The sequence below is a fragment of the Tenacibaculum sp. IB213877 genome (genome assembly GCF_034043975.1).
Taxonomy (GTDB): Bacteria; Bacteroidota; Bacteroidia; order Flavobacteriales; family Flavobacteriaceae; genus Polaribacter.
The window spans coordinates 173,015-288,357 of record NZ_JAXCHH010000006.1 but is presented as its reverse complement, the minus strand read 5'-3'; the positions used below and the strand labels follow the sequence as shown (position 1 = coordinate 288,357).

112 protein-coding genes and 3 tRNA genes (1 of these 115 cut by a window edge) are annotated in these 115,343 nt (G+C 32.2%); 62 read left to right on the top strand and 53 right to left on the bottom strand.

Annotation, left to right across the window (positions count from 1 at the left end; all coding sequences use genetic code 11):
- Positions 1-161 precede the first annotated feature (161 nt).
- The 4 genes from SLH33_RS09010 (at position 162) to SLH33_RS08995 (ending at position 3,290) form a co-directional block, all read left to right on the top strand.
- A complete protein-coding gene (locus SLH33_RS09010; RefSeq protein WP_320418753.1) occupies positions 162-911 on the top strand; it encodes a sensor histidine kinase in 750 nt (249 codons plus the stop codon).
- 53 nt (positions 912-964) lie between these two features.
- Positions 965-1,609, top strand: a complete 645-nt coding sequence (locus SLH33_RS09005; RefSeq protein ID WP_320418752.1) for a response regulator transcription factor — start codon at positions 965-967, stop codon at positions 1,607-1,609.
- Positions 1,610-1,676: 67 nt separating this feature from the next.
- Entirely contained in the window at positions 1,677-2,072 is a 396-nt protein-coding gene (gene rbfA / locus SLH33_RS09000; RefSeq protein ID WP_320418751.1) for a 30S ribosome-binding factor RbfA, read from the top strand.
- 12 nt (positions 2,073-2,084) lie between these two features.
- Positions 2,085-3,290 (top strand): ABC transporter permease, encoded by a 1,206-nt coding sequence (locus tag SLH33_RS08995; RefSeq protein ID WP_320418750.1) that lies wholly within the window; start codon positions 2,085-2,087, stop codon positions 3,288-3,290.
- 258 nt (positions 3,291-3,548) lie between these two features.
- Here the strand turns inward: SLH33_RS08995 and dusB are convergent, their stop codons facing one another.
- Positions 3,549-4,550 carry a tRNA dihydrouridine synthase DusB gene (gene dusB / locus SLH33_RS08990; RefSeq protein ID WP_320418749.1) on the bottom strand — a complete coding sequence of 334 codons (1,002 nt, stop codon included), beginning with the start codon at positions 4,548-4,550 and terminating at the stop codon, positions 3,549-3,551.
- Positions 4,551-4,638: 88 nt separating this feature from the next.
- Between dusB and lepA the strand changes: the two genes are divergently transcribed.
- Entirely contained in the window at positions 4,639-6,435 is a 1,797-nt protein-coding gene (gene lepA / locus SLH33_RS08985; protein ID WP_320418748.1) for a translation elongation factor 4, read from the top strand.
- A 74-nt stretch (positions 6,436-6,509) separates the two neighbouring features.
- On the opposite strand, the gene SLH33_RS08980 is transcribed toward lepA, so the two are convergent.
- A complete protein-coding gene (locus SLH33_RS08980) occupies positions 6,510-7,208 on the bottom strand; it encodes a zinc metallopeptidase (protein ID WP_320418747.1) in 699 nt (232 codons plus the stop codon).
- A 95-nt stretch (positions 7,209-7,303) separates the two neighbouring features.
- Between SLH33_RS08980 and SLH33_RS08975 the strand changes: the two genes are divergently transcribed.
- The 6 genes from SLH33_RS08975 (at position 7,304) to SLH33_RS08950 (ending at position 11,677) form a co-directional block, all read left to right on the top strand.
- On the top strand, positions 7,304-8,341 hold the full coding sequence (locus SLH33_RS08975; RefSeq protein WP_320418746.1) for an asparaginase: 1,038 nt from the start codon (positions 7,304-7,306) through the stop codon (positions 8,339-8,341).
- Between the two features lie 255 nt (positions 8,342-8,596).
- Complete coding sequence (locus SLH33_RS08970; protein WP_320418745.1) at positions 8,597-9,313, top strand: MotA/TolQ/ExbB proton channel family protein; 717 nt, start codon at positions 8,597-8,599, stop codon at positions 9,311-9,313.
- An 8-nt stretch (positions 9,314-9,321) separates the two neighbouring features.
- A complete protein-coding gene (locus SLH33_RS08965) occupies positions 9,322-9,783 on the top strand; it encodes a hypothetical protein (RefSeq protein ID WP_320418744.1) in 462 nt (153 codons plus the stop codon).
- Between the two features lie 6 nt (positions 9,784-9,789).
- Positions 9,790-10,422 carry a biopolymer transporter ExbD gene (locus SLH33_RS08960; RefSeq protein ID WP_320418743.1) on the top strand — a complete coding sequence of 211 codons (633 nt, stop codon included), beginning with the start codon at positions 9,790-9,792 and terminating at the stop codon, positions 10,420-10,422.
- A 21-nt stretch (positions 10,423-10,443) separates the two neighbouring features.
- The gene (locus SLH33_RS08955) at positions 10,444-10,917 is read left to right on the top strand and encodes a biopolymer transporter ExbD (protein ID WP_320418742.1); all 474 of its coding nucleotides are present in this window, start codon (positions 10,444-10,446) and stop codon (positions 10,915-10,917) included.
- A gap of 91 nt (positions 10,918-11,008) precedes the next feature.
- On the top strand, positions 11,009-11,677 hold the full coding sequence (locus SLH33_RS08950) for a porin family protein (RefSeq protein ID WP_320418741.1): 669 nt from the start codon (positions 11,009-11,011) through the stop codon (positions 11,675-11,677).
- Here SLH33_RS08950 and SLH33_RS08945 read toward each other — a convergent pair.
- The 3 genes from SLH33_RS08945 to asnS form a co-directional block, all read right to left on the bottom strand.
- Positions 11,672-12,271: a hypothetical protein gene (locus SLH33_RS08945; RefSeq protein WP_320418740.1), complete on the bottom strand. Its 600-nt coding sequence runs from the start codon at positions 12,269-12,271 to the stop codon at positions 11,672-11,674. The two genes, SLH33_RS08950 and SLH33_RS08945, sit on opposite strands and share 6 nt — an antisense overlap.
- Positions 12,271-13,734, bottom strand: coding sequence for an RNA polymerase factor sigma-54 (gene rpoN, locus SLH33_RS08940; RefSeq protein WP_320418739.1), 1,464 nt, complete (start codon positions 13,732-13,734; stop codon positions 12,271-12,273). The genes SLH33_RS08945 and rpoN overlap by 1 nt, the downstream gene beginning before the upstream one ends.
- 133 nt (positions 13,735-13,867) lie before the next feature.
- Positions 13,868-15,301: an asparagine--tRNA ligase gene (gene asnS / locus SLH33_RS08935; RefSeq protein ID WP_320418738.1), complete on the bottom strand. Its 1,434-nt coding sequence runs from the start codon at positions 15,299-15,301 to the stop codon at positions 13,868-13,870.
- A 119-nt stretch (positions 15,302-15,420) separates the two neighbouring features.
- Here asnS and SLH33_RS08930 point away from each other — a divergent pair, with 119 nt between their 5' ends.
- The gene (locus SLH33_RS08930) at positions 15,421-16,476 is read left to right on the top strand and encodes a hypothetical protein (RefSeq protein WP_320418737.1); all 1,056 of its coding nucleotides are present in this window, start codon (positions 15,421-15,423) and stop codon (positions 16,474-16,476) included.
- 2 nt (positions 16,477-16,478) lie between these two features.
- Here the strand turns inward: SLH33_RS08930 and SLH33_RS08925 are convergent, their stop codons facing one another.
- The 9 genes from SLH33_RS08925 to SLH33_RS08885 all read right to left on the bottom strand — a co-directional run bounded on the left by SLH33_RS08925 (position 16,479) and on the right by SLH33_RS08885 (position 25,108).
- On the bottom strand, positions 16,479-17,210 hold the full coding sequence (locus tag SLH33_RS08925) for a helix-turn-helix transcriptional regulator (RefSeq protein ID WP_320418736.1): 732 nt from the start codon (positions 17,208-17,210) through the stop codon (positions 16,479-16,481).
- Positions 17,211-17,426: 216 nt separating this feature from the next.
- Positions 17,427-19,790: an efflux RND transporter permease subunit gene (locus tag SLH33_RS08920; RefSeq protein WP_320418735.1), complete on the bottom strand. Its 2,364-nt coding sequence runs from the start codon at positions 19,788-19,790 to the stop codon at positions 17,427-17,429.
- Positions 19,791-19,886: 96 nt separating this feature from the next.
- A complete protein-coding gene (gene frr, locus SLH33_RS08915) occupies positions 19,887-20,441 on the bottom strand; it encodes a ribosome recycling factor (RefSeq protein ID WP_320418734.1) in 555 nt (184 codons plus the stop codon).
- 43 nt (positions 20,442-20,484) lie between these two features.
- Entirely contained in the window at positions 20,485-21,195 is a 711-nt protein-coding gene (gene pyrH / locus SLH33_RS08910; RefSeq protein WP_320418733.1) for a UMP kinase, read from the bottom strand.
- A gap of 112 nt (positions 21,196-21,307) precedes the next feature.
- Positions 21,308-22,270, bottom strand: a complete 963-nt coding sequence (gene tsf, locus SLH33_RS08905; RefSeq protein ID WP_320418732.1) for a translation elongation factor Ts — start codon at positions 22,268-22,270, stop codon at positions 21,308-21,310.
- A 78-nt stretch (positions 22,271-22,348) separates the two neighbouring features.
- Complete coding sequence (gene rpsB, locus SLH33_RS08900) at positions 22,349-23,086, bottom strand: 30S ribosomal protein S2 (protein ID WP_320418731.1); 738 nt, start codon at positions 23,084-23,086, stop codon at positions 22,349-22,351.
- A 146-nt stretch (positions 23,087-23,232) separates the two neighbouring features.
- On the bottom strand, positions 23,233-23,619 hold the full coding sequence (rpsI, locus tag SLH33_RS08895; protein WP_320418730.1) for a 30S ribosomal protein S9: 387 nt from the start codon (positions 23,617-23,619) through the stop codon (positions 23,233-23,235).
- Complete coding sequence (gene rplM, locus SLH33_RS08890; protein WP_320418729.1) at positions 23,619-24,074, bottom strand: 50S ribosomal protein L13; 456 nt, start codon at positions 24,072-24,074, stop codon at positions 23,619-23,621. The genes rpsI and rplM overlap by 1 nt, the downstream gene beginning before the upstream one ends.
- A gap of 185 nt (positions 24,075-24,259) precedes the next feature.
- On the bottom strand, positions 24,260-25,108 hold the full coding sequence (locus SLH33_RS08885) for a flagellar motor protein MotB (RefSeq protein ID WP_320418728.1): 849 nt from the start codon (positions 25,106-25,108) through the stop codon (positions 24,260-24,262).
- 117 nt (positions 25,109-25,225) lie between these two features.
- Between SLH33_RS08885 and SLH33_RS08880 the strand changes: the two genes are divergently transcribed.
- Positions 25,226-26,197 carry an FAD:protein FMN transferase gene (locus SLH33_RS08880; protein WP_320418727.1) on the top strand — a complete coding sequence of 324 codons (972 nt, stop codon included), beginning with the start codon at positions 25,226-25,228 and terminating at the stop codon, positions 26,195-26,197.
- On the opposite strand, the gene SLH33_RS08875 is transcribed toward SLH33_RS08880, so the two are convergent.
- The 6 genes from SLH33_RS08875 to SLH33_RS08850 all read right to left on the bottom strand — a co-directional run bounded on the left by SLH33_RS08875 (position 26,194) and on the right by SLH33_RS08850 (position 31,145).
- On the bottom strand, positions 26,194-26,964 hold the full coding sequence (locus SLH33_RS08875; protein WP_320418726.1) for a class I SAM-dependent methyltransferase: 771 nt from the start codon (positions 26,962-26,964) through the stop codon (positions 26,194-26,196). The genes SLH33_RS08880 and SLH33_RS08875 overlap by 4 nt on opposite strands.
- An 80-nt stretch (positions 26,965-27,044) precedes the next feature.
- Entirely contained in the window at positions 27,045-27,863 is an 819-nt protein-coding gene (gene map, locus SLH33_RS08870; RefSeq protein ID WP_320418725.1) for a type I methionyl aminopeptidase, read from the bottom strand.
- Positions 27,864-27,891: 28 nt separating this feature from the next.
- Complete coding sequence (locus SLH33_RS08865) at positions 27,892-28,425, bottom strand: thioredoxin family protein (RefSeq protein WP_320418724.1); 534 nt, start codon at positions 28,423-28,425, stop codon at positions 27,892-27,894.
- 9 nt (positions 28,426-28,434) lie between these two features.
- Positions 28,435-29,952 carry a 2,3-bisphosphoglycerate-independent phosphoglycerate mutase gene (gpmI, locus tag SLH33_RS08860; protein ID WP_320418723.1) on the bottom strand — a complete coding sequence of 506 codons (1,518 nt, stop codon included), beginning with the start codon at positions 29,950-29,952 and terminating at the stop codon, positions 28,435-28,437.
- A 46-nt stretch (positions 29,953-29,998) separates the two neighbouring features.
- Positions 29,999-30,265: a hypothetical protein gene (locus SLH33_RS08855; protein ID WP_320418722.1), complete on the bottom strand. Its 267-nt coding sequence runs from the start codon at positions 30,263-30,265 to the stop codon at positions 29,999-30,001.
- Between the two features lie 91 nt (positions 30,266-30,356).
- Positions 30,357-31,145, bottom strand: coding sequence for a M48 family metalloprotease (locus SLH33_RS08850; protein WP_320418721.1), 789 nt, complete (start codon positions 31,143-31,145; stop codon positions 30,357-30,359).
- A 122-nt stretch (positions 31,146-31,267) separates the two neighbouring features.
- Here SLH33_RS08850 and SLH33_RS08845 point away from each other — a divergent pair, with 122 nt between their 5' ends.
- A complete protein-coding gene (locus tag SLH33_RS08845) occupies positions 31,268-33,025 on the top strand; it encodes an aromatic amino acid hydroxylase (protein WP_320418720.1) in 1,758 nt (585 codons plus the stop codon).
- 1 nt (position 33,026) lies between these two features.
- Complete coding sequence (locus SLH33_RS08840) at positions 33,027-33,338, top strand: rhodanese-like domain-containing protein (protein ID WP_320418719.1); 312 nt, start codon at positions 33,027-33,029, stop codon at positions 33,336-33,338.
- 9 nt (positions 33,339-33,347) lie between these two features.
- Here the strand turns inward: SLH33_RS08840 and SLH33_RS08835 are convergent, their stop codons facing one another.
- Positions 33,348-34,298 carry a GSCFA domain-containing protein gene (locus SLH33_RS08835; protein WP_320418718.1) on the bottom strand — a complete coding sequence of 317 codons (951 nt, stop codon included), beginning with the start codon at positions 34,296-34,298 and terminating at the stop codon, positions 33,348-33,350.
- 75 nt (positions 34,299-34,373) lie between these two features.
- Complete coding sequence (gene alaS, locus SLH33_RS08830) at positions 34,374-36,989, bottom strand: alanine--tRNA ligase (protein WP_320418717.1); 2,616 nt, start codon at positions 36,987-36,989, stop codon at positions 34,374-34,376.
- 153 nt (positions 36,990-37,142) lie between these two features.
- Here alaS and SLH33_RS08825 point away from each other — a divergent pair, with 153 nt between their 5' ends.
- The 5 genes from SLH33_RS08825 to SLH33_RS08805 are packed head-to-tail and all read left to right on the top strand — an operon-like array spanning position 37,143 to position 40,342.
- Positions 37,143-38,111, top strand: a complete 969-nt coding sequence (locus tag SLH33_RS08825; RefSeq protein WP_320418716.1) for a M23 family metallopeptidase — start codon at positions 37,143-37,145, stop codon at positions 38,109-38,111.
- A gap of 28 nt (positions 38,112-38,139) precedes the next feature.
- Positions 38,140-38,469 carry a MerR family transcriptional regulator gene (locus tag SLH33_RS08820; protein ID WP_320418715.1) on the top strand — a complete coding sequence of 110 codons (330 nt, stop codon included), beginning with the start codon at positions 38,140-38,142 and terminating at the stop codon, positions 38,467-38,469.
- A 21-nt stretch (positions 38,470-38,490) separates the two neighbouring features.
- Positions 38,491-39,087 (top strand): LemA family protein, encoded by a 597-nt coding sequence (locus SLH33_RS08815; protein WP_320418714.1) that lies wholly within the window; start codon positions 38,491-38,493, stop codon positions 39,085-39,087.
- A 4-nt stretch (positions 39,088-39,091) separates the two neighbouring features.
- Positions 39,092-39,529 carry a TPM domain-containing protein gene (locus SLH33_RS08810; RefSeq protein ID WP_320418713.1) on the top strand — a complete coding sequence of 146 codons (438 nt, stop codon included), beginning with the start codon at positions 39,092-39,094 and terminating at the stop codon, positions 39,527-39,529.
- Complete coding sequence (locus SLH33_RS08805; RefSeq protein ID WP_320418712.1) at positions 39,530-40,342, top strand: TPM domain-containing protein; 813 nt, start codon at positions 39,530-39,532, stop codon at positions 40,340-40,342.
- 6 nt (positions 40,343-40,348) lie between these two features.
- Here the strand turns inward: SLH33_RS08805 and SLH33_RS08800 are convergent, their stop codons facing one another.
- The 7 genes from SLH33_RS08800 to SLH33_RS08770 all read right to left on the bottom strand — a co-directional run bounded on the left by SLH33_RS08800 (position 40,349) and on the right by SLH33_RS08770 (position 48,144).
- Complete coding sequence (locus SLH33_RS08800) at positions 40,349-41,470, bottom strand: PepSY-associated TM helix domain-containing protein (protein WP_320418711.1); 1,122 nt, start codon at positions 41,468-41,470, stop codon at positions 40,349-40,351.
- A 33-nt stretch (positions 41,471-41,503) separates the two neighbouring features.
- Positions 41,504-41,878 carry a DUF423 domain-containing protein gene (locus tag SLH33_RS08795; RefSeq protein WP_320418710.1) on the bottom strand — a complete coding sequence of 125 codons (375 nt, stop codon included), beginning with the start codon at positions 41,876-41,878 and terminating at the stop codon, positions 41,504-41,506.
- Between the two features lie 39 nt (positions 41,879-41,917).
- Positions 41,918-42,511, bottom strand: coding sequence for a nucleotidyltransferase family protein (locus SLH33_RS08790; protein ID WP_320418709.1), 594 nt, complete (start codon positions 42,509-42,511; stop codon positions 41,918-41,920).
- Positions 42,512-43,531 (bottom strand): XdhC family protein, encoded by a 1,020-nt coding sequence (locus SLH33_RS08785; protein WP_320418708.1) that lies wholly within the window; start codon positions 43,529-43,531, stop codon positions 42,512-42,514.
- Positions 43,532-43,563: 32 nt separating this feature from the next.
- Positions 43,564-45,138, bottom strand: a complete 1,575-nt coding sequence (locus SLH33_RS08780; RefSeq protein WP_413818263.1) for a protein adenylyltransferase SelO — start codon at positions 45,136-45,138, stop codon at positions 43,564-43,566.
- Between the two features lie 85 nt (positions 45,139-45,223).
- Positions 45,224-46,531 carry a ribosome biogenesis GTPase Der gene (der, locus tag SLH33_RS08775; RefSeq protein WP_320418707.1) on the bottom strand — a complete coding sequence of 436 codons (1,308 nt, stop codon included), beginning with the start codon at positions 46,529-46,531 and terminating at the stop codon, positions 45,224-45,226.
- A gap of 98 nt (positions 46,532-46,629) precedes the next feature.
- The gene (locus SLH33_RS08770; RefSeq protein WP_320418706.1) at positions 46,630-48,144 is read right to left on the bottom strand and encodes a choice-of-anchor I family protein; all 1,515 of its coding nucleotides are present in this window, start codon (positions 48,142-48,144) and stop codon (positions 46,630-46,632) included.
- A gap of 137 nt (positions 48,145-48,281) precedes the next feature.
- On the opposite strand from SLH33_RS08770, the gene SLH33_RS08765 reads away from it, so the two are divergent.
- Positions 48,282-48,797 (top strand): GTP-binding protein, encoded by a 516-nt coding sequence (locus SLH33_RS08765; protein ID WP_320418705.1) that lies wholly within the window; start codon positions 48,282-48,284, stop codon positions 48,795-48,797.
- On the opposite strand, the gene era is transcribed toward SLH33_RS08765, so the two are convergent.
- Entirely contained in the window at positions 48,794-49,705 is a 912-nt protein-coding gene (gene era / locus SLH33_RS08760) for a GTPase Era (RefSeq protein WP_320418835.1), read from the bottom strand. The genes SLH33_RS08765 and era overlap by 4 nt on opposite strands.
- A 111-nt stretch (positions 49,706-49,816) precedes the next feature.
- On the opposite strand from era, the gene SLH33_RS08755 reads away from it, so the two are divergent.
- The 4 genes from SLH33_RS08755 to SLH33_RS08740 all read left to right on the top strand — a co-directional run bounded on the left by SLH33_RS08755 (position 49,817) and on the right by SLH33_RS08740 (position 52,734).
- A tRNA-Met gene (locus tag SLH33_RS08755) sits at positions 49,817-49,889 on the top strand.
- 184 nt (positions 49,890-50,073) lie between these two features.
- Positions 50,074-51,177 carry an RHS repeat-associated core domain-containing protein gene (locus SLH33_RS08750; protein ID WP_320418834.1) on the top strand — a complete coding sequence of 368 codons (1,104 nt, stop codon included), beginning with the start codon at positions 50,074-50,076 and terminating at the stop codon, positions 51,175-51,177.
- Positions 51,167-51,568, top strand: a complete 402-nt coding sequence (locus SLH33_RS08745; protein WP_320418704.1) for a hypothetical protein — start codon at positions 51,167-51,169, stop codon at positions 51,566-51,568. The genes SLH33_RS08750 and SLH33_RS08745 overlap by 11 nt, the downstream gene beginning before the upstream one ends.
- A 611-nt stretch (positions 51,569-52,179) precedes the next feature.
- Positions 52,180-52,734, top strand: a complete 555-nt coding sequence (locus tag SLH33_RS08740; protein ID WP_320418703.1) for an REP-associated tyrosine transposase — start codon at positions 52,180-52,182, stop codon at positions 52,732-52,734.
- 275 nt (positions 52,735-53,009) lie between these two features.
- Here SLH33_RS08740 and SLH33_RS08735 read toward each other — a convergent pair whose 3' ends face one another.
- Positions 53,010-53,945, bottom strand: a complete 936-nt coding sequence (locus SLH33_RS08735) for a L,D-transpeptidase (RefSeq protein WP_320418702.1) — start codon at positions 53,943-53,945, stop codon at positions 53,010-53,012.
- A gap of 148 nt (positions 53,946-54,093) precedes the next feature.
- Here SLH33_RS08735 and SLH33_RS08730 point away from each other — a divergent pair, with 148 nt between their 5' ends.
- From SLH33_RS08730 to SLH33_RS08715, 4 genes are read left to right on the top strand one after another with little or no spacing between them, the layout of a single operon-like run.
- Positions 54,094-54,870, top strand: a complete 777-nt coding sequence (locus tag SLH33_RS08730) for an MlaE family ABC transporter permease (protein ID WP_413818262.1) — start codon at positions 54,094-54,096, stop codon at positions 54,868-54,870.
- Positions 54,870-55,646, top strand: a complete 777-nt coding sequence (locus SLH33_RS08725) for an ABC transporter ATP-binding protein (RefSeq protein WP_320418833.1) — start codon at positions 54,870-54,872, stop codon at positions 55,644-55,646. The genes SLH33_RS08730 and SLH33_RS08725 overlap by 1 nt, the downstream gene beginning before the upstream one ends.
- A gap of 9 nt (positions 55,647-55,655) precedes the next feature.
- Entirely contained in the window at positions 55,656-56,639 is a 984-nt protein-coding gene (locus tag SLH33_RS08720; protein WP_320418700.1) for an MlaD family protein, read from the top strand.
- 2 nt (positions 56,640-56,641) lie between these two features.
- Entirely contained in the window at positions 56,642-57,145 is a 504-nt protein-coding gene (locus tag SLH33_RS08715; protein WP_320418699.1) for a hypothetical protein, read from the top strand.
- Between the two features lie 9 nt (positions 57,146-57,154).
- On the opposite strand, the gene SLH33_RS08710 is transcribed toward SLH33_RS08715, so the two are convergent.
- The 5 genes from SLH33_RS08710 to SLH33_RS08690 are packed head-to-tail and all read right to left on the bottom strand — an operon-like array spanning position 57,155 to position 59,564.
- Positions 57,155-57,451, bottom strand: coding sequence for a chaperone modulator CbpM (locus SLH33_RS08710; protein WP_320418698.1), 297 nt, complete (start codon positions 57,449-57,451; stop codon positions 57,155-57,157).
- A 2-nt stretch (positions 57,452-57,453) separates the two neighbouring features.
- Positions 57,454-58,341 carry a J domain-containing protein gene (locus SLH33_RS08705; RefSeq protein WP_320418697.1) on the bottom strand — a complete coding sequence of 296 codons (888 nt, stop codon included), beginning with the start codon at positions 58,339-58,341 and terminating at the stop codon, positions 57,454-57,456.
- Between the two features lie 14 nt (positions 58,342-58,355).
- Positions 58,356-58,721: a hypothetical protein gene (locus SLH33_RS08700; RefSeq protein WP_320418696.1), complete on the bottom strand. Its 366-nt coding sequence runs from the start codon at positions 58,719-58,721 to the stop codon at positions 58,356-58,358.
- Position 58,722: 1 nt separating this feature from the next.
- Positions 58,723-58,935 carry a hypothetical protein gene (locus SLH33_RS08695; RefSeq protein ID WP_320418695.1) on the bottom strand — a complete coding sequence of 71 codons (213 nt, stop codon included), beginning with the start codon at positions 58,933-58,935 and terminating at the stop codon, positions 58,723-58,725.
- Between the two features lie 17 nt (positions 58,936-58,952).
- Positions 58,953-59,564, bottom strand: a complete 612-nt coding sequence (locus tag SLH33_RS08690; RefSeq protein ID WP_320418694.1) for a WG repeat-containing protein — start codon at positions 59,562-59,564, stop codon at positions 58,953-58,955.
- Between the two features lie 153 nt (positions 59,565-59,717).
- Between SLH33_RS08690 and SLH33_RS08685 the strand changes: the two genes are divergently transcribed.
- Positions 59,718-60,698, top strand: coding sequence for a type IX secretion system membrane protein PorP/SprF (locus SLH33_RS08685; protein ID WP_320418693.1), 981 nt, complete (start codon positions 59,718-59,720; stop codon positions 60,696-60,698).
- Here the strand turns inward: SLH33_RS08685 and murI are convergent.
- From murI to SLH33_RS08645, 8 genes are all read right to left on the bottom strand, one after another.
- Positions 60,695-61,492 (bottom strand): glutamate racemase, encoded by a 798-nt coding sequence (gene murI, locus SLH33_RS08680; RefSeq protein WP_320418692.1) that lies wholly within the window; start codon positions 61,490-61,492, stop codon positions 60,695-60,697. The genes SLH33_RS08685 and murI overlap by 4 nt on opposite strands.
- A gap of 64 nt (positions 61,493-61,556) precedes the next feature.
- Complete coding sequence (locus SLH33_RS08675) at positions 61,557-62,066, bottom strand: OmpH family outer membrane protein (RefSeq protein WP_320418691.1); 510 nt, start codon at positions 62,064-62,066, stop codon at positions 61,557-61,559.
- Between the two features lie 41 nt (positions 62,067-62,107).
- A complete protein-coding gene (locus tag SLH33_RS08670; protein ID WP_320418690.1) occupies positions 62,108-62,911 on the bottom strand; it encodes an OmpH family outer membrane protein in 804 nt (267 codons plus the stop codon).
- 64 nt (positions 62,912-62,975) lie between these two features.
- Positions 62,976-65,543, bottom strand: coding sequence for an outer membrane protein assembly factor BamA (gene bamA, locus SLH33_RS08665; RefSeq protein ID WP_320418689.1), 2,568 nt, complete (start codon positions 65,541-65,543; stop codon positions 62,976-62,978).
- Entirely contained in the window at positions 65,536-66,288 is a 753-nt protein-coding gene (locus SLH33_RS08660; protein ID WP_320418688.1) for an isoprenyl transferase, read from the bottom strand. The genes bamA and SLH33_RS08660 overlap by 8 nt, the downstream gene beginning before the upstream one ends.
- Before the next feature lie 3 nt (positions 66,289-66,291).
- Entirely contained in the window at positions 66,292-66,969 is a 678-nt protein-coding gene (locus tag SLH33_RS08655) for a DUF6089 family protein (protein ID WP_320418687.1), read from the bottom strand.
- 105 nt (positions 66,970-67,074) lie between these two features.
- A complete protein-coding gene (locus SLH33_RS08650) occupies positions 67,075-67,974 on the bottom strand; it encodes an NAD kinase (protein ID WP_320418686.1) in 900 nt (299 codons plus the stop codon).
- Positions 67,975-68,009: 35 nt separating this feature from the next.
- Complete coding sequence (locus SLH33_RS08645; protein WP_413818261.1) at positions 68,010-68,669, bottom strand: CBS domain-containing protein; 660 nt, start codon at positions 68,667-68,669, stop codon at positions 68,010-68,012.
- Between the two features lie 60 nt (positions 68,670-68,729).
- Here SLH33_RS08645 and SLH33_RS08640 point away from each other — a divergent pair, with 60 nt between their 5' ends.
- The 4 genes from SLH33_RS08640 to tig all read left to right on the top strand — a co-directional run bounded on the left by SLH33_RS08640 (position 68,730) and on the right by tig (position 72,226).
- Positions 68,730-69,443: a pyridoxine 5'-phosphate synthase gene (locus tag SLH33_RS08640; protein ID WP_320418684.1), complete on the top strand. Its 714-nt coding sequence runs from the start codon at positions 68,730-68,732 to the stop codon at positions 69,441-69,443.
- A 2-nt stretch (positions 69,444-69,445) separates the two neighbouring features.
- Complete coding sequence (locus SLH33_RS08635) at positions 69,446-70,213, top strand: alpha/beta fold hydrolase (RefSeq protein ID WP_320418683.1); 768 nt, start codon at positions 69,446-69,448, stop codon at positions 70,211-70,213.
- Positions 70,214-70,426: 213 nt separating this feature from the next.
- Entirely contained in the window at positions 70,427-70,768 is a 342-nt protein-coding gene (locus SLH33_RS08630) for a phage holin family protein (RefSeq protein WP_320418682.1), read from the top strand.
- A 135-nt stretch (positions 70,769-70,903) separates the two neighbouring features.
- On the top strand, positions 70,904-72,226 hold the full coding sequence (gene tig, locus SLH33_RS08625; RefSeq protein ID WP_320418681.1) for a trigger factor: 1,323 nt from the start codon (positions 70,904-70,906) through the stop codon (positions 72,224-72,226).
- A 192-nt stretch (positions 72,227-72,418) separates the two neighbouring features.
- On the opposite strand, the gene SLH33_RS08620 is transcribed toward tig, so the two are convergent.
- Positions 72,419-72,880, bottom strand: a complete 462-nt coding sequence (locus SLH33_RS08620) for a Na(+)-translocating NADH-quinone reductase subunit F (RefSeq protein WP_320418680.1) — start codon at positions 72,878-72,880, stop codon at positions 72,419-72,421.
- Between the two features lie 67 nt (positions 72,881-72,947).
- Between SLH33_RS08620 and SLH33_RS08615 the strand changes: the two genes are divergently transcribed.
- Together SLH33_RS08615 and SLH33_RS08610 are read left to right on the top strand one after the other, a co-directional pair.
- Positions 72,948-74,306, top strand: coding sequence for a DEAD/DEAH box helicase (locus SLH33_RS08615; RefSeq protein WP_320418679.1), 1,359 nt, complete (start codon positions 72,948-72,950; stop codon positions 74,304-74,306).
- The gene (locus SLH33_RS08610) at positions 74,306-74,665 is read left to right on the top strand and encodes a Na(+)-translocating NADH-quinone reductase subunit F (RefSeq protein ID WP_320418678.1); all 360 of its coding nucleotides are present in this window, start codon (positions 74,306-74,308) and stop codon (positions 74,663-74,665) included. Before SLH33_RS08615 ends, SLH33_RS08610 begins: the two co-directional genes overlap by 1 nt.
- A gap of 310 nt (positions 74,666-74,975) precedes the next feature.
- On the opposite strand, the gene polA is transcribed toward SLH33_RS08610, so the two are convergent.
- Entirely contained in the window at positions 74,976-77,795 is a 2,820-nt protein-coding gene (gene polA / locus SLH33_RS08605; protein WP_320418677.1) for a DNA polymerase I, read from the bottom strand.
- Between the two features lie 161 nt (positions 77,796-77,956).
- Between polA and SLH33_RS08600 the strand changes: the two genes are divergently transcribed.
- Together SLH33_RS08600 and SLH33_RS08595 are read left to right on the top strand one after the other, a co-directional pair.
- Positions 77,957-79,180 (top strand): metallophosphoesterase, encoded by a 1,224-nt coding sequence (locus SLH33_RS08600; protein ID WP_320418676.1) that lies wholly within the window; start codon positions 77,957-77,959, stop codon positions 79,178-79,180.
- Positions 79,181-79,266: 86 nt separating this feature from the next.
- Positions 79,267-79,560 carry a thioredoxin family protein gene (locus tag SLH33_RS08595; protein WP_320418675.1) on the top strand — a complete coding sequence of 98 codons (294 nt, stop codon included), beginning with the start codon at positions 79,267-79,269 and terminating at the stop codon, positions 79,558-79,560.
- Between the two features lie 58 nt (positions 79,561-79,618).
- On the opposite strand, the gene SLH33_RS08590 is transcribed toward SLH33_RS08595, so the two are convergent.
- Positions 79,619-82,732 (bottom strand): DUF2723 domain-containing protein, encoded by a 3,114-nt coding sequence (locus SLH33_RS08590; RefSeq protein ID WP_320418674.1) that lies wholly within the window; start codon positions 82,730-82,732, stop codon positions 79,619-79,621.
- Between the two features lie 219 nt (positions 82,733-82,951).
- On the opposite strand from SLH33_RS08590, the gene SLH33_RS08585 reads away from it, so the two are divergent.
- Both SLH33_RS08585 and SLH33_RS08580 read left to right on the top strand, forming a co-directional pair.
- A tRNA-Gln gene (locus SLH33_RS08585) sits at positions 82,952-83,022 on the top strand.
- 97 nt (positions 83,023-83,119) lie between these two features.
- A tRNA-Gln gene (locus SLH33_RS08580) sits at positions 83,120-83,190 on the top strand.
- A 46-nt stretch (positions 83,191-83,236) separates the two neighbouring features.
- Here SLH33_RS08580 and SLH33_RS08575 read toward each other — a convergent pair.
- Entirely contained in the window at positions 83,237-84,064 is an 828-nt protein-coding gene (locus SLH33_RS08575; protein WP_320418673.1) for a universal stress protein, read from the bottom strand.
- 156 nt (positions 84,065-84,220) lie between these two features.
- On the opposite strand from SLH33_RS08575, the gene rimP reads away from it, so the two are divergent.
- From rimP to SLH33_RS08555, 4 genes are all read left to right on the top strand, one after another.
- On the top strand, positions 84,221-84,682 hold the full coding sequence (rimP, locus tag SLH33_RS08570) for a ribosome assembly cofactor RimP (RefSeq protein ID WP_320418672.1): 462 nt from the start codon (positions 84,221-84,223) through the stop codon (positions 84,680-84,682).
- A gap of 12 nt (positions 84,683-84,694) precedes the next feature.
- Positions 84,695-85,951 carry a transcription termination factor NusA gene (nusA, locus tag SLH33_RS08565; protein ID WP_320418671.1) on the top strand — a complete coding sequence of 419 codons (1,257 nt, stop codon included), beginning with the start codon at positions 84,695-84,697 and terminating at the stop codon, positions 85,949-85,951.
- Positions 85,952-86,080: 129 nt separating this feature from the next.
- Entirely contained in the window at positions 86,081-88,882 is a 2,802-nt protein-coding gene (infB, locus tag SLH33_RS08560; RefSeq protein ID WP_320418670.1) for a translation initiation factor IF-2, read from the top strand.
- A gap of 62 nt (positions 88,883-88,944) precedes the next feature.
- Entirely contained in the window at positions 88,945-89,295 is a 351-nt protein-coding gene (locus SLH33_RS08555; RefSeq protein ID WP_320418669.1) for a hypothetical protein, read from the top strand.
- A gap of 26 nt (positions 89,296-89,321) precedes the next feature.
- Here SLH33_RS08555 and SLH33_RS08550 read toward each other — a convergent pair whose 3' ends face one another.
- Positions 89,322-89,684 carry an SPOR domain-containing protein gene (locus tag SLH33_RS08550; protein WP_320418668.1) on the bottom strand — a complete coding sequence of 121 codons (363 nt, stop codon included), beginning with the start codon at positions 89,682-89,684 and terminating at the stop codon, positions 89,322-89,324.
- A 214-nt stretch (positions 89,685-89,898) separates the two neighbouring features.
- On the opposite strand from SLH33_RS08550, the gene SLH33_RS08545 reads away from it, so the two are divergent.
- From SLH33_RS08545 to SLH33_RS08485, 13 genes are all read left to right on the top strand, one after another.
- The gene (locus tag SLH33_RS08545) at positions 89,899-91,200 is read left to right on the top strand and encodes a c-type cytochrome (protein WP_320418667.1); all 1,302 of its coding nucleotides are present in this window, start codon (positions 89,899-89,901) and stop codon (positions 91,198-91,200) included.
- A 31-nt stretch (positions 91,201-91,231) separates the two neighbouring features.
- On the top strand, positions 91,232-94,354 hold the full coding sequence (locus tag SLH33_RS08540) for a TAT-variant-translocated molybdopterin oxidoreductase (protein WP_320418666.1): 3,123 nt from the start codon (positions 91,232-91,234) through the stop codon (positions 94,352-94,354).
- Positions 94,355-94,379: 25 nt separating this feature from the next.
- The gene (gene nrfD, locus SLH33_RS08535; protein WP_320418665.1) at positions 94,380-95,780 is read left to right on the top strand and encodes an NrfD/PsrC family molybdoenzyme membrane anchor subunit; all 1,401 of its coding nucleotides are present in this window, start codon (positions 94,380-94,382) and stop codon (positions 95,778-95,780) included.
- Positions 95,770-96,297, top strand: coding sequence for a DUF3341 domain-containing protein (locus tag SLH33_RS08530; RefSeq protein ID WP_320418664.1), 528 nt, complete (start codon positions 95,770-95,772; stop codon positions 96,295-96,297). The genes nrfD and SLH33_RS08530 overlap by 11 nt, the downstream gene beginning before the upstream one ends.
- A 5-nt stretch (positions 96,298-96,302) precedes the next feature.
- A complete protein-coding gene (locus SLH33_RS08525; protein WP_320418663.1) occupies positions 96,303-96,845 on the top strand; it encodes a cytochrome c in 543 nt (180 codons plus the stop codon).
- Positions 96,846-96,868: 23 nt separating this feature from the next.
- Positions 96,869-98,464, top strand: coding sequence for a quinol:cytochrome C oxidoreductase (locus SLH33_RS08520; RefSeq protein ID WP_320418662.1), 1,596 nt, complete (start codon positions 96,869-96,871; stop codon positions 98,462-98,464).
- A gap of 34 nt (positions 98,465-98,498) precedes the next feature.
- Positions 98,499-99,506: a cytochrome c oxidase subunit II gene (locus SLH33_RS08515; RefSeq protein ID WP_320418661.1), complete on the top strand. Its 1,008-nt coding sequence runs from the start codon at positions 98,499-98,501 to the stop codon at positions 99,504-99,506.
- 32 nt (positions 99,507-99,538) lie between these two features.
- Complete coding sequence (locus tag SLH33_RS08510) at positions 99,539-101,308, top strand: cbb3-type cytochrome c oxidase subunit I (protein WP_320418660.1); 1,770 nt, start codon at positions 99,539-99,541, stop codon at positions 101,306-101,308.
- A 190-nt stretch (positions 101,309-101,498) separates the two neighbouring features.
- Complete coding sequence (ruvB, locus tag SLH33_RS08505) at positions 101,499-102,521, top strand: Holliday junction branch migration DNA helicase RuvB (protein ID WP_320418659.1); 1,023 nt, start codon at positions 101,499-101,501, stop codon at positions 102,519-102,521.
- Entirely contained in the window at positions 102,521-104,248 is a 1,728-nt protein-coding gene (locus SLH33_RS08500) for a solute carrier family 26 protein (protein ID WP_320418658.1), read from the top strand. The genes ruvB and SLH33_RS08500 overlap by 1 nt, the downstream gene beginning before the upstream one ends.
- 10 nt (positions 104,249-104,258) lie before the next feature.
- Positions 104,259-105,665: an MBL fold metallo-hydrolase gene (locus SLH33_RS08495; protein WP_320418657.1), complete on the top strand. Its 1,407-nt coding sequence runs from the start codon at positions 104,259-104,261 to the stop codon at positions 105,663-105,665.
- Positions 105,666-105,671: 6 nt separating this feature from the next.
- Positions 105,672-106,046, top strand: coding sequence for a rhodanese-like domain-containing protein (locus SLH33_RS08490; RefSeq protein WP_320418656.1), 375 nt, complete (start codon positions 105,672-105,674; stop codon positions 106,044-106,046).
- Entirely contained in the window at positions 106,046-106,318 is a 273-nt protein-coding gene (locus SLH33_RS08485; RefSeq protein ID WP_320418655.1) for a heavy-metal-associated domain-containing protein, read from the top strand. The genes SLH33_RS08490 and SLH33_RS08485 overlap by 1 nt, the downstream gene beginning before the upstream one ends.
- A gap of 143 nt (positions 106,319-106,461) precedes the next feature.
- Here the strand turns inward: SLH33_RS08485 and SLH33_RS08480 are convergent, their stop codons facing one another.
- Both SLH33_RS08480 and SLH33_RS08475 read right to left on the bottom strand, forming a co-directional pair.
- The gene (locus tag SLH33_RS08480; RefSeq protein WP_320418654.1) at positions 106,462-107,112 is read right to left on the bottom strand and encodes a hypothetical protein; all 651 of its coding nucleotides are present in this window, start codon (positions 107,110-107,112) and stop codon (positions 106,462-106,464) included.
- Between the two features lie 178 nt (positions 107,113-107,290).
- Positions 107,291-109,624 (bottom strand): TonB-dependent receptor, encoded by a 2,334-nt coding sequence (locus SLH33_RS08475; RefSeq protein WP_320418653.1) that lies wholly within the window; start codon positions 109,622-109,624, stop codon positions 107,291-107,293.
- Positions 109,625-109,994: 370 nt separating this feature from the next.
- Between SLH33_RS08475 and SLH33_RS08470 the strand changes: the two genes are divergently transcribed.
- The 5 genes from SLH33_RS08470 (at position 109,995) to SLH33_RS08450 (ending at position 114,854) form a co-directional block, all read left to right on the top strand.
- Positions 109,995-110,480: an acetyl-CoA carboxylase biotin carboxyl carrier protein subunit gene (locus tag SLH33_RS08470; protein WP_320418652.1), complete on the top strand. Its 486-nt coding sequence runs from the start codon at positions 109,995-109,997 to the stop codon at positions 110,478-110,480.
- Positions 110,481-110,567: 87 nt separating this feature from the next.
- A complete protein-coding gene (gene accC / locus SLH33_RS08465) occupies positions 110,568-112,004 on the top strand; it encodes an acetyl-CoA carboxylase biotin carboxylase subunit (RefSeq protein ID WP_320418651.1) in 1,437 nt (478 codons plus the stop codon).
- A gap of 189 nt (positions 112,005-112,193) precedes the next feature.
- The gene (locus SLH33_RS08460; protein WP_320418650.1) at positions 112,194-113,735 is read left to right on the top strand and encodes an acyl-CoA carboxylase subunit beta; all 1,542 of its coding nucleotides are present in this window, start codon (positions 112,194-112,196) and stop codon (positions 113,733-113,735) included.
- 3 nt (positions 113,736-113,738) lie between these two features.
- Entirely contained in the window at positions 113,739-114,131 is a 393-nt protein-coding gene (locus tag SLH33_RS08455) for a hypothetical protein (protein ID WP_320418649.1), read from the top strand.
- 39 nt (positions 114,132-114,170) lie between these two features.
- Positions 114,171-114,854, top strand: coding sequence for a hypothetical protein (locus SLH33_RS08450; RefSeq protein WP_320418648.1), 684 nt, complete (start codon positions 114,171-114,173; stop codon positions 114,852-114,854).
- On the opposite strand, the gene arfB is transcribed toward SLH33_RS08450, so the two are convergent.
- Positions 114,844-115,245 carry an alternative ribosome rescue aminoacyl-tRNA hydrolase ArfB gene (gene arfB, locus SLH33_RS08445; protein ID WP_320418647.1) on the bottom strand — a complete coding sequence of 134 codons (402 nt, stop codon included), beginning with the start codon at positions 115,243-115,245 and terminating at the stop codon, positions 114,844-114,846. The two genes, SLH33_RS08450 and arfB, sit on opposite strands and share 11 nt — an antisense overlap.
- Positions 115,245-115,343 carry the 3' portion of an ATP-binding protein gene (locus SLH33_RS08440; protein WP_320418646.1) on the bottom strand. The gene runs 552 nt beyond the window's last position, so the window shows 99 of its 651 coding nt (coding positions 553-651); its start codon lies off the right edge, out of view; the stop codon is at positions 115,245-115,247. The genes arfB and SLH33_RS08440 overlap by 1 nt, the downstream gene beginning before the upstream one ends.

Below are 115,343 nucleotides of genomic sequence, written 5' to 3'. Positions count from 1 at the left end.
AAAAAAATACTATCATTTTGGGTAACTGTTGGCTTTGCAGTTTTTTATTTACCGTCAATACCTTTTTTTAGTATGTGGGGGTATATGAAAAGTAGAGGTCTTTTTCCGATTTTACATATCTTAGTTATTTTAATGAATAGTATCATTATTTTTGGATTGTTATGGAGCAACAGAAAGGAGAAATATTAATTATAACTACGCTAGTAATTATTATAATTGTTATATTCCTAATTTCACTTTTTACTGTTTTTCAACGTCGTAAAAATACTTTATTACAAGAAAGAGAAGAGGCCAAAAAAAAATATGAGCAAGAAATAGCTGAAACACAAATTGAAATAAGAGAAGAAACATTAAGAAATATTAGTTGGGAGTTGCATGATAATATTGGGCAGCTCCTCACTTTAGCCAAAATACAGCTACAAAATGCTACACCAGATAATATCAATGAAATATCTGAGACTATTAGTAAAAGTTTAAGTGAGATTAGATCGTTATCAAAACTCATAAATCCTGAATTTATTAACAAGATAACATTAAAAGAAGCATTGCATTTAGAGGTTGAACGTTTTAATCGGTTAAACTACATAAACGCAAAGCTAAATGTTAAAGGAAAGGAAAAACAAATCAATCAAAAACACGGAATTATTATTTTTAGAATACTACAAGAGTTTTTTTCTAACACCATAAAACATGCAAAAGCATCCAATTTAAATGTCACATTAAAATTTAAAAAAGATAATTTAGAAATTATAGCTCAAGATGATGGTATTGGCTTTGAAATGAATAAAGTAGTAAGAAATGGAATTGGAATTCAGAACATTAAAACAAGAGCAGAACTTATTAAAGCCGAAGTTAATTTTGAGTCTAAGCCCCAGCAAGGCACAATTTTAAAAATAAATTATTATATTTAAGAACAAAAATCCCTCCCCAACGTATCTTATAATAACCTAACCTGTTAATTACTATGAAGTATTCAGTTGTTGTTGTAGATGACCATACGTTATTATCACAGGCAATAGAGGGTATGGTTAATACTTTTGACAAATTTAAAGTATTGTACACATGCAAAAACGGAAAAGAAGTTGAAGAAAAATTTTCTACCTCTCCAAAAAATATTCCCGATATAGTATTGGTTGATGTTAATATGCCTGTAATGAACGGTATAGAAACTACAAAATGGATTGTGGAAAATCATCCGCATGTTCACGTAATGGCATTGTCTGTAGAAGATGCTGATGGAACTATCTTAAAAATGCTCAAAGCAGGCGCTGTAGGCTATCTTCTTAAAGATACCAAAAAAGAAATACTTGAAAAAGCATTGCTAGAAATGATGGAAAATGGTTTTTATCATACAAGAGATGTAACTACGCTACTATTAGATTCTGTAGCTGGGAAAAACAATAAAAGTACTATTGAGTTCAAAGAAAATGAGCTAAAATTTATGCGTTTAGCATGTTCTGAACTTACCTATAAAGAAATTGCAGAAAAAATGTTCTTAAGTCCAAAAACAATTGATGGTTACAGAGATAGTTTGTTTACAAAACTTGATGTTCGTAATAGAGTAGGACTTGTAATGTATGCCATTAAAAATAAAATTTATACCCCATAATTATTTAAAAAGCTTCTTTGGATTGATTATTGTATTTCTGCCAAAAAATAATCAGTAAATTTGCCGTATGGAAGAAACAAACAGACAACGAAAAATTGCGGGCGTATTACAACAAGACTTAGTTGATGTATTACAACGTGCCGCTCAAGATGGAATGAAAGGGATTATTATTTCCGTATCTAAAGTGTCGGTAACTGCCGATTTAGGTGTGGCAAAGGTATATTTAAGTGTTTTTCCATCAGAAAAAAGAGATGAAATTATTAAAGGAATAAAATCTAATACTTCGTTGATTCGTCATGAATTAGCAAAACGAACCAGAAATCAATTACGTAGAATGCCTGAATTGCTATTTTATGGAGATGATAGTTTAGATTACATTGAAAATATAGATAAATCCTTAAAAGGAGAAGATGACAATCCTATTAAAAACCCAGATATTTTACCGCGTCGTCAAAAACGATAATACACATCTATATTGAATTTCCCCTTTTACATAGCTAAAAGATATCTGTTTTCTAAAAACAGTACCAACGCAATTAATATTATAACCATTATTGCAATGATAGGGGTAATGGTTGGCGCTTTAGCCTTATTTGTTATATTGTCAGGCTTCTCAGGGTTAAGAACGTTTAGTTATTCATTGTTAAATGCCTCTGATCCTGATATAAAAATAACAGCATCAAAAGGAAAATCATTTTTATTCTCTCCTGAAATAAAAAATGAATTAGAACATAACTCTGAGATTAAAACCTATTCTCGTGTACTTGAAGAACGCATTTTTTTAAAATATAAGGATAAAAACCAAATAGCATACATAAAAGGTGTTGATGCTAATTACAACCATGTAGTACCAATAGACTCTTCATTAACATTAGGAACATGGATTGATACGGAGTTTAAAAATACAGCGGTAATAGGATATGGCATATCTTATAAGCTGTCTCTTAGTGTATTTAATTTTGGGGAGCCTTTAGAAATTTATGTACCAAAACCAGGAAAAGGATTTTTAAATGTAAACAATGCTTTTAATAAAGTAAATGTTCAAATTATAGGAGCATATACAGGAGCTGAAGAATATCAAAATAAATATGTGTTTACAGAGTTAGGGGTGGCTCAAAAATTATTAAAATATGAGCCTGATCAAGTTTCAGCAATAGAATTAAAACTTACCAACCTAGAGCATATTGATAACGTTAGAGATCAGTTGCAAAAAAAAATAGGTAATGAGTATAATGTTGAAACTAGAGCGCAATTAAATGCATTGTTTTATAAGGTGATTAATACTGAAAACTTTGTTTCCTATTTAATTTTTACATTAATCATTATTATAGCTTTATTCAATGTTATTGGAGCAATGATTATGATGATTATTGACAAGAAAAAAAATTTAATTACACTATTTAATTTAGGAGCAAATCTTAATGAGGTGAAAAAAATATTTGTTATACAAGGTTTTTTACTAACATTAATAGGTATGACCATAGGTTTAGTGTTGGCAACTATTCTAGTAGTAGTTCAACAGCAGTTTGGGGTATTTATGATAACACAATCCATTCCCTATCCTGTAGAATTTAAAATATCTAACTTGCTAATTGTTATGTTAACCATAACAATCTTAGGCTACTTTGCTTCAAAAATTGCCAGCTCAAGAATATCAATAAATTTCATAGCTAATAAATAGATGAAAAACCTAGCTAGGATTTAAATTTTTTAATACAATTAAATAAATGTTTCTTTTTATTGATCTCTTTGTAATTTTAAGACGAGATTTACTTTATGTTTCATTTATCAACTTATATAATTTAAATTTTTCTATTTAAAAGATAATCAATCAATTACTTTTTGCTAAGATATAATAAATGCCTTTTAAAGCCTGTTGTATGAAGATGTAAATACGTTATCTATAGACGATTAAATGTTTTAAGTAGATAATTGGCTTTTACTTAATTTCAGGGATCATCTGATTACCAAAAACAGATTCTACCTCATTAAAAGCAGCAAAAACATCTTTAGGATCATCAAGCGTTACCATTTTTAAACGATAGTCTTTAAAATGCGGAATTCCTTTAAAATAATTGGTATAATGCCTTCTTGTTTCTACAACACCTAAATGCTCACCTTTCCAATCAATAGCTATTTCTAGATGGCGACGTGCCATTTGTACTCGTTGAGCAATTGTTGGTTTTGATAAATGTTCTCCTGTTTTAAAGTAGTGTTTTACTTCATTAAAAAACCAAGGATATCCTATAGAAGCTCTACCAATCATAGCACCATCTAATCCATACTTATCACGCATTTCCATAGCTTTTTCTGGCGTGTCAACATCTCCATTTCCAAAAACAGGAATATGCATACGCGGATTGTTTTTCACATCAGCAATGGGTTTCCAGTCGGCACTTCCTTTATACATTTGCGCACGGGTACGACCGTGAATAGAAATTGCTTTACAACCTACATCTTGTAAGCGTTCTGCAACTTCCACAATTTTAATAGAATCATGATCCCAACCTAAACGCGTTTTTACAGTAATTGGCAGTTTGGTGTGCTTAACCATAGCCTCGGTAAGCTTTACCATTAAATCAATATCTTTTAAAATTCCGGCACCGGCACCTTTAGAAACCACTTTTTTTACTGGGCAACCAAAGTTAATATCAATAATATCTGGTTTGGTTTGTTCTACAATTTCTACAGAGCGTAACATAGAATCAAGGTTTGCTCCAAAAATTTGAATTCCAACTGGACGCTCTTTCTCGTATATATCTAATTTCATTACACTTTTTGCGGCATCCCGAATCAAACCTTCCGAAGAAATAAATTCAGTATACACCACATCTGCACCATTCTCTTTACACAAAGCTCTAAACGGTGGATCACTTACATCTTCCATTGGTGCTAACAAAAGCGGGAAATCAGGTAATTCTATAGTATCTATTTTAACCAAACCTTATTTTTTGTGCAAAGGTACATTTTTTCGTAATAAAATTTTTTAAATAGCGTATCTTTGCCAGTCATAAGTAGAGGAGAAACAGATGAAAAACATCAGAAATTTTTGCATTATTGCGCATATTGATCATGGTAAGAGTACTCTTGCTGATAGGTTGTTGGATTTTACAGGGGCAGTAACAGAGCGTGAAAAGCAAGACCAATTATTAGATAATATGGATTTGGAGCGTGAGCGAGGCATTACCATTAAGTCACACGCAATTCAAATGGACTATAATCACAACGGAGAAGATTATATTTTAAACTTGATCGATACTCCGGGTCACGTAGATTTTTCTTATGAAGTATCTCGTTCAATTGCTGCTTGTGAAGGTGCGTTGTTAATTGTAGATGCAGCACAAAGTATTCAAGCACAAACCATTTCTAATTTATATTTAGCGTTAGAAAATGATTTAGAAATTATTCCGGTATTGAATAAGGTAGATTTACCAAGCGCAAACCCAGAAGAAGTAACAGATGATATTGTTGATTTATTAGGTTGTAATCCTGAAGACGTGATTCCTGCAAGTGGAAAAACTGGTTTTGGAGTTGATAAAATTTTAGAAGCAATTATTGACAGAATTCCTGCGCCAAAAGGAAATCCGGATGCTCCATTAAAAGCCTTGATTTTTGATTCTGTTTTTAATTCATACCGTGGAATTGAAACCTACTTTAGAGTTATTGATGGTTCTATTAAAAAGAATCAAAAAATAAAATTTATGGCAACGGGTAAGCAATATTTTGCTGATGAAGTAGGTACGCTTAAATTAAGTCAAGTTGTAAAAAAAGAAATTAAAACTGGTGATGTTGGATATTTAATTACAGGTATTAAAACTGCAAAAGAGGTAAAAGTAGGAGACACAATAACCGATTTTGAAAACCCGACTACAGATAGAATTGAAGGATTTGAAGATGTAAAGCCGATGGTATTTGCAGGAATTTATCCTGTAGATACAGAAGATTATGAAGAATTACGTTCTTCTATGGAGAAATTACAGCTAAATGATGCATCATTAGTTTTTCAACCAGAAAGTTCAGCTGCTTTAGGTTTTGGTTTCCGTTGTGGATTCTTAGGGATGTTACATATGGAAATTATTCAAGAGCGTTTAGAGCGTGAGTTCAATATGACAGTAATTACCACGGTGCCTAACGTAAGTTATCATGCATTTACCAAGAAAAATCCTGATGAGGCAATTATTGTAAATAACCCTTCAGATTTACCAGATCCATCAAAGTTAGAGAGAGTAGAAGAGCCATTTATTAAAGCATCTATTATTACAAAAGCTGATTTTGTAGGACAAGTAATGAGTTTGTGTATTGAAAAACGTGGGCAAATCATCAATCAAACGTATTTAACGCCAGAACGTGTTGAATTGATTTTTGAAATGCCATTAGCCGAAATTGTATTTGATTTTTACGATCGTTTAAAAACAGTTTCTAAAGGATATGCATCTTTTGATTATCATCCTATTGGTATGAAGCAATCTAAATTAGTACGTGTAGATATGCTGTTGAATGGAAATGTGGTAGATGCACTTTCATCATTATTACATGATAGTAATGCATATTCAATAGGGAAACGTATATGTGAAAAGTTAAAAGAGTTAATTCCGCGTCAACAATTTGATATTCCAATTCAGGCAGCCATCGGAGCAAAAATAATTGCTCGTGAAACGGTAAAAGCTTTACGTAAAGATGTAACAGCTAAATGTTATGGAGGAGATATTTCTCGTAAGCGTAAACTTTTAGAAAAGCAGAAAAAAGGTAAGAAACGTATGCGTCAAGTGGGTAATGTAGAAATTCCGCAGCAAGCATTTATGGCAGTGTTGAAGTTAAATGATTAACTTTTAGATATTAAAGAAAAAAAAGCATCAAATATTAATTTTGATGCTTTTTTATTAGAAATAATAATTGTTTTCTAATCTCTGTTTCCTAGTACTTGCATTCCCCAATAAACTAACATTGCTAAGGAACCTAATGCGGCTACTAAATAGGTTCTAGCTGCCCATTTCAAAGCGTCTTTAGATCCTGCTAATTCCTGTTGAGAAACCATATTTTTATTTTCTAACCAAGCCAAAGCCCTGTTACTAGCATCATATTCTACAGGTAAAGTAATAAAACTAAAAAGTGTACCTAAAGCCATAAAAATTAAACCGGCAATAGCAATCATAACACCAATTCCTGTTCCTCCAGAAGCAGCAGCAATAGCAATACCACCAATAATCATCCATTGAGATAGTTTTGAAGAAACACTCACTACAGGAACCAATTTTGAACGCATTTGCAAATATTGATATGCTTGTGCATGTTGCACTGCATGACCTACTTCATGTGCTGCAACTGCCGCTGCTGCTGCATTACGTTGGTTATAAACCCCTTCACTTAAATTGACCGTTTTTTTCTGAGGATTATAATGATCTGTAAGCATACCAGGAGTTGAAATTACTTTTACATCTGCTATCCCATGATCTGCTAACATTTTTTCAGCAATTTCAGCACCGCTCATTCCGTTGCGTAGGTGTACTTTAGAATATTTTTTAAATTTTTGCTGAAGCCTACTGCTTACAATCCAACTTGCTAAAGAAATTAATCCTATTAGTAAATAAAAACCAATCATAATTTTATAATATTAATTTTTCAAATCTTTTTTATGTTCCATAAATTTACAACATAAATTATTCCATTTTTATAACTCAAACAAAAAATGTCAATATGACAAAAAAGCCCAAAATTTTATTAGTGTATACAGGAGGAACCATTGGTATGGTAAAAGATTATAACACCAATGCGCTAAAGGCTTTTGATTTTAGTCAAATAACAAATAAAATACCAGAATTACAGCAGCTTAATTGTGCTATTACTACTGTTTCCTTTGAAGAACCTATAGATTCTTCAAATATGAATACAAAGTATTATGTGATGATTGCTGAAATGATTGCCAAAAATTATGAGGATTTTGACGGATTTGTAGTCTTGACAGGTTCAGATACCATGTCATATGTCTCATCGGCAATTAGTTTTATGTTTGAAAACTTACAAAAACCAGTCATATTTACTGGATCTCAATTGCCTATTGGAGATTTACGTACCGATGCAAAAGAGAATTTAATTACCTCAATACAAATTGCAGCGTCAACAGAAAATGATGAGCCTGTTGTTAAAGAAGTAGGTCTTTATTTTGAGTACAAACTATATCGTGCTAACAGAACAACTAAAATCAATGCAGAACAATTTGAGGCTTTTGCTTCTATGAATTATCCACCACTAGCAGAAAGTGGAGTGCATTTATTATTTAACAAGCATTTATTGCTTGAGCCAGATAAGAAACAAAATAAAATTATATTCAGAAAAAAACTGGTAGATGATATAGTTGTGTTGAAGTTATTTCCTGGAATAACAAAAAAAGTAGTAGAAACTATTGTTAATATACCTAATTTAAGAGGAATTATATTAGAAACGTATGGATCTGGAAATGCCCCAACAGAAAAATGGTTTGTAAAATTATTAGAAAATGCCATTGAAAAAGGAATTTATATAGTAAATGTTACACAATGCGCAGGAGGAAGTGTAATTTTAGGGTTGTATGAAACCAGTTCAGAATTAAAAAGAATAGGTATTATTAATGGTAAAGACATTACTACAGAAACAGCCATTGTAAAGATGATGTATTTATTAGGTGAAAATTTGACTAAAGAAGAGTTTAAACACTATTTTGAAACTCCTTTACGAGGAGAAATATCTTTAAATTAAATGTCAATTGAGCTTGTTAAGCTTAAAAACATAAACAGAAAAGCAGAAAAACCTTAAAATTTGTGTTTTTTGATGAAATAGGCTTCCTTTTTTTTTATCAAATCAACAATTTTTCGTTATTTGGCGCTCTGAAACGAGGGAGATTTCTTTAAACATTCTTAATAAATAAGTCTTTAAGGACTATCTTCTTGTGTTTTACAACTAAAAAATTTGTATTTTTAACCCGTTAACTATTTAAAATTAATTATAACAAAGATGAAAAAAGTAGTAAATGTCCTAACTATTGCAGGATTTATGTTCTTTGGAGCTATTCAATCAACTTTTGCTCAAGAAGTAGCTGAAAAAACTTTCCACCAAGAGTTAAAACAACGTTTTATTGAAGGAGGTCCAGGATTTATGGGGATTGTATTAGTTGCCTTAATCTTAGGTTTAGCAATCGCTATTGAAAGAATTATTTATTTAAACATGGCAACTACTAACACTAAAAAGTTAGTTGCTAACGTAGATGAAGCCTTAAGTTCAGGTGGCATAGAAGCTGCTAAAGAAGTTTGTAGAAATACAAAAGGGCCAGTTGCATCTATCTTTTATCAAGGTTTAGAAAGAGCTGATGAAGGTTTAGAAGCTGCTGAAAAAGCTGTAGTAGGTTACGGTGGAGTTCAAATGGGATTATTAGAAAAGAACATTTCTTGGATCTCTTTATTCATCGCATTAGCACCAATGTTAGGATTCATGGGTACTGTAATTGGTATGATTGGAGCATTTGATGCAATTGCTGTTGCAAACGACATTTCTCCAGCGGTAGTAGCAGGTGGTATTAAAGTAGCCTTATTAACAACAGTATTCGGTTTAGTTGTAGCTATTATTTTACAAATATTCTATAACTACATCATTTCTAAAGTAGATAGTATCGTTAACAACATGGAAGATGCATCTATCTCTTTAATCGACTTATTAGCTAAGTACAAAAAATAATTTTTCGTATGAAAGAAAGTAAATTAGGAAAATTCTTACCTCTTATCGTAGCTATTATTGCAATAATAGGCGCTATTCTATTCTTTAGAGTTATGATGCAGAGTGAAGAAACGATAAAAACCGATGCTGCTGTGCAAGCAAGTGTGGTAAACCCATTGGTAACATTTTCACTTGTTTTATTAGGAGCAACTGCAATTATTGCTGTATTCGCATCTATAGTTGGAGTTTTTAAAAACCCAGCGGCTTTAAAGAAAACATTATTAGGTTTATTAGGCTTAGGAGTTGTATTATTAGCTTCTTACTTATTTTCTAATAGTGGAGAAGTAGTTGATGCAAATCAAGAAGTTATTGCTGTTGCAGGAAGTAAAGTTTCTAAATTAACAAGTACTGGTATTTGGGTTAGTTTAATCCTTTTAGTAGTTGGAGGCTTTTTCTTTGTAGTAGATTTAGTTAAAGGACTTATAAAATAATAAACCATGGCAAGAAGAGAAAACCCAGAAATTAATGCAGGTTCTATGGCAGATATTGCCTTCTTGCTACTTATCTTTTTCCTTGTAACAACAACTATGGATGTAGATTCAGGTATCTCAAAGAAGTTAGCTGAAAAATTACCTCCAAATGTAACACCACCAAAGATTAAAGAAAAGAACATCTTTCAAATCAGTATTAATAAAAACAACCAATTATTTGTCGATGGAGAAATAATGGATGTTAAAGATTTAAAAGATGCAGCTATTAAATTTATTGATAATGGTGGAGGTGTAGGAAACCCTGCAGAGGGTGAAGAAAAAGGTAGTCCATGTGATTATTGTGAAGGTGCTCGAGATCCAGAATCATCAGATCACCCAAACAAAGCCATTATTTCTGTAGAAAGTGATAGAGCAACTGAGTATGGTACTTATGTAACTGTACAAGATGAACTATTAAGAGCTTATGCAGATCTAAGAAATAAATTATCACAAAAACGTTACGGTATGTCTTTTACAGAACTTGAAGAAAGATTTCAAGAAACAGCACGTAAAGACGAAGCGTTAAGAAAGAAGGTTGAAGATATCAAGAATAGTTATCCTCAGATTATTACAGATTTAGATCCAACGGATGCTAATTAATAACATTTAAAACAGTAGAGTATGTCTAAGTTTAAAAAGAAGAAAAAAGGAATGCCAGCTTTGTCAACTGCATCATTACCAGACATTGTTTTTATGTTATTATTCTTTTTCATGGTAACTACTACTATGAGAGAAACTGACTTATTAATTGATAGTCCACGCTTACCAAGCGCAACAGAAGTTAAAAAGTTAGAGCATAAAAGTTTAGTGAGTACTATTTACGTTGGTAAAGCTAAAGAAAAAGATAAATATGGAACAGGATACAACAGAATTCAATTAAATGATAAAATCGCAACACCGGAAGAAATTCCTGCATTTATAATGAATGAGCGCGAAAAAGTATCTGAATCTGATATTCCGTTTATGACCACTTCTATTAAAGCAGATAAAGAATCTAATGTTGGTACATTAACAGACATTAGACTTAAATTAAGAGATGTAAATGCTCTTAAATTAAGTTTATCAACTCAAAAAGGAAGTAGTATAAAAAAGTAATTATTCAATTTCTATATTATAAAGAGCAATCATTTTTGATTGCTCTTTTTTTGTGTTAAAAAAATGTATCTTTAACTATCAAAACAGCTTAATGAAAAACGTAACAATTTTACTATTTCTTTTTATTGGTTTTCAAAGTATAGCCCAAAAAGACTCTTTACAAATAGGAGATAAATATTGGGAAGATCAATTGTATATGTATATAAGTTATAATACTATTTTGAAACAACCAAAAGAAACCAGTAATAGTGGCTTTTCATACGGAATAACATTGGGGTATATTAAAGATGTTCCTTTAAATAATCAAGGAAATGTATCTGTAGGTATTGGTGCAGGTTACAATTACGAATCTTTTAACCATGGACTACGTGTATTAAGTTCAGACGAGATAATTCATGATCCCGATGCAGGAATTTCTTCCAACGAAATTAAACTTCATAATATTGAGTTTCCAATACAATTTAGGTGGAGGACTTCTGATGCTGTTACCTATTCTTTTTGGCGTATTTATACAGGTGTAAAGCTAACCTATAACCTAAGTAATAAGTTTAGTTATCAATTAAATAATCAAAGTTTTAATTACAGAAACATCAATATATATAATGATTTTCAAACAGGTTTAGAACTTTCTGTAGGTTATGGAGCGTTTAACTTATTTGTTTATTACGGATTAACTCCTATGTATAAAAATGTGGTTATTGATACTGAAAAAGTAAATAGTAAAATAGCCAAATTTGGACTTATATTTTATCTTTTATAATAAGTAGTTAATAATTACCTGACAAAATATACCCAATAAAAACCCTAAATAAACTTCTTTAGAGGTGTGTGCTTTCAGTTTTAAACGTGAAGACGCTAATAATCCAGACAGTAAAATTAAAATGCTTATAAGAGGCCAAATATTGGTTTGGTATTTTAATTGAATCATTAAAAAAAAACCTACAGCACTTCCCATAGATAGTAAATGTAAACTGGTTTTTATTTTTAGCTTGAAAATAAAATATATAAAAATTAATCCTAAAGCTGTACCAAAATATAAATATGAAAGATCTTTTAAATAGGTAACATCAAAAAAGAATTTTCCTAATATTAAAAATATAGACGTCATAAAAAAAAGTGGAATTCTCCGCTCTTTTATAGAGTGAACTTCATAAGAATTAATATGTCCCTTTGATTTTAAAAAGATCAATAAAAGTAAGGGAATAGCATAGGTTGCAATAAAAATTATACTAAATAAAGCATATAATTTAGGTTTATTAATACTTAATGGAACTACCATGTAGTATAAAAGAACCCCAATGGTTGGCATAACTATTGGGTGTAAAACTGATGATATGAATTTATGCCAGCGCATTAAATTTCTTTACGAAGTCTAGCTACTGAAATATCTAACTGCTCTCTATATTTAGCAACTGTTCTTCTAGCTATAGGATAGCCTTTTTCTTTTAAAATTTTTGATAATTTATCATCAGTTAAAGGCTTACGTTTATCTTCTTCTTTAATTACGGTTTCTAAAATCTTTTTAATTTCTCTGGTAGATACATCTTCTCCTTGATCATTTTTCATAGATTCAGAGAAAAACTCTTTAATTAATTTTGTACCGTAAGGAGTAGAAACATATTTACTATTAGCTACTCTTGATACTGTAGATACATCCATATTAATTTCATCGGCTATATCTTTTAAAATCATGGGCTTCAGTTTTCGTTCATCTCCTGTTAAAAAAAACTCTTCTTGATGTTGCATAATAGCGTTCATGGTAACCAAAAGGGTTTGTTGCCTTTGCTTAATGGCATCTATAAACCACTTAGCAGAATCTAATTTTTGTTTGATAAAAAGAACCGCATCTTTTTGAGATTTATTTTTTTCTTTGGCATCATTATATCCTTTTAACATGTTGCTATATTCTTTAGATATATGCAGTTCAGGAGCGTTTCTTGAGTTTAAAGTAAGCTCTAATTTACCATCAATAATTCTGATAGAGAAGTCTGGAACAATTTGCTCTACAATCTTATTATTACCTGCATAAGAACTACCTGGTTTCGGATTTAATCTTCCTATTTCTGTAATAACATCTTTTAATTTTTCTTCAGAAATATTGAATTTATCAAGCAATTTGTTGTAATGTTTTTTTACAAAATGATCAAAAGCATTTTGTAGTATTTCAATTGCCAATTGGGTGTTTTCTTTGCTATTCTTTGCTTTTAATTGAATGATTAAACATTCCTTTAAGGTTCTTGCTCCAACTCCAATAGGATCTAATTTTTGTACTACTTCTGTTAAAATTTTTTCTACCTTTTCTTCTGAAGTAAAAATATTTTGTGTAAAAGCTAGATCGTCAACTAAATCAATAATTTCTCTACGTATATAACCACTATCATCAATACTACCTACTAAAAACTCTGCAATAGCACTTTCTTCTTCATCAATATTAAAAGTATTTAATTGGTTTAATAAAGATTGATGAAAAGTAGTACCAGCAGCATAAGGAATTTGTTTTTCCTCATCATCTGAAGAATAATTGTTTGCTTGAGTTTTATAACTCGGGTATTCATCATCACTTAAATACTCATCAATATTAATGTCATCGGTTTCAATTTTATCTGTACCGCTGTCATCATAATCAGTATCATTCACTAAAGTATCTTCAAAATTATCCGATTCTTCTTTGCCGGTATCTAACGCAGGGTTTTCTTCAATTTCTTGTTTTAAGCGTTCTTCAAAAGCTTGTGTAGGTAATTGAATTAACTTCATCAACTGTATTTGTTGAGGCGATAATTTTTGAAGTAGTTTTTGTTGTAAACTTTGTTTTAACATAAATAATAGTTAAAGCTATATTTTTTATTTTTTGATGAGGGATGATTTTAACAAAAATAATGATAATCCGTTAAAAAAATAAATCGCCACTCAAATAAAGAATGACGATTTATTTTTTATCAGTTTTTAAATTTTAAAACTCTGCGTTTTGTGGTGTTCTTGGAAAAGGAATAACATCTCTAATATTACCCATTCCTGTTGTAAATTGTACCAAACGTTCAAAACCCAAACCAAAGCCAGAATGTACTGCAGTACCAAATTTACGAGTATCTAAATACCACCATAATTCTTTTTCTTCAATTCCTAAAGCTTCCATTTTTTCTTTTAAAACGTCTAAACGTTCCTCACGTTGAGATCCTCCAACCATTTCTCCAATTCCTGGGAAAAGAACATCCATAGCACGAACCGTTTTTCCGTCTTCATTTAAACGCATGTAAAATGCTTTAATACTCGCCGGATAATCAAATAAAATTACCGGACATTTAAAGTGCTTTTCTACTAAATAACGTTCGTGTTCTGATTGTAAATCTGCTCCCCATTCATCAATAAGATATTGAAATTTCTTCTTTTTATTTGGTTTTGAGTTACGTAAAATATCAATTGCCTCTGTGTAAGAAACACGCTTAAAATTATTATCAACCACAAAACGTAATTTTTCAAGTAAGCTCATTTCACTACGTTCAGCTTGTGGTTTTGTTTTTTCTTCTTGAGTTAAACGGTTATCTAAAAATTCTAAATCATCTTTACAATTATCTAAAACATATTGCAAAACGTATTTGATAAAATCTTCAGATAAATCCATATTCGCATCTAAATCATTAAACGCAACTTCAGGCTCAATCATCCAAAACTCAGCTAAGTGACGCGTTGTGTTGGAGTTTTCTGCTCTAAACGTCGGTCCAAACGTATATACTTTACCTAAAGCCATGGCATAGGTTTCAGCTTCTAACTGACCCGAAACCGTTAAATTTGTTTCTTTTCCGAAGAAATCCTGAGTAAAATCAACATTTCCTTCTTCATTTAACGGAGCTTTGTTAGCTTCAAAAGAAGTTACTCTAAACATTTCTCCAGCACCTTCTGCATCAGAACCGGTAATAATTGGAGTGTTTACATAGTAAAATCCGTTTTGTTGAAAGTATTGATGTACAGCAAAAGATAATGCCGATCGAACTCGCATCACCGCACTAAAGGTATTTGTACGAACTCTTAAATGAGCATTTTCACGTAAAAATTCAAAACTGTGTTTTTTAGGCTGAATAGGATATTCTTCCGGGTTTGAATCTCCTAAAATTTCAATTGAAGTTACTTGAATTTCTGAAGATTGTCCTTTTCCTTGACTTTCTACCAAAGTTCCTTTTATAGCCACAGCTGCACTAGTGGTAATTCTCTTTAATACTTCTTCATCAGTATTTTCAAAATCAACAACACACTGTATATTATGTAGGGTAGATCCATCATTTAAAGCAATAAAACGATTGCTTCTAAAGGTTCTTACCCATCCGTTAACGGAAACTTCTTGTAAAAATTTATCAGATTCTAATAGTTCTTTTACGCTACTTCTTTTCATTATATAAAAATTGAACGACAAAGATAATTTTTTCGCTATAAATGGGCAATTAGATTGTGTTTAGTTATTATGTTGATAATGAATTATTTTTAATTTTACCATCTCATCAAACTCACTATATGGCTTTCATTACTCATAAAGAAATTTTTAATCAATTAAAAGCTGATTTAATTGGTAAAGATTCCTACAGAGGAATTACTTTAACCTATGCATGGTTGGCAAATCAGTTTGGACATATTGCTTTAGGATTTATTCCTTCTTTTATATTATTTCATGCATTACCTGATTTATCTCCTTTAAAAAAATCATTAACTGTAGCTTTGATAGTAACAATTTTCTGGTTTTTATTTGAATTATATAATTTTTTAGGCCCCTTGCTCATACAAAGAATATCAAGTTCTAAAAATGTTTATTTACCTGTAGGAAAGAAATATATTTTTAAACCTATATGGAAAAATATAGCATTTGATACGTTTACAGATGTTTGCTTTTTTGCTTTAGGTGCTTATGGTTTTAGTTATTTAAAGGCTCAAGATGAATTAAGTTTATTAATTTTAGTTATTCTGATGTTATATCTATCGGTGGCTACCCGATATTGGTTTTTAGTAAAAATGTATCAGCAATATGCCAATTATCCTTTTCAATTCAGATTAAGTCAATGGAATTATACTATTTCTGATTATAATAAAAACATTATCAATGAGTACTTACATCATGCAGATAAGGGCAAGCATTTGCTAATTTTTGGCTCGCAGTTAAGTGGAAAGACTAGCCTAGGAGTAGGGATGCTGAATGAATTATCTATAAAAAGAAAATTATGTTTTTATAGCAGTGCCACTAAATTATACACGTATTTTTTTGTAGAAGATAATGCCTTGTTTAGCGATTGGAAATTATGGACATGGAAGCAATCAGATTTTTTAATTATTGATGATGTTAATCCTGGTAGCCCAATAGAAGAGGAGTTAATAAGCCCTAAGCAATTTTTAAGTTTTTTAGATCCTACTCAATCTGGTTATCAACATAATGATACCATCAAAACAATTGCAAATAAAAATGTTATTTGGATTTTGGGGAATTGTAAAGATCTAGATTTTGAGCAGAATACTTGGGTTCAAATGTTAAATAGTATAGGTGTTAAAAAACATAACATTAAAGTGCTAAATTTACTATAATGTTACAAGATGTGGTTTTTGTAAGCAAAACTTATTAAGTGAGGTAAACTCTTTACATTAAATCTTTTGTAAAGAGGTAATATTCTTTTTTCTATGGCAGATTGACTCACATTAAGTTCTCCTGCTATTTCTTTAAAAGCTAACCCTTTTGCCGCCATACTCAAAGCTTCCTTTTCTTTACTTGATATGGCAAAATGCTGAAACAATTCCTTGCTTAGAGTTTCTTCAAATTCAGATTTATTAGGTCCATAAGCAGCATATTGCATTACTTTTCCAAACTTTAACGAAGGAACAATTTGAGATTTACCTATAATTTCAACAATTTGTCCATTCATAGCTTTAAAAATACCAACTCTTGATAAAAGAGGAACAACACTTCCGTTTTTATGAATTTTTTCTACTTCTATAGTAAAGCTATATTTTTCATGATCCTTTTCTCTAGACTGTACAAACTGTAAACCCTTATCATTTAACTCGCTTGAAAAAGCCATATGCCTTTCAGAAGAACTAGTTATAATTTTAAATAAGGTAATTTCATCATCATGATAGCCTAATACGTCCAACCAACCACGAGTAAACAACATTTTATTTTCTTTAAAAGAGTACACATATACAGCTTCGCCTTCAAATTGAGGAATAATTTCATTATAATGCTTGTATATAGGAGTGTTTAAATCTGCGGGAACGTCAGTAACTAAAGATCGTGAATATGTTCCGTAATTGTTATTTTTCATGCTTTTTTTAAAACTGCGAAAAAACGCAGTTGACTAATTTGACGGTTGTCTATATTTTTGTCTCGAAAATAAGAAATATTATAAAAAGGTTTTAAAAAAGTGCTATAAAAAACAAGGGAAAATTATATGAAAAAGAGGGTTTATTCAAACAATTGCTAACTACTAAATTGTTTATTTTAAAAACCGGTTGTGTTTTGGGGATCGCAACCGGTTTTTTTATTTTTCTTCTTTCGGAGGTAATATTTTAAAATTAGTTTCCTTTAGTACTTTTTGATTAGCTATTTTTCTTTCAAAAGAAAGGAGTAAAGATGGGAGTAATAATAAATTAGAAACCATTGCAAGGAGAAGGGTAACAGAAACTAAGCCTCCTAAAGCAATTGTTCCTCCAAAACTTGAAACGGTAAACACTAAAAATCCGAAGAAAAGTACTATAGACGTATAAAACATACTAACACCCGTTTCTCTAAGTGCAGAGTATACCGCTGGTTTTATTTTCCAGTTATTTGCTAATAGTTCTTGCCTGTATTTAGCTAAAAAGTGAATTGTATCATCAACAGAAATACCAAATGCAATACTAAAAACTAAAATAGTTGAGGGTTTTATAGGAATATCAAAAGCACCCATTAAACCTGCTGTAATTAGTAGCGGAAGCATATTTGGAATTAGTGAAATCAATATCATTTGTGGAGATCTAAACATCCAAGCCATAAAAATTGAGATCAAAATAATTGCTAAGGTTAATGAAATTACTAAGTTTTTAATTAAGTAGTTGGTTCCTTTTAAGAAAACCAATGCTTTACCAGTCATCGATACTTCATATTTTTCTTCAGGAAACTGTTTTTTAACTACAGCTTGTAAACGGTCTTGAATAATATCCATTTTATCAGTACCAATATCTTTCATAAAAGTAGTGATACGTGCATATCTTCCTGTAGAGTCTACAAAATTCTTTAACATGCCTGCATTACTATTTGAATTTTTAGTGTATGCAAAAATGTAACTCTTTTCTTGACTGGTTGGTAATTGGTAATATTTAGGGTTACCGTTATAGTATGCTTGTTTAGAATATTTAACTAAGTTCGTTACAGAAATTGGTTTTGAAAGTTCAGGAAAGGTTTCAATGGTTTCTGTTAATTTTTCCATCTTTTTTAAAGTGGAAAGATTCATGACACCTTTATCTTTTTTAGTATCAATTAAAATCTCTAGAGGCATAATTCCTCCAAATTCACTTTCAAAAAACTTGATATCTTTATAAAATTGTTTTCCTTTAGGCATATCTTCAATCAAACTACCAGATACTCTTATTTGAAATAGTCCAATCATGCTTAAAATAATAACTATTACAGTAGTTATGTATATTGTTATGCGTTGTTTTTTTACAGTTTTTTCCATCCAACTAACCACATTATTCATCCATTGTTTTTCAAGATGGCTCAAATGTTTTTTCTCTGGAAGAGGCATAAAACTATAAATAATAGGAATAATTAATAATGCAAGAATAAAGATGCTTACAATATTTACAGAAGCTAGAATACCAAATTCTCTTAACAACTGACTCTTTACAAAAACAAAGGTTGCAAAACCTGATGCAGTAGTAATGTTGGTCATTAAAGTGGCATTACCAATTTTTGAAATTACACGTTGTAATGATTTTGCTTGGTTACCATGTTTTTTAACTTCTTGCTGGTATTTATTGATTAAGAATACAGCATTAGGTACCCCTATTACAATAATTAAAGGAGGAATTAAAGCAGATAAAACTGTAATTTCATAACGGAACAGACCTATAAAACCAAATGCCCAAACTACACCAATACCTACTACTAAAAGAGTGATAAATGTAGCTCTAAAGGATCTGAAAAAGAAAAAGAATATAAGTGCTGTAATTAGTAATGCTCCAATTACAAAAATTCCCATTTCATCAATAATGTTTTGAGAGTTTACCGTACGTATGTATGGCATTCCGGATATTCTAACATCTACGTTGTTCTTTTTTTCAAAACTATCAACCTCAGGAATTAAATGATTAACTATAAAATCTCTTCTTTCAATAGTATTGACAATATCTTTATTGATATAAATTGCCGTTTGAAGCGTTCCATCTTCATTGTAAAGTAAATTTTCGTAAAAAGGTAGTTTATTGAAAAGTAGGTCTTTTATTTTAGCTACTTCCTCTTTAGTTTTAGGTGAGTTTTCAAATAATGGTTCAACTACAAATTTTCTCTTTTTTCTATCGGCTTTTAATTGTTTTACATCAGAAACAGAAACTGTAAAATCTACCTGAGGTAAACTGTCAAAGTTTTTAACCAATTTATTCCAAGCATTAAATTTTTCGGGTGTAAAAATGGTACTATCTTTAACTCCCAAAATAACAAGGTTGCCTTCTTCACCAAAAATTTCTAAGAATTTATCATATTGAATATTAGCTTCATGATCTTGTGGTAATAAATTTGCTTCTGTGTACGAGAAACGCATGTACTTCATTTGAGTGACCAAAAAAGCAGTAATAAGAGCAATTATAAATAAAACAAAGTATCGGTTTCTTAATACAAAACCCGCTATTTTAGTCCAAAAAGTCATTTAAAAAAATTTCTGCAAAGGTAATTATAAAAACATTGATATGGGGCAAAAAAAAGAGTGTTAAAAAACACTCTTTTCTTTTTTATTGAAGAGATATTATACAGTCATTATCTCTTTTTCTTTCACTACTAGTTTTTCGTCTATTTTTTTAACGAAATTATCTGTTAAGTCTTGAATATCTGCTTCTGCATTTTTCTTCATATCATCAGAAACATCTAATTTTTTAATTTCATTGTTAGCATCTTTTCGAGCATTTCTTATACCCACTTTAGCATGTTCTGCCTCAGCTTTTGCTTGTTTTGCTAAATCTTTACGACGCTCTTCTGTTAATGGAGGAACATTAATAATAATGTTTTCTCCGTTATTCATTGGGTTAAAGCCAATATTAGCTATCATAATTGCTTTTTCAATTTCTTGTAACATATTTTTCTCCCAAGGCTGTATGCTAATAGTTCTAGCATCTGGGGTGTTAACATTTGCTACTTGACCTAACGGAGTTTGAGATCCGTAATAATCAACGTGAATAGTAGATAGCATTGCCGGAGAAGCTTTACCTGCTCTAATACCAATTAATTCTTTTTCTAAATGTGCAATTGCACTATTCATTGCTTCTTTAGTACTATCTAAAATAAAATCAATTTCTTCGTTCATCGTATCTTAAGTTTTGTTATATATAAGATTTTTATGGATGTTTTTATTTGTTATCAACTATTGTTCCAATTTGTTCTCCTGATACTAATTTAAGTAAATTTCCTTTTTTATTCATATCAAAAACAATAATTGGTAGTTTATTTTCTTCGCTTAAGGTAAATGCGGTCATATCCATTACCTTTAATCCTTTTTCAATAACATCTTTAAAAGTTATGCTTTCAAATTTAACAGCGTCTTTATCTTTTTCAGGATCTGCCGTATAAATTCCATCTACACGAGTACCTTTTAAAATAGCATCAGCATCAATTTCAATGGCTCTTAAAACCGCAGCTGTATCTGTAGTAAAGTAGGGGTTACCGGTACCGGCACCAAAAATTACCACTCTTCCTTTTTCAAGGTGACGAATAGCTCTTCTTTTAATATAAGGTTCAGCAACTTCTTTAATTTCTAAAGCAGTTTGTAAGCGTGTATGAACTCCCTCGTCTTCTAATGCACTTTGAAGAGCTAATCCATTTATACAAGTAGCTAACATTCCCATATGGTCTCCTTGTACTCTGTCCATACCATTAGCAGCTCCAGCTACACCTCTAAAAATATTACCACCACCTATAACAATGGCTACTTCAACACCTTTATCTACAACTTGCTTTATTTCTAATGCATATTCTTTTAGTCTATTTGGGTCTATTCCGTATTGACGATCGCCCATCAGTGCTTCGCCACTTAATTTTAAAAGTATTCTTTTGTATTGCATAACGTTGTTGAAAGTTTTGCAAATATAGTAATTTGATTTATCTGTTTTTGTTTGATAAATAAAAAAACCTCGCATTTCTGCGAGGTTTTTAAAATATAGTTTAAAGAGTAAATTAACCTAAAGTTACTCTTACAAAGTTTTTAACTTCAACATCACCGTAAGATGAAACATATTCTGCAACAGTTTTCTTCTCATCTTTGATGAATTTTTGATCTAATAAACACTGCTCTTGATCTAAAGTAGTGTTATCAGAAATAAATCTTTCCATTTTACCTGGTAAGATTTTATCCCAGATTTGCTCTGGTTTACCTTCCGCTTTTAATTGCTCTTTAGCTTCAGTTTCAGCTTGAGCAAGAGCTTCATCAGTTAATTGTAAACGAGAAACGAATTTTGGTACGTTCTTTAATGGTTTACCTAAACGTACTAATTCTTCATTATCTTTAACGATAGCCGCAATTCTAGCCTCAGTTTCTTTAGCAACATACTCAGCATCAAAACCTTTGTATGATAATGAAGTTGCTCCCATTGAAGCAGCTTGCATTGCTAAATCTTTAGTTAACTCAGCAGCATTATCAACAGCTTTAGTTAAACCAACCATAGCAGCAATTTTACCAACGTGAGTGTAAGCTCCTACATATGGTGCTTCAATTCTTTCAAAAGCAGAAATATCTATTTTTTCTCCAATTACTCCTGTTTGCTCAATTAATTTTTCAGCAACAGTCATACCTCCAAAGTCAGCAGCTAAAAATTCTTCTTTAGTCTTACAGTTAAAAGCGATGTCAACAAATTCCTGAGCTAATTCTTTAAATGAATCGTTTTTAGCAACGAAGTCAGTTTCACAAGCTAATACGATAGCAACACCATAAGTATTGTCATCTGCAACTTTAGTAATTGCAACTCCTTCAGTTGATTCACGATCTGCTCTTTTAGCAGCAATTTTCTGACCTTTTTTACGTAAAATTTCAATAGCCTTGTCAAAGTTTCCTTCGGCTTCCACTAATGCATTTTTACAGTCCATCATACCTGCACCTGTAGTCTCTCTTAATTTTTTAACGTCTGCAGCACTTATTGCCATTTGTTATATTTTTTTAAGGTTGTGATTAAAGTTAAAATAAAATAAAGGTTTCAATGTAATGAAACCTTTATTTTAAAATTATTTTGTTTCTTCTGCTGTAACTTCTTTGTCAGCTTTTGCTTTTTCCTTGTCAGCTTTTCTATCAGCTAAACCTTCAGCAATTGCATCTGTTACATATGATAAAACTTTATCAATTGATTTTGAAGCATCATCATTTGCAGGAATTACGAAATCGATAGGTCTTGGATCAGAGTTCGTATCTACCATTGCAAAGATTGGGATGTTTAATTTTTGTGCTTCAGCAACAGCGATGTGTTCTTTTTTAACATCAATTACAAATAAAGCTCCTGGTAAACGAGTCATATCAGCAATAGAACCTAAGTTCTTTTCTAATTTTTCACGTTGACGGTTAATTTGTAATTTTTCTCTCTTAGATAAAGCGTCGAAAGAACCATCTGTTTTCATTCTATCAATAGAAGCCATTTTTTTAACAGCTTTACGAATAGTAACAAAGTTTGTTAACATACCTCCTGGCCATCTTTCAGTAATGTAAGGCATGTTTACTGCTTTTGCTTTTTCAGCAACGATATCTTTAGCTTGCTTCTTAGTAGCAACGAATAAGATTTTGCGCCCTGAGTTAGCTATTTTTTGTAAAGCTGCAGAAGCTTCATCAATTTTAGCTGATGTTTTATACAAATCGATGATGTGAACACCATTACGTTCTGTATAAATGTATGGAGCCATGTTAGGGTTCCATTTTCTAGTTAAGTGTCCAAAGTGAACACCACTTTCTAATAATTCTTGAATGTTTGCCATTTTAATAAATGTGTTTACGTTCTGTTTTCGCAATATTTCAGTAGGTTTTTACGTCTGAAATATTTAGATACTAAACTGTTAATAAAAAATATTTGAATAACAGTCTCGAAACATTGAATAGATACTGAAACGAGTTCAGCAAAATATTAACGCTTAGAGAACTGGAATTTCTTACGTGCTTTCTTTTGACCGAATTTCTTACGCTCAACCATTCTTGGGTCACGAGTTAATAATCCTTCAGGTTTTAATGCAGCTTTGTTTTCTTCGTTAATTGCTACTAAAGCTCTGGTGATTGCTAAACGAATAGCCTCTGCTTGACCAGTAACACCACCTCCGTAAACGTTAACTTTGATGTCAAATGCATCTAAGTTTTCAGTTAACATTAAAGGTTGTTGAACTTTGTATTGTAAGGTTGGAGTTGTAAAATAGTTTTTAAACTCTCTTTTGTTGATGGTAATGTTTCCTTTTCCTTCTGAAACATATACACGTGCAACAGCTGTTTTTCTTCTACCTATTTTGTGAACTGTTTCCATTATTTAAGATCGTTAAGGTTAATAGCTTTTGGTTTTTGAGCTTCTTGTTGGTGCTCAGTACCTGCGTAAACATATAAATTTCTGAATAACGCACTTCCTAATTTGTTTTTAGGTAACATTCCTTTTACTGCTTTTTCGATTAATCTTGTAGGATCTTTTTCGAACATTTCTGTAGCAGTTAACGATCTTTGTCCTCCTGGGTAACCTGTGTGGCGGATGTAAGTTTTATCTGCCATTTTGTTTCCAGTTAACACAATTTTTTCAGCGTTGATAATAACAACGTTGTCTCCACAATCTACGTGAGGAGTATAATTTGGTTTGTACTTACCTCTAATAAGTTTTGCAACTTTAGAAGCTAGACGACCTAATGTTTGCCCGTCCGCATCAACTAAAACCCACTCTTTGTTTGCAGTAGCACTGTTAGCTGATACTGTTTTGTAACTTAATGTGTTCATAATTACACGATTAGTTTTTGTTTATTGTTAATAATTCTGTTTTTCTCTTTGAAAAGAGAGTGCAAAATTACAACTAATTATTTGATTGACAAATAGTAGGTTAGATTTATTTATTGGGATGTAATACTAAAAAATAAAAAAACCACCTTTTAGGTGGTTTTTAACTCAACGTGGTAGAGTTTAAATTATTCTACTTTTTGGTCTAATAAATCAAAGAATTGACCTAATTTAGGCATTACAATAATTTTTGTACGACGATTTTTTGATTTGTTAGCAGGCGTATCATTCTCTACTAAAGGCACATAGCTACTTCTACCTGCAGCAATTAATCTTTCTGGAGCAACTCCGTATTTGCTTTGTAATTCACGAACAATAGCTGTTGAACGCTTAACAGATAAATCCCAATTATCTTTTAATGATGAGTTTGCAGAGATAGGAGTGTTATCAGTATGTCCTTCAATCATTACATCCATTTGCGGTTGACCGTTAACTACGGTTGCTACTTTTTCTAACACTTTTGATGCTTTGTCAGTAATTGTATAGCTACCGCTTTTAAATAATAATTTATCAGAAATAGAAATGAAAACAACTGTTTTTTCAACATTTACTTCAATATCTTCATCATCAATACCATCTTGTAATTCTTTCTTTAAATGGAAAGCTACTACGAGGTTTAAAGAGTCTTTTTTAGATGCTGCTTCTCTAATTTTATTGATGTATTTGTCTTTTTTACTTAACTGAGCTAAAGTTTCTTTAATATTATCATTAGCTCCTTTAGTTAAAACTGTTAAGTCTCCAACTTGTTCTAGTGTTTTTTCTTTGTCTTTTTTAAGATCATTTACAGTAGTTTGTAATAAATCTGATTTTTCTTGGTAGCGTTCTTTTTCAACCAAACATTTTGTTAAGTTGTTTTTAACCGCTAATAATTCTTCCTTGGTTTGCGCATGTTTTGTTTTCAAAGCTTCAAGTTCTTTGTTAGAAGCACAAGAAGCCAATAATACTACTGAGGCAAATAATAAAGCTAGTTTTTTCATTTTTTGTTTAATTAAAATCTTAAACAAATTTATAAAAATGAACTTACAAAAAAGAAGATTAACTATAATTTAAGAACTTTAATTGAAGTATTTTTGTGGTTAAATTTTATAAAAATCATGAAGAATACTGTTGTATGCCAGCTATTAATGCTGTTTTTTTTATTGAATGCTTGTAAAAAAGCAGAAGAAAAAGCTTTAACAAAATTGCAAGGAAATGTTTTTGGCACCTCATACCATATTATTTATGATTCTGAAATAAATTATCAAAAAGGAATTGATAGTGTTTTTCACTTAGTAAACAAATCATTTTCAACATATCTGCCAACATCTGATATTTCTAAAATCAATCAAAATGACACAACAGTAGTGGTGAATCATTTATTTAAAGAAGTATTTGAAAAATCTAAACGAATTTATAAAGAAACTGAAGGATATTTTGATATCACTGTAGGTCAATTGGTAAATGCCTACGGTTTTGGTTCAAAACAAGAGATGAAAGATTTTTCTGAAGAAGAGTTGAATCAAATGATGCAAAAAATAGGTTTTGATAAGGTGCAATTAGTAAATAATAAAATTGTTAAGCAACATCCAGCAGTTGAGTTGGATGCAAATTCGATTGCGAAAGGTTATGGAATTGATGTAGTTGGCCGATTATTAGAAGAGAAGGGCATCCAAAACTATTTGGTAGAAATAGGAGGAGAGATTAGAACCAGAGGATTGAAAAATGGAAATAAATGGAAAGTGGCTATAGAAAAGCCAAATTTTGATGGAACTCAATCTTTTCAGAAATTAATTGAAGTTTCAGATATTTCTATGGCTACGTCAGGAAACTACCGAAAATTTAAAGTTGCTGACGGAAAAAAATATGTGCATATTTTAAATCCGTTAACAGGTGTTGCGCAAGAAAGTAATTTATTAAGTGCTACCGTATTGGGTTCTATCGATTGTGCTGATGTAGATGCTTATGCAACCGCTTTCATGGCAATGGGATTTGAAAAAACGAAAGTGTTTTTGACAAAACACCCAGAGCTAAAAGTGATTTTATTACATGCCGATGCACAAGGCAATATTGTAGAGTTTGAAAACTAATTTTTGTAGCAAACTGGCAAAATTTCACCGTTCATTAATGCATATCGCTCCACTAATTTTGGGGCGATTTTTTTTGTGTAATCAACTTCATCTACTTTAAAACCAATTGAACGAAGTTTGTCAAAATAATCACGACCATACACGCGTACATGATCGTATTGACCGAATATTTTAGCGCGTTCTTTTGGGTCGGTAATAGAATCGTCTTCAAAAGTGGTTTCCCTTGATAGGTCTTGCGGAATTTGAAAAATACCAAAACCATTTGTTTTCATCACCCTGTACAATTCTTGCATTGCTTTTGTGTCATCAGGAATGTGTTCTAAAACATGATTGCAAAAAACCACATCAAAAGATTCATCTACAAAAGGAAGATCACAAATATCCGCTTTTACATCTGCAATGGGTGATTCTAAATCAGAAGTGAGATAATCTAAGTTTTTTTGTTTTCTGAAAATACTCAAAAAGCATTGTTCAGGAGCAATGTGTAGTACTTTTAATTGCTTTTTTGAAGTGAAAAAATTGGTTTCATTTTTTAAAAACAGCCACATCAATCTGTGTCTTTCTAATGATAAAGTAGAGGGAGAAAGTGCGTTTTCTCGCTGCCTTCCATATCCGTAAGGTAATAATTTTTTAAATGATCTTCCGTCAATAGGATCGGTAAAATTATCGCCTTTTAACCACCAAGATACAGCAGGTCGAACTGCATAACTTGCCTTGATTAAAAAAGGACGAGGAATAGTATTTAAAATTAATTTGAATATTTTCATTCTGTCATTCCTGTGATAGCTGGAATGTAATTTTTGATGTTATTCCGCAACAAGCGCGGAATAACATTAGTAAAAAGATTTTATAATACTAAAGGTTGTTTTCTGAACTCCAATTCTTCATCGCTTTCAATGCCTAACGCATCATAAATATATTGGAAAGTAGATAGCAACTCTGGTTTGCCATCCACAATGGCAACATCATGTTCAAAGTGAGCACTTGGTTTGTTGTCTAAAGTAGTAATTGTCCATCCGTCTTTATGTTGACGGATTTTTTCTGTTCCCATATTAATCATAGGTTCAATTGCTACAGTCATTCCTTCTACAAGTTTTTTACCTCTTCCTCTTCGTCCGTAGTTTGGCATATTGGGATCTTCATGCATGGTTTTACCTAATCCATGTCCAACTAATTCTCTTACAACACCATATCCATGTTTTTCGCAATATTGCTGAATAGCAAAACCAACATCACCAACACGATTACCAACCTTAAGTTCACGAATACCAACATATAAACTTTCTTTAGTTACATCTAATAATTTTTGAACTTCAGGAGCAATTTCTCCTACTGCAAAAGTGTAGGCATGATCACCATAAAATCCATTTTTTATTGCGCCACAATCAATAGAAATGATATCCCCTTCTTGCAAGGGTGTGTTGTTAGGAATACCATGAACTACTTGTGAATTCGGACTCATACAAAGTGTATTAGGAAAATCATACAATCCTAAAAAACCAGGAATGGCATTATGATCACGAATAAAATCTTCGGCAAGTTTATCAAGGTATAAGGTTGTTACTCCAGGTTTTACTTCTTTAGCAAGCATTCCTAGGGTTTTTGATACCACCAAAGCACTTTCGCGCATTAACTCAATTTCTTCTCTGGTTTTCTGTATGATCATGATTTTAAATTTGGCTGCAAATTTACGGTTATTTTTCGTATTTAGCGTGTTGGTAAGGTTGCCCTGAAAGAATTTTTAAAAAATCATTTTCAATTGTGCTATTACCAACAGCATGTTCTACAAATCTTCCTAATTCCTTTCCATCTTTATAAAAAATGAAAGTAGGCACAAAGTTAATATTGTATCCTTTTTCTAAACCTTTTGCTTTCTTTTTTCTATTGACAGTAATTAGCTCTAGGTTTTTATAATCAAATCCTGCTTCGTCCATCAATTTGTAAAAATTAGGAATTTCACGCTGGCTATCACCACACCACGTTCCCATAAAAACTTTTATTGTTACACCTTCTAATAAAGGTTTTATTTGGGCTATGATTTTTTTATCAGTTTCATAATACTCATAATAATCATTAAACCATTCACTGCCATACGGCTCTTGTTTAAAACTTTCTTTGGTGGCAATTCCGATTAAATTTCCGTTTTCATTTTTTTTTGCAGGAAAGTTCTTCGGAACGGCACAAGATGCTAACAAAACTGTAGCTATTATATATATAATTTTTTTCATAATGTGATTTTAAATAAGTGAATGCTGAGTCATTTCTTTTGGTTGTTCTACGTTCATTAGTCGTAAAATAGTGGGTGCAATATCACCTAAAATACCACTTTTTACAGAAGTAATGTCTTTATCGATAACAATAAAAGGAACTGGATTTGTTGTATGTGCTGTGTGTGGTGTTCCATCAGGATTGATCATAGTTTCACAGTTTCCATGATCTGCAATTAATAACGTTGTATAATCATTTTCTAAGGCAGTTGTAATTACATCTTTTACGCAAATATCTACCGCTTCACAAGCTTTTACAGCAGCCTCAAAAACTCCGGTGTGGCCAACCATATCTCCGTTAGCAAAGTTTAAACATACAAAATCTACTTCGCCTTTTTCTAACTCAGGAACAATTGCATCGCGAATTTCATAGGCACTCATTTCTGGTTTTAGATCGTAGGTTGCTACTTTTGGAGATGGGCATAACAATCTTTTCTCACCCTCAAATTCTTTTTCTCTTCCTCCGGAAAAGAAGAATGTTACATGCGGATATTTTTCAGTTTCGGCAATTCTTATTTGTTGCTTACCTGCTTTTGATAAAACTTCACCTAAGGTTTTTTCAATGTTCTTGTTATCATAAATTACATGAATGCCTTTAAAAGTATCATCGTAATTTGTCATCGTAACAAAATACAACGGAAGTTTTTTCATGTTATATTCTGGAAAATCTTGTTGACTTAAAGCGTCGGTTAACTGGCGACCTCTGTCTGTTCTAAAATTGAAAAAGATAACCACATCATCTTCTTGAATGGTAGTTTTCGGTTGATCATTTTCATCTACCATAATAATAGGTTTGATAAACTCATCGGTTACACCTTCTTTGTAACTGTTTAAAATACTTACCTCAGCATTGGTTGAGTGTTTTCCTTCACCTTTCACCAAAGCATTATAGGCTAAACTTACACGTTCCCAACGGTTATCTCTATCCATGGCGTAATAACGACCTGTAATTGATGCCAATTCTCCGGTAGTTTGTTGCATGTATTCTTGAATGTCGTTGATGAAGTATTTACCCGATTTTGGATCGCAATCACGTCCATCAGTAAATGCATGCAAATACACATTTTCTAGACCGTAATTATCAGCAGCAGACAGCAACCCTTTTAAATGATTGATGTGAGAGTGTATTCCTCCATCAGAAACCAATCCTAAAAAATGAATATTTTTATTATTAGTTTTAGCGTATTCAAAAGCTTTTAATAATTCCTCCTCCTTAGCTAAAGTTCCTTCATCAACTGCTTTGTTAATTTTTGCTAAGTTTTGATATACAATTCTTCCTGCACCCAAATTCATGTGTCCAACTTCAGAATTACCCATTTGTCCCACAGGTAAACCTACATGTTCCCCATCGGTGCGTAATTCAGCATTAGGATACTTTTCATATAATGAATTTATAAATGGAGTTTTTGCGTTGTATATAGCTGATACTTTTGGATCTTGAGTGATACCCCAACCATCCAAAATCATTAAAATTACTTTTTTGTTCATGGATTTGTTTTGAACAGTAAAAATAAGAAAGATTTTACGACTCTTTTTAAAATTTTACGAAACCGATTACGTAAATACAAATACTGATAAAGATTAAAAAAATGATAATGTTTCTAGTAATTCTAATTCTATTTTCTTTTTGTAATCTTTGTTTTATTTCTGAGAGTTGTTTTTGTGTTGCTTTTTTATCAAAATATAGTTTTCCGCTTAAAGCACCTGTATTCTTTTCTAGTTTATCAAAGACACTTTTTCTGGGTCTTTTGTTATTCTTTAAACTAGTGATCATTGCAGATACTGCCCCACCAAAACTCATAACAATATTAATTTTTGATTATACCTAATTAGTAGATGATTGACTAAATTTGTTACAATAAAAAAGCTCTTTGTTTACAAAGAGCTTTGAATTATTTTTTATATTTTTTAATGGCTTCCTTAATTTTTTCAATTCGGTTTTCAGGATCGGGGTGGGTACTTTGAAACTCTGGTACTCTATTAGGTCCAGCAGCTTGCTTTAAAATTTCCATTACATTAATTAAATAACGAGGATCATATCCAGATTTTACCATTAAACGAACGCCTAAATCATCACTCTCCAACTCATCTTCTCTACCATATTTCATATTGACAGCATTTGCAATTACAGCAGCACCTTGTGCAGTGTTAGGGTCAAATCCTACTGCGGCACCTGATAATAATCCTTGGGTTAGTTCTTGTTTTGCCATACGTTCTGCTGAATGACGTCCAATAACATGACCAATTTCATGTCCTAATACTCCAGCAACCATGTCCTCATTTAGTCTGCCATCTTCATTTACCAATCTACCAAATAATGCCATGGTAATAAATACCTGTCCTCCCGGTAAAGCAAAGGCATTAATTGTGTTTTCATCTCGTAATAAATGGAATTCAAAAGGGTAGCCAGATTTTTTAGCTATAGAATTATTAACTAATTTACTTCCTATTACATCAACTATTTGTTGATACTGTGCATTGGGGTGTAGGCCTCCATGCTGTTGTGCCATTTGCGGAGCAGAACTTAACCCAATAGCTACTTCTTCTTTAGGAGAAATAGAAATATGCTGTTTTTTCCCTGTATACGGGTTTACTTCAGAGTTAGAGCAATATTTTACAACTGCAAAAAGAGCAATAGCTACTCCTATTAACAACCGAATATTAAAACCACTTTTTCTCATTTTTATAGATTTTTACTTTTGAGTAAATATACAAAAATATACAGGTTTTTATTGCTGGTTATACTTTGTGAAGATGAAATTTCTTAATTTTAGAGCATCAATCCCTAAAAATAATTGAATACATGAATGTGGAATTTGAGCTTAATGAGGTAACTAAAAAACTACCAAAACACTTACATAAGTTTGTGGTTAAACAACCTTATGAAGAATACACTGCCCAAAATCAAGCGGTCTGGAGATATGTTATGCGAATGAATGTTGATTATTTGAGTAAAGTTGCACATGAATCATATGTAGAAGGATTAAAAAAGACGGGAATTTCAATTAATAATATTCCTAGAATGGAAGGAATGAACCGTATTTTACAAGATATTGGTTGGGCAGCAGTTTCTGTTGATGGTTTTATTCCTCCCAATGCGTTTATGGAGTTTCAGGCATATAACGTATTGGTTATTGCTTCGGACATGCGAACCATAAATCATATTGAATATACACCAGCACCAGATATTATTCATGAAGCAGCAGGTCATGCGCCTATTATTGCTAACCCTGAATATGCTGAGTATTTGCGTCGTTTTGGAGAAATAGGGTCCAAGGCTATTTCATCATCTAAAGATTATGAAATGTATGAAGCTATTCGTTTGCTCTCAATTTTAAAAGAGAACCCTAATTCTACTGAAAAAGAAATTGAGGAAGCTCAGCAAAAAGTAGAGTATATACAAAATAATATGGGCGAATTATCTGAAATGGCTCAGATACGTAACCTACATTGGTGGACAGTAGAGTATGGATTAATAGGCGGTCTTGAAGAGCCTAAAATTTATGGTGCAGGATTGTTATCATCTATTGGAGAAAGTAAATGGTGTATGCAAGATGAGGTTAAAAAATTACCTTATACAATTGATGCAGCTACCATGAGTTTTGATATTACTAAACCTCAACCACAATTATTTGTTACGCCCGATTTTGCACATTTGAGCTCTGTTTTAGAAGAGTTTGCTAACACGATGGCGGTTAGAAAAGGAGGATTAGAAGGTGTTGAAAAGTTAATTGATTCTCAAAGTATTGGTACTATTGAATTAAGTTCTGGTATTGAAATTTCAGGAGTATTTGCTAATGTAATAACCGATGAAGAAAATAACCCGATTTATGTACAAACTACGGGTGGTACAGCCTTGTCTTATAGAGGAAAGGAACTTATTGGTCATGGAGTAAAATATCATGCAGAAGGTTTTGGATCTCCTATTGGTAAGTTGAAAAATATAGCAATGCCTATTGAAAAAATGAGTCCGTATGATTTAGATCACTTTGGGATTTATGAAGGCAAACGTATGGAGCTTGATTTTGAAGGAGGAGTAAAGGTAGATGGAGAAATCATAACAGGTACGCGTAATATAAAAGGAGAAGTAATGATTATTTCTTTTAAAAATTGTTATGTAACTCAGTATGATAAAATCTTATTTCAACCTGAATGGGGAGTATATGATATGGCTGTTGGAGCAGAAATAATTTCAGCATATGCTGGTGCTGCTGATAATGCTTCATTTGCTGATATGGGCAAGGTTTCTGAAACAAAAACATATAAAATTCAGTATTCAGATAAAGATAAAAAGTTGTATCAATTGTATGCTGATGTAAGAAAAATGAGAGAAGAAAATACAGCGGATGATAGAACTGTAAGTGAAGTTTTTGATAGTGTTGTAAGAGATTTTCCTAATGATTGGTTGCTAACCTTAGAGTTATATGAATTATGCATTGGTAAAGATTTTACAGTGCAACCTTACATTGAAAAACACCTTGAGCATTTGAAAAGTAACAAAAGCTACATAACTTTACTTAAAAATGGTTTAGCTTTGCTTCCGCAAGTACAAAAAATGTAAAATGCAATTTTTTAAGTTTTTAAGAAAAAAGAAAATGGTAAACGAAATTAAAGAATATTTAGACAAAGGAGCGGTGGTTTTGGATGTAAGATCTGTTGAAGAATGGAATGAAGGACATTGTGTAGGAGCTACGTTAGTAACATTAGGAACCATCCCTGTTAGAGTTGATGAAATTAAAGAGTGGAGTAAGCCAATTATTGCAGTATGTAGAAGTGGTGCAAGAAGTGAGCAAGCTACACAATTTTTAAGAAGTCATGGTTTAGACGTAATTAACGGCGGACCATGGCAAAACGTGGCTCAATACACCAATTAAAAAAGAAAGTTAAAATTGAATAAAAGGAAATGCTTGCTGAAGTGTTTCCTTTTTTTGTTGTAAATTTTTTAAAAACTGTTGATGTTGTTCCGTGTTTGGATTAAAAGGGCGATGCGCTAATCCTTTTTGAATTGTATCCACTTCCTTCATAATTTCTTTAGAGGTGTCAGATAACCATGCTTCCGTAAACTTTTCCCAAATATAATTGATAGCCACTTCAGAAGGATGAATCATATCATCAGCGTAAAAACGATAATCTCGTAATTCATCCATCATAATTTCATAAGATGGAAAATAATGAACATTTTTTCTAGGTTCTACTACTTGATGAATTGCTGATAGTAAATGTGCTTTACTTTGTTGATTTTCTATAAAACCATCTTTGATATGGCGTACCGGAGAGACTGTTAAAATTATGGAAGCGTTAGTGTTTATACTTCGGATTAAAGCAATTGTAGATGTTAAACTCTCGGTAATTTCATCAACTGATAAAATTTCTTTTAAAAACTTTTTCTGCGGAATTTTATGGCAATTAGCAACTAAAATATCAGTTTCAATAAAACGATACACCCAAGAAGTTCCTAGTGTAATAATTATATGAGATGTATTTTTTAGCTGTTGATGAGTAGCTTTTATTGCAGAATTTAATCCTTCTAATAATTCATTTTTATTGATAGAGCTTAATGCCGAATGCGCATCAAAACAACTCCAAATTTCATTGTGGTTAAAAATATCAACTTCAGTATATTCTTTTTCATTAATGCTATTGGTAATTAATTGTTCAATAGCTTTAGGTTGAAATAGAATGCCAAATGGATTTTGTGTCGATTGAAATTTGAAATACCCTAATTTGTTTCCGATATTTTCTGAAAAACAAGAGCCCAATAACAACAATTTAGAGTTGTAATCAATTTGATGATGAGATTGCTTTTGTAAAGGTATTTGGGTTTGTAAATTCATAAGGTTAAAGGTAAAAATAAAAAAGGTTCAAAGTAAAACAAACTTTGAACCTTCTATAGTCTTGTATGGTAAGAATTAACTTACGTATTCTTTAGCTTTATCTAATACTTTCGGAATTCCACCTGGGTTTTTACCTCCGGCAGTAGCAAAGAAATTTTGTCCACCACCACCACCGTGAATGTATTTTCCTAATTCACGAACCACTTTACCTGCATCGTAACCTCTTTCATTGGCTAAATCTTTAGAAATATAACAGGTTAACATTGCTTTTTCTTTAGATGGAGCAGTTGCAAAAAGCACAAATAAATTGTCAACTTCACCACCCAATTCAAATAGTAAGTTTTTAATGCTATTCGGATCTAAATCTACCTGAGCAGCTAAAAAGTGCACACCGTTAACCTCTTGTAGTTGGTTTTTAATGTCGCCTTTCATGTTTTTAGCTTTGTCTTTTAAAAGCTGTTCAATTTGCTTTTTTAAAGCTGCATTTTCATCTTGTAAACCAGATACAGTTTTAACCAAATCTTTAGGGTTCTTTAGTAATTGTTTTACTTCAGAATAATCTTTTTCTATGCTTTCAAAATAATCACCAACAGCTACATTGGTAATGGCTTCAATACGACGAATTCCTGCAGCCACAGCTCCTTCCGACTTAATTTTGAAATACCAAATATCTCCAGTTTGTTGCACGTGTGTACCACCACATAATTCCATTGACTGTCCGAATTTAATAGCACGAACGCTATCTCCGTATTTCTCTCCAAACAATGCTAAAGCACCTTCGTCAATAGCTTGTTGCATTGGTATATTTCTTCTTTCGATTAAAGGTAAATTCTCTTTAATACGAGAGTTTACAAACTCTTCAATTTCTTCTAATTGACCTTTGTCTACTTTAGAGAAATGAGAAAAATCAAAACGTAAATAATCAGGACTTACCAATGATCCTTTTTGCTCTACATGCGTACCTAAAATAGCACGCAACGCTTGGTGTAACAAGTGCGTTGCAGAGTGATTACTTGCTGACAAGCTTCTGAATTCTTCATTAACTACAGCTCTAAAAGTTTCATTTAAATTTTTAGGTAAACTCTTAGTGAAATGAATGATTACGTTATTTTCTTTTTTAGTATCTAAAATATGAACTACATCTCCGTTTGGAGTTTCAATATAACCTTTATCACCAACTTGTCCACCACCTTCAGGATAAAATGGAGTCATGTTAAACACTAACTGATATTGATCTCCTTCTTTTTTAGTAGTTACTTTTCTGTATCGAGTTAGCTTTACATCAACACTTAATGTGTCGTAACCAACAAATTCTTCAGTTTCATCTTCTACTAAAGTTACCCAGTCACCTGTTTCACTTGCAGATGCTGAACGCGATCTGTTTTTTTGCTTTTCCATTTCAGAAGCAAACTCATCCTCGTTAATTGAATATCCTTTTTCTCGAGCAATTAACTGAGTTAAATCTAAAGGAAAACCATAGGTATCGTATAATTCAAATGCTTTTTTACCAGAAATTGTATCCGCTTTAGTGTCTTCAATAACTTTATCTAACAACAATAAACCTTGATCTAAAGTGCGTAAGAATGAAGCTTCTTCTTCCTTAATTACATTGTGTACTAAAGTATCTTGCTTTCTAATTTCTGGGAAAGCATGACCCATTTGATGGCTTAAAGTTTCTGCTAGCTTATAAATAAAAGGTTCTTTTTGATTTAAGAACGTGAATCCGTAACGAATTGCACGACGCAAAATTCTACGAATCACATAACCAGCACCGTTGTTGCTCGGTAGTTGTCCGTCTGCAATAGCAAAAGCAACTGCACGAACGTGATCTGCAATTACACGAATAGCAATATCAACCTTTTCATCTTTTCCGTATGTAACTCCAGAGATAGTTTCAATTTCACGAATTAATGGAGTAAACACATCAGTATCATAGTTAGATTGAACGCCTTGTAACACCATACATAAACGCTCAAATCCCATACCTGTATCTATATGTTTTGCTGGTAATTCTTGTAAAGAACCATCTGCTTTACGGTTGTATTGCATGAAAACTAAGTTCCAAATTTCTACTACCTGCGGATGATCCATATTTACTAAAGATTTACCATCAACTTTTGCTTTTTCTTCTGCCGAACGAATATCTACATGAATTTCAGAACAAGGTCCACAAGGTCCTTGATCTCCCATTTCCCAGAAGTTATCTTTTTTATTTCCTTTTAAAATACGGTCTTCAGCAATATGCTGTTTCCATAAGTCATACGCTTCGGTATCCATTTTAGTACCATCTTGCTTATCACCTTCAAAAACGGTAACATATAAAATGTCTTTATCTATTTTGTATACTTCTGTAAGTAATTCCCAAGCCCAAGCAATTGCTTCTTTTTTAAAATAATCACCAAAACTCCAGTTTCCTAACATTTCAAACATAGTGTGGTGGTAGGTATCGTAACCAACTTCTTCCAAATCATTGTGTTTACCAGAAACACGTAAACATTTTTGCGAATCGGCAATTCTAGTACTTTTAGGTTTGGCATTTCCCAAGAAATATTCTTTAAAAGGTGCCATACCAGAATTGGTAAACATTAACGTTGGGTCGTTTTTTAATACCATAGGTGCAGAAGGCACTATTAAATGCTGTTTAGACTTAAAAAAATCTAAAAATTGAGTTCTTATTTCTTGAGATTTCATACGATGATCTTAAAATCGAATTATGTTAAAATAATTGTAATTAAACGTTCTAAAATCTATGTTTTAAAACATTTTGTAAATTTGTGGGATATACTAGGCTCATTTTTGTTGATAAGCCCCCATAAAAACCACAAAAATAGTATATTTAGTCTTATGGCAAAAGTAAAATATTATTATGATCCCGATACCTTATCTTACAGGAGAATTGAGGTAAGAAAAAGAGATAAAGTAAAAAATACAATCATTGGAATGTTGAGTATTTTATTAACTGCTTTCTTTGGATTTATTGTATTTAGTCAGTTTTTAACATCTCCTAAAGAAAGAGCTCAAAAAAGAGAATTGGAAAACTTAAAGTTACATTACGAACTTTTAAGTAAACGGATGGAAGAGAGTTCAAATGTTTTAGCTGATTTACAAGAAAGAGATAACTATATTTATAGAACATATTTTGAAGCAAATCCTATACCAGATGAACAACGTAAAGCTGGTTTTGGAGGAGTAAACCGTTATAAAAGCTTAGAAGGTTTTGATAATAGTGGAATGATTAAAAATGTAACTAAAGATTTAGATATTTTATCTAAACAAATAGTAGTACAATCTAAATCATTAGATGAAATAGTAGAGTTAGCCAAAGAGAAAGAAAAAATGTTGGCATCCATACCTGCTATTCAACCAGTAAAAAATCAAGATTTAAAAAGAATGGCTTCTGGTTTTGGAATGCGTTTGCATCCAATTTTAAAATCATGGAGAATGCATAAAGGAATGGATTTTACCTCACCAACTGGAACGCCAATTTATGCTTCTGGTAATGGTAAAGTAATTAGAGCAACTAGAAGTTCTACTTACGGAAATGTAATCTATATAGATCATGGTTATGGTTATGAAACTATTTATGCTCACATGAGTAAATTTGTAGCTAAAAGAGGGCAACAGGTAAAACGTGGAGATTTAATAGGATATGTGGGCAATACAGGAAGATCTGCAGCGCCACACTTACACTATGAAGTGCATAAAAATGGCAGACCGGTAAATCCAATTTATTATTACTACGGAGATCTTACTCCAGAAGAGTTTGCAGCAATGCAAAAAGCCTCTCAAGAACAAAGACAATCTTACGATTAATTTGTAACTTGCATATTAAAAGTTGTAAATGCACGTAGATTTACCTGAAAAAAGATATTATAAAATAGGAGAAGTAGCTAAGGCCTTTGGCGTTAATACTTCTCTTATTCGTTTTTGGGAGGGTGAGTTTGATGTAATTAGACCCAAAAAAAACGCTAAAGGCAACCGTTTATTCACACCAGAAGATATTGAAAACTTCAAGTTAATTTATAACCTAGTTAAAGAAAGAGGCTTTACGTTAGACGGAGCTAAACAAAAACTCAAGAAAAATCCAGATAAGGTTGTTGAAAATCATGAAATTATTAGTAGATTAGAAGCAGTGAAAGCTGAATTAATCAAAATTAAAAATCAATTATAAATCAAAAAAAAGAGAAGAATTATGAAAAAATGGTTGGTACCTTTAATAGTTATAGCTGTATTTGCTTTTGCCATTTATGGATGGGCTAAAGGTTTTTACAATACAGCAATTGTTCATCAAGAAGATGCAAAAACAGCTTGGTCTAATGTAGAGAGTTCTTACCAAAGAAGAAATGATTTAATAGGGAACTTGGTAAAAACGGTACAAGGAGCTGCCGACTTTGAAAAAAGCACCCTAACAGAAGTAATAGAAGCTAGAGCAAAAGCTACACAAACAACTATAAATCCAGGAGATTTAACTCCAGAAAATATTGCTAAATTTCAAGAGGCACAAGCAGGATTAAGCGGTGCATTATCAAGATTATTGGTTTCTGTTGAAAGATATCCTGATTTAAAAACCAATAAAAACTTTTTAGAGTTACAAAGCCAATTAGAAGGAACAGAGAACAGAATTAATGTGGCACGTGATAGATTTAATGAAGCTGTAAACGTGTATAACAAGCATATTAAACAGTTTCCAGGTAATATATTAGCGGGAATTTTCAATTTAGAAGAAATGGCACGTTATAAAGCAGATCCAGGTTCAGAAAAAGCACCAGATGTAGATTTTAAATTCTAAAAATATGTCTAACGTAGAAGATTTTCTTACTGCCCAAGAAGAAGAGGAGATCGTTCTAGCCATTAGACAAGCAGAGCGAAACACTTCTGGCGAAATTCGAGTTCATCTAGAAAGAACTTCACATATTTCTCATTATAATAGAGCAATAGAAGTGTTTCGTTTGCTTAAAATGTTCAATACCAAGCAAAGAAATGCAGTATTAATTTATGTAGCTGTTGATGATCATAAATTTGTAATTTATGGAGACAAAGGTATCGATGCCGTTGTTCCAAAAGATTTTTGGGAATCCACAAAAAACATAATACAAAAACACTTTCAAAAAAGAAATTTTAAAGAAGGCCTTATTGAAGGAGTATTAAAAGCAGGAGAAGAGTTGAAAGCTCACTTTCCATGGAATGCTTCTGATATAAATGAATTGCCAAACAAAGTTTCTAAAAGCTAAATGAAAAAGATTTTACAACATACTATATCCCTAGCTTTACTTGTTTTTATCGGAATTCAAAGCTTATATGCACAATATGATATTCCTGAAAAACCTGATTTTCAAACTAGCGTTTACGATTATATAGGGCTACTTTCTACCAATGAAAAATCCGCTTTAGAAAATAAGCTGATTAAGTATTCAGATACCACTTCAACCCAAATTGTTGTAGCTATAATTAGTACCACAAAGGGAGAAGAGATTGGATATTTAGCTACCAATTGGGCTCATAAATGGGGAATAGGAGGGAGTAAAGAAAAAGATAATGGAGTTTTTGTTTTATTGGCTAAAGACGATAAAAAAATTACTATTAGAACGGGTTATGGAGTAGAACATTTATTAACCGATTATACATCACGTCAAATTATTGAATATAATATCATTCCACATTTTAAAAATGGTAATTTTTATGCTGGTTTAGATAGTGGTGTCAATGCTATTTTTAAAGTTTTACAAGGCGAATACCAAGGGACTAGAAAGCAAAGCAAAGGCTTCGACCCAAGTTTTTTGATCTTCTTTATTATTATGATAATTTTTATCATTCTTATTTCTCGTGGAAACAGAGGAGGAAGAGGAGGAGGTTACAGAAATTACCGAGATGATAGAACTACTAGAAGTATTTTAGAAACCATTATTTTAAGCAACGCAGGTCGCGGCGGTTTTGGTGGCGGTGGCTTCGGAGGAGGCTCTTCAGGTGGTTTCGGCGGAGGAGGTTTTGGTGGCGGCTTCGGCGGAGGCGGCTTTGGTGGTGGTGGTGCTACCGGCGGTTGGTAAATTTTATTAGTATTTGTTTTTTTTAACTTTTCTTCCCCGCCAAATTAAAAAGCCTGTTATTGGTAAACTGGCTACAAAAAGACTAATTAAAAAGGCAATTAATTTTCCAATAAAACCAAAATATTGCCCAGTGTGTAAGCCATAATTCATTTCTTGTAATTTTAACCCAGGACTTTTATCTTCATAAAAATGATTATCCAAAATCTCCCCAGTTTGTGGATGGAAATAAAAGTTAGACTGATGATGAAATTCTAAAGAATTCGGATATGCCCCAGTTATAATAGGAAGCTCTTCACCTTGATTCCAAACAAAATACATTCCACTTTGAGGTAAGGTTTCTCGGGTTTTCATAAAGGCTAAATCTATAGCATTTATGCTTGTTTCACTTTTAAGAGACTTAATCATAGTTGTAGGAGTATCTTTTGGATATTCTTGCCCTAAATTACCTATAAGATAAAAACTGTCATGTATCCATTCATAAGAAAAACTCAATCCGGTTACAGCAATGATAAGCGCAAGTATAAAATTGTATAGTCCTATTGTTCTGTGCCAATCATAATTTACACGTCGCCATTTAGCCTTCCATTTTATTTTAAAATTCATTGAGCTGTTTTTCCATTTTTTTGGCCACCAAAGTATAATACCGGTAATGAGCATTACAATAAAAATAAGTGTAGAAATGCCTACTACTTGTTTACCTATTTCAGGTGGCAGCAACAAGTGCATATGAATTTTTTCAATAATTAAAAAAAAGTCTGTGTTGAGGTTTTGAAGATGTGTTATTTCTCCTGAATAAGGGTTGAAATAAATATTATGCGGAACGTTATCTATTTCAACATATATATGCGCAGGTCTACTATTGTTTTGATAGACAACCATGTTAGCATTAGTATCGGGAAAACGTTGCTTTGCTAAATCTATAAGTTTAGAAGGCAACACAAAAGATGTATTTTCTGGAGTAATTTTTCTCCATGATTGGGTTGCATCTCTAATTTCATCATGAAAAACAAAAATAGTTCCAGTAATAGCAACGATGAAGACAATAATTCCAGAGATTAATCCTAGCCAAAGATGGATTTTTCCAATCCACTTTTTGAAAGAATTCTTTTTCTTATTTTTTTTTGCCATAGAAAAAGTAAAGACGATTAAGTAAATTTAGTATTAATTGACAAATGTATGAAGTAATAGTAAACTCCAACCAACAATTAATAACAAGCCTCCAATAGGGGTAATTGGGCCTAAAAAACGAAGTTTCTTTCCAAAAGCATCCGACAAAACTAAACCGTAAATACTAAAAGAAAATAAGAGTATCCCAATAGTAAAACACCAATAAATAGCAGAAGTAACTTGAGCAGAATTGAAGCCTAAAATCAACAAAACAATGGCGTGATACATTTGGTATTTTACTCCGGTTTCAAAGTTTTTTAATTGATCTAAAGTGAGTTTCTTTTTTAAAGCATGAGCTCCAAAGGCTCCAAAAATTACAGATAGCATTCCAAAAATGGTTGCAGTTATTATAATTGTTTGTTGTGTCATTTTTGAAATTTTACGCTAGTTATTACAGCGCAAAAATACTTACTTTTTAATTGAAGTCAGAAAGTTTTGATATTCTTCTTCAGTATCAATATCAATAAAAGGTAAATGAAAAAGTTGAATACAATTTTCTTTTTCTGAAAGTAATAATTCACGAGCGCCTTTATCTCCTTTTAGTTGAGTTAACTGCTTAAAATAGTTCCTTGGAAAAATAGCAGGAACACCAATTTTACCATTATAATTAGAAACAGAAATTTTATCAGGATTTTTATTAAAGGAGTCGATCAATTTGTTTAAATAGTTTGACGTTACCGTGGGTTGATCTCCCAGCATAATTAAAGCAGCATCAAAATCTTTAGAGCTTATATGATTAATTCCGGAAATTATACTTGCGCTTAATCCTTGTTCATAATTAGGGTTTATAATCGTTTCAATTTCATAATGTTTAATTGAAGTTTTTATCTTTTCAGCATTCGCTCCTAAAATGCAATAAATACTATCAGTTTTTGACTGTTTTGCATTTTCAATTGCTAACCCTACTAAAGTAGTAGAACCAACTTTTAAAAGCTGTTTGGTGACATCCATTCTGGTAGATTTACCAGCGGCTAAAATTAAAATAGCGATTTTGAAATGCATTTATGCATGTATTTTACCAACTATGGCTTTTAATGAAAAAGGTTGTTTTTGACGTGTAACACTAAGAATTTCAGACACAATAGATAGCGCAATTTCTTCAGGAGTTTCCGCACCAATATTCAATCCAGCAGGTGTGAAAATAGAATCTAAAAACTCTTCAGTAACTTCAGGAGTATATTCAAAAATTTCATTAAACATTCTTTCTCTACGATTAAATGCACCTAACATTCCGAGATACGCAGGACTCAACTTCTGAAATAAGATTAAATACTTCAAATCTTGTACGTAGCTATGATTCATAATTACTACAGCGGTTTGTTTATTTACATCTGACAAATCTATTGTTTCAGGGGTTTGTGCTGAAACAGATGTTGCTCCGGGAAAATCAGATAATTGCTTTGGATCTTTTATAGAAGAAACAACATCTACTTCCCAACCTAATAATGATGCCATAGTACATAACTTAACAGCATCGTGTTCTGCACCAATAATCAATAAGCGAAAACAGGGTTGAAATGTTTGAGAAAAAACGTGTAGATTTTGAAAATCTTGCGGATTGAAATCATTAGCAAAAGTAAAACTTGAATTATCTTCAAATCGAATTACCGATCCAAATTCGCCAAAAACTTCATCTGTTTGCTCGTAAAAGGATTGGATTTCAATCGGATTTCTAGCTTCTAATTGAGAAGAAAAAGAGCTTAAAAAATCATCAGAAACAAAAAAAGGTTCTAACAAAATGTACAAAATACCTTCGCAACCCAATCTGTACCTGCCGTCGTAGGTTATAACTTTTGCACGATTATCATTAAAAATAGTTTGAGAACGATGATGTACTTCTTTTTCTACACATCCGCCGCTTACAGCTCCTGTTATTTTTCCGTTTTCAGCAATAAGCATACGTACTCCAGGTTTTCGGTAAGAAGAACCTTCTAAAAAAACCACTGTAGCAAGAATGTTTTTTAATCCGTTTTCCTGATTAATTCTAGCTTGCTTAACTATTTCTTTGAATTCGTGTATCATTTTGTTAAGTACTAATATACAATAAAAAAGACTTAAGAACTACATGATAACATAGAACAACCTATTTTATGACGAGCCCATTCAGGACGTTTAACAAACCATTTTTCATGATTTGATTGTTCATCATACGGATTTTTAAGTAGTTGATACAACTCGTCAATGAGTTGGTAATCTCCTTTATTGGCATCATCAATAGCAAGTTGTGCCATATAGTTTCGTAACACATATTTAGGATTAACCGAATTCATTTTTTGCTTTCTTTTTTCGTCAGAAAGTTTTTCAGTTTTTAAAATTTCTAGATAGTTTGAAAACCAATTTAACCATTGATCTTTTATATCGTCTTTAACTTCCTCTAAAGTATAAAAAGCGAATTCAACTTTTTGAATTGCACTTTCTTGTGAATCATCTTTAATAATATTTGCTAAATTCCTAAAGAAAATAGTATAATCTGTTTCGGTAAATTGTAACGTTTTTTCTAATTGAGAAATAATTTCTGAATGATTTTCAGATGAAAATAAGCCTAACTTGTTTTTCATCATTTGCTCATAGGCTTTAAGATATAATTCTTCGTATTCATCAAGAATGTTTTGAAGTGGTTCAGCCTCGTTAATTAATGGATACAAAGCATTTGCTAATTTGTACAAATTCCACATGCCAATGTAGGGTTGGTTTCCAAAACGATATCTGCGATGTTGAGTGTCGGTAGTATTAGGTGTCCACTCGTAATCAAACCCTTCAAGCCACCCGTAGGGTCCGTAGTCAATGGTGAGTCCAAGAATAGACATATTATCGGTATTCATTACACCATGGACAAATCCAACACGTTGCCAATGAACAATCATATTAATAGTTCTATCACGAACTTCAGTTAAAAAATCAAGATATTTTTGTTTTCCTTCGGAAAGAATTTCAGGATAAAAATGTTTAATGGTGTAGTCTGCTAGCAATTGTAATGTCTCATGATTTTCTCTTGAGGCAAGAATTTCAAAATTTCCAAAACGAATAAAACTAGGAGCTACTCTACAAACAATAGCGCCTTTTTCATAAGCCGGATTTCCGTTATACATTATGTCTCTCAACACTTTGTCACCACTTAACATTAAAGATAACGATCGAGTAGTAGAAACGCCTAAATAATGCATAGCTTCGCTACACAAATGTTCTCGGATAGAAGAACGTAAAACAGCTAATCCATCAGCAGAACGAGAATAAGGTGTTTCACCGGCTCCTTTTAATTGCAACGCCCAACGTTGTTTGTTGTGAACAACCTCAAATAAGTTAATGGCTCTACCGTCACCTAATTGTCCTGCCCATTGCCCAAATTGATGTCCGCCATAACACATGGCATACGGATGTGTATTTTCTATAATTTGATTACCGGAAAAAATGGTTAAAAACTCTTCAGAAGTAGCATCTTCTTCAGTTAAACCTATTTCTTGTAACATTTCATTAGAAACATGAATAAGTTTAGGATTTGAAGTTTTTTTAGGTTCAACATACGAAAAACAAGCGTCCACAACTTGCCGACGATGGTTGTCTAAAACTTTGTCGGCAGGTAAAGATTTTGTAAACGAGTTATCAATATTCAGCTTATTTTTAAGCATCATGCGTCATAGAATTACTCTAACAAAGGTACGGAATAGAAATAGGAATTAAAGTTCATAACAAAAAGCATCCAAAGGATGCCTTTTGTTATTTCTGCCTAAAATAGATGCTTATAGGAACACCCGAAAAATCATAATGTTCTCTAAGTTTGTTTTCTACAAATCGTTTGTAAGGGTCTTTTATATATTGTGGTAAGTTTGCAAAAAAGGCAAACTGTGGTGTATGCGTAGGTAATTGCATACAGTATTTTATTTTGATAAATTTTCCTTTGGTTGCCGGTGGCGGATAATTCTGAACGATGTCTAACATCGTTTCGTTTAGCTTACTTGTTTGAATTTTACGCTTTCTGTTTTCAAAAACTTCAACTGCTGTTTCAATAGCTTTAAAAATACGTTGCTTGGTTAATACAGATATAAACACAATAGGGACATCTGTAAATGGAGCAATAGTTTGTTTAACTTTAGCTTCAAAATCACGCATGGTGTTGGTTTCTTTTTCAACTAAATCCCATTTATTGATCAAGATAACGATACCTTTTCTGTTTTTTTCTGCTAACCAGAAAATCTTTTCATCCTGACCTTCAAAACCACGAGTAGCATCCACTACTAAAATGGCTACATCACAATGCTCAATAGCACGTACTGCACGCATTACCGAATAAAACTCTAAATCTTCTTTTACTTTAGATTTTTTTCTGATTCCGGCAGTATCTACTAAATTAAATTCAAATCCGAAGCGATTGTACTTGGTGTCAATAGAGTCTCTAGTTGTTCCTGCAATATCGGTTACAATGTTTCTGTCTTCACCAATTAAAGCGTTGATAAATGATGATTTTCCGGCGTTTGGACGACCCACTACCGCAAAACGAGGTAATTCCTCTTCGTTTTCTTCTTCTTCAATTTCAGGAATTTCTTCAACTATAGCATCCAATAATTCTCCGGTTCCACTACCATTGATAGATGAAATAGTAAAATAATCACCCAAGCCTAAATTGTAAAACTCAACAGCATCCGCAGTACGCATAGCGTTATCTACTTTGTTAACTACAATGAACAAAGGCTTATCTACTTGACGTAAAATTTTAGCCACTGCTTCATCCATTGGGGTGATACCTTCTTCTACATCAACTACAAAAACAATGATATCAGACTCATCAATAGCTAACTGCGCTTGTTTTCTAATTTCTTCTTCAAAAATATCATCAGAACCTACTACATATCCACCAGTATCAATTACCGAGAATTCTTTTCCGTTCCATTCTGATTTACCGTAATGACGATCGCGCGTAACTCCACTAACCGAATCAACAATAGCTTCACGACGTTTAACTAAACGGTTAAAAAGTGTTGATTTTCCTACGTTGGGTCTACCAACAATTGCAATAATGCTACTCATTTACACAAATTTGTTGCAAAGGTAGTGTTTCTGAAAAACAAAACAACTATTGATATATCAAATCAATAGCTGTTTGTTGTAAAAATAATAGGGGATTATTATTGGTTTTCGTAAATACTTACGGTACCACTATCTTCATTAGAAACAATTACTAGGTCTTTGCCACTTGGACTTTCTGATGATGGAATTACAAGCAATCCTTCTGGAGCTTCATCACCTTCGTGAGATAAAATATCTAAGAATACCGGAGAGGTGGGGTTGGTAATGTCATACACCAAAACTTGATCTGTACGCTCTAATCCAACAAATAAAATGTAACGTTCGTTACTCATATTCAAAACTTCTACCGATTCGGGTTCTGCTCCTTTATCGTCACTTCTACTATCATCATCATTAAATCTATCAGGAGTTCTGGCTAATAACTCTTGGGCAATACTGTTGCCACTATCATAAATTAAAGTTCCGTTTTCTGACCAAATACTAAAAGAACGTGCTCCATAAGAATATAATTTTTCAAAATCACCATCATTACCCTCATCACCAAGAGTATTGGTAATTAAAAGACGTCCTAAATTAGCTTCGTTTTGGTAATCTTCTGATATCGGAAAAGTAGTTTCATCTAAGGTTATGTCTTTTATTCTGCCTTCTTCACTAAAACTATCATAATCTCTAGCGTCTCCTTCATTTGCTGAAATAATATAGCCATTTCCATTAATGTTTACATAGGTAATTCCATCAGGTTGATACATACCATATACCGGCCAGTTTTTTAGTTCTTTTACATCGTCTTTATTACTAGCATCAATTTCATTACCAGCTTCGTTGTAATTTTTAAATCCTAAAGGATAAATAGCCTCAATGGTTTTAGAAACTAAGTTAACTTTTGCAATTCCGTTGTTTTCTTGTAAAGAAACCCACGCTATTTTAGAATCATCAGAAACCGTAACATATTCTGGCTCAACGTCTTTGGCTAAGTTTGCATTTGGACCAAAAACTCTGAACCCGTTGCTTTTTAAAGAAGCTTCATCAGCATTAAAAGCATCAAAATTTAAGGTTGTTACTATTCCGCTTTCAACTTCAATAATACTTACACTACCTTCTGGGTCATTTGTATAGGTATCATCCGGTTCTCCTTCATTGGCAGAAATAAGTAATTTGCCATCTTTTGAAAAAGTAACCATGTCAGGTAAAGCTCCTACTGTGTAGGAGTTGATTAAGCTACCGTTTTCAGCATTATATAAAGCAATTTTCCCAGCGTTTTGTTTTATATTATCTTCAATGGCAACGGCTACTTTTCCGTCGTATGCAGCTACACTATTTGGCGCTCCATTAGCTAACGGAATAGCGGTTAATTGAACAGGATTGTTAATATCTTTAATATTGTAGACAGCTATTTCATTGCTTTCAGCATTTACAACAAATAATTTTTGTGTTGTAGCATCGTAAGCTGAAATTTCTGCGGCAGTTTCTCCACCAACCATAATGGTTTTTACATGGTTAAATTTAACCTCTGTATTGATGGGATTTGGTTGAGGTTGTGGAGCTGGATCATCATCACAGCCTATTAAACAAAAAGTAAGTAGTAGTGGTAAAGTTTTTAATAAGTTTTTCATGAGTTAAAATTTTTACAAAACTTAGGTTGTTTTTTAAAATTATAGTTAGTTTAAAGACAACAAAGCGTTACAATTTTTAAATGAATGTTTTGTTAATGTAAATTTTGCTGTAGCTTTGAGTAAATCAATAACTTATAATGCAACAACAAGAACAACAGAATAGTGAGCTATTTTTAAGACCTCGATTTTCGATTAATTGTGAGAAATCTACCATTGAGATATTAGAAAGGTTTGATGCTATTTTTAAAGATGCATTATGTAAGTTTAAAGGCAAGATTGTAGACAATCATGTAGTGATTGATGTGCCAAAGAAAGATGCACATTTTTGGTCGCCACAACTCCATTTTGAGGTTGATGAAATTGATGGAGAAGGAACTGTTATTAAAGGATTGTTTGGACCCAAACCCCAAGTTTGGACACTATTTATGTTTATTCATTTTTTAGTAGCTGCGGCTTTTATAAGTTTTACGGTAGTATTGTATGTAAATATAAGATTTGAAAGAAGTATTGTTTTTCCCATAGTGATGCTCATAGCACTACCTGTAGTTTGGTTTGTGTTGTATTTTATAGGTAGATTAGGGAAAGAAACCGGTAAAAAACAAATGGACGATTTAAAAGAGTTTATGCGATCGGTTTTGCAAGAAATCAATTAATCTTTATATCCAAAACGTTTTAACTGTCTTTCATTCGAGCGCCAATCTTTATTCACTTTTACATATAAATCTAAGTATACTTTTTTATCGAAAAAGTGTTGTAAATCTTTTCTAGCTTCTGTGCCTACACGTTTTATAGCAGAACCTTTATGACCTATGATGATTCCCTTTTGGGTTTCACGTTCTACCATAATTACCGAACGGATTTTTATAATTTCTTCTTCTTCTATAAAACTTTCCGTTTCTACTTCTACAGAATACGGAATCTCTTTTTTGTATTGTTGAAGAATTTTTTCACGAATGGTTTCGTTCACAAAAAAACGCTCTGGTTTATCAGTTAACTGATCTTTTGGATAAAACGGAGGTGAGTCGGGTAGTAGTTCAATAATTTTATAAAAAACGGCTTCTACATTAAACTTCTCTAAAGCAGAAATTACGTATACAAAAGAGTTAGGAACTTTCTTGCGCCAGTAATCTATTTTTTCTTGTACCTCTTCGGGAGTAGACTTGTCAATTTTGTTTAAAAGTAGAATTACGGGAATTTTACTATTGATAATCTTATTGAAAAAAGCTTCGTTCTTTAGTTCTTTTTCACCTACTTCTACCATATAAATTAACACATCGGCATCTTCAAAAGCAGATTTCACAAAATCCATCATTGATTCTTGAAGTTCATATGCAGGTTGAATGATTCCTGGAGTATCAGAAAATATAATTTGGTAGTCTTCACCATTCACAATACCTAAAATACGATGTCTAGTAGTTTGGGCTTTTGAGGTAATAATTGAAAGTTTTTCACCAACCAACGCATTCATTAAGGTTGATTTACCAACATTGGGGTTACCAATGATGTTTACAAATCCTGCTTTATGTGTCATACAGCAAAGATAGGTGGTTTTGGGATATATTTTTTATTTTTTATAAGGTTGTTTGTGTGTGATTTACAAAAATTTATTAAAAATAATTATGATTTTATTTGGAATACACTTAAAAAAAGACGTATATTTGCAACCGCAAATCGCGGGATAGAGCAGTAGGCAGCTCGTCGGGCTCATAACCCGAAGGTCGCTGGTTCGAGTCCAGCTCCCGCTACTAGATAAGCTTCCAAGGAATTGGGAGCTTTTTTATTTTTAAAGGATTATTCACATATAAGAGAATCTATAAATTACATTTTGTACTTAAACTACAAGATTATATATTTACTGTGATAACAGAAATATGTTGTTAAAAGAGTAATGCTTGAGAGTGTGGTTTTTGTGTTAATGTTGATACCAGTATAGATGAAAATGCTATAGCCTTTAACCCAGAAATTATAGCCTTTAACGATTATTACCCATTTGGTATGTTAATGCCAAATAGGCACGGACAAGCCGATAGCTACCGTTACGGCTTCCAAGGGCAAGAAAAAGATGACGAAGTTAAAGGAGAAGGTAACAGTATAAACTATAAGTTTAGAATGCACGACCCACGCGTAGGTAGGTTCTTTGCGGTGGATCCGTTGGCTTCAAAATATTCACATTACACACCATATAGTTTTAGTGGGAATAAAGTGATAGCTTATGTTGAATTAGAAGGATTGGAAGAAATGAAATCTAGCGCCATATCAGATTATAAATTTCATTTTTTTAGAGTTAGAAAAGGAGATAATTTATCAAATATATCAAAGATAACAGGGGTTGCACTTAGTGATATATTGAAATGGAATCCGCAAATAAAAGAGAGAGATCTTATTTATCCTAATGATGTAATTGATTTATCTAAATCAAGTCAATCTTCTAATGAAGTAGCATCTAATTCATCAGTAAGACAAAGTAGAATAAATAATTTTGTTGCTTTTTGGAAAGAATTAAATACAACCAATGAAAATGGAGTGTCAGTAGGAGATCAAGGTAAGTTTGTAGGAAAAATGGCATTGTTGGCCTTACCATTCGGTAATGGGGCAACTGGAATTTTTTCTAAAGAAGGAGCTGGTATTATAGGTAGTAAAATGTTTTTTAGTGGAGTTGCTCAATATGGGTTAAATGATAAAAAAGTTAACGTGGTTTCTGTTATTGGAGATGGTTTTTTAAATGGTTTAGCTGCAGATATTTTTGGAAACGCTTTTGAAGTTAATATAAATTTTAATAAAAATATTACTAACAGAGTAACTACAAATTCTATTTTCACGAATAAATCTTTAAGTGATTTTGCCATTGAAGTAGGTGTGTCTCAGGTAATAGGTAAAGCAAATTCTACTAGAACTAATATGTTCAAAAGTGCTTTAGGAGAGCAAGTAGATAAAAGCGTAGAAAATTTCTTAAATCATAATTTAGATAAAGCATCCATTTTCTTAACTAACGTACTTCAGAATAAAGCAAAAGAAAAGTATAATGATGAATAAAATTTTAAAGTTATCACCTATCATTTTTGTGTTAATTATTGTGTTTTATGTATTAAATCTTAATTCAAGATGGAAAAAAATGATGAACAATAATAAGGTAATTTATACGATAGGAACAACATCAAGTTTGAAGACAACCTCAAGATCAGGAATATACATTAGCTACTCCTTTATGACAAAAAAAGGAGAAAAACTTACAACAGATCAGTCCTTTAATATAAAAGATGCCAAGAGGTCTTATTCCTATATTAAAAGAAAATATATAAATAAAAAGTTTTTTGTTAAATATAATACTCAAGATATAAGCTATAATGAAATTTATTTTGATAAGCCTGTGCCAGATAGCTTATATAACTGTACTAAATGTTATTGGGAAAAACCACCATGGTAAAACTCAATCGCTCCCGCACGTCCCGAAAGCATTCGGGAGCATCGTGTGGTTTAATAAATAAAATACAAAGCTATGCTGTAAAGTGTAGCTTTTTTGTTGTTATAAAGGCAGTTTTTAATCGTCATTACGAGGAGCATAGCGACGTGGTAATCTGTTATATGTTAGTTACTAAGTTTTTTTAAGAAAAAGATTGCTTCATTTCACGTTGTTTCATTCGCAATGACGCCCGCTCCCCCTCGCACGGGATATGAAGAATAAAAAAAGAAACTGGCGCACGTTTGTCCCCCCTCGCACGGGATATGAAGAAGAATAAAAAAACTGGCGCACGTTTGTAACGTGTGCCTTTTTTATTGTGCATTTGTAATGCGCGTATATCAGTATCACAGTAAGTCACGCTTTACAAAAGCACCCCCCTCGCGCGGGATATGAAGAATAAAAAAAGAAACTGGCGCACGTTTGCAACGTGTGCCTTTTTTATTTTGCATTTGTAATGCACATATATCAGTATCACAATAAGACACGCTTTACAAAAGCGCGCCAGTTAATATGCATATAAACAAAAACCACAGATACGTTTTGCAAAAGCACACCAGTTTATTTATATTTAAACGATGTCTCAACGATATAAAGTAATAGATAGCACAACACCCACATTTGTAACCATAACAGTTATAGATTGGGTAGATGTATTTATACGCCCTATTTACTTTAAAATATTAGATGATTCTTTAAACTATTGTATAAAGCACAAAGGCTTACATGTTCATGCTTATGTGTATATGAGTAGTCATCTTCATATGATTATAAGTTCAAATGAAAATGAGTTACAAGATATTATAAGAGATTTTAAAAAATTTACGTCTAAAGAAATTATAAAAGCCATAAAAGAGTATCCAGAAAGTAGGCGAGAATGGTTATTGGCTAAATTTAGTTTTGCAGCTAATAGAATTAGAAAAGGAAAAAATTATAAAGTTTGGAAAGATGGTTTTCATCCAATTGTATTAGATAACCATCAAAAAATAGAACAAAGAATTAGCTATATACATTATAACCCTGTTGCTTCAGAATTGGTTTATCATCCGAGAGATTGGGTAAATAGTAGTTACATAGCTTATGAAGATGATAATAAAGAATGTACTAATATTACAATAAAACCATTGTGGTAAGTTTAAAAAGCTTTTCATTACATACTTACAATACAATAGGCACGCATCACAGATGTCGCGCCAGTTAAGCTACATATTATGCAGGTGAAAAAGGAATATTAGAAAATGTAGTTGTTTTTAATTTGTACTAATTAATTGCACCACACGATACAAACGTGCGGTAGCTAAGGTATGTTTGTAACGTATGCCTTTTTTATTGTGCATTTGTAATGCGCGTTATATTAAGATTAGTCATGCTTTATAAAAGCACGCTAGTTAAAAAGTAGTATCAAATATCACTTTCTCCACCCATAAATATCTTTCAGTAATTTTTCACTTCCCTTTTCTTGTATTCTTAAATCATATCTGATTTGTATTAGTGTTCCAATTGGTGCGTAGTAATAAATTACCCAGGCATCTGCTTCTTTAGTGCCAATGCATCCATTAGAATAAGCTCTGCCTAATGTTTCCGGATTGGTAGTAGGATGAATCATTTGTCCATTTCTTATTCCGTTAATTTCCGTCTCTAAAAAAGGAATTTGTGGTAAGCTGGTTACAATGTTATCATCTCGTTTGGTCTGGTAATATACTTTGTTATTTGAAGGGTTGATATAGGTAGGATATTTAACATGATTTACAATTTTTCCGCTTCCGGTTATTGTTTTTAAATCTTGAACTCTCCCTGACATTTCTAAGTATTTTTCTTCATCTCTACCCACACGCACAGGAAATTCAAATAGCATGGAGTCTTTTTCATAAATACGCAATTTAAATTCGGGAATGTTGATATCTATTTTTGTGTTTAAAAAAGCAGTTTCAATATGGGAAGCCACTATAGAGTCGGGGATAACTAAGCGCGCATTTTTAGGAAGAACGATCATTTCCTTTTGATGATAAACAATAGAATCTCGTTCTTTCATTCTGTAATAATCTGTGTTTTGTAAGGTGTCAATTATCCACGGATTAGCCCTAATTAAAAGGTGTTCTGTTAAATGGTACGGAGTTAATGAATCGTATTTACAAACAATAGAGTCTATGTATTCAAAGTAATTTTTAACCAAAACATGCTTATTTACCGTAACAAACGTCTCTTTTTTTTGTTCAGTTTTCATTATTTCCGGCAACGCATTATCAGAAACTATTACAGCTTTTGGCTTTTGATCAAAAAATAGAAAAGATAACATTACAAGTAAAATACCTACACCCACAAAAATTCCTGTTCTTTTAAACATTCTATTGTATGAATTATAATTACAAGTCTAAAGTATAGGTTATGGTATTGACTTTAAATGATATAAATCATAAAGGTTTAAGTGATTTTTATCATTTAAGCACTATCTTTAATACGCTATTTTTGATTAAATGAGTTTTTGAATGACTATGATCAACAAAATTCTAACCAACTTAAAGACTTTTTTTATTGAAATAGGAGAGTTGTCATTATTTGCTGGCCGATTTTTTAAAGAAGCATTTAAACCTCCGTATGAATTTAAAGAATTGCTTAAACAATGCTACAATATGGGAAACCGTTCTTTATTGTTAGTAGCAATTACAGGTTTTATCATTGGGTTGGTGTTAACTTTACAAACCAGACCTACGCTAATGGAGTTTGGTGCAGTTTCTTGGATGCCATCTATGGTAGGTATTTCAATTGTAAGAGAACTAGGGCCAATGATTACCGCTTTGGTATGCGCCGGTAGAATAGGATCGGGGATAGGTGCAGAGTTAGGCTCAATGCGGGTAACTGAACAAATTGATGCAATGGAAGTATCGGGCACCAATCCGTTTAAGTATTTAGTGGTAACACGCATTATGGCAACCACTTTAATGTTACCGCTCCTCATTATTTTTGGTGATGCTGTAGCTCTTTTCGGGTCGTTTTTGGTAGAAAATTTAAAAGGAAATGTATCCTTTCAGTTATTTTTTAATCAGGTTTTTAATTCGTTGGATTTTGGAGATATTGTTCCTGCTACAGCAAAATCGTTCTTTTTTGGTTTTGCTATTGGTTTGGTAGGTTGTTTTAAGGGGTATTATTGTAAAAAAGGAACTGCAGGTGTTGGGAAAGCCGCTAATTCAGCAGTAGTTTTTACTTCATTATTACTCTTTGTAATTGATTTTATAGCTGTTTTTGTTGCTGATATTTTTTATGAATTATGATGAAAAGCAAAGCTCAAATAGAAAATACATCAGTTGATACCAAACCGGTAGTACTCAATATTCAAAATTTGTATAAAAGTTTTGGAGATAATCATGTATTGAACGGATTTAATATGACTTTACATCAAGGAGAAAACTTGGTGATTATGGGAAAATCGGGCTCAGGGAAATCAGTTATGATCAAATGTTTGGTGGGGCTTATGGAAGCTGATAGCGGAATTATCAATGTAATGGGAAAAGACATTACACAATTAACCCAAGAAGCGTTAGATATTTTACGTGCAGATATTGGTTTTTTGTTTCAAGGAAGCGCCTTGTATGATTCTATGACAGTAAGAGAAAATTTAGAGTTTCCGTTAAGAAGACATAAACATAAACTTGAAAGTTCTGAAGATACAGAAGCCTTGGTTATTGAAGCGTTAGAAAATGTTGGTTTAGCACATACGGTAGATCTAATGCCTGCAGAACTATCAGGTGGAATGAAACGAAGAGTAGCTTTAGCCAGAACATTGATTTTAAAGCCAAAAATTATTTTGTATGATGAACCAACTAGTGGCTTAGACCCTATAACAGCTAAGGAAATTATCATTTTAATGAAAGAAATTCAGCAAAAGTATGGTACTTCTTCATTAATTATTACTCATGATGTGGATTGTGCCAGAGTTATTTCTGACAGAATGATCTTATTAATAGACGGTACCAATTATGCCGAAGGAACTTTTAAAGAGTTATCTTCTTCAAAAGATCCGAAAGTAAAGGCATTCTTTAAACAATAAATTAAAAATATGAAACAGACGAACTCTCAAAAAATAAGACTAGGTGTTTTTGTTATTATCAGTACCATATTGTTTGTGTTGGCAGTGTATTTAATTGGTCAAGGCAAGCACATGTTTAAAAGTACGTTTACTGTTAACGCATATTTTCAAAATGTAAACGGCTTACAAGAAGGAAATAATGTAAGATATGCGGGAATTAATATTGGTACGGTGAGTAGTATTGAAATGGAAAACGATTCTACCATAAAAGTAGCCATGAGTATTGATGAGAAAATCGTGAATCATATTAAAAAGAATGCCATTGCTACCATTGGTTCTGATGGTTTGGTAGGAAATATGATTGTAAATATTGTTCCGGGTAAAGGACCTTCATCTGTTGTTAGTGATAATGATACGATTAAAACCTTTAGTAAAATTGGTGCTGATGATATTTTAAGTACACTCAGTGTAAGTTCAGAAAATGCCGCTATCTTAACTTCAGATATCTTAAAAATAACCAATGCTATTTTAGAAGGAAAAGGAACTTTAGGAATCTTGTTAAACGATACAGTAATGGCTAAAGATTTACAATTATCTGTCAGAAATTTAAAATTGGCTAGTAGAGGCGCTACAAAATCCATCAATGAAATTAATGATTTAATCTCATCAATAAAAGGTGATGATAATACTGTTTTAGGTGTTTTGTTAAATGATTCTATTTCCGGACATAAATTAAAAACCGTGGTTACGAATTTAGAAACCTCTAGCGAAGAAATTAATAAGATTTTAAAGGATGTTAACACGGTAGTAAGTGATATTAATACCCGTAAAGGAACACTCGATTATGTGGTTAGAGATACTTCTTTGGTAAATAGTTTAAAATCTACCATGAAAAATATTAATGAAGGAACTGATAAGTTTAATCAGAACATGGAGGCGCTAAAACATAACTTTTTATTTAGAGGCTATTTTAGAAAATTAGAAAAAGAAGAACAAAAAAATAAAAAAGAGTAACGATGAAGGTAGAACATTTAGAAGAAAGAGTTAACGATTATAAAGAATCTATAAAACTGGTAGTTGATAAAAAAATCAAGTGGGGCAAAGAGATCAAACCATTAATTGCATCCACATTAAAAAATATTGTTGAAAAATATTCTATAGGATGGAAGATGCAAGAACTAAGCTGGATAAACAATAACGAAGCAGTAAATGTTACGTTTGATTCTTTTCCAAGAGAGCTTATGGACTGCACGAATCAAATTCCGGAATATCAATTTGTAACGGGTGGTTCTTTAGTGTTTTCACAATCCTACAGCGGAGATGTGTATATTTTTATCCTCTTCCCGTTTGCTGATAATATGACTGTTGAAACCAATACTTTAGAATTAGGAATGTACTCACCACAAGAAATTACAGCGAAACTCATTGTTGAGAAAGTTGATGAGTTTTTAAAAGAGATGATTAAGTGGGAAGTGCCTGCGCATCGTAGTAAAATGGGGTTCCAAAATAAAGAAACATAACTCTCTAAATTAAAAATCCTCATACCTATTAAGTCTGTTTTTGAGTACAGCTACTTCGTTTTGTAAATTTTCTACTTGATTTAATAAATGATGAATAGCATCAATTCCTTCAAAATTAATATCTAAATCATAATGAAGCCTTATCATTCTTTCTACTAAATGTAACTGACTTTTTTTTAGGTAATTGTTGTTATTAACAACTGTGATCTCAATCAGCTCAAAATCTTGCAAAGAATTAACAAAAGTAGTTGGAACCTCGTAAAGCTCACAAAATTGTTGAATGGTTATGTAATCTTTAAGTTCCATAATTAGCGTAATTCATCTAAATCTTTAAACAATTGCTTTTCTTTTTCTGATAGGTTCGTAGGAAGTTTTATGTTGTAGGTTATATACAAATCACCAAATTCGCCTTCTTTTTTGTATTTCGGAAATCCTTTTCCTTTTAGTTTAACGGTTGTTCCGTTTTGGGTTTCAGGTTTAACCGTTAGCTTTACTTTGCTGTCAAAAGTATCTATAGTAATAGAACCACCTAACATGGCTTTGTACAAATCCAAATCTACCGTTAAATATAAATTGTCATGATCTCTTTTGAATTTGGTATTGTTTACAATAGAAAAAGTGATGTATAAATCTCCATTAGGTCCACCATTCATTCCTTTTCCACCGTGACCTTTTATTTTAATGGTTTGTCCGTTTTCAACTCCGGCAGGAATGGTAATTCTTATGTTTTTATTATTAACCGTTAAGGTTTGTTTATGAGTTTTAAATGCGTCTTGTAAATTTATTTGCAGTTCAGCATTAAAATCCTGTCCTCTAAATTTTACAAAACTTCCTCTGTCTGAAGAGGCTCTTCCACCAAACATAGATTCAAAAAAGTCTGAAAAATCTTCACCAGAATAACCTTCAAAATCGCCATACACAGGTTCTTGTTGGTATTGCTGTTGTTGTTTCGCTTTTTCTATTTCATCTGCATGTTTCCAGTGTTCACCGTATTGGTCGTATTTTTTTCTGTTTTCTGGGTTGCTAAGTACTTCATTTGCTTCATTAACCTCTTTAAAACGCTTTTCGGCTTCTTTATCATTCGGATTTAAATCCGGATGGTATTTTCTTGCTAATTTTCGATATGCTTTTTTGATGTCATTATCACTTGCATCTTTGTTAATGCCTAAAGTTTTGTAATAATCTATAAAAGCCATTTGAATTGTTGAGTTTAAATTTTAATGATGTCGGAAGGGGTTTCAATCAAAATAGTTTTATTACCTCTAATAGCAATGGGTTGTTTCATTATTTCTGGATTATGTTGTATCATTTTAATCCAATCGTTTTCTGACAAAATATGAGGTTCAAAAAGTTCGGTATATGATGGATGTTCTTGATTTACCAAATCTTCAATTTTAATATGTAATCTCTCGGCTATTTCTGCAATTTGTGTTCCGGTAAGTTTATTTTTTAAAATGTCAAATTCAAGAATTGGCAAGCCTTCTGCTTTGGCATACGCAAAAGTTTGTTTGGCTCTAGATGAGTTTGAGCTGTATATAAAAGTTATTTGTCTGTCAGGAGAAGCTAGTTCTTTCATATTATTTTACCTTATTGGTTTTTATATAATGTTTTAGTACTTGCTTTAAACTATCAAGATGATTTTGTAAAGTTTTTTCATCAATTTCCGGATGATCTGTGGAAGGAATTGTTTCTGGATTTTCATTCAAAAACTGGTATAACTCTGGGTAATTGATTTCAATATTATACGTGAGTTGCGTAATTTCTTCCATTATTTTTTGAATGCTTTTCATGATGCTTACTTTTTAGATCATTCGTTTACGTTTTTAATGGTTATTTTTCCATTGTCTTGTTGTATCATGTATAAATTGTCTGAAAGTAATTCAGTAGTAATTGTAGGTGGAGTTTTAATAAATTCAGGGAGTAATGAAGTGCTTTTATATCCTGTTAAATGATGCATAATTTTTCCATCAACATTAATAATAACATGTGCATAACTATAAGAAATTACGTTTTTGTTTAAAACATTATTTTGTCCTAAGTTTTCTTTATCTAAATTTAAAACAATTGCCCTTCCTTCATTAAAGTTTGTAGCGTTTAAAAATTGAGGTTCAATAATTGTTCTACCTTGTTTATTTATATAGCCAAAATAATTAATACCTCCTTTTTTTATAGTGTATAGACATCTTCCACTATTAAAAATAGGATATTGTCCGTCTTCATGTTTAGTAGTCACTAAATCTTTTCTATAAGGTACTACTAAAGTACCTTCTTTGTCCACAAAGCCCCAATGATCTCCTTTTTTTATTGCGGCAACACCATTGTTGAAAGGAGAAATAAAATCTAAATTTTCAATTTTTTGACAATAACTGTTTGAAATAAATGAGATAGATAATAATAAAATAAATACACTTTTTTTCATAATTATTAAAGATAAGAATTTTTGCTAAGCTATTGATATAATAAATTTTATAAAATGATTTTTATCATCATTAATAGTAGTAATAGTTATATTAGAATGTTAATTAATTGTATAATTCTAATTAAATAGAATATATTTGAAAAAAAATAGTAAATGAAAAACTTAATAAAACTTTTTACTACCACTTTATTTCTATTTAGTTTAAGTTCTCATTCACAAGAAACATTTCCTATATATCAAGATTATTTATCAGACAATGTATACTTAGTTCATCCAGCTGCAGCAGGGGTAGGAGAGTGTGGAAAAATAAGGTTAACTGCCAGAAACCAGTGGTTAGGAGTAGATAATGCGCCTAAACTACAAACTGCTAGTTTTCATGCTAAAGTGGGAGTTGATAAAAAAGCAGGATATGGTTTCATTTTATTTAATGATAAAAACGGATATCATTCACAAAAAGGAATACAAGGAACATATGCTTTTCATTTAGAATTAGATAGAGGAAATATTTTTAACCAATTGTCTTTTGGGTTGTCATTATCTGCGGTTCAAAATGAAGTAGATCAAACTACCTTCTCATCTTTTGATCCAGAGGTGCAACAGATTATAGAAAGTGATTTTTATTTTAATGCAGATTTCGGAATGGGTTATCATTTGGGAGGTTTGTCTAGCTTTTTAACAATTAAAAATATTTTTTTAACTGCTAAAGACAATTTAAAATCAGAGTATGAAGCTTTAAATTTAAGGAACTATATATTAGGAGCAGCATATTTTTTTGGAGATGAAAATAAGTTCCAATTTGAGCCATCTTTAATGTTTCAATATAAAGATCAAACAGGGGAAAAAATAGCAGATATCAATTTTAAAGCATATAAAAAATTAGGCAAATCTCAATTATGGGCAGCTTTATCTTATAGATCTACTTTTGATGGAAATTCGTTTGAAGAGGCACAATATATTTCTCCAATATTAGGAGTTAATTATAAAAGATTTATGTTTTCTTATACATACACTAAGCAAATGAATGATGTGGTTTTTTCTGAAGATGGATTTCATCAAATTTCTATTGGACTAAATGTGTTGTGTAGAAAGAGAAGATTATCAGCGTGTCCAAATATTAATGGATCGCTATTTTAGAAATCTCTTTTTTTGATGATGCTATTAGGATAGTTTAATAAAATTTTTTCCAATATAACTTCATCTTTGTTTATATAAAAGATAGTAGTTGATTTTTTACTTTCTTTGTTTAATAGATTTAAATTAGAGAGTATGTTTTTAGTTTGTTTGGCTACAGCTTCTCCAGAATCAATTATTTGAATATCTTCTCCTATTATTTTTCTTATTTGTGGAATCAAATATGGGTAGTGAGTACAGCCTAAAACTAAATGATCTATTTTTTGCTCTAGCATAGGGGATAAGTATTTTTTTAATAAAACACTCATTTCTGAAGATTCAATTTTGTTGTTTTCTATTAATTCTACCAAGCCTTCACCTACTTGTTCTATAATTTTAATGTGTTTGTCAATTTTTGATGAGGTATGTTCAAATAGTTCACTATTTAAAGTTCCTTTAGTGGCTAAAATTCCAATTTTATTTGTTTTGGTTTTTATGGCAGCAGGTTTAATTGCAGGTTCAATACCTATAAAAGGAATTTGATAATTGTTTCTTAAATATTGTATAGCATTTGTAGTTGCTGTATTGCAAGCAACTACAATAATTTTTGCACCTTCTTTAATTAACAATTCAGTATTTTTAATAGATAAGTCTATAATTTCTTCTTTAGATTTTAAACCGTAAGGTGCGTTTTTACTATCAGATAAGTAAACTGTATCCTCATTGGGCAAAAGAGCATGAATTTCTTTCCAAATAGAAGTACCTCCTATACCAGAATCAAAAATACCAATTGAATTATTTGAAGATGCATTTATCATATATACAAAAATAAAAAACCTGCTTTTTAAAAAGCAGGTTTTTTGATTTATATTATGGTTTTAATTAGAATCCTAATTTAGCTTTCACAGCAGGATAAATATCTTCTCCTTTGTCGTAAACGATTAATCCTTTACCTGGAGCAGCATCTAATACATAAATAATGCCTTTTTCAGCAGCAACCGCTTTAATAGCGTCTTCAGCTTTCTTTAAAATAGGCATAGTCTTTTCTTGATACTTTTTACCCATTTCTTGATTCATAGCTTGTTCTGCTTGAGCAATTTTTTGACGATCTTGTTGTACTTCTATTGCTCTTTGTTGATTAGTTTCTTGAGTTTGACTTTTCCCTTCTGCTTCGTATTTTTTTACTTTAGCTTCTAATTTTTTAAACATACCCTCAATATCATCTCTGTATGTTTTTTGTAACCTTTCTAACTCAGCTTTTAACGCTTTAGTTTCAGGCATTTCTGCTAACAATTTATCAGTGTTAATATGTGCAGTTTTTTGTGCATTTGCCACACCACCTAATCCAATCGTAAAAATTGCAACTAATAATAACGTTTTTAAATGTTTCATGTTTGTTCTAATTTAAATTTATGTGTTCTTTTTTCGGTTTATTAATTTGTTTTTTGTTTTTCGTCTTCTTGTTTCTTTTGCTCTTCTTCTTTAGCTTTTTTCAAAGCTTCTCTTTTTTGTTGTAACAATTTTCTTTTTTCTTCTCTAGCTTTTAATATAGCTTGACGTTTTTCTTCTATTTTTTGATATTTAGCTTCTCTTTCTGCTTCTCTCTTTTTCTTTAAAGCATCTTTATCTTCAATTCTTTTCTTTTGCTCTTCAGATAATCCTTCTTGGTCTAAAAGCTTTTTTCTTTCTGCTATTTTATCAAGTTTTGCTTGTTTTCTTTGATCTATGTTAATCATTTTAACAACAAGCTCGCTAATATCGTGTTTTTTGTTGGAATATAACATGACTAAATCACTTGATTTATCAAAAACAAAATCATATTTTCCTCTAGCGGCTATAGTTTGAACTGCATTGTAAACTTGATCTTGAATTGGTTGTACAAGTTGTTTTCTTAAAATGTACATATCTCCGTCCGGACCAAAATATAAAGATTCAAGCCTTCTTAATGCTTCTTGTTTAATAGCTATATCTTCTTCTCGCTCTTCAATTAAATCTTTAGTTAAAATAGCTTTTTCATTAGCTAAATCTGTTTTTAAAACTTCTATGGATCTAGCTTCTTTATCTAGATTTACTTTCCATTTAGCTACCTTTTCATTTAATGAATTTTGGGCTTCAATGTACTCGGGAATATTTTGTAAAATATATTCCATATCTATATAACCTATCTTTTGAGATTTTTGTGCAGATAAAGCAGTAACAATAAATAAAAGAACGATTGTAAAAATGTTTTTTTTCATCTTGTACATAATGTGTTTAGAAAAAACCGTGCCAAAAACTACACACACTTATGTTGTATTTTTTTTAGAACTGTCTTCCGATTATAAAATGTGTTTGCCATCCTGATTTTGTAGGATTTAATGAGGTGTCACCCGGTAATGGGTCGAAACCATGTGCAAAATCGATACCTAATAAACCAAAAGCTGGCATAAATATACGAATTCCTACTCCTGCAGAACGTTTTAAATCAAACGGATTAAATGAGCTAAAATTGTCATAAGAATTACCTGCTTCTAAAAATCCTACGGTATAGATTGATGCCGAAGGTTTATCTGTAATTGAATAACGTAATTCTAATTGAAATTTATTATAAATTGACCCTCCATCTATTGAAGATAAACGGTTGTTTTCATATCCACGTAAACCAATGGTTTCACGGCCATCTAAATTACCTTGAGCTAAACCATCTCCACCCACAAAATATCTTTCCACAGGAGTTAAGCCTAATTCTTTATTATAAGAGCCTAAATATCCTAATTCAAAGTTAGACATTAATACAAGTTTGTTTGCTAATTGGGTATACCATTTACCTTTTGCAGAAATTTTATAGTATTCTAACCACTTGTATTTTTCTGCTAGCCATTGATTGTCTTCATCAGAGCCTGAAATATAACCAGGGTCGCTATAATCTTTTCCATTTAGTAATGAATATGGCAATGTAGCTTTTGCTCTAATAGTGAACTCTGAACCATAAGTAGGAAAGATTAGGCTAGGTCCTGCAGAGTTTCTGCTTAAAGTAACATTGTAAGCTAGGTTGTTTAAATCTCCTGTTTTTAAAATATCACCTGATGTTCCAACACTATATCGATAATTATTCAAATCAATTTGCTGGAAACTGATACTTTGCGATAATGAGAAATAATCATCCGGCCATTTTAAACGTTGTCCTAAACCTATAGATGCACCTATTATACTTAAACTTTGGCCTCTGTCAACTTTATTGGTAGTGTAATCATATCTGTATTGATTGGATAAGTATACTGAAAAAGATAAGGATTTAGGTGTTTTACCACCTAGCCAAGGTTCTGTAAAAGAAAAACTATATGTATTATATGTTCTACTTGCTTGTAAACGTAAAGAAAGACTTTGTCCGTCACCCATAGGTAATGGTTTGTATGCTTCTTTGTTAAAGATGTTTCTTACAGAAAAGTTGTTAAAAGATAGTCCTAATGTACCAATAAAGGCTCCTCCACCATAACCACCTTGTAATTCAATTTGGCTTCCTCCTTTTTCTACAACACTAAACTCAATATCGGCAGTTTTGTTTTGATAATCAGGTTTTACATCTGGAGTTACGTTGGCATCAAAAAAGCCTAATTGACCAATTTCACGAATAGAACGAATGATGTTTTGACGACTAAATAAATCTCCTGGTTTAACACGTAATTCTCTGTAAATTACATGATCATTTGTTTTATCATTACCAACGACAGTTACTTTTTTAATAGTTGCTGGTTCGTCTTCTCTAATTCTTACTTCAACTGTAATAGAATCATTTTCTACTTTAGTTTCTACTGCGTTTACAGATGAAAATAAATATCCGTTATTATGATACAGTGTTTGAATATCTTGAGAGTCTGGAGTTCCATCACCAGAAATACGTTCTTTTAAAACTTTTCCATTGTAAATATCTCCTTTGTCAATTCTTAAATAGCGGTTTAATTGGTCATCATTATATTTTTGATTTCCTACAAAAACGATATCAGCAAAGCGGTATTGTTTACCTTCTTCTAATTCAATTTCTAAACTGATAGTATTATCATCATTCCAAGTTAATTTATCGCTTAATATACGAGCATCACGATAACCTAATTCACTGTAACGTTCTAAAATATTTTCTAGATCCTCCTTGTATTCATCAGCAATATATTTTGAAGATTTCCAAAAACGACCTAAAAATTTACGCTTCGTGTTTTTCATTACCCCTCTTAATTGACCATCAGACAAAGCATCATTACCTACAAAATTAATGTCTTTAATTTTAATTCTATTTCCTTTATCGATATGAACCATCATATCAACAGTATTGGTGTCTGAAGTATCCTTTTTAGTGTTTAACGAAACTTTAGTTTTAAGAAAACCTTTATCGGTATATTTCTTTTTAATGTAGTTTCGGGTGGTTACTATTAAGTTATCAGTTACTTGAGCGCCTTTTTCTAACTCCGTTTCTTTTTTTAACTCTTTAGCTTTAGATTTTTTAACACCAGAAATATTAATTTTGTTTAATTGTGGTAGTTCAGTAACATCAAACTGAAGATAAACTGTATTTCCATCAATTTTAGAAAGGTATACATCTACATCACTAAATTGTTTGCTTTCATAAAGTTTTTTAATAGCACTAGTTAGTTTATCTCCAGGAAGTTTTATAGGCTGCCCGTTAATTAACCCAGTATAAACACGAACAGTTTGTTCGCTAAATTTTTGTAAACCGGTAACACTAATGCCTCCCAGAATATATTCTTTTCCCTTTTCGTAATTTAAAGCCTCAGTACTTTTAGGTTGTGGTATACTGTCTTTTGGTGTTTCCTGAGCTTTTGTACTCATGGTCAAAGCCATGATAAATAATGCTGCTAAAAATGAATTTTTATTCATTACTGTCAATCTGTTCACTTGTCTTTCCAAATCTACGTTCTCTATTCTGGTAATCAATTATTGCATTAAAAAGATGTTCTTTTCTAAAATCTGGCCATAATACGTCTGTAAAATATAATTCAGCGTAAGCCATTTGCCATAGTAAGAAATTGCTTATTCGTTGTTCCCCACTTGTGCGAATCATCAAATCAACGTCGGGCAAATTAAACGTATATAAATGATTATTTATAATTTTTTCGTCAATTTTTTCAATTTCTAATTCTTTATTAACAACTTTTTTAGATATGTTTTTGATTGCATTAACAATTTCTTCACGTGCTCCATAGCTTAGTGCAAAGGTTAATGTAATTTTAGTATTGTTCTTCGTTTTTTCAATAACCTCTTTAAGGGTTTTTTGGGCTTTTTTAGGAAGTTGATCAATAGCACCAATAGAGTTTACCTTGACGCTTTTTCTCATAAACTCAGGCAGTTCTTTTTTAAGAGTGGTTACTAATAAGCTCATCAAAGCATCTACTTCAAATTTAGGTCTGTTCCAATTCTCGGTGGAGAATGCATATAAAGTTAAATAACCTACACCTAGTTCTGAAGCGTAATCTGCTGTTTCTCTTATAGCTGTTAATGCATTTTTGTGCCCAAAAACACGCTGCATTCCTTTTTGTTTTGCCCAACGTCCGTTACCATCCATAATAATTGCAATATGGTTGGGTATTTTTTTAAGGTTGATGCTTTGTGGTTTAGAGCTCATAAATTATTCTCTATCGGCATAACAAGGAGGTCTTCCAAAGGTGTATACCAAAGAAAATCCGGTAAAAACATAATAGTCACTACCTGTTCCCCCAAAGTTTAGTCTATCAATTTTATTTGTTGTGTAATCTAATGTGTCTTCAAAAGTAAAACGAACTGCAGATTCAAAAGCATAAGCAAGGTTATCTGCTAATCTTCCTTTAATGCCTATTCCAACAGGAATAGCGTATGAAAAGTTATTTTTAAATACAATATTGTTGTTTCCGTTAATGAAATCAGCTTTTTTTGAGTCAAAAACAGCTATTTCTGTTAAAATATAAGGTGTAAAAGAAGTGTTTCTTTCTCTTATGTTATATTCAAAGAAATTGAATTCAACTCCTGCGGCCAACTCATAAATTTTATTGGTAAAGTTGTAGCCTCTAATTTTTCGATACGGATTATTAGAGTGAGTATCATCACCAGAAATAGGCAAATAAGATATTGTACCTCTTAAAGCAATTCTAGGGTTTAAATTGTATTTGTACACAAATCCTCCACCTATTTTATTAGGGTTGATGTAGCTTGTGTTACCTATATCTCCCATAAAATTTGTGCCTCCCAAAAAAAAACCAATTTCATGGATTTGAGAGAACAAATTACTTGTGAAACAAGCGACTAATATGGCGAAAATGTATTTTTTCATTTGATGAAATAGCGTGCAAATATAGGGAAATGAATTTGCTTTAAAAAGTTAATAATCTGTCTTTTTTGATTAACTGTTTTTTTGCCAATTTATTGTTTTTGCTGTTTACTGCATAGGTTCATTGCGTGTGTCTTCTCCCCAAAGTAATTTTCCTCGCAAGGTCTTTAAATAGGATTGATTTTTAGGTAAAATACTTTTGATAGTAAATGGAGCCTTTTTAATATAGATAATTGTTTCTTCTGGCACTGTAGTAATTCGTGAGTCTAGAGAAATTAAAAAATCTTTTTCACGAGCACTTACTTCTAACTGAATTTTAATATCATCCGGAATGACCATTGGACGTGCATTAAGGTTATGTGGAGCAATAGGGGTTATTGCTAAACTTTTACAATTGGGCAAAATTACGGGTCCGTCACAGCTTAAAGAATAACCTGTAGATCCAGTTGGGGTTGCCACAATTAATCCGTCAGCCCAATAATTGGTTAGATATTCATTATTTAAATAGGTTTTAATACCAATCATTGAGGTGGTATTGCGTCTTGCAACCGTAACTTCGTTAAGAGCAAAGTTTAGTTCTGAAAAATCATCTGCAGAAGGATTGGTCTCTACCTGTAACAAACTTCTTTCCTGAATAGTGTATTCTTTTTTTAATAAAAGCTCTATAGCCTCTTTTATTTGATCTTTTTGTATGGTAGCTAAAAAACCCAACCTACCGGCATTTATCCCCATAATAGGAATATTCAAGTCTCTAACATAGGTTACGGCACGTAATATAGTTCCATCACCACCAATCGTAAACATTAGATCAAAAGAATCTGATAAATCTTTAAAATGAGAATACGTTTGATATGAGTGTTGTAGTGAGTTGTTTGCAACTAAAAGATCATAAAACTGTTTTTCAAAATGTACAGAAATATGATGTTCTTCTAAAACGTGTAGTAAAATTTGAATTTCTTTTTCGGCAGTAACAGTGTAAGATTGTCCGTATATAGCTACTTTTTTCAATTCTAAATATTTTTTAATTGAGATGCATGTAAAAACTACATGTCTAAATATTTTTTTAAATAATTTGCGCGTTCTTTTAGCTCTTCTAAATATTCATCATCTTCTCTTTGAGATATAATTTGATAATCATATCTTCTAAATGTTTGGATGATTTCATTTATTTCTTCAGAAGCTATTTTTAAAGTGATTTGAACGTCATCTGCAGTTTCATGAGACACATATAAGCCTAACAATTTAGCTTTATTGCTTTCAACAATTTGCGAAACTTGGCTCATAGAAAAATCTGCCTTAGGTTTAGAAACAATTAAGGTTTCATTATCATGGTGCATAAATGGGCTATCGGTAAACAAAGTTAAAATATCGCGTAATTCATAATACCCAATATAATTTAGTTCTTTGTCTAGAACCGGAATTAAATTACAATCATTTTCAGCAAAAAGAGCTATAAGTTCTAATAATGAGGTTTTGTCACTTGCATGAAAATAGCTGAGTAAATAAGAATATTCTTTTAACTCTCTATTTTTGTTTTCAATGGTTTGAATATCATCTTCAGCAAAACAACCAATTAACTTATTATCCTCAACAATTGGTATATGAGTAATAGGTAAATTTTTGCACAAGTTTTGCGCTTTTTTTATCGTGCTGTTTAGCGTTAATGCTTTTATTTCTTTAAGTATATAATCGTTAATATTCATTATTACGAATATAGTTTAAAAACTTTTAATGATTTACCTTTGTCCTTTTAAAGAAAAGTAATGACAAAGTTAAGTGTAAATATTAATAAAATTGCTACGTTACGTAATTCTAGAGGAGGAAATGTGCCAAATTTATTACAAGTAGCTAAAGATATTCAAGAATTCGGGGCTGAAGGAATTACTATTCACCCCAGACCCGATGAGCGTCATATTCGTTATCAAGATGCATATGATTTAAAACCGATAGTAACTACCGAGTATAACATTGAAGGAAATCCGATTCAAAAGTTTATGGATTTGGTGTTAGATATAAAGCCTACCCAAGTTACATTGGTACCAGATGCTGTAGATGCCATTACTTCCAATGCAGGTTGGGATACGATTAGCAATCAATCGTATTTACAAGAGGTGATTGCTGAGTTTAAAAATACAGGAATAAGAACTTCAATTTTTATCGATACTGATTTAAAACTGATTGAAGCTGCTGCAAAAACAGGAGCAGATAGAATAGAATTGTATACTGAGCATTTTGCCAAAGAATACGAAAAAGGGAATAAAGATGCTGTAAAACCATATACAGAAGCAGCGATTTTAGCACACGATTTAGGATTAGGAATTAATGCAGGACACGATTTAAGTTTAGATAATATTAAATTCTTTAAGGAGAATATCCCAAATTTAGCAGAAGTTTCTATTGGGCATGCGTTGATTTCTGAAAGTATTTATCTGGGGTTAGAAAATGTGGTAAATATGTACTTACATAGACTTCAATAAGTATGGAAATTTTACACTCAAAAATTATTGGAGAAGGAAAACCCTTGTTAATTCTACACGGATTTTTTGGTATGGGTGATAACTGGAAAAGTCATGCTAATAAATTTGCGGAAGATGGTTTTGAGGTGCATTTAATAGATCAACGAAATCACGGACGTAGTTTTCATTCTGATGAATTTAATTACGAATTACTAGTTGAAGATTTGTATAACTACATAGAACATCATCAATTAGAAAAAGTAAATTTATTAGGACATTCAATGGGAGGGAAGACGGTGATGTTGTTTGCAGTAGAACACCCAGAGTTTGTTGAAAAATTAATTGTTGCAGATATTGCGCCAAAAGAATATCCACCGCATCATCAAGATATAATCAAAGCTTTAAACTCAGTAGATTTTTCTGTGCAAAACTCCCGTAAATTGGTAGATGCTAAATTGGCTGAATTAATTTCTGAGGTAGGAGTTCGTCAGTTTTTGTTGAAAAATACTTACTGGAAAGATAAAGATCAATTAGCATTCCGATTCAATTTATCTTCATTAACCAAAAATTATCCTGAAGTTGTAAAAGCCTTACCATCTTTTACTGTTTTTGAGGGGAAAACTTTGTTTCTTGCTGGTGAAAATTCAGGATATATAACTAAAGAAGATGAACCGCTTATTAGTGCTCATTTTCCAAATGCACAAATAAAAACAATAGCCAATGCTGGGCATTGGCTACATGCTGAAAATCCAAAGGATTTTTACAAAGATGTGATTGGGTTTTTAGAGTAGATTTTGCCATTTATTTTTATTATGTATTACTGCCGAAATAATTTTCTTTCGAAGCTTAGTATCATAAATTAAGTTGAAATAAAATCTAGTTGAGAGTTAAGTGAATAATTTTAGTACATGTAAAAAGGTTTTTTGATTGTTTTATCCTTTGCAATAAGAAAGTAAATAACAGATGTCTATCTTTATAGCATTAACAAACTAAAACAAAACAATATGAAATTATTTTTAAAACTCTTATTGACAGCGTTAGCAGTCATTATTTTAGCCAATTTTTTGCCTGGAGTAACAGTTAGTGGATATGTTACAGCATTAATTGTAGCAGTTACCATTGCGTTGCTAAACTTATTTGTGCGTCCGTTGTTAGTGCTATTTACTTTACCAGTAACACTTTTAACCTTTGGATTATTTCTGTTTGTTATTAACGCTATTATTATTTTGGTAGCCGATAAATTGATAGACGGATTTGCAGTCAATGGTTTTTTTACCGCACTATTGTTTAGTGTATTACTATCTGTTTTTAGGTCGCTATTATTCAGTTTTTTAGATGATGAATAATATGGAGGTTTTGAAAAAGAACTATTTTAAAAACATAAAAAACTAAAGTTTAATTCTCATTACCAAATCGCTTGGTTATCAAGAAATAAAATAGTAATTTTGCACCCAATTTTTTAAGAAATAGATTTTATCAAAATGAATATTACAAAAGAAAATGTAGATGCGTTAAACGCAGTTGTAAAAGTTGATATAGTTGCTGAAGATTATAAAGACAAAGTAACAGAAGTGTTAAACGATTACCGTAAAAAAGCAAATGTTCCTGGTTTTAGAAAAGGAAACGTACCAATGGGTATGGTAAGAAAGCAGTACGGTAAAGCGGTTATGATTGATGAGGTAAATAAGCTTTTACAAGAAAGTTTAAACAAGTTTTTGGTAGAAGAAAAGTTAGATATTTTAGGAAACCCGTTACCAAAGGTGCAAGATGATTTTAACTGGGATGCAGATAAATTTTCTTTTGAGTTCGAATTAGGTTTAGCTCCTGAATTTGATGTAGATATCAAAGGAAAAAACAAAATTACTGAGTATAAAATTGTTGCTACAGATGAACTACTTGATCAAGAGGTAGAAAATATTCAAACTCGTTACGGTAAAATGAATGCAGAAGATGAAGTTACTGCAGAATCTAACGTAACTGGTACTTTTACTTCAGACGAAAAAGAGATCAATAAAAAATCTACTTTCCAAGTAAAAGACTTAAAAGGTAAAACAAACGAAAAGAAATTTATCGGAGCTAAAGTAGGTGATGTTATCGAATTAAAAACTAAAAAGTTATTCGAAGACGATCATAAATTACAACACGTTTTAGGTGTTTCTCATGATGAAGCACACGATTTAGATATCAAAGTAACCTTTACTGTTGAAGAAATCACTAAAACTGAATTAGCAGAATTAGACCAAGAATTATTCGATAAGTTATTTGCTGACGGAAGCGTAAAAACAGTAACTGATTTAAAAGATAAAATTAAAGAAGACGCTGAAAAGCAATTCCAACAACAAGCAGATCAACAATTATTAAATGCGGTAACAGAGCATTTAGTTGAAAATACTAAGTTTGATTTACCAGCAGAATTTTTACAAAAGTGGTTACAAACTGCAGGAGAAAAAGAATTAACTGTAGATGAGGCTAAAGAAGAGTATAGCAAATCAGAAAAAGGATTACGTTATCAATTAATCGAAGGAAAGATTATGAAAGATAACGACATCAAATTAGATTATGCTGAGTTATTAGACTACGCTAAAGGATTCATCAAAGCTCAAATGGCACAGTTTGGTAACATGAACCCAGAAGAAGAGGAGTTAAACAACATTGCAGGTAGAGTATTATCTAACCAAGAAGAAGCGCAACGCTTGCAATCGCAGTTAATTTCTCAAAAATTATTAAACTTCTACAAAGAAAACATGAAGTTTACAACTAAAGAAGTTAGCTACGAAGACTTCATCAAAGAAGTTTACAAATAAGAACTGAAATAGTTTAATATAAAAATAACCGATACGAAAGTGTCGGTTTTTTCATTTTATGAAAAAGATTGTAATTTTTTGGGCGTTACCCTTCGGGTCGGGTTTTTCGCGTTACACGGTAACTTGCTTCAACCCCTAACGCTTGTACTGAGCGAAGTCGAAGTGTGCTAAAATACTAGTTAATATTATTTCTTACTCGTAAATCACATCAAATTTATATACCGGATTTTGATCTTCATATTCAAAAATCTTAGAATATTCCATCACATTGGCAATATCTTCTAATTCACATAAATAGCCAACTACAGCACATAAAGCATTAAATATGCTATCTTTATTAGTTGGGTTTTGCGGTTTCGGATTGTAATGACACAACGGAACCGTAAATCCGCATGCTTCTAAAAACGTCTTTTCAATATGTAATAATTCTAACGGAGAATATCCATTAAACGTTCTTCCCAAATTTTGATGCACTCTACCCACGTAACTCAATTGCAACGAACCATGACCATTGGTTAAATGTTTCCAGCTATCGTGGTTATCTAAAATATTTCCCACAGCACATGCCGAACAACATTCCGGGTTCAATTCATCATTATGAAAAGCATTGTATAATTTAATCAAAGCCTGCTCTAAACGTTTTGGTGTTTTCATATCGTCAAAAAATTATCTCTTTAAATATACAAAATAATGGTTGTACCTTTGCGGCAAAATAAGTTAAATGACAACTTTTCAAGATTTAGATTTATCCAATCCGTTACGAAACTCAATTGAAGATTTAGGGTTTGTAAACCCAACACCAATTCAAGAACAGGCATTTCCTGTTATACGATCTGGTAAAGATATGGTTGGTATTGCGCAAACAGGTACAGGTAAAACATTTGCTTATATTTTACCAATATTGCGCGATTTAAAATTTTCAAAACAACAAACCCCACGAGTAATGATTTTAGTGCCTACTCGAGAGTTAGTAACTCAGGTTGTTGATGAAATTGAAAAGTTGGCTAAATACATTAATCTTCGTGTTATTGGTGTTTACGGAGGGGTAAATTTAAACCGTCATAAAGAAGCTGTGGCACAAGGAAGTGATATTATTGTAGCTACACCTGGTCGTTTGTATGATTTGGCTTTGAGTAATGTTTTAAAGTTAAAATCAATTCAGAAGTTGGTAATTGATGAGGTAGATGTAATGTTAGATCTTGGATTCCGTTTTCAATTACTTAATATTTTCGATTTGTTGCCTCAACGACGTCAAAACATAATGTTTTCAGCAACCATGACAGAAGATGTAGAAGCGTTGATTGATGATTTCTTTATTGCGCCTAAAAAGATTGCGATTGCAGTTAGTGGAACTCCGTTAGATAATATTGAACAAACATGTTATGATGTTCCAAACTTCTACACCAAAGTCAATTTGTTAAATTATTTATTGTTTGATAAAAATGAGTTCAGTAAAGTATTGATTTTTGCTCCAAATAAACGTAATGCAGATAGACTTTTTGAAGCTGTAAAAGAAGAATTTCCGTCTCAAGCATGTGTAATTCATTCTAATAAAACGCAAAACTATCGTATGCGTTCAATTGAGCAGTTTAATAACGGTGAAAAAAGGATTTTGATTGCTACCGATGTAATTGCGCGTGGTTTAGATTTAGAAGAAATTACGCATGTAATTAATTTTAACACACCTCATTACCCAGAAAACTATATGCACCGAATTGGTAGAACAGGTCGTGCAGAGCATGAAGGGAAATCAATATTGTTTTCTACTCAAAAAGAGCAAGAAGCAAAAGAAAGAATTGAAGAGTTAATGGATTATACAATTCCAAAACTTGAAATTCCTGAACCTGTTGAGATATCAAAACAGCTTACAGAAGAAGAGCGTCCGAAAGAAGAAAGAGAGCAATCTAACAACAGAACCTCACAAGAGTTTATTCCGGGAGAAGCTTTTCATGAGAAAAAAGATAAAAATAAAAAAGTAAACTTAGGCGGATCCTATAGAAGAGAAATAGCTAAAAAATATAAAAAACCTAAGACCAGAGGAGATAAAAACTATAACAAAAGAAATAAAAAAAGAAAATAATGCGTGCACTTACCGAGCAAGAGTTGCATAATCTAGCTATGAATATTGTAGGGAAAAAACTACAAGAAATGGGCTATGAATTTGTAGCTATTAATAGCGAGTTAAAAAAGCATCCGCAATTTGTGTTGTTTAAAAAAGGCGAGCCTACCATTTTTGTATTGGTAAAAGCAACCAATAACTTACAACATCCTAATGAATATGATACGTTTTGGATGGAAACCTTTAAAACACACGCTGAAAAACAAAATGCTAAAGTTTGGTATGCTGGTGTGGGAATAGCTAATGCAGAAAGTGTAGAATTACCTGTTATAAAAGACCAACCATACTACGTTTCGTTTGATGATTTTTTAAAAATTTAACAACTTTAATTGTAATTTATACAATTTTTATCGCATTTCATACTTAAATCGCAACTATTTATAATGAATAAGTGTTTTTCCTCTTGATTACTAGTGCCTTAATTATTATTTTTGCGTTGGGATTATTAAAATTTTTATATCATGGGGGAATTATTACTAATGAAGATTAGTAGCTTTTTTAGTGGTTTATTTGTAGCGTTGAAAGAATTCGGTAAAGGAGCTGGATACGCGCTTAAACACTAAAATTTACTAAGGAAAACACTCGCTTATGGGGATTAGCGAGTGTTTTTTTATGTGTTAAATTTAAAATTTAATGAGCCTCTAACCAATTCACTCCAATACCTACTTCAACATCTAGCGGAACTGCAAGCTTAAAAGCATTTTCCATTTCTTGTTTTATAATAGGTTTGATGATTTCTAATTCCTCTTTATGAGCATCAAAAACTAATTCGTCATGTACTTGCAATAACATTTTCGATTTAAAATTCTCTTGTTTAAATCTTTTCTGAATATTAATCATGGCAAGTTTTATAATATCGGCAGCACTACCTTGTATGGGTGCATTAACTGCGTTTCTTTCGGCAGCACCTCTAACAATAGCATTTCTTGAATTGATATCTTTTAAATAACGTTTTCTGCCTAAAATAGTTTCAACATATCCATGCTCTCTGGCAAAATCAATTTTTTCAGAAATAAAACCTCTTAGTTTAGGGTAGGTTTTATAATAGGTATCAATCAGCTCTTTTGCTTCTGTTCTATTCAACGAAGTTTGATTGCTTAATCCAAAGGCTGAAACCCCATAAATGATTCCGAAGTTAACCGTTTTAGCATTGCTACGTTGCTCACGAGTAACTTCTTCAATAGGAACATTAAAAACTTTAGCAGCGGTAGAAGCATGAATGTCTTTTCCTTCTTGAAAATCTTTGATCATGGTTTCTTCTTCACTCAACGCTGCAATAATACGTAACTCAATTTGACTGTAATCTGCAGCCAATAGCAAGTAGTCTTTACTTCTTGGAATAAACGCTTTTCTAACTTCTTGACCGCGTTTGGTACGAATTGGAATATTTTGAAGGTTCGGGTTGTTAGAACTTAAACGCCCTGTAGCGGCAACAGCTTGCGCATACACAGTATGAACTCTTCCTGTTTTAGGATTGATTTCATTTGGTAACGCATCAACATAGGTGCTTTGCAGTTTTTTATATTGGCGATATTCTAAAATATCAGCTACAATTTGATGATCGTTAGCTAAATAAGAAAGAACATCTTCAGCAGTTGAATACTGACCTGTTTTTGTTTTTTTTGGCTTATCTACCAATTTTAATTTTTCAAAAAGTATAGGGCCTAATTGTTTTGGTGAAGCAATATTAAATTCTTCTCCGGCTTGCTCGTAAATTCTTTTTTCTAAAGAAAGAATATCTTGTGTTAGATCTTTGGATAAAGACTTTAAAAATTCTGTATCAAGATTAATTCCTTCAATTTCCATAGAGGTTAAAACAGAAACTAATGGAAGTTCAACGTTATTAAAAAGGTTGGTTAAATTCCCGTTTTCTAATTCTTTTTCAAAATGCTCTTTAAGTTGAAGAGTAATATCTGAGTCCTCAACTGCATATTCAGTTTGTTTAAAAACATCAACCGTACGCATAGAAAGTTGATTTTTTCCTTTTTTACCAATTAATTCGGTAATAGAAACAGGTTGATAGTTCAAATACGTTTCTGCCAACACATCCATATTATGACGCATATCGGGATTGATTAAATAATGCGCAATCATAGTGTCAAACAACTTGCCTTTTACAGGCATGTTGTAATTGGATAGCACTTTAATATCGTATTTGATATTGTGACCAATCTTTTCAATAGTGTCGTTTTCAAAAAAAGGTCTGAATTCTTCTAAAATAACTTGAGTTTCTTCTTGATCTTCCGGAAAGTGAACATAGTAGCCTTTACCAACTTCCCAAGAAAAAGCAATACCTATCAGTTCAACTTCTAGAGCTTTTAATCCGGTAGTTTCTGTGTCAAAACAAACAGAAGATTGTTGTAATAACTTATCTAATAATAATTTTCTTGATAGCGGAGTATTCACTAATTGATAAAAATGATTGGTAGAGTCAATGATTTTAAATCCGTTAGCACTAACTTCAGAGATGCTTCCGCTTCCGGGAATTGAGAATAAATCAAATTGAGATGATGAAGAGGTTTTAGTCTTTTTTACTGTTGCGGGTTCAGCCTCGGTTTCTTGTGAAATTGTGTATGTCTTTAACAAATTTTCTAATAAACGACGAAACTCAAGTTCGGTAAAGATCTCTTTGGTTTTTTCAATATCGGGTTGTTCAAAAACAAGTTTATCTTCTTCTAGTTCTACCGGAACATCTAACATAATAGTTGCTAGCTTTTTTGAGAGTAAACCTATTTCGGCATTGTTTTCTATCTTTTCTTTCATTTTCCCTTTTAGCTCATGCGTATTGGCAAGAAGTTCTTCCATGCTTCCATATTGCGCAAGAAATTTTTTGGCAGTTTTTTCTCCCACTCCTGGTAACCCCGGAATGTTATCAACACTATCACCCATCATTCCTAAAAAGTCAATTACTTGTTCAGGTCTTTCAACTTCAAATTTTTCTTGTACTTCTTTTACACCCCATTTTTCATATCCGTTACCCATTCTTGGGGGACGATACATAAAAATGTTATCAGATACCAATTGAGCAAAGTCTTTATCAGGAGTTACCATATAGGTTTCTAAACCTACTTTTTCGGCTTTTTTAGCTAAAGTTCCAATAATATCATCGGCTTCATACCCTTCTTTGTATATAGCAGGAATGTTCATGGCCTCTAATATCTTTTCAATATACGGAACCGCAATTTTAATGGCTTCGGGAGTTTCTAACCGATTCGATTTGTATTCTGGAAACATTTCATTTCTATCTGCACTTCCTCCTTTGTCAAAACAAACAGCTAAATAATCTGGTTTTTCACGCTTAATTACATCTAATAAAGAATTTGTAAATCCCATAATAGCTGAGGTATCCATTCCTTTAGAGTTGATTCTTGGGTTTTTTATAAAAGCGTAATATCCTCTAAATATTAGTGCATATGCATCTAGTAGAAAAAGTCGTTTTTTATCTGCCATTCTTTTTGATTAAGTAGTTTAAGGAGCATTTATGTGTTTAGCAAATGGGTTTAATTGTCATTGCAGACTCCGCAGTAAAGCTACAAAACTTTAACAAGAAGTTAAAAATCAATTTTGGAATTAACCGTATCTTTGTATGTTAAATAAAATCAATTGTTTATATGCCAAGGTGGGTAATTTCATTTATTATTTTTACAGTTATTGCTATACTGTTAGAAATGTATGCTTTTCAAGCTATTAGAACCTTAATTAGAAATAGATGGATTAGATGGGGCTGGTTGTTTTTTGGGATAGCAGCATACATTAATTTTTTTATAACTATTTATGGTTATGATCGTGGAGATGGACAAACTAAAGAATTTCAATGGGCTATAGGACTGTTGTTATTAGCATTGGTACCTAAGTTGTTTATGTTACTTTTTATGTTTGGTGAAGATGTTTTTAGAGGAGGAGAAAAATTACTCTCTTATTTATCACCCAATGAAACAAAAGCTATTGCGGGTAGAAGAAAATTTATATCACAATTGGCTTTAGGAATTGCAGCATTACCGTTTGCAAGTTTATTATACGGAATGGTAAAAGGAAAGTACAACTACAAAGTACTTAAATACCAATTGCCTTTTAAAGATTTACCAGATGCTTTTGACGGCTTTACCATTACTCAAATTACAGATATTCATTCTGGGAGTTTTGATAATGCCAGCAAGATTCAGTATGGAGTTGATCTGATAAATGAGCAGAATTCTGATATGATTTTATTTACAGGAGATATTGTAAATAATTTTGCACATGAAATGGATAATTGGATTGATGTTTTTAGTCAATTAAAAGCGCCAAAAGGGAAGTTTTCAATATTAGGGAATCATGACTATGGTGATTATTCTGATTGGAAATCCGAAGAACATAAAAAAGAAAACTTTGAAGCCATTAAAAACATCCATCCGAAAATTGGGTTTGATTTATTGTTAAATGAAAACCGAATTATTGAAAAAGATGGTGAAAGGATAGCGTTAGTAGGTGTTGAAAACTGGGGTAAAGGATTTAGAAAAGAAGGTGATTTAATAAAAGCATCTGACGGAATTACAAAAGAAGATTTTAAAATTTTAATGACCCATGACCCAAGTCACTGGGAAAATGAGGTAAAAACTCATGAGATGAATTACCATCTTACTTTAAGCGGTCATACTCACGGACTACAATTTGGTATTGAAATCCCAGGATTTTTTAGGTGGAGTCCGTCACAATACGTATACAAACAATGGGCAGGTTTATATGAGGAATTTGGGAGATTTATTAATGTAAATAGAGGTTTTGGTTACCATGCATTTCCTGGTAGAGTAGGGATTTGGCCTGAGATTACCGTAATTGAGCTAAAAAAAGCCTGATTTTCAATATTTTTAAGCATAGCATTGTATTAAAAAATAAAAAAATGTTATTTTTAGGCGCTTTACGGATAAAAATATAAGTAAAAATGACAAAGTTTGGCGAAATTATTAGTATTGACAAACCTGTACTGATTGATTTTTTTACGGAGTGGGATGATGTGGATAACAATTTAGATACACTAAGAGATGTTGCGGCTGCTTTAGGTGATAAAGCCAAAGTGATTAAAATTGATATAAAAAAGAACGAAATACTAGCCGAAGCATTAAGGGTTAAAGGAAATCCGACGTTTATGATTTATAAGAACGGAGAAATGAAGTGGAGGCAAACAGGTATGCAAGATGCAAATACATTAATAGGACTAGTACAGCAATACGTTTGAAATTAATAAAGAAAAAATAAAAAATGCGGTTGATTTTTATCAACCGCATTTTTTATTTTTATGGTTTGATGCTGTCTAACACCGGAGTGTTTTCTACTTCTTCATCAGGCATTAAATGTCTAAATAATTTTACATTTTCTATAAACCCATCTTGAAGTTTATTAATATAATCTTTATCGTCATCATATTTATCAACTTGATTAATTACATTTCTGTACATATACAAGTTTGTGTCTAAATTATCAATAATCAGATCAATATCTGCATCACTATAGGTGCTGTAATGAACTAATTTTTGATGGAAAATATCAATTAAAATTTCTGCAGTTTTACGTGCTTTGTCCTTGTCGCCAATTCTGTAGTACAATTCAGGGTAACCTAAAGAGATGCTATAATGATCAAAATCTCTAATTGGCATTTTATATAGTGATAAATCTAAGGCATCTTTAGCTTTAACCGAGTCTCCTTGTTTTAAGAATTCTTCAGACAAGCGCATTAAGTTGTTACGCATAGAAATGGCATTACGTTTGGTTTGTTCGTCTAAGTAAATTTCACTGTTATTAATGGTTTTCCATTCCCATTTCTGAACATTCTCCCACATTTTTTCTGGATCAATGCGACCCATATCAAACATTGATTTATCCCGAATAGGTGTTTTGATAGGAACTAGTTTGAAAGCCATACCATCTAACTGTAAATAATCTTTCATCCAAATGTATTCTTCGTTAGAGTTAGATCCGCCTGTAAAATATATTGGACGCTTCCAATCAAAATTATTCAAGATGTCTAACATCATAATGCGATTTTTGGTCAGTCCTTGCTCATCAATAGTAATGTCGATATAATCTACCATTTTATCAGCATCTTTTAGAGCAACAATACCATATTTTAGTGCGTTTTCCTTGTTAACTGGTACTCTAATTCTATTCGTAGGATATACCTTTTCTCTTTGATTGTTTTCAGTTTCAAAATATGTTGCATCATTATCACTTGCAATCCAACGCATAAAATCATTTAACGCAATAACAGAATCTTTTAATTGTGGATGTGGCATATGATAAGCAACATCTAACGTTCCGTATTTATATTGAGAATGTTGAAGCTTAGACGGAATAGGATCTGCTTCATAGGTTTTTTTCTTCATTTGATCGATATACCAATCGGTAGCAAATAAGCTGGTATTTACAATTTTTATATCGGTACGTACCCCTTCCATTTGTTGCATATACCAGAGAGGGAAAGTATCATTATCTCCAATAGTAAATAGTATAGCATTTGGATCACAACTTTCTAAATACGTTTGCGCGTTCAATTGAGCGGTGTATCTATCACCTCTATCGTGGTCGTCCCAGTTTTGAAAGCCCATTAATACAGGTACAGCTAATAAAGAAACTATAGAAATAGCCGAGGCAATTATTTTTTTATCGGCATACGACTTTAAAGAATCATATAAAGCTAAAACTCCAAAACCAATCCATATAGCAAATACGTAGAATGACCCTACTACAGCATAATCACGTTCACGAGGCTCAAATGGTTTAGGATTGGTGTAAAAAATAATAGCAAACCCTGTAAAAACAAAGAATAAGGCTAATGTGTAAAAATTCTTTTTATCTTCTTTTACATGATATAGCAATCCGATGATACCTAAAATTAAGGGCAAAAAGAAATAAGTGTTTCTTCCTTTATTATTTTTAACATCATCTGGTAATTGATCTTGAGAGCCTAAACGCATCTCATCAATAACCTTGATACCACTCAGCCAGTTACCGTTTTCAATATCTAAATGACCTTGAATATCATTTTGTCTTCCCACAAAATTCCACATAAAATAACGACCGTACATATATCCAAACTGGTAGTCAATCATAAATTTTATATTTTCGATAAAGGTTGGCTTTCTTGTGCTTCTTTTAGAAATGCCAGCAATTTGCTTGTAATATTGTTCTGCTCCAGGGTCAACCATTCTTGGAATAAAGCCTTTGTGTTTATCAGAATAGTTTGGTAAAGCATCTTTGTAATTATTTACAATTTCATATTTACCATTTACTTTCTCATATTTAGGCTTATCATCTTTATAGGGGTTTTCTGCATCCTGCTCTCGCTTATAAGCAAAAGAATAATATTTATCATAAAAAACATTTGCATCACCATATTGCTCACGATTGTAATACGCTAGTAACTCACGTGCACTTGAAGGATTGTTTTCGTTTATAATTGTGTCTGCATTTGCACGAATTGGTAGCATCATCCATGATGAAAAACCAATCATTAAAAACAATAAAGAGAGTACTAATGTGTTGGCGGTAAATAATTGTTTTTCTCGTGTATATTTTAGACCAAAATAAAACAGAGCTAATAATACTATGCCTGCTATAATGGTCCCAGAGTTATAAGGTAGGCCAATGGTGTTTATGAAAAATAATTCCGAAATACTGAAAAATTTTAAAGTAAATGGAAATAAAAACTTAAACACAAACGCTAATACTAATATTGAAATAACAGTAGCAATAGCAGTAGTTTTTAAGTTAATGTTTTTATACGTTTTGAAAAAGTATAGCATTACTATTGAAGGAATTACCAATAATGATAATATGTGTACTCCAAAAGAAAGTCCTATAACCAAGCTGATTAAAATTAACCATTTGTTACCTCTGGGCTGATTTATTTCACTTTCCCATTTTAATCCTAACCAAAATAAAATTGCCATTAAAAAAGAAGACATTGCGTATACTTCTCCTTCAACAGCACTAAACCAAAAACTGTCTGAAAAAGTGTATGCTAATGAACCTACTAAACCACTACCTAACACAGCTATTTTTTCTCCGGTGCTAAACTTGTCATTACGAGTAGCTATTTTTTTAGCTAAATTGGTAATGGTCCAAAACATAAACAAGATGGTAAATGCACTTGCCAAAGCAGACATAAAATTAACCATCATTGCCCATTTACTAGGATCGCTAGTAAACATTGCAAAAAAGGCACCTAACATTTGAAACAAAGGAGCTCCTGGTGGATGACCTACTTCTAACTTTACAGCTGTAGATATGTATTCTCCACAATCCCAAGAGCTAACTGTAGGTTCTATAGTTAGTGCATATGTAATTAATGCAATACCAAATGAAACCCATCCTAAAATAACGTTCCATTTTTTAAAGCTAAAATCCTTCATAGTTATGTTTAAATATTGTTGCGAATGTACTAAATTATTAAAGTAAAAAATAACAGAAACCTAAAACGGAATAAATAGCTACTTTTTTCTAAGTAAGCAAAAATACTTTTTTGAAGATTTTCGCCAGCTTTTAAAAACAATAAAATTTTGTTAAATGAATTAATAAAAAAAGTTGCTGAAATAAAAAAATGTTTTATATTTGCACCCGCAATAAGCAATTGGCCCATGGTGTAATGGTAACACACCGGTTTTTGGTGCCGTTATTCTAGGTTCGAGTCCTAGTGGGCCAACAAAACCTTACAGATGTAAGGTTTTTTATTTGCTTAAAGATGAAGATTAATTTTTTTTAATTTAAAACTTTGTTTTTATCTTTGTGTTGCAACTTATTGGCCCATGGTGTAATGGTAACACACCGGTTTTTGGTGCCGTTATTCTAGGTTCGAGTCCTAGTGGGCCAACAAAAAGACTTTGATGTACATCAAAGTCTTTTTTTATGGAATTTAGTTATACTCTAAAAGTTAGAATAGGTTTAGTTGTTTGTTTAGAGAGGTATTTTGTAATGCTCCCGTTAAAAATATGAGATAACCCGCTTCTGCTGTGAGTTCCTAAGGCAATAATATCAGCGTCTATTTCATTGGCAAAGTTTAAAATACCGTTCTCTACTGAAGAATCATTATATATGTTGATGCTGTAGTTTTCGATATTATGTTTTTTTATAAAGTTGTGAATCCTTCTTTTGCATTCATAAGTGTTTTCAAATTTTTGTGGGGTATTTACCTTTAGCAAATGTATTTTACTTTTAAAATCTTTAGAAAAGCTTAATAGTTTTTTAAATGCATGATCTTTTCCTTCTTTGAAGCTTGAAGCAAAAATAATATTTTTAGGCTTAAATTCTTTTTCTTCTTTTTTTACTACAAGTACGGGGATGTCTGAGTTTCTAACAATTTTCTCGGTATTTGAGCCTATTAAAATTTCATCTAACTTGTTATGTCCTTTCGAGCCCATAACTATTAAATTAGCGCTTATTTTTTTGCTATAACTTTGTATGCCGTCAAAAGGTGTTTGAAAACGTATAGAATGAATTACTATTGGGTTTTTCGAGAAAAACTCTTTTTTGTACTCAAGCATTCTGTCTCTAAGTTTTCGTATGTAAAACATACTTTCAGGAATGCTAAAACTGTTACCTAAGCTTAAGTCAATAACTCCGGTAGGTATTTCAACTGCATGTAATATATGGATTTCACTATTATTCTTTCTAGCTATTTTAGAAGCTAATTTACAAGCATTCTCAGCTGAAGGAGAAAAGTCGATAGGTATTAATATTTTTTTCATAATTAAGAATTTTGATTAGGAAGGGATGTATGTACTAAATATACGAAAAAAACGGATGCGCAACAATTTGGTTGTTAGTAAATAACTTACTATATTTGCACAGAATTTACAAAAAAGATGGGAAGGGGACGGTTGTCCCCTCTTTTTATACCTAAAATGAATCAAGAAAAAGTTAAACAATTATTACAAGAAGCTTTAGATGAAAATTCATCATTATTTTTGATTGAATTATCTTTTCTAGAGGATGGTAAAATTAAAGTAATAGTTGATGGAGATAGCGGTGTTCCTTTAAGTGAATGTGTTAGAATTAGCAGAAAGATTGAGTATAACTTAGATAGAGACGAAGAAGATTTTTCGTTAGAGGTAACAACACCAGATATATCACACCCGTTAAAAGAAAAGCGTCAGTACCGTAAAAATGTAAATCGAATTTTAAAAGTTAAAACTAACAATGAAGAATTTGAGGGTACATTAACAAACGTTTCTGATGAAAATATTACGTTAAGTTGGAAAACAAGAGAGCCTAAACCAGTAGGTAAAGGAAAGCATACGGTTGAAAAAACAATTACGTTACCGTATACTGATATTAAAGAAGCAAAAGTTAAGATCGTATTTTAATTAAGATAGAAAATGGAAAATATTGCGTTAATTGAGTCATTTTCAGAATTTAAAGATAATAAAAGTATAGACAGAGTAATGTTAATGTCTATCTTAGAGGAGGTATTTCGTGCTGCATTAAAACGTAAGTTTGGTTCAGATGATAACTTTGATATTATTATTAACCCTGATAAAGGAGACTTAGAAATTTGGAGAAACCGAGTGGTAGTTGCTGATGGTATGTCAGAAGATGATAATGAAGAAATTGAATTGTCAGAAGCAAGAAAAATAGAGCCAGATTTCGAGATTGGTGAAGACGTATCTGAAGAAGTGAAATTAGTAGATTTGGGTAGACGTGCAATATTAGCATTACGTCAAAACTTAATTTCTAAAATTCATGAGCATGATAGTACTAATGTGTTTAAGCAATTTAAAGACTTAGAAGGAGAATTATATTCAGCAGAAGTGCATCATATTCGCCATAATGCAGTAATTTTGTTAGATGATGAAGGTAATGAAATAGTATTGCCTAAGAGTGAGCAAATAAGATCAGACTTTTTTAGAAAAGGAGATGCGGTTAGAGGGGTTATTAAATCGGTTGAATTAAAAGGAAATAAACCTGCAATTATTTTATCAAGAACTTCACCAGAGTTTTTAGTAAAGTTATTTGAACAAGAAATCCCTGAAGTATTTGATGGTTTAATTACTATTGAAGGTGTAGCAAGAATTCCAGGTGAAAAAGCTAAAATAGCTGTTGACTCTTACGATGATAGAATTGATCCTGTTGGAGCGTGTGTTGGTGTTAAAGGTTCTCGTATTCATGGCATAGTTCGTGAGCTAGGTAATGAAAACATTGATGTAATCAATTATACTAAAAACGAACAATTATTTATTGCTAGAGCATTAAGTCCAGCTAAAGTTACTTCTGTTGAAATTGAAAAGTTTGAAGAAGAGAAAAACGGACTTAAAGGACGTGTGAATGTATTGCTAAAACCAGAAGAAGTATCAAAAGCTATAGGTAGAGCTGGGGTTAATATTCGTTTGGCTAGTCAATTAACTGGCTTTGAAATAGATGTTCAAAGAGAAGGTTTAGAAGAAGAAGATGTAGAGTTAACAGAATTCTCAGATGAAATCGAAGCTTGGGTAATTGAAGAGTTCAGAAAAATAGGATTAGACACTGCAAAGAGTGTTTTAGAAAAAGATGTTACAGAATTAGTACAAAGAACAGATCTTGAAGAAGAAACTATTGTAGATGTACAAAGAATCTTGCGTGAAGAATTTGAAGACTAATTCTAATAGTTTAATTTAGGGCGCTCGTTTCCTTGTTTACTAAAAACGAGCAATTATAGAAAGAAAACATAACTATACAATAATAAAGTATAAAGTGTGTTTTTTGATTAAAAATGTATAAAACAATTTATGGCTGAAGCTAAAAAATTAAGACTAAACAAAGTTTTAAGAGAATTAAATATCTCTTTAGATAGAGCAGTAGAGCACTTAGCTAAGAACGGTTTCGAAGTTGAGGCGCGTCCTACTACTAAAATATCTGATGGGGAATACCAAATTTTATTAGATGGTTTCCAAACAGATAAATCTAAAAAGGTAGCATCTAAAGAAGTAAGCGAAGAAAAGCGTAAAGAGAAGGAGGAGATTCGTAAGCGTTTAGAGGCTGAGCAAGAAGCTAAACGTATAGAAGAAGCTAAAAAGCAAGAAGTTCTTAAGGCAAAAGCTGAAAAATTAGAAATTAAAACCGTTGGTAAAATTGATATTGATGGAGGTACTGGTAAAGACGAAACCAAAACTGAAAAAGTAGAGGAAGTAAAGCCAGAGGTAAAAGCAGAAGAACCAAAAGAAATTAAAAAAGAAGAACCAAAGCCGCAACCTATAAAAGCAGAAACTAAAGTAGAAAAACCACATACTAAGGTAGAGAATAAAGAAAAGCCAAAAGTGGTTTTACCGAAAAAAGAAAAGCAACTGGTAAAAGAACAACCTAAAGTTGAAAAACCAGTTGAGATTACTCCGGAAAATGCAGAGAAAATAAAAACGCAATACAAAAAGCTTGATGGACCCAAAATGACAGGTCAGAAAATTGACTTAAAACAATTTGAGCGTCCAAAAAAGAAAAAACCGGAAGCAAAAAAGCAAGATAGCAAAGATGCAGCCGATAAGAAAAAGCGTAAGAGAATTTCTAAACCAACCAATGCTAATCCTAATGCTAATAAAAAAACAGGAGGACAGCAAAATAGAGGTCAGCAACAAAGAGGAAAAGGCAATAATAGAGGAAGAGGCAGACGTACCGAGGTTAAAGAAGAACTAACAGAAGCAGAAATCCAAAAACAAGTAAGAGAAACCTTAGAAAAACTTCAAGGTAAATCTTCAAAAGGAAAAGGAGCAAAATATCGTAGAGACAAAAGAGATCAACACCGTCAACAAGCTGAGGCAGAATTACAAGCCCAAGAAGCAGAAAGTAGAGTGTTAAAAGTAACAGAATTTGTTACAGTTTCTGAAGTAGCTACCATGATGGATAAACCAGTTACAGACATCATTTCTGCATGTATGATGTTAGGTATGATGGTAACAATGAATCAGAGATTAGATGCTGAAACATTACAAATTGTAGCAGAAGAATTTAATTACAAGGTAGAGTTTGTTGGAGCAGAAATTGAAGAGTCTGTTGAAGAAGAAGAAGATAAACCTGAAGATTTAGAATCTAGAGCTCCTATTATCACCGTAATGGGTCACGTAGATCATGGTAAAACATCGTTGTTAGATTATGTACGTAAAGCAAACGTAATTGCTGGAGAAAGTGGAGGAATTACACAACATATTGGAGCTTACAGTGTAGCTTTAGATGGCGGACAAAGAATAACTTTCTTAGATACTCCTGGGCACGAAGCCTTTACAGCAATGCGTGCTCGTGGTGCGCAGGTTACCGATTTGGTAATTATTGTAATTGCTGCAGATGATGATGTAATGCCACAAACTAAAGAAGCAATTGCCCACGCACAAGCAGCGGGTGTACCAATTATATTTGCTATCAACAAAGTTGATAAGCCAAATGCTAATCCAGACAATATTAAAACACAACTTTCTACTATGAACTTACTAGTAGAAGATTGGGGAGGTAATATTCAATCACAAGAAATATCTGCTAAAACAGGTCAAGGAGTTGATGAATTATTAGAAAAAGTATTGTTAGAAGCAGAAGTACTAGAGTTAAAAGCGAATCCTAATAAAAATGCAGTAGGTACTGTTGTAGAAGCACAGTTAGATAAAGGTAGAGGATACGTTACTACTATTTTAGTACAAGCAGGAACCTTACGTATTGGAGATTACTTATTAGCAGGTAAACATAGCGGTAAAGTTAGAGCTATGTTTGATGAAAGAGGTAAAAAAGTAAAAGTAGCAGGACCTTCAACACCAGTTTCTATTTTAGGTTTAGATGGAGCTCCACAAGCAGGAGATAAATTCAATGTATTTGATGATGAAAGAGAAGCAAAACAAATCGCTTCAAAACGTTCTCAATTACAACGTGAACAATCTGTAAGAACACAAAAAACATTAACGTTAGACGAAATTGGTCGTCGTATTGCGTTAGGAGACTTCAAAGAATTAAACATTATCTTAAAAGGAGATGTAGATGGTTCTGTAGAAGCATTAACAGATTCGTTCCAAAAATTATCAACAGAAGAAATTCAAGTAAATATCATTCATAAAGGAGTTGGAGCAATTACAGAATCTGATGTACTTTTAGCAACAGCTTCAGATGCCATTATTGTTGGGTTTAACGTTCGTCCGCAAGGAAATGCTCGTATGGTTGCCGATAGAGAAGAAGTTGATATTAGAACTTATTCAATTATCTATGACGCCATCAATGATCTTAAAGATGCCATGGAAGGAATGTTGTCTCCAGAAATGAAAGAAGAAGTAATAGGTAATGTTGAAATTAGAGAAGTTTATAAAATTTCTAAAATTGGAAACATTGCAGGCTGTATGGTAATGAATGGTAAAATAACAAGAGACTCTAAAGTAAGAATTATTAGAGAAGGTATTGTGGTACATGACGGCGAATTAGCATCATTAAAACGATTTAAAGATGATGTTAAAGAAGTAACCAAAGGATATGATTGTGGTTTACAAATTAAGAACTATAATGATATTAGAGAGGGTGATGTAATTGAAGCTTATATTGAAGTAGCAGTTAAGAAAAAACTTAAATAATTTATAAAAACCTCTGTAAAAAGAGGTTTTTTTTATATATTTAGTAGCAAAATGAGATAGTTATGAAATATGTTTTAACTTTATTTATAGTAATTGGTTCTTTATCGGCTTATTCACAAGGAGCAAGTCAAAATGCTAAAAAGAATAAGCAAATAACAATTGAAGTTGCTGATGATAATTTAGTTTACCAAACTAATAAAGGAGAAGGCATTTATAGACTGTCTACACCAGAGCGTAATTTTATAACTAATACAGCAACAGGTATAGACAATAACCCGAACTCTGCAGCTCTTTCAAAAGGAAAAGCAAAATTTAAATTCCAGGGAAAAAAATACGGTATTAATGAGTTTGCTAAAGGAGTGCCTTTTCAAGGGGTGAAAAATTTATTAATTTCTTTAGAGATTTTAGAATAAAAAAAAGCCTTTTAAAAGGCTTTTTTTTATAGAGGAAGTATAAATGCTCCAGAATATTTTTCTCTAACCTTATTTAAGGCTCTATCGGCATCTAATTTCGTTTTATAACTGCCTACTTGAACCTTCCAATCGGGTTGTTCGTATTTTAACTTAGTATATACACCGGGAAAATCTCTTTCAAAACTGCTTTTTAAGCTCTTAGCCCTAGTTTCATTACCGTTATATAACTGTATCCTAAAACCACTACCATTATATTTGTTGTATTCTCTTTTTTTCTCAAGTAATGAGTTAATGTTTTTATTATCAGTATAACTAGACTGTGCATTTAAAGTTAAAATACCCATTACACTAGCCACAAAAAAAGTTAAAATTACCTTGTTTATTTTCATTATTCAGTTCTTTTTACAAAAGTAACGACTTGTTGGTTAACAGATTGCTTTTAAATGTTATTTAGAATAAATATAAATTACCATTTAGCATTCTCTTAACATTTCACATTTTAGACAGAAGTAGTACTTTTGTGCGAGTTTGTATATCCTATATTTAAGTAGGATGATATGAAAAAATCGTACCAAAATAGATACAAAAATTATATTTTATAGTATGAAAAGTGTGAAACATCACAGTAGATTAACCCAAGTACTCGTAAAGAGTTTTACTTTCCTTGTCATCTTTTTATTAAGTTTTTCAGCTAACTCTCAAGATATTGATGAGGCAAGGCAAAAGGAGGGAAAAAAATTATTTAAGTCTCTTTGTGCATCATGTCATAAATTAGACAAAAAATTAGTAGGGCCTGCTTTAGCAGGTGTTGAGGATAGAAGATCAAACGACTGGTTAAAGTCATGGATTCATGATAATGCAGCGTTAAGAGCTTCTGGAGACAAAGACGCTATTGCAGTTTATGAAGAGTACAATCAGTCAAACATGACTGCTTTTCCTCAGTTAACAGAGCAAAATATAGATGATATTTTATATTATACTACTGTTGGTGAAATTAAAAAAGCAGGAGATGTAGCTGGTGCTTCAGCTGAGGCTGGTGGGGCTAAAAATGATGCTCCAAAATGGTTGATTTACATTTTAGCAGCAGCTATTGTAGTGGCTTTCTTAATTATAGGAAGTCTATTAAAAACTATTAGTGAGTTAAAAGGAGCTCCTAAAACTCCAGGGTTATTAGGGCAAACTGCTGAATTGTGGGAAGGTATTAAACAAAATACATTTTTGCATGTATTGGCAGTAATCTTCGGAGCATTAGTAACAGCTTACTTCTTGTTTGGAACCTTGTTTAAGGTAGGTGTAGATCAAGGGTATCAACCAATTCAACCAATTGCGTTTTCACATAAGATTCATGCTGGAGATAATAAAATTGAATGTCAATACTGTCACTCTGCAGCAAAACATAGTAAGCATTCAGGTATTCCATCTGTAAATGTTTGTATGAACTGTCATAAAAATATTTCAGAAGTAGCTGATGATACAAAGGTTATTCTTGAAGAAGGAGGGACCGTTTTGACAAAAGCAGATTTAGATAAAGAAATCCAAAAGATTTATGATGCGGCAGGATGGGATAAAGATAAATTGGCTTACACTGGAGAAACTAAACCGGTTAAATGGGTTAGAGTTCACAATTTACCTGATTTTGCTTATTTCAATCACTCACAACACGTAACTGTTGCAGGGGTAAAATGTCAAAAATGTCATGGTCCTGTAGAGGAAATGGAAGAGGTATATCAGTTCTCTCCATTAACAATGGGCTGGTGTATAGATTGTCATAAAGAGACTAAAGTAGACTTGAAAGGAAATGATTACTATGCTAAAATTCATGCAGAATTAGCTAAGAAGTATGGGGTAGATCAAGTTACCATTGCTCAGTTAGGAGGAAAAGAATGTGGTAAGTGCCACTATTAATAATTTAGAAAGTAGAAAAACACATATATAAATGGCTTCAAACAAAAAATACTGGCAAAGTGTTGAAGAACTAAAAGGAAGTTCTGTTGTTGAAACGCTACGTAATAGTGAGTTTGTAGAAGAAATTCCAACGGATGAGTTTTTAGGTGATAAAGAAACTTTAGAAACTTCATCTACAAGTCGTAGAGATTTCTTAAAATACGTTGGGTTTACTACTGCTGCTGCTTCATTAGCAGCTTGCGAAGGACCTGTTAGAAAATCAATCCCTTACGTTGTGCAACCAGACAATATAGTTGTTGGAGTTGCAGACTGGTATGCAACCACAATTGCTGATGGGTTTGATTTTGCAAACGTATTAGTAAAAACTCGTGAAGGACGTCCAATCCAAATCATGCCAAATAAAGAAGCAGGAGGAGTAACTAACGCTCGTGTTCAAGCTTCTGTTTTGTCTTTATATGATGAAAGATTACGTTTAAAGCAACCAAGAAAAGGAGATGCTCAAATTACTTGGGCTGATGCAGATAAAGAAATTGTTGCTGAATTAAATAAATTAAAAGCAGCTAATGCTCCTGTAGTTTTATTAACAGGTACATTAGCAAGCCCATCTACAGAAAAAGTTATTGCAGATTTTATAGCGCAATATCCAAATGTAAAGCATGTAGTTTATGATGCGATTTCAGAAAGTGGAACTGCTGATGCATTTGAAGCTATGTATGGTAAACGTGCTTTACCAAACTATGATTTTAGCAAAGCAGAAGTAATTGCTTCTGTCGGTGCAGATTTCTTAGGAGATTGGCAAGGTGGTTATGAAAAATCATATGCAGAAGGACGTAGACCAGAATCAGGTAACATGTCTTACCATGTTCAGGTAGAAAGTAATATGAGTTTAGCAGGAGCCAATGCTGATAAACGTTTAGTGGTAAAGCCATCTGAACAAGTATACGCTCTTATCAATTTATACAATGCAATTACTGGAGCTAGTAAGCCTTCTAAACCTACTGCTATTGATGCCGAAATCAAAAAATTAGCAGCAAGCTTACAAAAAGCAGGTAGCAAGGGTGTTGTAGTTACTGGTTTAAATGATAAAAATGCACAATTAATCACTTTAGCTATTAACAAAGCGTTAAATAGTGAAGTAATAGATGTAAATGCAGTTAGCTACGCTCGTCAAGGAAATGACACTGAAGTTGCTCAATTAGTAAACGATTTAAAATCAGGCGCAGTAAAAGGATTGATTACTTATAACGTAAATCCTGTTTATTCAATTACTGGTTTTGGAGAGGCTGCTAAAAAAGCAGGTTTATCAGTAGCTATTTCTACTCAAAACGATGATACAGCAAGTGCTGCTCAATATGCATTACCAGCTCCTCATAATTTAGAAAGTTGGGGAGATGTTATGGTTACTGAAGGTGCGTATAGCTTAATGCAACCAACTATTCAACCATTATTTAATACACGTCAAATTCAAGATGTGTTATTAAAGTGGTTAGGGAGTGATAAAAACTATTATGATACACTAAAAGAGTTTTGGAGTGCAAATGTATTGAACGGTTCTTCATGGAATCAAGCATTACACGATGGTTTCTTCAAAACAGAAGTAACTTCAGAAGCTGTTTCAAATGAAGTTGATCTTAATGTAGTAGTATCAGATTTACTTAAAAATACAAAGCCATCTCAATATGAGTTAAACTTATATTCTTCTACAGCTTTAGGAGATGGTAAGCTAGCAAATAACCCTTGGTTGCAAGAGTTGCCAGATCCAATTACACGTGCTTCTTGGGATAATTACTTAACTATGTCTATGGCAGATGCTAAAGAGTTAGGTTTTGAAAACCCTGTAAGAGACAACGGTGCAATTGATGGTAATTACGCAAATGTAACTGTAAATGGAGTTACTATAAACAACATTCCTGTAATTATTCAACCAGGTCAAGCTAAAGGTTCATTCGGTTTAGCTTTAGGGTATGGTAGAACTCATGGGATGAAAGAAGAGATGCAGGTAGGTATCAATGCTTATCCATTCTACGCTAACAGTAACAATGTACAATATGGAGTTACTGTTGAGAAAGCTAGCGGATGGCACAAGTTTGCTTGTATTCAGGTACAGAGTACTTTAGCAGGGCGCCATGATATTTTAAGAGAAGCTACTTTAGCAGAAGTTAATAATAAGTCTTTAGACCCAAAACATACTTGGAACAAACCATTCATGGTTTCTTACGATCATCAAGAGGTTGAAGGAAGTAAAATTGATTTATGGGATGATCATAATCGTGAAATAGGTCATCACTTTAACTTATCTATCGATTTAACATCTTGTACAGGTTGTGGAGCTTGTGTTATCGCATGTCATGCAGAAAACAACGTTCCTGTTGTTGGTAAAGATGAAGTTAGAGTAGGTAGAGATATGCACTGGTTGCGTATTGATCGTTACTATTCTTCTACTGTTGAAGATAAGCAATTGGAAGCTTCAATGACCATGGAAGAGTTTAAGGCTCAAAACCCTGGTATTGCTAATAAGGACTTAGAAAGAAAGTATACAGAAAAGGTATTAGGATTAAGCAAAGGAGATTTATTTGATGCTTTAGAAAATTCAGCAGAAAACCCACAAGTTGCTTTCCAACCAATGATGTGTCAGCACTGTAATCACGCACCATGTGAAACAGTATGTCCTGTAGCAGCAACTTCTCACGGTCGTCAAGGTCAAAACCAAATGGCATACAACCGTTGTGTGGGTACTCGTTACTGTGCAAACAACTGTCCATACCGTGTACGTCGTTTCAACTGGTTTAACTACGCAGAAAATAACGAGTTTGACTTTAATATGAACAATGAGTACGGTAAAATGGTGTTAAACCCAGATGTAGTTGTTCGTTCAAGAGGAGTTATGGAAAAATGTTCTATGTGTATTCAAATGACACAAGCTACTATCTTAAAGGCTAAGAAAGAAGGTAGAGAAGTAAAAGCTAATGAATTTGATGTGGCATGTGCACAAGCTTGTTCAACAGGTTCTATGGTGTTTGGAGATGTAAACAATCCAAAAGATGCCGTTGCGTCATTAAAAGAAGACAAAAGAGCTTTCCACGTGTTAGACTACATTGGAACAAAACCAAACGTAGTTTACCAAGTAAAAGTTAGAAATACAAACGAAGCATAATAATAAAATAATAAGAATATAGATTATGTCGTCTCATTACGAATCATCTTATAGACAGCCTCTAATTTTGGGTAACAAAAGTTATCATGACATTACGGAGGATATTGCAAGGCCTATTGAAGGTAAAGCCAATAAAAATTGGTATATAGCATTCTATATCTCTTTAGTAGCAATGCTATGGGGATTTGGATGTATCTTTTACACCGTTGGTACAGGTATCGGTGTATGGGGGTTAAGTAAAAACATCGGTTGGGCATGGGATATTACCAACTTTGTATGGTGGGTAGGTATCGGTCACGCTGGTACACTTATTTCTGCTGTATTATTACTTTTCCGCCAAAAATGGAGAATGGCAATTAACCGTTCTGCAGAAGCAATGACAATCTTTGCGGTATTCCAAGCAGGATTGTTCCCAATTATTCACATGGGTCGTCCATGGAATGGTTATTGGGTATTACCTATTCCAAACCAATTTGGTTCATTATGGGTTAACTTTAACTCACCACTTTTATGGGACGTATTTGCAATTTCTACATATTTATCAGTATCATTAGTTTTCTGGTGGACTGGTTTATTACCTGATTTCGCTACGATTCGTGATAGAGCTGTAAAACCTTTCCAAAAGAAAATATATTCATTATTAGCATTCGGTTGGTCTGGTAGAGCAAAAGACTGGCAACGTTTTGAAGAGGTGTCTTTAGTATTAGCAGGTTTAGCTACTCCGTTAGTATTATCTGTACACACTATCGTATCATTTGACTTCGCAACGTCTATCAACCCAGGATGGCACTCTACAATTTTCCCTCCTTACTTTGTTGCTGGAGCAATTTTCTCAGGATTTGCAATGGTACAAACCTTATTAGGAGTAATGCGTAAAGTAACTAACCTTGAAGCATATATTACACGTTTACATGTTGAGTACATGAACATTGTAATTATCTTAACTGGTGGTATTGTAGCAGTTGCTTATGCAACAGAGTTCTTTATCGCTTGGTATACAGGTTCTCCTTATGAAAATTATACTTATTTATCATTTGGTGCTGAAGCAGGAGCTTATGGATGGGCGTTCTGGTCACTTTTAATTTGTAACATCTTTACACCACAGTTATTATGGATTAAGAAGATAAGAAGAAGCTTTGTATGGTCTTTTATCATCTCAATTGTCATTAACATTGGTATGTGGTTTGAGCGTTTTGATATTATTGCAATTGTATTAAGTAAAGGACAATTACCATCTACATGGTGGCGTTTTGAGCCAACATTTGTTGATGTGGGTATTTTTATTGGTACAATTGGTTTCTTTGGAGTGTTATTCTTATTATACGCAAGAACATTCCCTGTAATTCCAACAGCAGAAGTAAAAACAATCTTGAAATCATCAGGAGAGAATTTTAAAAAATTAAGAGACGAGAACAATGAGCACTAATAAAGTAATTCACGCAATATACAATGATGATGATATCTTAATGGATGCTGTTAAGAAAGTAAAGAATGCACATCATCATATTGAGGAGATATATACACCATTTCCTGTTCACGGTTTAGATAAAGCTATGGGATTAGCTCCAACACGTTTAGCTATTACCGCTTTTTTATACGGAATTACAGGTTTAAGCATAGCAATATGGTTAACATGGTACACAATGATTGCTGATTGGCCACAAGATATTGGAGGAAAACCAAATTTCTCTTGGGCTAAAAACATGCCAGCATTTGTTCCTATTTTATTCGAATTAACAGTATTTTTTGCAGCGCACTTAATGGTAATTACATTTTACATGCGTAGTAAATTATGGCCATTTAAAGATGCTGAAAATCCAGATCCAAGAACAACAGATGATCATTTCTTAATGGAAATTCCAGTTCACGGTAATGAAGACGAATTAAAAGCTTTGTTAGAAACAACAGGCGCTGTAGAAATTAACGTAGTAGATAAGCACTAAGAGATATGAAGAGTTTAAAAATAATTATCGCTTTAGTCGTAGTTGCAAGCTTTGCATCGTGTAACAACAAGCGTACACCACAATTACAATATATGCCAGATATGTATGTATCTGTGCCGTATGATGCTAACGGAGTTAACTCTGCCGGAGGAGTAGCTGTAAACAGATTACCAGTTGCTGGTACTGTTAGCAGAAAAGGTGATGTAGCTTACGATATACCTAATTCAAATGAAGGGTATGAAAAAGCCAAAGCTGAGTTAAAAAATCCATTAGAGGTAACGGAAGAGAACTTAGCAAAAGGAAAAGAATTATATGACATCTATTGTGCTGTTTGCCATGGTACAAAAGGAGACGGAAACGGTATCTTAACTCAAAGAGATAAGTTTAACGGTATTCCAAATTATAAGGATAGAGAGATTACAGAAGGAAGTATTTACCATGTTATTATGTATGGTAGAAACTTAATGGGATCTCATGCGTCTCAACTTACTTACAATGAACGTTGGAAAGTTGTACAATACGTAGAAAAATTAAAAAGCGAATTATAATCAAAGTCTATAGATACTAAGATATGTACCAGTTTTCAGGAAAATTAAAAATGGTTGCTATTATTTTAATGGCTTTAGGACTGTTAGGAACTGCTTATAGTTTCTTATCTGCACCTAAAACTATTGAAGAAGCAAAAGAGATATTAGCAAAACAGCATGATAGTCATCATGGTGCTGGTCATGGAGAGGCTCATACTTCAGATGCTACTCATGCAGCTCCTGTTAAAGAAGAAAAGCATGAAGAAACTACTCATGCCGTAGAAGAAGTTGAAGAAGCCCATTCAGAAGCAGCTACACATACTGAAGAAGTTGTTGAACATGTAGAGCATGTTGCTGATTCAGTTAAAACTCACGTTGAAGAAGCTAAAGAACAAGTAGACCACGCTGTTGAAGCGCATACTGCTGCTGTTCAAGAACACAAAGAAGAAACTCATGCAGGTGCTCATGGTGAAGATCATGGAGATGCACATGCAGAACACGCATTACATCAAATGCAAAACAGACCTTGGTCTGCTATTTATGTAGCAATGTTATTCTTTTTAGGTATAACTTTACTAGTATTGGCTTTTTATGCAGCTCAAAGATTAGCACAAGCAGGATGGTCTGTAGTGTTGTTTAGAGTAATGGAAGCAATAACAGCTAACTTACACTATGTAAGTGTTGCTATGTTATTATTTTTAGTACTAACTTTTATGCACATGAACCATTTATTTCCATGGATGGCAGAAGGAGTTGTTGATCCAACAAGTCCTAATTATGATCCTATAGTAGATGGTAAAAGTTGGTGGTTAAACACTCCAGGTTGGTTAATTAGAGGAATTATCTATTTAGCAGGATGGAATGCTTATCGTTTCTTAATTAGAAAAGGATCTATAGAACAAGATAATGGAGATTTAAAATTACATAAGAAAAACTACAACATGTCAGTAATTTTTGTTGTATTCTTTATGTTAACTGAATCTATGGCTTCTTGGGACTGGATTATGAGTATTGATCCACACTGGTTCTCTACTTTGTTCGGATGGTATGTATTAGCTACTTTCTTAGTATGTGCACTTACTGTAATTGCTATGGTAACTATTTACCTGCGTTCTAAAGGTCAACTACCATTTGTTAATGATAGCCATATTCATGATTTAGCTAAATTTATGTTTGGTTTCTCTGTATTCTGGACATATTTATGGTTTGCTCAATTCATGTTAATTTGGTATGCAGATATGCCAGAAGAAACTACTTATTTCTTACAACGTTTTAATGAATATAAGTTACCATTCTTAGGTATGGTTGTATTAAACTTTATATTCCCGGTATTATTATTAATTAATAGTGACTTTAAGAGTATACCTTGGTTTGTAATTTTAGGAGGAACAGTAATCTTAATTGGTCATTATATTGATTTATTTGTAATGATTATGCCAGGTACTGTGGGTACTAACTGGGGATTCGGTTTAGGTGAATTAGGTGGATTGTTCTTCTTTGCAGGAGTATTCATTTATGCTACTTTTAGCGCTTTTGAAAAAGCAAATCCGTTAGCAAAAGGAAATCCATTTGTACATGAAAGTGAAACTCATCACTATTACAATATAGAACACAGAGGTGAAGAAAATTCACACCACTAAAAAGAAAATATAAAACAATAATAGTTTAGATAATATGCTCGCTTTATTTTACATTTTTATTGCAGTTGCACTAGGAGTAAGTTTTTGGCAAATTACCCGCGTAATGAATTTACGTGAAGTAATTGCAAACGATAAAGACAATGATACACAAGGTAAAATAGCATTAGGATTCTTAGTATTCTTATATGCAATGATGATTTACTGTTTAATTGCAATGAATGTTATCATGTTACCAGAAAGTGCTTCTATAGAAGGAGAACATGATGATCGTTTGTTTAACATTACTTTCTGGTTGATAGGTATTGTACAGTTTGCAATGCAATTCATCATTTTTTATTTTTCATATAAATACAGAGGAAATAAAAATAGAAAAGCCTTATTCTATGCAGATAGTCATAAATTAGAATTGTTATGGACATCAATTCCTGCATTTACCATTGTATGTTTAATAGGTTATGGCTTATGGGCATGGAACAATGTTATGAATATAGGAGAAGATGAAGATCCAATCATTATAGAGGTTTATTCTCAACAATTCCGTTGGGATGCTCGTTATGCAGGTTCAGACAATGAGTTAGGACTAGGTAATGTTAACTTTATTAAAGGTATTAATACCATGGGGGTTGATATGAGTGATCCTAAAGCTCAAGATGACAAGCAAGTAACTGAATTATACTTGCCAAAAGGTAAAAAAGTATTATTTAAGTTCCGCTCTCAAGATGTTTTACACTCTGCATATATGCCTCACTTTAGAGCGCAAATGAACTGTGTGCCTGGTATGGTTACTCAATTTGGTTTTACACCTAAGTATACTACAGAAGAAATGCGTCAAAGTTCAGAAGTAATTGCAAAAGCTAAAGGAATTAATAAAATTAGACAAGCTAAAGGAGAAGAACCTTATGTGTTTGACTATTTATTATTATGTAATAAAATTTGTGGAGCATCTCATTACAATATGCAAATGAAAATTACTGTTGTAGAAGAAGAGGAGTATAACAAATGGTTAGGAGAGCAAAAAACATTAGCTCAAGTTATTAAATAAGGTATTTTTAAAAAGTTATAAAGAGATAGATTATGTCAGATCATCATCACAAAGAAACATTTGTAACCAAGTACATTTTCAGTACCGATCATAAAATGATTTCAAAACAATTTCTTATTACAGGAATGTTTATGGGAATTATTGGGGTATTCATGTCAATGTTGTTTCGTTTGCAAATCGCATGGCCAGAAAAGTCGTTTTCAATTATTGAAGCATTTTTAGGTTCTCATCAAATAGATGGCGTTATGAACCCAGATATGTACTTAGCATTGGTAACAATTCATGGTACAATTATGGTATTCTTTGTATTAACTGCCGGATTAAGTGGTACATTCTCAAACCTATTAATACCATTGCAAATTGGAGCTAGAGATATGGCTTCTGGGTTTATGAATATGGTATCTTATTGGTTATTTTTCTTATCATCAATTATTATGGTTGCTTCTTTATTTGTTGAAGCAGGACCAGCATCTGCAGGATGGACAATTTACCCTCCATTATCGGCATTACCACAAGCTATTCCAGGTTCTGGAGCAGGTATGACTTTATGGTTAGTTTCTATGGCTATATTTATTGCTTCGTCATTAATTGGTTCATTAAACTATATCGTAACAGTATTAAACTTACGTACAAAAGGAATGAAAATGACAAGATTGCCATTAACTATTTGGGCATTCTTTATTACAGCAGTAATTGGTGTAGTATCATTCCCTGTATTATTATCTGCAGCTTTATTATTAATCTTTGATAGAAGCTTTGGAACATCATTCTACTTATCAGACATTTTTATTTCAGGAGAAGTTTTACATTATCAAGGAGGATCACCTGTATTATTTGAACATTTATTCTGGTTCTTAGGTCACCCAGAGGTATATATTATTTTATTACCAGCATTAGGTATTTCATCAGAAGTAATTTCAACTAATGCTCGTAAACCTATCTTTGGTTACCGTGCCATGATCGGTTCTATTTTAGGTATTGCATTCTTATCAACAATTGTATGGGGTCACCACATGTTCGTATCAGGTATGAACCCATTCTTAGGATCAGTATTTACATTTACAACAGTATTAATTGCAATTCCATCGGCAGTAAAAGCGTTTAACTACGTAACTACATTATGGAAAGGTAATTTACAAATGAACCCAGCTATGTTATTCTCAATCGGATTAGTTTCTACCTTCGTAACTGGAGGTTTAACAGGACTAGTATTAGGAGACTCTGCATTAGATATTAACGTTCATGATACGTATTTTGTAGTAGCACACTTCCACTTAGTAATGGGTGTATCTGCATTATTTGGTATGTTTGCTGGTGTGTACCACTGGTTCCCAAAAATGTATGGTAAAATGATGAACAAAACATTAGGTTATTGGCATTTCTGGATTACAATAATTTCTGCATACGGAGTATTTTTCCCAATGCACTTTATTGGATTAGCTGGTTTACCACGTCGTTACTATACAAACACAAACTTTCCAATGTTTGATGATTTAGCAGATATTAACGTATTTATGACTGTTATGGCAATTATTGGTGGTTTAGCACAGTTAATTTTCTTAGCAAACTTCTTCATATCAATTTATAGAGGAAAGACTGCCGAAAAGAACCCATGGAAATCTAATACCTTAGAGTGGACTACACCTGTAGAACATATCCACGGGAACTGGCCAGGGCAAATCCCACACGTTTACCGTTGGGCTTATGACTACAGTAAAACTGATGAAAAAGGTAACTACATTCACGGACAAGATTTTGTTTTACAAACTATTCCATTAAAGGATGGAGAGCAACCTTCATAAACAAAAAAATAGACAAAAAATGCCTTTCATTAGAAAGGCATTTTTTTTGTACTAAAGATTCCTTAAACAATAACTTATTTAATAGCTAAACCATACTATTTAAATTCTTATAAGTATCTTAGCTTTAATCCTAAAAGTTGAGTAACAATTATTACATATACAGCTTATCATTTAAAGTATATTTGCACCTATGAACGAAAATTTAAATCCTGATAAAGAACATTTTTCAAAGGATGAGATTGATGTAGAAAAAAAATTAAGACCCTTATCTTTTGATGATTTTACGGGTCAAGAACAAGCATTAGAAAATCTTAAAATTTTTGTAGAAGCAGCTAATTTGAGAGATGAAGCTCTAGATCATACATTGTTTCATGGCCCTCCAGGATTAGGAAAAACAACTCTTGCACATATTTTGGCTAATGAACTAGGTGTGGGAATTAAAGTTACCTCAGGGCCTGTATTAGATAAACCAGGTGATTTAGCAGGATTATTGACAAATTTAGATGAAAGAGATGTCTTATTTATAGATGAAATCCACCGTTTAAGCCCTATAGTTGAAGAATATCTGTATTCAGCTATGGAAGACTATAAAATAGACATTATGATTGAAACAGGGCCAAACGCACGCACTGTTCAAATAAATTTAGAGCCGTTTACATTGGTAGGAGCTACAACACGCTCAGGTTTACTAACAGCACCAATGAGAGCAAGATTTGGTATTAGTAGTCGTTTACATTACTATTCAACTGAATTATTAACAAGTATTATTCAAAGAAGCTCTCACATATTAGGAGTACCTATTTCTATGGAAGCCGCTATAGAAATAGCGGGTAGAAGTAGAGGAACACCACGTATTGCTAACGCACTATTGCGTAGAGTGCGTGATTTTGCACAAATTAAAGGTGATGGTACAATTACCATAGAAATTGCAAAATATGCCCTAAAAGCGCTTAACGTAGATGCACATGGATTAGATGAAATGGATAATAAAATCTTATCAACTATTATAGATAAGTTTAAAGGAGGTCCGGTAGGAATTTCAACCTTAGCAACTGCGGTTGCAGAAAATGCTGAAACTATAGAAGAGGTTTATGAACCTTTTTTAATTCAACAAGGATTTATAATGCGTACACCCAGAGGAAGAGAGGTTACCGATTTAGCATATAAACATTTAGGAAGAATAAAAGGAAGCTCACAAAGAGAATTATTTTAGTGGATATAAAGAAAATCATACCCATTGCAGACTGGTTACCGCATTATAAAACATCACAATTAAAAGGAGATATTTTTGCGGGTATAACTGTGGCTATTATTTTAATACCACAAGGCATAGCTTATGCTTTAATTGCTGGATTGCCGCCAATTTATGGGCTGTATAGTGCACTGGTTCCTCAAATAGTGTATGCAATTTTTGGTACCTCAAGGCAGGTAGCTATTGGTCCGGTAGCCATGGATTCTTTAATTGTAGCTACAGGAGTTTCTACTTTAGCATTAGCAGGTTCTGAAAGTTATATATCCATAGCCATATTACTAGCTTTAGTAGTAGGTATAATTCAATTTTTAATGGGAATTTTTAGATTAGGTTTTATTGTTAATTTTTTATCAAGACCCGTAATTACAGGTTTTACCTCTGCAGTAGCTTTAACTATTGGGCTAAATCAATTTAGAAATTTATTAGGAGTAGAGTTTCTTCAAAGCGATCAAATTTATATATTACTTTCAGATGTCTTTCATAAATTACCACAATTCAATACCCATACAACCATAATAGGTACAGCCGCTTGTATAATTATTATTGTTTTTAGAAAAATTAATAAAAAAATACCGAGTGCGTTAATAGTGGTGGTTCTGGGTATAGCAACGATGCATTTTTTTGGTAACAGTTTAACAGATGTTGCCATTGTAAAAAACATACCTTCTGGGTTACCGACTCTTTATTTCCCAGAACTAGATATTGCACAAATAAAAGAATTACTACCCATTGCCTTTACCTTAGTTATGGTAGGATATTTAGAAACCATATCTATAGGAAAAACCTTAGAAGCAAAACAAGATGATTATAGAGTAGAACCTAATCAAGAACTAATAGCGTTAGGATTGAGCAATTTATTAGGAAGTTTATTTAAATCTTATCCCTCAGCTTCCAGTTTTTCAAGATCAGCTATTAATGCAGAGTCAGGAGGAACCACAGGTGTGTCAGCAATAGTATCTGCCATAATAGTAATGATTACACTATTGTTTTTAACTCCTGTTTTTTATTACCTACCTAAAACAGTTTTAGCAGCTATTATTGTAGTTGCAGTTTTTAATTTAATCAACTTTTCAGAAGCTAAATTTTTATGGAAAGCCAATAATTTAGACTTTTGGTTATTGGTAGCTACTTTTTTTTCAACCTTAATTTTTGGTATTGAATATGGTATTTTAATAGGTGTAGGGTTATCAATTATTGTATTAATTTATAGAACTTCGAGACCTTATGTAGCAGAGTTAGGTAAAGTGCCAGAATCTGATTTTTATAAAAATAAAGCTCGATTTAAAGAAGTAATCTTAGAAAAAGATGTCCTTGTTTTTCGTTTTGATGCTCAGCTATTTTATGCCAATGCTAATTACTTTAGAGATAAGTTAGATGAGATGACAAAAGAAAAAGGAACCGCACTAAAATTAATAGTTTTAGATGGAGAAAGCATTAATAGAGTAGACAGTACCGGAGTTGAAATGTTAAAAGACAGAATTAAATACTTTAAAAAGAAAGGAGTTACTTTTTATTTAGCAGGAATAAAAGGTCCGGTAAGAGATGCTTTGTTTAGAGGTGGATTATTAGAAATCATTGATATTAATCATTTTTTTATGCGTGCTAACGACGCTGTAAAATTTTACAAAACAGGAGACAATGAAACTCAAAGGAAATACGCTCAATACATACATCAAGCGTATCAATAAAATTACAAATATGAATATAGAACAAATTTATACAGGTTGTTTGGCTCAAGGTGCATATTATGTTGAAAGTAACGGAGAAGTAGCTATTATTGATCCGTTACGTGAAGTGCAGCCATATATTGATAGAGCAGCTAAAGAGGGTGCAACCATCAAATACATTTTTGAAACTCACTTTCATGCAGATTTTGTAAGCGGTCACGTAACATTAGCAGAAAAAACAGGAGCTAAAATTATATACGGTCCCACTGCAAAAACCGGTTTTGACGCTCATATAGCTAAAGATGGTGAAGTTTTTAAATTAGGAGATATAACCATTACTGCTCTACATACTCCAGGACATACAATGGAAAGTACCACATACCTTTTAAAAGATAAAAATGATAAAGATCATGCTATTTTTAGTGGAGATACATTATTTTTAGGAGATGTTGGTCGTCCAGATTTAGCCCAAAAAGGAGATGTTACACAAGATGATTTAGCAGGTTTTTTATACGATAGTTTACGCACTAAAATAATGCCATTAGCCGATGATGTTATTGTTTATCCTGCTCATGGAGCTGGTTCAGCATGTGGTAAAAATCTAAGTAAGGAAACTGTGGGTACTATAGGAGAGCAAAAGAAAACAAACTATGCACTTCGTAAAAACATGACCAAAGAAGAGTTTGTTAAAGAAGTTACTGATGGGTTGTTACCACCACCAGAGTATTTTCCTTTAAATGTTAAATTAAATAAAGAAGGATATACTTCTATCGATAAAGTATTAGAAAAAGGAACTCAGGAATTATCTGTAGAAGATTTTGAGCGTATAGCAAATGATAACGATGCTTTAATTATAGATGTGCGCCATCAATCAGAATTTATAAAAGGATTTATTCCACAGTCAATTTTTATTGGTTTAGGCGGGACCTTTGCACCATGGGTTGGGGCTTTAGTAAAAGATATTAATCAACCTATTCTATTAGTAATTCCAGAGGGAAAAGAAGAAGAAACAGTAACACGTTTATCAAGAGTTGGTTTTGATAATGTTTTAGGATATTTAAAAGGAAGTTTTGAATCTTGGAAAAAAGCAGGAAAAGAAATAGATACTTTGCGTTCTGTTTCTGCTAAAGATTTAGAAGAAGCAATTAATAATAATAAACCAGTTTTTGATGCACGTAGACCAGGAGAATACGCCAGTGAACATATTGTAGATGCTAAAAGCACTCCGTTAGATTATTTAAACGATCATATAAAAGAATTTCCTACGGATAAAGATTTCTACATTCACTGTGCAGGAGGATACCGTTCCGTAATTGCAGCATCAATTTTAAAAGCCAGAGGGTTTCACAATGTAATTGACGTTGCTGGAGGTTATGGAGCAATTAAAAACACAGAAATAAACAGGACAGTACCTGTATGTCCATCAACCTTAAAATAACTAATTATGAAATTAAAATTTTTAATTCCGGTTTTAATGGTGTTTTTTATTTCATGCAAACAAACATCTAAAGAAATAGTAAATATTACTGTAAGTGATCTTAAAACTGAATTAGCAGAAAACAACATTCAGTTGTTAGATGTTCGCACTCCAGAAGAGTGGGAGCAAGGAACTATAGATGGTGCTTTAAAAGTAAATTATTATGATGATAATTTTGTAAGTGATGCTACTTCGCAACTTTCTAAAGACAAACCAGTGTATGTTTATTGTAAATCTGGAGGGAGAAGCCTTCAAGCATCAGAAAAATTGTTAAATGAAGGCTATAAAGTGTATAATGTGTTGGGTGGTTACAACCATTGGAAAGAAGAAAATAGTAAATAATGAAAGCAGAATTTTACATAGAAAACCTTAAGTGTGGTGGTTGTGCGTCAACCATTAAAAAAGGAATGTTAGATTTAGATGGAGTAACAGAAACAATGGTTGATGTTGAAAACTCGTTAGTTTCTGTAGAAGTAAGTCAAGATATTTCTGAAGAAATAAAAGAAAAATTATCAAAGTTAGGCTACCCAGTGGTGGGAGATAAAAACACGGTGCTGCATAAAGCAAAATCGTTTGTGAGTTGCGCTGTTGGTAGAGTAACTAAAGAAGAATAAAAAAATCCCGAGTAGTAAACTCGGGATTTTTTGTTATTAGATTAGAGTTTAATTTTCTCAATGGCTAATAAATAAGATACGATAACTCCTAATAAGAATAGTGTAATTATTGTTTTCTCCTTTTTTTGTAAAATAATTCTAGTTTAGTCATTTTTGAACTTTTTTATTTCTTTAGTTGCTTTAAACTCTTTTATTTTGTTGTCTTTATAGTACAAAATAAATTGTCCTTCATCTTTTTGTTTTGTATAAAAATCTAATTTAAAAATCTTATTTTTCACAATATTTCTTCCTAAATCTTGGACTAGATTTTTCACAAATCTTGTATGAAATGACCTTTTAGATAAGCCTGTCAAAGTATTATTAGGTTCTATATACAAGTGATCAAAGTTTTTATAATCTTGTATTGTATATTTTAAAAATAAATCTTCTCCCTTCAAATCTTCTAGTCTAATTATTTTAGTACTATATGCTGAAAAAGCAGTATTATAAGTAGCGAATTGTGCTCTGTGCCTTGTATTATTTTTAATGTCAATCAAAGAAAAATTATTGAAATCTAAAACTCCATTTTTTTTTAAATCCTCAACCTTAACAACAAGTTGTATTTGATAAAAAGTATCAGCTGTTTCTTTACTTTTTCCAAAAAGAAGACAATTACAATCAAAATAATTTTTACCAATATCTGCACTTTTCAAAGTTATTTTGTAATTATCATTCCAGTCAATTTTACTTAAATCTACAGTGGAAGCACAAGAACTAAAAAGTAAGGTAAATAATAATAATTTTATATAATTCATAGTTTTTTTTAATTAATACAAACAATTAAAGACTACGGTTTTGTTTTAAAGAACTATAGTCACCGACAGCGAATTTATCGTTTTTGAATGTAAGTATCAAACTAAATTTAGTACATAAAAAAAGCCTCGCTACCAAAACTTTGGTAGCGAGGTTTTTCTTTTTCTAGCATTTTCCCATTTAAAATTTAAAAGTAGCTCCTACTAAAAAGTTAATTCCGGCTTGTCTGTATAAATACGGAGTTGTTCCCCACATATATCCGTTAGAGCTATATTCTTCATCAAAAATATTATTTACTAATCCAGATAAAATAAGTTCTTTAAATACTTTTTTAGAATGAATTGAATAGTTGATGTTTAAATCATTTACAAAATAACTATCTAACTTAGATGCTGACATTTCAATATTGGTCATAAATTGAGACCCAACATATTTTGAAAGGAATGTTACATTTAAGTTTTCTGTTGGACTCACAACAATAGCATTACCAGCAACTATATTTGGTGAATAAGAAATATCTGTATCACCTAAATCGGTAACAATCGTTCCATCAGTTTCTTTAAAATCAATGTTTTTATTTTGGCTTAAAGTAATGTTGGGTCTAATTTGTAAATAATCATTTATAGTAATAGCAGCGTCCACTTCCAAACCTAAACGATAGCTCTCTCCAACATTTGCTCTTATAGGAGAACCTACATCATCAATTTCACCGGTTAATGCTAACTGATCGGTATAAAACATATAATAAACATTGGTGTTTATTTTAAGTTTAGATGTATTTAATCGCCATCCTAATTCTAAATCGTCTAATTTTTCAGGTCTCGGATTTCCGTTTTCATAATCAGTACGGTTAGGCTCTCTATGTGCTCTTGCATATGAAAAATATAAGCTGTTATAATCATTAACAATATAATTAATACCCGCCTTTGGATTGAAAAAATTAAAAGTATCATTTACAATATTTTCCTGAACTCCATTAGCTTTATAATTTACATTTCTGTTCTGAAGATCTGCAAATAAAGAGATTCGCTCATTCAATTTATAAGTGGCTTTTATAAACAAGTTATAATCTTCTTTATTTCCATAATCTGAGTAATATTGCTCTCGTAATTCACTATCAGAAGCATATCTTGCCCAAATTATTTCTCCAAAATGATCGCCTTCATATTTATTCCAAGCACCGCCTAAAAAGACATCCCATTCATTATCTTTATAATTTAAGTTATAAGTTATACCATAAAAATCATTGTCTAACCATTTTCTTCTGATAAGATCTGTAGTGTTAATGGTTTCTCCACCAATGGTGATAGGAGTTAAGTTATAGTCAGCAAAATCAGCTTCTTGTTTGTACTGCTCATAGAATCCACGACCGTACGTGTAATGCAAAGCTATATTTGAAGACCAGTTATTTGTGTACTTTTGATTCCAATGTAACTGATAATGATCTTGCTTGTAATTATCCACTTCGTTATCATAATAGCCAGTTACATTCCAGTCAGCATCGTATAAAGCTCCTGCTGAGTTAAAAGTTCTTCCGTAAGTATCAATTTCAAATTGAGTAGAACCGTTCCAAGACTGATACGTAATTTCATGCCCGCCAAAAGCCAAAGCTTTAATTAACGTGTTTTTATCAGTATAACTTCCTTGTAAAAAATATGACTTTAGGTCAGAAGAAGCTCTGTCTATATAACCATCAGAAGTTATTTTAGATAATCTTCCGGTAAACTTGATATGGTCATTCAATTTACCAGTTCCTGCTTTTACGGTATACTTTTGGGTATTAAACGAGCCTAAAGAAGTAGAAACTTCAGCAAAAGATTCATTAGAATCTGCATCTGTCAATACATTTAAGCTTGCTCCAAAGGCTCCTGCGCCATTGGTAGAAGTTCCCACACCACGTTGCAACTGAATACTTTGTGTAGAAGATGCAAAATCTGGCATATTTACCCAAAAGGTACCATGACTTTCAGAGTCATTGTAAGGAATACCGTTAATAGTAACATTTACACGAGTAGCATCTGAACCACGAACACGAATACCGGTATACCCTACACCAGCCCCAGCATCAGAAGTAGTAACTACCGACGGTAAATAATTCATTAAAATAGGAATGTCCTGCCCTAAATTACGTTTTGAAATTTCTTTTTTAGTTAGGTTAGAGTGAGTAACCGGAGCATCGGCACTAACACGAATAGCAGAAACTAATACTTCGTCCAATACATTTTCTTGAGAGGCTAATTGAATGGTTATAAAACCATTTTCAGTAGAAACTAATTTTTCCACAGAATCATAACCTACGTACGAAACTTTAAGTGTATGGCTACCTTTCGGAACTTCCAATTTAAAATTCCCTTCAAAATCAGTTGAAGTTCCTTTTTGAAGTTCAGAAATCATAATGGTAGCTCCTACCAAATGTTCTTGATTAGCATTAACTACCTTACCAGATAAAATGACGGATTGTGCTTGTGTAGATAAAGAGACAAACAATAGTAAAAAAGGTACTAAGATCTTCACTTTTTTACAGATTAAATTTACATTCATTTAAATAAATAAAATGAATAAAAAGAGGCAATTATTCGGTTGTTTTTTGAATAATTAATAGTTCGATAAATTAACGGTATTGCACGCTAACTTAACGTTCATTTCCCTAAACAGCATTACCTGTTCTAGGTTCATTGGGTATGATCTCAGCCTGAATTTAATTATGGATTACAAATTTTAAATTACGAATTATTAAAAACTTCAAATTCATAATTGTTCATTCATAATTCAATAAAGGCACCCCTTTAAGAGAACGGCGCAAATTTACAGCAATTTTTAAACTAACAATACTTAAATAGCAATAATATTTTTGATATTTTAGTAGTCGAAATATTAATAACTTATGAAAAAATCTTTTAAAACAAAGGTTAATAACTTATATGATTTTGACTTTGATATTGCTGAAATTGAGTCGTTGAATTATGTAAAAAACTCTTCTGAAAATTTTCATATTCTAGAGAATAATCAATCGTATAAAGCTGAAATTCTTCAAGCTGATTTTAATAAAAAAGCATACACTGTCCAGGTAAATGGTAATTCGTATACTATTAAAATTGCGAATGAATTAGATATGTTAATTAGTGAACTAGGTTTAGAAGCTACCTCAGCAAAAAAAGAAAACGATATTAAAGCACCAATGCCGGGGCTTATTGTTTCTGTAGATGTAGAAGTAGGTCAGGAAGTAGCTGAAGGAGACGGTATTTTAGTATTAGAAGCCATGAAAATGGAAAATACGTTAACCGCACCACGTGCTGGAGTTATCAAATCTATCGCTGTGCAATCGGGAGATAAAGTAGAGAAGAATACAGTGTTAATCGAAATGGAATAAAACCCTAACTGTCATTCCGCACTTGATGCGGAATCTCATTAAAATATAAAAACAGATTCTCGCCTGCGCGGGAATGACAATCTGAAAATGAAAAAAATATTAGTAGCAAATAGAGGAGAAATAGCATTACGAGTAATGCGTTCTGCTAAAAAAATGGGAATAAAAACGGTGGCAGTTTTTTCTGAAGCTGATAGAAATGCACCGCATGTAAAATTTGCGGATGAAGCAGTTTGTATTGGACCAGCACCGTCAAATCAATCGTATTTATTAGGCGATAAAATTATTGAAGTTGCGAAATCGTTATCGGTAGATGGTATTCATCCAGGATATGGATTTTTAAGTGAAAATGCAGCTTTTGGAGAAGCTGTGGCTAAAAGTGGTATCACGTTTATTGGTCCAAAATCATATGCAATCAAGGTAATGGGAAGTAAGTTAGCAGCAAAAGATGCAGTGAAAGCTTATAACATTCCAATGGTTCCTGGTATTGATGAAGCAGTTACTGATGTGGCATATGCAGCAAAAGTAGCTGATGAAATTGGATATCCAATTTTAATCAAAGCATCTGCTGGTGGAGGTGGAAAAGGAATGCGTGTAGTTTATAAAGCAGAAGAAATCAAAGAGCAGATGCAGCGTGCTATTTCAGAAGCTGAATCAGCTTTCGGTGACGGATCTGTATTTATTGAAAAATATGTGGGTTCACCACGTCATATTGAAATTCAGGTATTGGCAGATAGCCACGGAAATGTAATTCATTTATTTGAGCGTGAGTGTTCGGTACAAAGACGTCATCAAAAAGTAGTTGAAGAAGCTCCGTCAAGTGTTCTGACACCTGAAATCCGTGAAAAAATGGGAGAAGCAGCAGTAAGAGTTGCCAAAGCTTGCGATTATTTGGGTGCTGGAACTGTTGAGTTTTTGTTAGATGAAAACAAGAATTTCTATTTCTTAGAAATGAATACACGTTTACAAGTTGAACATCCGGTAACTGAATTAATTACAGGTGTTGATTTAGTAGAAGAGCAAATAAAAATTGCTAGAGGTGAAGCGTTATCATTTACGCAAGAGGACTTGAAAATTAAGGGTCACGCTTTAGAATTACGTGTGTATGCTGAAGATCCGTTAGACGGATTTACACCAAGTATAGGTATGTTAGAAACGTATCAACCACCAAAAGGAGAAAATATTAGAGTAGATGATGGTTTTGAAGAAGGAATGGAAATTCCTATTTATTATGACCCGATGATCTCAAAACTGATTACCTACGGAAAAACTCGTGAAGAAGCTATTGAATTAATGAAGCAAGCCATCAGCAATTATAAGGTAAAAGGAATAGAAACCACCTTACCTTTTGGTAAGTTTGTGTGTGAACATGAAGCGTTTACTTCAGGTGATTTTGATACACATTTCGTTAAGAAATATTATTCGCCAGAGATCTTAGAAACTACCTATAAAAAAGAAGCAGAAATAGCTGCTAAAGTTGCCTTGCAACACTATTTAAAAGAACAACAAATTTTAAAAACTTGTTAAGACATAATTTGCGTTAGGGATTGAAGCGGCATCCTTTTTTTGGTTTTTAAGAAATCGTCATTACGAGTGAAACGAAGTAATCTCATAAATTTAAGAGATTGCCACAGCAAATAATAATTTGTTTCGTAATGACTCAAAAAAAGATATAGCGTAAAGCCCGACCTAAAGGAACGCCCAAAAAGAATACACATGAAATCTAAAATAGAACAATTACAAGAGAAAATAGCAGAAGCCAAATTAGGTGGCGGACAAAAGCGTATTGATAAACATCATAGTAAAGGAAAATTAACTGCTCGTGAGCGTATTGATTATTTATTAGATGAAGGTTCGTTTGAAGAGGTAGGTATTTTAGTTACCCATCGTACTACCGATTTTGGAATGGATAAACAGAAGTTTTATGGTGATGGTGTGGTAACAGGTTACGGAACAGTGAACGGTCGTTTAGTGTATGTTTTTGCGCAAGATTTCACCGTTTTTGGAGGTTCTCTTTCAGAAACGCATGCGGAGAAGATCTGTAAGATCATGGATTTAGCCGTAAAAGTTGGGGCGCCGTTAATCGGATTGAATGATTCTGGTGGAGCACGTATTCAAGAAGGTGTTCGTTCGTTAGGTGGGTATGCTGATATTTTCTATAGAAATGTACAAGCATCTGGAGTTATTCCGCAAATATCAGCTATTATGGGGCCTTGTGCTGGTGGAGCGGTATATTCACCAGCAATGACAGATTTCACCATTATGGTTGAGAATTCGAGTTACATGTTTGTTACCGGACCCAATGTGGTTAAAACGGTTACCAATGAAGAAGTAACTTCAGAAGAATTAGGTGGTGCAAGTACGCACTCAACAAAATCGGGAGTTACCCATTTAACTGCAGCTAATGATGTTCAATGTTTAGAAGAAATCAAAACATTGTTGAGTTATATGCCACAGAACAATCAAGAAACAACACAAAAGTTACCATTTGAATTAGGAGATGAATTCCGTGAAGAATTAGCTTCGATTGTTCCTGATAATGCTAACAAACCTTATGATATGCGTGAGGTAATCAACGGAATAGCAGATGTTGATTCTTTCTTTGAAATTCATAAAGATTATGCAGATAATATTGTAGTTGGTTTTGCTCGTTTAGGAGGAAGAAGTGTAGGGATTGTAGCAAATCAACCAATGAGTTTAGCAGGTTGTTTAGATGTAAACAGTTCTAAAAAAGCAGCGCGTTTTACTCGTTTTTGCGATTGTTTTAATATTCCGTTATTAGTGTTGGTTGATGTACCTGGATTTTTACCGGGAACTGATCAGGAATGGAATGCTATTATTACCAACGGAGCAAAATTACTGTACGCGTTAAGTGAAGCTACGGTACCAAGAGTGAGTGTAATTACACGTAAAGCCTATGGTGGAGCCTATGATGTAATGAATTCAAAACATATTGGAGCTGATATGAACTTTGCGTGGCCATCTGCAGAAATTGCAGTAATGGGAGCAAAGGGAGCTAGTGAAATTATCTTTAAAAAGGAAATTGCCGAAGCAGAAGATCATGAAGCTAAATTAGCAGAGAAAGAAGCTGAGTATGCTGAGTTATTTGCCAATCCATATACAGCTGCTGAACGTGGATTTGTAGATGAGGTAATTTTACCACAAGAAACACGTAGAAAGTTAATCAAAGCTTTTGCAATGTTAGAGGGTAAAAAAGTAGAAAGACCGAATAGAAAACATGGAAATATTCCGTTATAAATTATGGGTACAACTAAAGGATTAGCCAATTGGCATAAGTTTGTAGAAACAAGAAATACATCCAGCTTAGGTGAATTTATTGATGATAATGCAGTTTTATATTCGCCGGTTGTTTGGACTCCTGTAGAAGGAAAGTTCATGGTTACAATGTATTTAATGGCAGCGGCTAAAATTATAGCGAATGATAATTTTAAATATGTTAGGGAGGTTGCCGATGATGAAAACGCTGTTTTAGAATTTGAAACCGAAATTGACGGGATAACAGTAGAAGGTGTTGATATGGTAAAGTTTACCGATGAAGGAAAGTTGAAAGAAATAAAAGTAATGATACGACCTTTAAAAGCGGTACATATTGTGCATCAAAAAATGGGAGAATATTTAGAAAAAATGAAATAAATTCTAAGAAAACTAGAATTAAAAGATAAAAAATAGTTAATGATAAAACACCATGGTTTCTTTAAAGTACACTTACCAATAAAAGATTATGATGGTAAGAATGAAGGTGATTTTGCTGAAATCATGATGGAAGAGTTTTACTTATTTTCTGAAGGAAAGTGGACTAAAGATTATGAAAGTGTCAATCCAAAAAAGGATGAGTTCGAGATAACCCTTTATCCTTCAATTGTATATGCAGCTAACAAATTAGGGTACTCGGAAAGTAAAAAGTTTCAGGTTATAAATGATTATATTGATAATTCATTTGTTAATTTATTGGAGTGTTTTAGTCCATTGTATAAGTGTACTAGCTATATAGAATACCACTTATATTACTATTCAGGTGAAAAAGAAGATTTTTATAAACATATAAAGTATCAAATACTTTCAATAGTTAAGAACAGAAAACTTAAAAATAAAGATAATTTTGATTATGAAAATTTAGAATTAACAATAAATGATTGGCTAGAAATGAAAAAAGAAGTAAAAGAAAATAAGTATAACACAAATATAAAGAGTGCAAAAAATGTATATGTAAATAACAACAGTAAAATTAAGACTCAAGCTTATACAACTGAAAGGAAAAATAAAACGGGTTTCTATTCTATTCTTCTAGCTATATTGGGAATTATTATAGCTATTATAGTTGGTTGGAAAGAAATACTTAACTTTTTTAATATTTAAACTTTTTACGGCTTTCCTTTTTTTCGGAAAGCTGTTTTTTTGCGTCTAATCTTTTTTGGCGTTGCAGTTTACTTGGTTTAGTTGCTTTTCTAACTTTAGGTTTTTTGAGTCCTTGTTTTAAGATTTCAAAAAAACGTTGAGTAACCAATTCTTTATTTTTGTGTTGCGAACGACTTTCTTGACTGGTTAAAATCAATACGTTTTCTTTGGTAAGTCGGTTGCGCAAGTTTTTAATTAATAGAGATTTTTCTTCTTCTGATAATTCTTGAGAATCATCAATAGAAAAAGATAATTCAACTTTTGAAGATACTTTATTTACATGTTGCCCACCCGCACCTGAGCTTCTAACAGCTTTAAATTGTAATTCGTTATAAAGTTGTTCGGTATTCATTATTCAATAGGGAAATCAGGAGTATTTTGATGCAAAAAATGCATATCTAAATCAATTAACGTATCCGAATACGAGTATAAATTTTCTTTCTCAGCAAT

Bases quoted from the DNA above. Each gene is read 5' to 3' on its own strand.
- SLH33_RS08710 (WP_320418698.1), bottom strand. From the start codon at position 57,451: ATGGAACTTAAAGATTACATAACCATTCAACAATTTTGTGAGCTTTAC.
- SLH33_RS08980 (WP_320418747.1), bottom strand. From the start codon at position 7,208: ATGATTGGTTTTTATTTACTAATAGGATTAATTTCTTTAGCAAGTTGG.
- rpsB (WP_320418731.1), bottom strand. From the start codon at position 23,086: ATGGCAAACATTCAAGAATTATTAGAAAGTGGTGTTCACTTTGGACAC.
- SLH33_RS08840 (WP_320418719.1), top strand. From the start codon at position 33,027: ATGCAATTTTTTAAGTTTTTAAGAAAAAAGAAAATGGTAAACGAAATT.
- SLH33_RS08880 (WP_320418727.1), top strand. From the start codon at position 25,226: ATGAAGAATACTGTTGTATGCCAGCTATTAATGCTGTTTTTTTTATTG.
- SLH33_RS08855 (WP_320418722.1), bottom strand. From the start codon at position 30,265: ATGAGTTTTGGTGGGGCAGTATCTGCAATGATCACTAGTTTAAAGAAT.
- SLH33_RS08865 (WP_320418724.1), bottom strand. From the start codon at position 28,425: ATGAAAAAAATTATATATATAATAGCTACAGTTTTGTTAGCATCTTGT.
- SLH33_RS08690 (WP_320418694.1), bottom strand. From the start codon at position 59,564: ATGAAAAAAAGTGTATTTATTTTATTATTATCTATCTCATTTATTTCA.
- rimP (WP_320418672.1), top strand. From the start codon at position 84,221: ATGAATCAAGAAAAAGTTAAACAATTATTACAAGAAGCTTTAGATGAA.
- SLH33_RS08805 (WP_320418712.1), top strand. From the start codon at position 39,530: ATGAAAAAGATTTTACAACATACTATATCCCTAGCTTTACTTGTTTTT.
- infB (WP_320418670.1), top strand. From the start codon at position 86,081: ATGGCTGAAGCTAAAAAATTAAGACTAAACAAAGTTTTAAGAGAATTA.
- SLH33_RS08700 (WP_320418696.1), bottom strand. From the start codon at position 58,721: ATGAAAGAACTAGCTTCTCCTGACAGACAAATAACTTTTATATACAGC.
- rplM (WP_320418729.1), bottom strand. From the start codon at position 24,074: ATGAACACATTAAGTTACAAAACAGTATCAGCTAACAGTGCTACTGCA.
- SLH33_RS08715 (WP_320418699.1), top strand. From the start codon at position 56,642: ATGAAGGTAGAACATTTAGAAGAAAGAGTTAACGATTATAAAGAATCT.
- SLH33_RS08970 (WP_320418745.1), top strand. From the start codon at position 8,597: ATGAAAAAAGTAGTAAATGTCCTAACTATTGCAGGATTTATGTTCTTT.
- SLH33_RS08670 (WP_320418690.1), bottom strand. From the start codon at position 62,911: ATGAAAAAAAACATTTTTACAATCGTTCTTTTATTTATTGTTACTGCT.
- SLH33_RS08620 (WP_320418680.1), bottom strand. From the start codon at position 72,880: ATGAAAACACCAAAACGTTTAGAGCAGGCTTTGATTAAATTATACAAT.
- SLH33_RS08945 (WP_320418740.1), bottom strand. From the start codon at position 12,271: ATGCGCTGGCATAAATTCATATCATCAGTTTTACACCCAATAGTTATG.
- SLH33_RS08740 (WP_320418703.1), top strand. From the start codon at position 52,180: ATGTCTCAACGATATAAAGTAATAGATAGCACAACACCCACATTTGTA.
- SLH33_RS08790 (WP_320418709.1), bottom strand. From the start codon at position 42,511: ATGCATTTCAAAATCGCTATTTTAATTTTAGCCGCTGGTAAATCTACC.
- rpsI (WP_320418730.1), bottom strand. From the start codon at position 23,619: ATGGAAACAGTTCACAAAATAGGTAGAAGAAAAACAGCTGTTGCACGT.
- SLH33_RS08955 (WP_320418742.1), top strand. From the start codon at position 10,444: ATGTCTAAGTTTAAAAAGAAGAAAAAAGGAATGCCAGCTTTGTCAACT.
- SLH33_RS08850 (WP_320418721.1), bottom strand. From the start codon at position 31,145: ATGAGAAAAAGTGGTTTTAATATTCGGTTGTTAATAGGAGTAGCTATT.
- SLH33_RS08540 (WP_320418666.1), top strand. From the start codon at position 91,232: ATGGCTTCAAACAAAAAATACTGGCAAAGTGTTGAAGAACTAAAAGGA.
- SLH33_RS08600 (WP_320418676.1), top strand. From the start codon at position 77,957: ATGCCAAGGTGGGTAATTTCATTTATTATTTTTACAGTTATTGCTATA.
- SLH33_RS08975 (WP_320418746.1), top strand. From the start codon at position 7,304: ATGACAAAAAAGCCCAAAATTTTATTAGTGTATACAGGAGGAACCATT.
- SLH33_RS08525 (WP_320418663.1), top strand. From the start codon at position 96,303: ATGAAGAGTTTAAAAATAATTATCGCTTTAGTCGTAGTTGCAAGCTTT.
- ruvB (WP_320418659.1), top strand. From the start codon at position 101,499: ATGAACGAAAATTTAAATCCTGATAAAGAACATTTTTCAAAGGATGAG.
- SLH33_RS08450 (WP_320418648.1), top strand. From the start codon at position 114,171: ATGATAAAACACCATGGTTTCTTTAAAGTACACTTACCAATAAAAGAT.
- SLH33_RS08495 (WP_320418657.1), top strand. From the start codon at position 104,259: ATGAATATAGAACAAATTTATACAGGTTGTTTGGCTCAAGGTGCATAT.
- SLH33_RS08460 (WP_320418650.1), top strand. From the start codon at position 112,194: ATGAAATCTAAAATAGAACAATTACAAGAGAAAATAGCAGAAGCCAAA.
- SLH33_RS08925 (WP_320418736.1), bottom strand. From the start codon at position 17,210: ATGAAAAATAACAATTACGGAACATATTCACGATCTTTAGTTACTGAC.
- SLH33_RS08825 (WP_320418716.1), top strand. From the start codon at position 37,143: ATGGCAAAAGTAAAATATTATTATGATCCCGATACCTTATCTTACAGG.
- SLH33_RS08835 (WP_320418718.1), bottom strand. From the start codon at position 34,298: ATGAATTTACAAACCCAAATACCTTTACAAAAGCAATCTCATCATCAA.
- SLH33_RS08765 (WP_320418705.1), top strand. From the start codon at position 48,282: ATGCAACAACAAGAACAACAGAATAGTGAGCTATTTTTAAGACCTCGA.
- SLH33_RS08515 (WP_320418661.1), top strand. From the start codon at position 98,499: ATGCTCGCTTTATTTTACATTTTTATTGCAGTTGCACTAGGAGTAAGT.
- SLH33_RS08655 (WP_320418687.1), bottom strand. From the start codon at position 66,969: ATGAAAAAATACATTTTCGCCATATTAGTCGCTTGTTTCACAAGTAAT.
- SLH33_RS08555 (WP_320418669.1), top strand. From the start codon at position 88,945: ATGAAATATGTTTTAACTTTATTTATAGTAATTGGTTCTTTATCGGCT.
- SLH33_RS08810 (WP_320418713.1), top strand. From the start codon at position 39,092: ATGTCTAACGTAGAAGATTTTCTTACTGCCCAAGAAGAAGAGGAGATC.
- SLH33_RS08480 (WP_320418654.1), bottom strand. From the start codon at position 107,112: ATGAATTATATAAAATTATTATTATTTACCTTACTTTTTAGTTCTTGT.
- tig (WP_320418681.1), top strand. From the start codon at position 70,904: ATGAATATTACAAAAGAAAATGTAGATGCGTTAAACGCAGTTGTAAAA.
- SLH33_RS08530 (WP_320418664.1), top strand. From the start codon at position 95,770: ATGAGCACTAATAAAGTAATTCACGCAATATACAATGATGATGATATC.
- pyrH (WP_320418733.1), bottom strand. From the start codon at position 21,195: ATGCAATACAAAAGAATACTTTTAAAATTAAGTGGCGAAGCACTGATG.
- alaS (WP_320418717.1), bottom strand. From the start codon at position 36,989: ATGAAATCTCAAGAAATAAGAACTCAATTTTTAGATTTTTTTAAGTCT.
- SLH33_RS08685 (WP_320418693.1), top strand. From the start codon at position 59,718: ATGAAAAACTTAATAAAACTTTTTACTACCACTTTATTTCTATTTAGT.
- SLH33_RS08455 (WP_320418649.1), top strand. From the start codon at position 113,739: ATGGGTACAACTAAAGGATTAGCCAATTGGCATAAGTTTGTAGAAACA.
- SLH33_RS08735 (WP_320418702.1), bottom strand. From the start codon at position 53,945: ATGTTTAAAAGAACAGGAATTTTTGTGGGTGTAGGTATTTTACTTGTA.
- polA (WP_320418677.1), bottom strand. From the start codon at position 77,795: ATGGCAGATAAAAAACGACTTTTTCTACTAGATGCATATGCACTAATA.
- SLH33_RS08800 (WP_320418711.1), bottom strand. From the start codon at position 41,470: ATGGCAAAAAAAAATAAGAAAAAGAATTCTTTCAAAAAGTGGATTGGA.
- SLH33_RS08720 (WP_320418700.1), top strand. From the start codon at position 55,656: ATGAAACAGACGAACTCTCAAAAAATAAGACTAGGTGTTTTTGTTATT.
- SLH33_RS08965 (WP_320418744.1), top strand. From the start codon at position 9,322: ATGAAAGAAAGTAAATTAGGAAAATTCTTACCTCTTATCGTAGCTATT.
- SLH33_RS08780 (WP_413818263.1), bottom strand. From the start codon at position 45,138: ATGATGCTTAAAAATAAGCTGAATATTGATAACTCGTTTACAAAATCT.
- SLH33_RS08610 (WP_320418678.1), top strand. From the start codon at position 74,306: ATGCGTGCACTTACCGAGCAAGAGTTGCATAATCTAGCTATGAATATT.
- arfB (WP_320418647.1), bottom strand. From the start codon at position 115,245: ATGAATACCGAACAACTTTATAACGAATTACAATTTAAAGCTGTTAGA.
- SLH33_RS08635 (WP_320418683.1), top strand. From the start codon at position 69,446: ATGGAAATTTTACACTCAAAAATTATTGGAGAAGGAAAACCCTTGTTA.
- SLH33_RS08745 (WP_320418704.1), top strand. From the start codon at position 51,167: ATGATGAATAAAATTTTAAAGTTATCACCTATCATTTTTGTGTTAATT.
- SLH33_RS08545 (WP_320418667.1), top strand. From the start codon at position 89,899: ATGAAAAGTGTGAAACATCACAGTAGATTAACCCAAGTACTCGTAAAG.
- SLH33_RS08770 (WP_320418706.1), bottom strand. From the start codon at position 48,144: ATGAAAAACTTATTAAAAACTTTACCACTACTACTTACTTTTTGTTTA.
- SLH33_RS08695 (WP_320418695.1), bottom strand. From the start codon at position 58,935: ATGAAAAGCATTCAAAAAATAATGGAAGAAATTACGCAACTCACGTAT.
- SLH33_RS08820 (WP_320418715.1), top strand. From the start codon at position 38,140: ATGCACGTAGATTTACCTGAAAAAAGATATTATAAAATAGGAGAAGTA.
- SLH33_RS08675 (WP_320418691.1), bottom strand. From the start codon at position 62,066: ATGAAACATTTAAAAACGTTATTATTAGTTGCAATTTTTACGATTGGA.
- der (WP_320418707.1), bottom strand. From the start codon at position 46,531: ATGAGTAGCATTATTGCAATTGTTGGTAGACCCAACGTAGGAAAATCA.
- rbfA (WP_320418751.1), top strand. From the start codon at position 1,677: ATGGAAGAAACAAACAGACAACGAAAAATTGCGGGCGTATTACAACAA.
- murI (WP_320418692.1), bottom strand. From the start codon at position 61,492: ATGATAAATGCATCTTCAAATAATTCAATTGGTATTTTTGATTCTGGT.
- SLH33_RS08485 (WP_320418655.1), top strand. From the start codon at position 106,046: ATGAAAGCAGAATTTTACATAGAAAACCTTAAGTGTGGTGGTTGTGCG.
- asnS (WP_320418738.1), bottom strand. From the start codon at position 15,301: ATGAAAAGAAGTAGCGTAAAAGAACTATTAGAATCTGATAAATTTTTA.
- SLH33_RS08795 (WP_320418710.1), bottom strand. From the start codon at position 41,878: ATGACACAACAAACAATTATAATAACTGCAACCATTTTTGGAATGCTA.
- nrfD (WP_320418665.1), top strand. From the start codon at position 94,380: ATGTCGTCTCATTACGAATCATCTTATAGACAGCCTCTAATTTTGGGT.
- SLH33_RS08930 (WP_320418737.1), top strand. From the start codon at position 15,421: ATGGCTTTCATTACTCATAAAGAAATTTTTAATCAATTAAAAGCTGAT.
- SLH33_RS08730 (WP_413818262.1), top strand. From the start codon at position 54,094: ATGATCAACAAAATTCTAACCAACTTAAAGACTTTTTTTATTGAAATA.
- SLH33_RS08590 (WP_320418674.1), bottom strand. From the start codon at position 82,732: ATGAAGGATTTTAGCTTTAAAAAATGGAACGTTATTTTAGGATGGGTT.
- SLH33_RS08845 (WP_320418720.1), top strand. From the start codon at position 31,268: ATGAATGTGGAATTTGAGCTTAATGAGGTAACTAAAAAACTACCAAAA.
- SLH33_RS08950 (WP_320418741.1), top strand. From the start codon at position 11,009: ATGAAAAACGTAACAATTTTACTATTTCTTTTTATTGGTTTTCAAAGT.
- SLH33_RS08705 (WP_320418697.1), bottom strand. From the start codon at position 58,341: ATGGCTTTTATAGATTATTACAAAACTTTAGGCATTAACAAAGATGCA.
- rpoN (WP_320418739.1), bottom strand. From the start codon at position 13,734: ATGTTAAAACAAAGTTTACAACAAAAACTACTTCAAAAATTATCGCCT.
- SLH33_RS09005 (WP_320418752.1), top strand. From the start codon at position 965: ATGAAGTATTCAGTTGTTGTTGTAGATGACCATACGTTATTATCACAG.
- SLH33_RS08875 (WP_320418726.1), bottom strand. From the start codon at position 26,964: ATGAAAATATTCAAATTAATTTTAAATACTATTCCTCGTCCTTTTTTA.
- nusA (WP_320418671.1), top strand. From the start codon at position 84,695: ATGGAAAATATTGCGTTAATTGAGTCATTTTCAGAATTTAAAGATAAT.
- SLH33_RS09010 (WP_320418753.1), top strand. From the start codon at position 162: ATGGAGCAACAGAAAGGAGAAATATTAATTATAACTACGCTAGTAATT.
- SLH33_RS08640 (WP_320418684.1), top strand. From the start codon at position 68,730: ATGACAAAGTTAAGTGTAAATATTAATAAAATTGCTACGTTACGTAAT.
- frr (WP_320418734.1), bottom strand. From the start codon at position 20,441: ATGAACGAAGAAATTGATTTTATTTTAGATAGTACTAAAGAAGCAATG.
- SLH33_RS08885 (WP_320418728.1), bottom strand. From the start codon at position 25,108: ATGAAAAAACTAGCTTTATTATTTGCCTCAGTAGTATTATTGGCTTCT.
- bamA (WP_320418689.1), bottom strand. From the start codon at position 65,543: ATGAATAAAAATTCATTTTTAGCAGCATTATTTATCATGGCTTTGACC.
- SLH33_RS08595 (WP_320418675.1), top strand. From the start codon at position 79,267: ATGACAAAGTTTGGCGAAATTATTAGTATTGACAAACCTGTACTGATT.
- SLH33_RS08645 (WP_413818261.1), bottom strand. From the start codon at position 68,669: ATGAATATTAACGATTATATACTTAAAGAAATAAAAGCATTAACGCTA.
- SLH33_RS08470 (WP_320418652.1), top strand. From the start codon at position 109,995: ATGAAAAAATCTTTTAAAACAAAGGTTAATAACTTATATGATTTTGAC.
- SLH33_RS08490 (WP_320418656.1), top strand. From the start codon at position 105,672: ATGAAATTAAAATTTTTAATTCCGGTTTTAATGGTGTTTTTTATTTCA.
- SLH33_RS08815 (WP_320418714.1), top strand. From the start codon at position 38,491: ATGAAAAAATGGTTGGTACCTTTAATAGTTATAGCTGTATTTGCTTTT.
- SLH33_RS08550 (WP_320418668.1), bottom strand. From the start codon at position 89,684: ATGAAAATAAACAAGGTAATTTTAACTTTTTTTGTGGCTAGTGTAATG.
- tsf (WP_320418732.1), bottom strand. From the start codon at position 22,270: ATGGCAATAAGTGCTGCAGACGTTAAAAAATTAAGAGAGACTACAGGT.
- gpmI (WP_320418723.1), bottom strand. From the start codon at position 29,952: ATGAACAAAAAAGTAATTTTAATGATTTTGGATGGTTGGGGTATCACT.
- SLH33_RS08575 (WP_320418673.1), bottom strand. From the start codon at position 84,064: ATGAAAAAAATATTAATACCTATCGACTTTTCTCCTTCAGCTGAGAAT.
- map (WP_320418725.1), bottom strand. From the start codon at position 27,863: ATGATCATACAGAAAACCAGAGAAGAAATTGAGTTAATGCGCGAAAGT.
- SLH33_RS08615 (WP_320418679.1), top strand. From the start codon at position 72,948: ATGACAACTTTTCAAGATTTAGATTTATCCAATCCGTTACGAAACTCA.
- accC (WP_320418651.1), top strand. From the start codon at position 110,568: ATGAAAAAAATATTAGTAGCAAATAGAGGAGAAATAGCATTACGAGTA.
- SLH33_RS08920 (WP_320418735.1), bottom strand. From the start codon at position 19,790: ATGACTTTTTGGACTAAAATAGCGGGTTTTGTATTAAGAAACCGATAC.
- SLH33_RS08960 (WP_320418743.1), top strand. From the start codon at position 9,790: ATGGCAAGAAGAGAAAACCCAGAAATTAATGCAGGTTCTATGGCAGAT.
- SLH33_RS08785 (WP_320418708.1), bottom strand. From the start codon at position 43,531: ATGATACACGAATTCAAAGAAATAGTTAAGCAAGCTAGAATTAATCAG.
- SLH33_RS08510 (WP_320418660.1), top strand. From the start codon at position 99,539: ATGTCAGATCATCATCACAAAGAAACATTTGTAACCAAGTACATTTTC.
- SLH33_RS08630 (WP_320418682.1), top strand. From the start codon at position 70,427: ATGAAATTATTTTTAAAACTCTTATTGACAGCGTTAGCAGTCATTATT.
- SLH33_RS08725 (WP_320418833.1), top strand. From the start codon at position 54,870: ATGAAAAGCAAAGCTCAAATAGAAAATACATCAGTTGATACCAAACCG.
- lepA (WP_320418748.1), top strand. From the start codon at position 4,639: ATGAAAAACATCAGAAATTTTTGCATTATTGCGCATATTGATCATGGT.
- SLH33_RS08660 (WP_320418688.1), bottom strand. From the start codon at position 66,288: ATGAGCTCTAAACCACAAAGCATCAACCTTAAAAAAATACCCAACCAT.
- SLH33_RS08520 (WP_320418662.1), top strand. From the start codon at position 96,869: ATGTACCAGTTTTCAGGAAAATTAAAAATGGTTGCTATTATTTTAATG.